95 protein-coding genes and 1 pseudogene (2 of these 96 only partly in view) are annotated in these 115343 nt (G+C 68.2%); 33 read left to right on the top strand and 63 right to left on the bottom strand.

The genetic code is table 11. The features are described from left to right. A protein-coding gene (locus ACFVKT_RS25795; RefSeq protein ID WP_385735370.1) for a M14 family zinc carboxypeptidase crosses the window boundary here: on the bottom strand, positions 1-886 show its 5' portion. 365 nt of this gene lie to the left of the window's left edge; 886 of the gene's 1251 nt are visible here — the first part of the coding sequence; its start codon is at positions 884-886; its stop codon lies beyond the left edge, outside the window. Positions 887-1767: 881 nt separating this feature from the next. On the opposite strand from ACFVKT_RS25795, the gene ACFVKT_RS25790 reads away from it, so the two are divergent. Continuing rightward, on the top strand, positions 1768-2772 hold the full coding sequence (locus ACFVKT_RS25790; RefSeq protein WP_385735368.1) for a cytochrome P450: 1005 nt from the start codon (positions 1768-1770) through the stop codon (positions 2770-2772). Here the strand turns inward: ACFVKT_RS25790 and treY are convergent. Beyond that, positions 2732-5149, bottom strand: a complete 2418-nt coding sequence (gene treY, locus ACFVKT_RS25785) for a malto-oligosyltrehalose synthase (RefSeq protein ID WP_385735366.1) — start codon at positions 5147-5149, stop codon at positions 2732-2734. The two genes, ACFVKT_RS25790 and treY, sit on opposite strands and share 41 nt — an antisense overlap. Positions 5150-5269: 120 nt before the next feature. Beyond that, positions 5270-7378, bottom strand: coding sequence for a glycogen debranching protein GlgX (gene glgX / locus ACFVKT_RS25780; protein ID WP_385735364.1), 2109 nt, complete (start codon positions 7376-7378; stop codon positions 5270-5272). Between the two features lie 179 nt (positions 7379-7557). On the opposite strand from glgX, the gene ACFVKT_RS25775 reads away from it, so the two are divergent. The 4 genes from ACFVKT_RS25775 to ACFVKT_RS25760 all read left to right on the top strand — a co-directional run bounded on the left by ACFVKT_RS25775 (position 7558) and on the right by ACFVKT_RS25760 (position 11981). Further along, positions 7558-8367 carry a Tat pathway signal sequence domain protein gene (locus ACFVKT_RS25775; protein ID WP_385735362.1) on the top strand — a complete coding sequence of 270 codons (810 nt, stop codon included), beginning with the start codon at positions 7558-7560 and terminating at the stop codon, positions 8365-8367. 68 nt (positions 8368-8435) lie between these two features. Next, positions 8436-9782, top strand: coding sequence for a copper amine oxidase (locus tag ACFVKT_RS25770; RefSeq protein WP_385735360.1), 1347 nt, complete (start codon positions 8436-8438; stop codon positions 9780-9782). A gap of 115 nt (positions 9783-9897) precedes the next feature. Next, on the top strand, positions 9898-11136 hold the full coding sequence (locus tag ACFVKT_RS25765) for an SAV2148 family HEPN domain-containing protein (protein ID WP_385735358.1): 1239 nt from the start codon (positions 9898-9900) through the stop codon (positions 11134-11136). Positions 11137-11249: 113 nt separating this feature from the next. Further along, positions 11250-11981: a 3'-5' exonuclease gene (locus ACFVKT_RS25760; protein WP_385735356.1), complete on the top strand. Its 732-nt coding sequence runs from the start codon at positions 11250-11252 to the stop codon at positions 11979-11981. A 109-nt stretch (positions 11982-12090) separates the two neighbouring features. Here ACFVKT_RS25760 and ACFVKT_RS25755 read toward each other — a convergent pair whose 3' ends face one another. Continuing rightward, the gene (locus tag ACFVKT_RS25755) at positions 12091-13113 is read right to left on the bottom strand and encodes a DMT family transporter (protein WP_385735354.1); all 1023 of its coding nucleotides are present in this window, start codon (positions 13111-13113) and stop codon (positions 12091-12093) included. A gap of 95 nt (positions 13114-13208) precedes the next feature. Between ACFVKT_RS25755 and ACFVKT_RS25750 the strand changes: the two genes are divergently transcribed. Next, positions 13209-14135: a LysR family transcriptional regulator gene (locus tag ACFVKT_RS25750; RefSeq protein ID WP_385735352.1), complete on the top strand. Its 927-nt coding sequence runs from the start codon at positions 13209-13211 to the stop codon at positions 14133-14135. Positions 14136-14192: 57 nt separating this feature from the next. Here ACFVKT_RS25750 and ACFVKT_RS25745 read toward each other — a convergent pair whose 3' ends face one another. Next, positions 14193-15056, bottom strand: coding sequence for a phosphotransferase enzyme family protein (locus tag ACFVKT_RS25745; protein WP_385735350.1), 864 nt, complete (start codon positions 15054-15056; stop codon positions 14193-14195). Positions 15057-15260: 204 nt separating this feature from the next. Here ACFVKT_RS25745 and ACFVKT_RS25740 point away from each other — a divergent pair, with 204 nt between their 5' ends. The 4 genes and pseudogenes from ACFVKT_RS25740 to ACFVKT_RS25725 form a co-directional block, all read left to right on the top strand. After that, positions 15261-16202: a carbohydrate ABC transporter permease gene (locus ACFVKT_RS25740; protein ID WP_385735348.1), complete on the top strand. Its 942-nt coding sequence runs from the start codon at positions 15261-15263 to the stop codon at positions 16200-16202. Beyond that, positions 16199-17032, top strand: coding sequence for a carbohydrate ABC transporter permease (locus tag ACFVKT_RS25735; protein ID WP_385735346.1), 834 nt, complete (start codon positions 16199-16201; stop codon positions 17030-17032). Before ACFVKT_RS25740 ends, ACFVKT_RS25735 begins: the two co-directional genes overlap by 4 nt. Next, a complete protein-coding gene (locus ACFVKT_RS25730) occupies positions 17032-18309 on the top strand; it encodes an ABC transporter substrate-binding protein (protein ID WP_385735345.1) in 1278 nt (425 codons plus the stop codon). Before ACFVKT_RS25735 ends, ACFVKT_RS25730 begins: the two co-directional genes overlap by 1 nt. Continuing rightward, positions 18264-18560 (top strand): annotated as a pseudogene (locus ACFVKT_RS25725) (glycosyl transferase); the annotation flags it as partial. The gene ACFVKT_RS25730 and the pseudogene ACFVKT_RS25725, both read left to right, overlap by 46 nt. Here ACFVKT_RS25725 and ACFVKT_RS25720 read toward each other — a convergent pair. Then, positions 18561-20831, bottom strand: a complete 2271-nt coding sequence (locus ACFVKT_RS25720; RefSeq protein WP_385735343.1) for an MMPL family transporter — start codon at positions 20829-20831, stop codon at positions 18561-18563. 227 nt (positions 20832-21058) lie between these two features. On the opposite strand from ACFVKT_RS25720, the gene ACFVKT_RS25715 reads away from it, so the two are divergent. Next, on the top strand, positions 21059-21616 hold the full coding sequence (locus ACFVKT_RS25715) for a DUF1697 domain-containing protein (RefSeq protein WP_385735341.1): 558 nt from the start codon (positions 21059-21061) through the stop codon (positions 21614-21616). Between the two features lie 29 nt (positions 21617-21645). Here ACFVKT_RS25715 and ACFVKT_RS25710 read toward each other — a convergent pair whose 3' ends face one another. Beyond that, positions 21646-22485 carry an aldo/keto reductase gene (locus ACFVKT_RS25710; protein WP_385735339.1) on the bottom strand — a complete coding sequence of 280 codons (840 nt, stop codon included), beginning with the start codon at positions 22483-22485 and terminating at the stop codon, positions 21646-21648. 39 nt (positions 22486-22524) lie between these two features. Here ACFVKT_RS25710 and ACFVKT_RS25705 point away from each other — a divergent pair, with 39 nt between their 5' ends. Then, entirely contained in the window at positions 22525-23535 is a 1011-nt protein-coding gene (locus tag ACFVKT_RS25705) for a ketopantoate reductase family protein (RefSeq protein WP_385735337.1), read from the top strand. Positions 23536-23613: 78 nt separating this feature from the next. Then, positions 23614-24216, top strand: a complete 603-nt coding sequence (locus tag ACFVKT_RS25700; RefSeq protein WP_385735336.1) for a TIGR03086 family metal-binding protein — start codon at positions 23614-23616, stop codon at positions 24214-24216. An 11-nt stretch (positions 24217-24227) separates the two neighbouring features. On the opposite strand, the gene ACFVKT_RS25695 is transcribed toward ACFVKT_RS25700, so the two are convergent. From ACFVKT_RS25695 to ACFVKT_RS25625, 15 genes are all read right to left on the bottom strand, one after another. After that, entirely contained in the window at positions 24228-24965 is a 738-nt protein-coding gene (locus tag ACFVKT_RS25695) for a sirohydrochlorin chelatase (RefSeq protein ID WP_385735702.1), read from the bottom strand. A gap of 7 nt (positions 24966-24972) precedes the next feature. Beyond that, entirely contained in the window at positions 24973-25875 is a 903-nt protein-coding gene (locus tag ACFVKT_RS25690) for an ABC transporter permease (RefSeq protein ID WP_385735334.1), read from the bottom strand. Beyond that, positions 25862-26650: an ABC transporter ATP-binding protein gene (locus tag ACFVKT_RS25685; RefSeq protein ID WP_385735333.1), complete on the bottom strand. Its 789-nt coding sequence runs from the start codon at positions 26648-26650 to the stop codon at positions 25862-25864. Before ACFVKT_RS25685 ends, ACFVKT_RS25690 begins: the two co-directional genes overlap by 14 nt. A 36-nt stretch (positions 26651-26686) precedes the next feature. Next, positions 26687-27796: an aliphatic sulfonate ABC transporter substrate-binding protein gene (locus tag ACFVKT_RS25680; RefSeq protein ID WP_385735331.1), complete on the bottom strand. Its 1110-nt coding sequence runs from the start codon at positions 27794-27796 to the stop codon at positions 26687-26689. A 230-nt stretch (positions 27797-28026) separates the two neighbouring features. Beyond that, positions 28027-29382, bottom strand: a complete 1356-nt coding sequence (locus ACFVKT_RS25675) for a sulfate adenylyltransferase subunit 1 (protein WP_385735329.1) — start codon at positions 29380-29382, stop codon at positions 28027-28029. Between the two features lie 2 nt (positions 29383-29384). Then, positions 29385-30320, bottom strand: coding sequence for a sulfate adenylyltransferase subunit CysD (gene cysD / locus ACFVKT_RS25670; RefSeq protein ID WP_385735327.1), 936 nt, complete (start codon positions 30318-30320; stop codon positions 29385-29387). Next, entirely contained in the window at positions 30317-30883 is a 567-nt protein-coding gene (gene cysC, locus ACFVKT_RS25665) for an adenylyl-sulfate kinase (RefSeq protein ID WP_385735325.1), read from the bottom strand. Before cysC ends, cysD begins: the two co-directional genes overlap by 4 nt. Continuing rightward, positions 30880-31590: a phosphoadenylyl-sulfate reductase gene (locus tag ACFVKT_RS25660; RefSeq protein ID WP_385735323.1), complete on the bottom strand. Its 711-nt coding sequence runs from the start codon at positions 31588-31590 to the stop codon at positions 30880-30882. The genes cysC and ACFVKT_RS25660 overlap by 4 nt, the downstream gene beginning before the upstream one ends. Beyond that, positions 31587-31766 (bottom strand): hypothetical protein, encoded by a 180-nt coding sequence (locus ACFVKT_RS25655; RefSeq protein WP_385735321.1) that lies wholly within the window; start codon positions 31764-31766, stop codon positions 31587-31589. The genes ACFVKT_RS25660 and ACFVKT_RS25655 overlap by 4 nt, the downstream gene beginning before the upstream one ends. After that, on the bottom strand, positions 31763-33454 hold the full coding sequence (locus ACFVKT_RS25650; RefSeq protein ID WP_385735319.1) for a nitrite/sulfite reductase: 1692 nt from the start codon (positions 33452-33454) through the stop codon (positions 31763-31765). Before ACFVKT_RS25650 ends, ACFVKT_RS25655 begins: the two co-directional genes overlap by 4 nt. A 136-nt stretch (positions 33455-33590) precedes the next feature. Continuing rightward, positions 33591-33674, bottom strand: coding sequence for a putative leader peptide (locus ACFVKT_RS25645; RefSeq protein ID WP_385735700.1), 84 nt, complete (start codon positions 33672-33674; stop codon positions 33591-33593). A gap of 162 nt (positions 33675-33836) precedes the next feature. Beyond that, a complete protein-coding gene (locus ACFVKT_RS25640; protein ID WP_385735317.1) occupies positions 33837-34409 on the bottom strand; it encodes a GNAT family N-acetyltransferase in 573 nt (190 codons plus the stop codon). 165 nt (positions 34410-34574) lie between these two features. Further along, entirely contained in the window at positions 34575-35963 is a 1389-nt protein-coding gene (locus ACFVKT_RS25635; protein ID WP_385735315.1) for a hypothetical protein, read from the bottom strand. A gap of 255 nt (positions 35964-36218) precedes the next feature. Then, complete coding sequence (locus ACFVKT_RS25630) at positions 36219-37517, bottom strand: GAF domain-containing protein (protein WP_385735313.1); 1299 nt, start codon at positions 37515-37517, stop codon at positions 36219-36221. Positions 37518-37862: 345 nt separating this feature from the next. After that, positions 37863-39497, bottom strand: a complete 1635-nt coding sequence (locus tag ACFVKT_RS25625) for an acyl-CoA dehydrogenase family protein (protein WP_385735311.1) — start codon at positions 39495-39497, stop codon at positions 37863-37865. 17 nt (positions 39498-39514) lie between these two features. On the opposite strand from ACFVKT_RS25625, the gene ACFVKT_RS25620 reads away from it, so the two are divergent. Beyond that, on the top strand, positions 39515-40684 hold the full coding sequence (locus ACFVKT_RS25620) for a YihY/virulence factor BrkB family protein (protein WP_385735309.1): 1170 nt from the start codon (positions 39515-39517) through the stop codon (positions 40682-40684). A 35-nt stretch (positions 40685-40719) separates the two neighbouring features. Here the strand turns inward: ACFVKT_RS25620 and ACFVKT_RS25615 are convergent, their stop codons facing one another. After that, entirely contained in the window at positions 40720-41568 is an 849-nt protein-coding gene (locus ACFVKT_RS25615) for an NAD(P)H-binding protein (RefSeq protein ID WP_385735307.1), read from the bottom strand. A gap of 80 nt (positions 41569-41648) precedes the next feature. Here ACFVKT_RS25615 and ACFVKT_RS25610 point away from each other — a divergent pair, with 80 nt between their 5' ends. Continuing rightward, the gene (locus tag ACFVKT_RS25610) at positions 41649-42584 is read left to right on the top strand and encodes an AraC family transcriptional regulator (RefSeq protein WP_385735305.1); all 936 of its coding nucleotides are present in this window, start codon (positions 41649-41651) and stop codon (positions 42582-42584) included. A gap of 10 nt (positions 42585-42594) precedes the next feature. Beyond that, positions 42595-43281, top strand: a complete 687-nt coding sequence (locus ACFVKT_RS25605; protein ID WP_385735303.1) for a helix-turn-helix domain-containing protein — start codon at positions 42595-42597, stop codon at positions 43279-43281. A gap of 28 nt (positions 43282-43309) precedes the next feature. Here ACFVKT_RS25605 and ACFVKT_RS25600 read toward each other — a convergent pair whose 3' ends face one another. Continuing rightward, positions 43310-43711 (bottom strand): VOC family protein, encoded by a 402-nt coding sequence (locus ACFVKT_RS25600; protein ID WP_385735301.1) that lies wholly within the window; start codon positions 43709-43711, stop codon positions 43310-43312. A gap of 112 nt (positions 43712-43823) precedes the next feature. Between ACFVKT_RS25600 and ACFVKT_RS25595 the strand changes: the two genes are divergently transcribed. Continuing rightward, positions 43824-44435 carry a hypothetical protein gene (locus tag ACFVKT_RS25595; RefSeq protein ID WP_385735299.1) on the top strand — a complete coding sequence of 204 codons (612 nt, stop codon included), beginning with the start codon at positions 43824-43826 and terminating at the stop codon, positions 44433-44435. Between the two features lie 261 nt (positions 44436-44696). Continuing rightward, positions 44697-46295 (top strand): carboxylesterase/lipase family protein, encoded by a 1599-nt coding sequence (locus ACFVKT_RS25590; protein ID WP_385735297.1) that lies wholly within the window; start codon positions 44697-44699, stop codon positions 46293-46295. 715 nt (positions 46296-47010) lie between these two features. On the opposite strand, the gene ACFVKT_RS25585 is transcribed toward ACFVKT_RS25590, so the two are convergent. From ACFVKT_RS25585 to mmuM, 3 genes are all read right to left on the bottom strand, one after another. Beyond that, on the bottom strand, positions 47011-48591 hold the full coding sequence (locus tag ACFVKT_RS25585) for an amidase (protein ID WP_385735295.1): 1581 nt from the start codon (positions 48589-48591) through the stop codon (positions 47011-47013). Then, a complete protein-coding gene (locus tag ACFVKT_RS25580; RefSeq protein ID WP_385735293.1) occupies positions 48588-48872 on the bottom strand; it encodes a hypothetical protein in 285 nt (94 codons plus the stop codon). Before ACFVKT_RS25580 ends, ACFVKT_RS25585 begins: the two co-directional genes overlap by 4 nt. A 235-nt stretch (positions 48873-49107) precedes the next feature. Further along, a complete protein-coding gene (gene mmuM, locus ACFVKT_RS25575) occupies positions 49108-50031 on the bottom strand; it encodes a homocysteine S-methyltransferase (RefSeq protein ID WP_385735291.1) in 924 nt (307 codons plus the stop codon). A gap of 109 nt (positions 50032-50140) precedes the next feature. Here mmuM and ACFVKT_RS25570 point away from each other — a divergent pair, with 109 nt between their 5' ends. Beyond that, positions 50141-50923, top strand: a complete 783-nt coding sequence (locus ACFVKT_RS25570; RefSeq protein ID WP_385735289.1) for a class I SAM-dependent methyltransferase — start codon at positions 50141-50143, stop codon at positions 50921-50923. Between the two features lie 91 nt (positions 50924-51014). Here ACFVKT_RS25570 and ACFVKT_RS25565 read toward each other — a convergent pair whose 3' ends face one another. After that, a complete protein-coding gene (locus ACFVKT_RS25565; protein WP_385735287.1) occupies positions 51015-51875 on the bottom strand; it encodes a hypothetical protein in 861 nt (286 codons plus the stop codon). Positions 51876-52199: 324 nt separating this feature from the next. Then, positions 52200-53027 carry an oxidoreductase gene (locus ACFVKT_RS25560; RefSeq protein ID WP_385735285.1) on the bottom strand — a complete coding sequence of 276 codons (828 nt, stop codon included), beginning with the start codon at positions 53025-53027 and terminating at the stop codon, positions 52200-52202. 112 nt (positions 53028-53139) lie between these two features. Between ACFVKT_RS25560 and ACFVKT_RS25555 the strand changes: the two genes are divergently transcribed. Then, entirely contained in the window at positions 53140-54051 is a 912-nt protein-coding gene (locus ACFVKT_RS25555; RefSeq protein ID WP_385735283.1) for a LysR family transcriptional regulator, read from the top strand. Between the two features lie 215 nt (positions 54052-54266). Beyond that, complete coding sequence (locus ACFVKT_RS25550) at positions 54267-55904, top strand: APC family permease (protein ID WP_385735281.1); 1638 nt, start codon at positions 54267-54269, stop codon at positions 55902-55904. 122 nt (positions 55905-56026) lie between these two features. Here ACFVKT_RS25550 and ACFVKT_RS25545 read toward each other — a convergent pair whose 3' ends face one another. Together ACFVKT_RS25545 and ACFVKT_RS25540 are read right to left on the bottom strand one after the other, a co-directional pair. Then, positions 56027-56818, bottom strand: a complete 792-nt coding sequence (locus ACFVKT_RS25545; protein WP_385735279.1) for a PIG-L deacetylase family protein — start codon at positions 56816-56818, stop codon at positions 56027-56029. Between the two features lie 94 nt (positions 56819-56912). Next, positions 56913-57293, bottom strand: coding sequence for a winged helix-turn-helix transcriptional regulator (locus ACFVKT_RS25540; RefSeq protein ID WP_385735277.1), 381 nt, complete (start codon positions 57291-57293; stop codon positions 56913-56915). A gap of 127 nt (positions 57294-57420) precedes the next feature. On the opposite strand from ACFVKT_RS25540, the gene ACFVKT_RS25535 reads away from it, so the two are divergent. Continuing rightward, entirely contained in the window at positions 57421-57828 is a 408-nt protein-coding gene (locus ACFVKT_RS25535; RefSeq protein ID WP_385735275.1) for a RidA family protein, read from the top strand. Between the two features lie 26 nt (positions 57829-57854). Here ACFVKT_RS25535 and ACFVKT_RS25530 read toward each other — a convergent pair whose 3' ends face one another. Then, complete coding sequence (locus ACFVKT_RS25530; RefSeq protein ID WP_385735273.1) at positions 57855-58619, bottom strand: tetratricopeptide repeat protein; 765 nt, start codon at positions 58617-58619, stop codon at positions 57855-57857. 637 nt (positions 58620-59256) lie between these two features. Here ACFVKT_RS25530 and ACFVKT_RS25525 point away from each other — a divergent pair. Then, a complete protein-coding gene (locus tag ACFVKT_RS25525; protein WP_385735271.1) occupies positions 59257-60150 on the top strand; it encodes a GyrI-like domain-containing protein in 894 nt (297 codons plus the stop codon). A 129-nt stretch (positions 60151-60279) separates the two neighbouring features. On the opposite strand, the gene ACFVKT_RS25520 is transcribed toward ACFVKT_RS25525, so the two are convergent. From ACFVKT_RS25520 to ACFVKT_RS25505, 4 genes are all read right to left on the bottom strand, one after another. Then, positions 60280-60849 carry a TetR/AcrR family transcriptional regulator gene (locus ACFVKT_RS25520; protein WP_385735269.1) on the bottom strand — a complete coding sequence of 190 codons (570 nt, stop codon included), beginning with the start codon at positions 60847-60849 and terminating at the stop codon, positions 60280-60282. Positions 60850-60909: 60 nt separating this feature from the next. After that, positions 60910-62451, bottom strand: a complete 1542-nt coding sequence (locus ACFVKT_RS25515; protein WP_385735267.1) for a carboxylesterase/lipase family protein — start codon at positions 62449-62451, stop codon at positions 60910-60912. Between the two features lie 331 nt (positions 62452-62782). Further along, on the bottom strand, positions 62783-63028 hold the full coding sequence (locus tag ACFVKT_RS25510) for a DUF397 domain-containing protein (RefSeq protein ID WP_385735265.1): 246 nt from the start codon (positions 63026-63028) through the stop codon (positions 62783-62785). Continuing rightward, positions 63025-63870 (bottom strand): Scr1 family TA system antitoxin-like transcriptional regulator, encoded by an 846-nt coding sequence (locus ACFVKT_RS25505; protein ID WP_385735263.1) that lies wholly within the window; start codon positions 63868-63870, stop codon positions 63025-63027. Before ACFVKT_RS25505 ends, ACFVKT_RS25510 begins: the two co-directional genes overlap by 4 nt. Before the next feature lie 153 nt (positions 63871-64023). Here ACFVKT_RS25505 and ACFVKT_RS25500 point away from each other — a divergent pair, with 153 nt between their 5' ends. The 3 genes from ACFVKT_RS25500 to ACFVKT_RS25490 all read left to right on the top strand — a co-directional run bounded on the left by ACFVKT_RS25500 (position 64024) and on the right by ACFVKT_RS25490 (position 68046). Further along, positions 64024-64500 (top strand): ATP-binding protein, encoded by a 477-nt coding sequence (locus ACFVKT_RS25500; protein ID WP_385735261.1) that lies wholly within the window; start codon positions 64024-64026, stop codon positions 64498-64500. Between the two features lie 166 nt (positions 64501-64666). Then, positions 64667-66136 carry an alkaline phosphatase PhoX gene (locus tag ACFVKT_RS25495; protein ID WP_385735259.1) on the top strand — a complete coding sequence of 490 codons (1470 nt, stop codon included), beginning with the start codon at positions 64667-64669 and terminating at the stop codon, positions 66134-66136. 188 nt (positions 66137-66324) lie between these two features. Then, the gene (locus ACFVKT_RS25490) at positions 66325-68046 is read left to right on the top strand and encodes a PHP domain-containing protein (protein WP_385735257.1); all 1722 of its coding nucleotides are present in this window, start codon (positions 66325-66327) and stop codon (positions 68044-68046) included. Positions 68047-68362: 316 nt separating this feature from the next. On the opposite strand, the gene ACFVKT_RS25485 is transcribed toward ACFVKT_RS25490, so the two are convergent. The 14 genes from ACFVKT_RS25485 to ACFVKT_RS25420 form a co-directional block, all read right to left on the bottom strand. Further along, positions 68363-68848, bottom strand: coding sequence for a hypothetical protein (locus ACFVKT_RS25485; RefSeq protein ID WP_385735255.1), 486 nt, complete (start codon positions 68846-68848; stop codon positions 68363-68365). Positions 68849-69570: 722 nt separating this feature from the next. After that, positions 69571-70293 (bottom strand): hypothetical protein, encoded by a 723-nt coding sequence (locus tag ACFVKT_RS25480; RefSeq protein WP_385735253.1) that lies wholly within the window; start codon positions 70291-70293, stop codon positions 69571-69573. A 17-nt stretch (positions 70294-70310) separates the two neighbouring features. Continuing rightward, entirely contained in the window at positions 70311-71492 is a 1182-nt protein-coding gene (locus tag ACFVKT_RS25475; protein WP_385735251.1) for a hypothetical protein, read from the bottom strand. Beyond that, the gene (locus tag ACFVKT_RS25470; protein WP_385735250.1) at positions 71489-73918 is read right to left on the bottom strand and encodes a phage tail tape measure protein; all 2430 of its coding nucleotides are present in this window, start codon (positions 73916-73918) and stop codon (positions 71489-71491) included. The genes ACFVKT_RS25475 and ACFVKT_RS25470 overlap by 4 nt, the downstream gene beginning before the upstream one ends. 157 nt (positions 73919-74075) lie before the next feature. Continuing rightward, the gene (locus ACFVKT_RS25465; RefSeq protein ID WP_385735249.1) at positions 74076-74333 is read right to left on the bottom strand and encodes a hypothetical protein; all 258 of its coding nucleotides are present in this window, start codon (positions 74331-74333) and stop codon (positions 74076-74078) included. 9 nt (positions 74334-74342) lie between these two features. Then, on the bottom strand, positions 74343-74726 hold the full coding sequence (locus tag ACFVKT_RS25460) for a hypothetical protein (RefSeq protein WP_385735247.1): 384 nt from the start codon (positions 74724-74726) through the stop codon (positions 74343-74345). A 1-nt stretch (position 74727) separates the two neighbouring features. Continuing rightward, the gene (locus ACFVKT_RS25455) at positions 74728-75138 is read right to left on the bottom strand and encodes a hypothetical protein (protein ID WP_385735245.1); all 411 of its coding nucleotides are present in this window, start codon (positions 75136-75138) and stop codon (positions 74728-74730) included. 3 nt (positions 75139-75141) lie between these two features. Next, on the bottom strand, positions 75142-75516 hold the full coding sequence (locus ACFVKT_RS25450) for a hypothetical protein (protein ID WP_385735243.1): 375 nt from the start codon (positions 75514-75516) through the stop codon (positions 75142-75144). Between the two features lie 314 nt (positions 75517-75830). Next, positions 75831-77342: an HK97 family phage prohead protease gene (locus ACFVKT_RS25445; protein ID WP_385735241.1), complete on the bottom strand. Its 1512-nt coding sequence runs from the start codon at positions 77340-77342 to the stop codon at positions 75831-75833. Continuing rightward, a complete protein-coding gene (locus ACFVKT_RS25440; RefSeq protein WP_385735239.1) occupies positions 77342-78502 on the bottom strand; it encodes a phage portal protein in 1161 nt (386 codons plus the stop codon). Before ACFVKT_RS25440 ends, ACFVKT_RS25445 begins: the two co-directional genes overlap by 1 nt. Positions 78503-78521: 19 nt before the next feature. Next, positions 78522-79967: a terminase large subunit domain-containing protein gene (locus tag ACFVKT_RS25435; protein ID WP_385735237.1), complete on the bottom strand. Its 1446-nt coding sequence runs from the start codon at positions 79965-79967 to the stop codon at positions 78522-78524. 357 nt (positions 79968-80324) lie between these two features. After that, positions 80325-80546, bottom strand: coding sequence for an HNH endonuclease (locus ACFVKT_RS25430; protein WP_385735698.1), 222 nt, complete (start codon positions 80544-80546; stop codon positions 80325-80327). A 119-nt stretch (positions 80547-80665) separates the two neighbouring features. After that, a complete protein-coding gene (locus tag ACFVKT_RS25425) occupies positions 80666-81871 on the bottom strand; it encodes a hypothetical protein (protein WP_385735235.1) in 1206 nt (401 codons plus the stop codon). A gap of 162 nt (positions 81872-82033) precedes the next feature. Further along, a complete protein-coding gene (locus tag ACFVKT_RS25420; RefSeq protein ID WP_385735234.1) occupies positions 82034-82294 on the bottom strand; it encodes a hypothetical protein in 261 nt (86 codons plus the stop codon). Positions 82295-82827: 533 nt separating this feature from the next. On the opposite strand from ACFVKT_RS25420, the gene ACFVKT_RS25415 reads away from it, so the two are divergent. Further along, on the top strand, positions 82828-83379 hold the full coding sequence (locus ACFVKT_RS25415) for a histone-like nucleoid-structuring protein Lsr2 (protein WP_385735232.1): 552 nt from the start codon (positions 82828-82830) through the stop codon (positions 83377-83379). A 259-nt stretch (positions 83380-83638) separates the two neighbouring features. Here ACFVKT_RS25415 and ACFVKT_RS25410 read toward each other — a convergent pair whose 3' ends face one another. Further along, entirely contained in the window at positions 83639-83956 is a 318-nt protein-coding gene (locus tag ACFVKT_RS25410) for a hypothetical protein (RefSeq protein ID WP_385735230.1), read from the bottom strand. A gap of 136 nt (positions 83957-84092) precedes the next feature. Between ACFVKT_RS25410 and ACFVKT_RS25405 the strand changes: the two genes are divergently transcribed. Further along, complete coding sequence (locus tag ACFVKT_RS25405; protein ID WP_385735228.1) at positions 84093-84320, top strand: GntR family transcriptional regulator; 228 nt, start codon at positions 84093-84095, stop codon at positions 84318-84320. Between the two features lie 82 nt (positions 84321-84402). On the opposite strand, the gene ACFVKT_RS25400 is transcribed toward ACFVKT_RS25405, so the two are convergent. Further along, positions 84403-85083: a tyrosine-type recombinase/integrase gene (locus ACFVKT_RS25400; RefSeq protein ID WP_385735226.1), complete on the bottom strand. Its 681-nt coding sequence runs from the start codon at positions 85081-85083 to the stop codon at positions 84403-84405. 156 nt (positions 85084-85239) lie between these two features. Here ACFVKT_RS25400 and ACFVKT_RS25395 point away from each other — a divergent pair, with 156 nt between their 5' ends. Then, complete coding sequence (locus ACFVKT_RS25395; RefSeq protein WP_385735224.1) at positions 85240-85767, top strand: hypothetical protein; 528 nt, start codon at positions 85240-85242, stop codon at positions 85765-85767. A gap of 76 nt (positions 85768-85843) precedes the next feature. Here ACFVKT_RS25395 and ACFVKT_RS25390 read toward each other — a convergent pair whose 3' ends face one another. From ACFVKT_RS25390 to ACFVKT_RS25380, 3 genes are all read right to left on the bottom strand, one after another. Continuing rightward, positions 85844-88720 carry a glycoside hydrolase family 2 TIM barrel-domain containing protein gene (locus ACFVKT_RS25390; RefSeq protein ID WP_385735222.1) on the bottom strand — a complete coding sequence of 959 codons (2877 nt, stop codon included), beginning with the start codon at positions 88718-88720 and terminating at the stop codon, positions 85844-85846. A 167-nt stretch (positions 88721-88887) separates the two neighbouring features. Then, on the bottom strand, positions 88888-90087 hold the full coding sequence (locus ACFVKT_RS25385) for an ROK family transcriptional regulator (RefSeq protein ID WP_385735220.1): 1200 nt from the start codon (positions 90085-90087) through the stop codon (positions 88888-88890). A 92-nt stretch (positions 90088-90179) separates the two neighbouring features. Beyond that, positions 90180-91430, bottom strand: coding sequence for an FAD-binding protein (locus tag ACFVKT_RS25380; RefSeq protein WP_385735218.1), 1251 nt, complete (start codon positions 91428-91430; stop codon positions 90180-90182). Between the two features lie 376 nt (positions 91431-91806). Between ACFVKT_RS25380 and ACFVKT_RS25375 the strand changes: the two genes are divergently transcribed. Both ACFVKT_RS25375 and ACFVKT_RS25370 read left to right on the top strand, forming a co-directional pair. Then, the gene (locus ACFVKT_RS25375) at positions 91807-93141 is read left to right on the top strand and encodes a radical SAM protein (RefSeq protein WP_385735216.1); all 1335 of its coding nucleotides are present in this window, start codon (positions 91807-91809) and stop codon (positions 93139-93141) included. A gap of 351 nt (positions 93142-93492) precedes the next feature. Continuing rightward, a complete protein-coding gene (locus ACFVKT_RS25370; protein ID WP_385735214.1) occupies positions 93493-94986 on the top strand; it encodes a cellulose binding domain-containing protein in 1494 nt (497 codons plus the stop codon). 23 nt (positions 94987-95009) lie between these two features. On the opposite strand, the gene ACFVKT_RS25365 is transcribed toward ACFVKT_RS25370, so the two are convergent. The 8 genes from ACFVKT_RS25365 to ACFVKT_RS25330 all read right to left on the bottom strand — a co-directional run bounded on the left by ACFVKT_RS25365 (position 95010) and on the right by ACFVKT_RS25330 (position 113730). Continuing rightward, positions 95010-96314, bottom strand: a complete 1305-nt coding sequence (locus tag ACFVKT_RS25365; RefSeq protein ID WP_385735212.1) for an argininosuccinate synthase-related protein — start codon at positions 96312-96314, stop codon at positions 95010-95012. Beyond that, positions 96311-98275 (bottom strand): non-ribosomal peptide synthetase, encoded by a 1965-nt coding sequence (locus tag ACFVKT_RS25360; RefSeq protein ID WP_385735210.1) that lies wholly within the window; start codon positions 98273-98275, stop codon positions 96311-96313. Before ACFVKT_RS25360 ends, ACFVKT_RS25365 begins: the two co-directional genes overlap by 4 nt. Before the next feature lie 11 nt (positions 98276-98286). After that, positions 98287-98994, bottom strand: a complete 708-nt coding sequence (locus ACFVKT_RS25355; protein WP_385735208.1) for a thioesterase II family protein — start codon at positions 98992-98994, stop codon at positions 98287-98289. A 61-nt stretch (positions 98995-99055) separates the two neighbouring features. Further along, on the bottom strand, positions 99056-100381 hold the full coding sequence (locus tag ACFVKT_RS25350; protein WP_385735206.1) for a M18 family aminopeptidase: 1326 nt from the start codon (positions 100379-100381) through the stop codon (positions 99056-99058). Continuing rightward, positions 100378-105924 carry a MupA/Atu3671 family FMN-dependent luciferase-like monooxygenase gene (locus ACFVKT_RS25345; RefSeq protein WP_385735204.1) on the bottom strand — a complete coding sequence of 1849 codons (5547 nt, stop codon included), beginning with the start codon at positions 105922-105924 and terminating at the stop codon, positions 100378-100380. The genes ACFVKT_RS25350 and ACFVKT_RS25345 overlap by 4 nt, the downstream gene beginning before the upstream one ends. Continuing rightward, positions 105921-109220 carry a type I polyketide synthase gene (locus ACFVKT_RS25340; protein ID WP_385735202.1) on the bottom strand — a complete coding sequence of 1100 codons (3300 nt, stop codon included), beginning with the start codon at positions 109218-109220 and terminating at the stop codon, positions 105921-105923. The genes ACFVKT_RS25345 and ACFVKT_RS25340 overlap by 4 nt, the downstream gene beginning before the upstream one ends. After that, positions 109165-110457, bottom strand: a complete 1293-nt coding sequence (locus ACFVKT_RS25335) for an MFS transporter (protein ID WP_385735697.1) — start codon at positions 110455-110457, stop codon at positions 109165-109167. The genes ACFVKT_RS25340 and ACFVKT_RS25335 overlap by 56 nt, the downstream gene beginning before the upstream one ends. A gap of 336 nt (positions 110458-110793) precedes the next feature. Beyond that, the gene (locus tag ACFVKT_RS25330) at positions 110794-113730 is read right to left on the bottom strand and encodes a SpoIIE family protein phosphatase (RefSeq protein ID WP_385735200.1); all 2937 of its coding nucleotides are present in this window, start codon (positions 113728-113730) and stop codon (positions 110794-110796) included. Positions 113731-114075: 345 nt separating this feature from the next. Between ACFVKT_RS25330 and rutA the strand changes: the two genes are divergently transcribed. Further along, positions 114076-115149 (top strand): pyrimidine utilization protein A, encoded by a 1074-nt coding sequence (rutA, locus tag ACFVKT_RS25325; protein WP_385735198.1) that lies wholly within the window; start codon positions 114076-114078, stop codon positions 115147-115149. A gap of 18 nt (positions 115150-115167) precedes the next feature. Next, positions 115168-115343, top strand: the beginning of a protein-coding gene (locus tag ACFVKT_RS25320) for an MFS transporter (RefSeq protein WP_385735695.1). The gene runs 1474 nt beyond the window's last position; the window shows 176 of its 1650 coding nt (coding positions 1-176); it begins with the start codon at positions 115168-115170; the stop codon falls past the right edge of the window.

The following is a 115343-nucleotide window of genomic DNA, read 5'->3' as shown; positions in this document are numbered from 1 at the left end:
CCTCGGTGAGTACCGCCTCCACCTGGAGCGTGTCCCGCAGCAGCCTGCGCGCCAGCCGTCGCATCGCCGCCGCGGGGGCCGGGTGCGGTGTCGGATCGTCCACCAGGTCGCTGGCCCACATCGGCACCTCGACTACCGCGGTGAGACCGCCGTACCGGTGGGCGTGGTACCAGGTGCTGTGCCGTGCGTCGTCGGGCATGCTCGGGTACGCCGTGTCCAGGCCGGGTGCCGGCATCACATGCACGCCGGGTCCGGAGGCGGGCCAGCCCGCAGCGTCCGACGCGGCCGTCTCCACCGGGATGTGCAGTTCAGCCGCGGACTTGGCGAACGGCTCGGCCAGCCCGGGGACGTCCTTGGTCAACTGCACCCAGCTACCGCCCAGATCGGTGCCGTGCAGACTGACCTGGAGGTAGGGCCGTACCTCGTCGATGACCCGGATGAGGGCGCGGGTCTCCGGCGGCAGCCGGTCGGGCGGCAGGACGGACGGGGACCACTCCGGCTGCTCGGGCCCGGCCGGGCGGAAGAAGCCGAGGTGGTAGTCGAGCAGGGTGCGCGGCGCCGGAGTCACATGGAGGCTCGCCCCGTCCGGGTCCGCGCAGAGCAGGAAGTGCCAGGAGGTGTCGGCCCGTAACTCCCGGTCGTACATGACCCGTTCGGCCACCGCCAGCACCGTCGAACCGCCGGTCGGCTCGTTCGCGTGGGCGCCCGCGACGACCAGGACGCCGCGCCGGGCATGGCCCACGGACAGCAGATGGAGAGGCCTGCCCCCGCGCGAGACGCCGACTTGTCTGAGCGCGCACAGGCCGGGCCGGTGGGCCGCCAACGCCCGTGCGGACGAGACGATTTCGGTCACAGTGGGGTAGCGCAACTCCGGCAGGAGACTCACCCCCGACTTGTCAGCCCTGCGTCGCTTTCCGCAGTACTCCACGGACTGAGTGAACTGTCAAGGATACGAAGGGGCGGCTCCAGGGGGCGCCAAAAGGCATTTACCGCTGGCAGGGGGGTGCGCACCGCCAGATGGCGAACGCAGCGCTGATGCAGGTTGCGCCCGGTGAGGGTCAGGAAATGTCCCGCCGACCGCCCTGGACCGGGCAGGGGGCACCGGCTTCACTCGTATGGGTGTACGAGGCCTGCGGTCCGGGCGTCTCGGTGGTCGGCTGGGACCAATCGCGCGGGTCCAGCGCGCAGACCCTAGGCGGGAGGCCGGCGTTGCTGTGTCCCCACGGTCTTCCTGGTCTTCCTGGTCTCCCTGGTTTTCCTGGTTTTCCTGGTCTCTCCGGTCCCCATGGCTTTCCCGGCTCTCCTGGCGAAGGCGCATCGGTGTCCAATCCGACGGGATCGCCGTCGGGTCACGGTGCCGGGCCGCCTGCTCTTCGGAGCCCTCGGCCGGCGGACTCGCCCGCCCTGCCGAGCCTGTGGCCGGAGAGCGCGTCCGCGCCGCCGAGTCACTGCCCGGCGTTCCGGTCCGAGGTGGAGAGTCTCCGGCCGGAGCACAGGCCGGCGTCGCGCACCCGCCCGGAGACGAGGACGGAATCGCCCCGGAGGACGGAATCGCCGACGAGTACGGGCACACCCCCAACGACCGGACCCCCAACCACCGGACCCCCAACGACCGGATCCCCAACGACCGGATCCCCAACGACCGGACCCCCAACGACGACCGGACCCCCGTCGGACAACCGACCAACACCACCAACCCTCCTCGCCCCCGCCACCGAGCGCGACCCCTACCCCCTCTACCGCGTCCTCCGTGAGCGCCACCCCCTCGTGTACGACGAGCAGTTCGGCGCCTGGCTGGTCAGCAGGTACGCCGATGTACGCGCCGCGCTCGCGGACCCGCGGCTCGTCGCGGTGCCGCCCGGCCGCACCCTGGCCCACCTGGAGGGCGGCACGCACAGCGCCCACCGGGCCGTGGTCTCCCCGGCCTTCCGCGGGGCCGCGCTGGCCGCCCTGACCGCCGGTGTCGCGCGCACGGCGTTCGTCCTCGCCCGCCGCCTGGCCGCCCGTCAGGAGGCCGATCTCGTCACCGAGTTCTGCCAGTGGCTGCCCACCGCGGCGGCGGTCGCCTCGCTGGGGCTGCCGTACGAGGACACCGCGCGCGTGCATGAGTGGTGCCGGACGGGCCTCGACCACCTCGGCGGCCACCACCCCGAACTCGACGCCTTCCTGCGCCCGTACATCGCCCGCCGCCGCGCCCACCCGGGTACCGACCTGCTGTCGGCGCTGTGCACGGCGCGGGCCGACGGGCGGCCCCTGGCGGACGAGGCTGTGGCGGGTCTGGCGGGGTCCCTCCTCGGCGCGGGCGGCGAGGCGACCGCAGGGGGCCTCGCGTCGTTCCTGGCCAACCTCCTCGACCACCCTGGCCAGTTGGCCGTCGTCCGCACCCGTCCCGCGCTCGCGGCCGGCGCCTGGGCCGAGTCGCTGCGCCGCGATCCGCCGCTGCAGGTGGTGCTGCGGCGGGCCGTGGAGCCGGTCGGCGCGATACCCGTCGGCGCCACCGTGGCCTGTCTGGTGGGCTCCGCGGGCCGGGACCCCGCACGGTTCGCCGACCCGGACCGATACGACGCCTTCCGCAACGACCCCGGACAGCTCGCCCACGGCTCCGGACGGCACTTCTGCCCCGGTGCCCTGCTCGCCCGGCTCACCGCGGAGCACGGCCTGCGCGCGCTTTTGACGGTCCTGCCGGACCTCCGGTGGGCCCCGGGCTTCCGGCCCACCCCGGAGGGCCTGATCAGCCGCTCACCGCGGAGCCTTCCGGTGCGCCTGCGCTGACCCGCTCCAGCAGCACCACGGGCAGCTGCTCGAAAAGCTCCGCCACACGCGCGTGCCCCGTGAACTCCCGCCCAGGAGAGAGCACATCGGTCCACCGGCCCTCGGGGAGCGGGAGCACGGTGTCCCGCCAGCCGCCCGCTTCCGCCAGCCGCAGCGACAGCCGGGTGACGGCCGTGACCACCTCCCCGGAGCGTACGAACGCCACACAGTGGGCGGCGCCGGGACCCTGCGCCGTCAGCGGCGCGTACGTCGCCGAGTCGCCGAAGACGGCCGGGCGCCGCCCGCGCAGCCGCAGGGCCGCCGTGGTCAGCGCGGTCTTCGCCGACACCTGCTCCTGAGGTGCGAACGGCCGCCGGTTGTCCGGGTCCACCAGCGCCAGATACTCCCCCTCGGTGCCCTGGTAGACATCCGGCACCCCGGGCATCGTCAGATGGACCAGAGCGGCCCCCAGGACGTTCGCCCGCACCTGCGGAGCCAGGGAGGCCCGGAAGTCGGCCACGCGCCGCCCTGGCTCCCCGCACGGCCCCTCCGCGACGAACGCCGCCACCGCGTCCTCGTACGCGGGGTCCTGCTCGGTCCAGGCGGTGTGCAGTCCGGCCTCCCGGATGTGCTTCAACAGGGCTCCCTGGACCCGCTCAGCGTCCGCCGGGCCGAGCCCGAACACCGTCTGCCACGCGGCCCACGCCACCTGCGGGTCGGGCATGCCCGCGCCCTCGCGGGTGACCTCGGTGAGGACGTCAGCCCACTTCTCCGGGCACTCGGTGAGCACGGAGAGGGCGGCTCGTACGTCGGCGCTGCGTTTCGTGTCGTGCGTGGACAGGGCGGTTCCGGTGGCGGGCCAGTCGCGCTGCACGCGCGCGCAGTACGCGTGGAAGTCCTCCGGGGACACGGCCGGGCTCCCGGGGTTCCCGCCCACCTCGTTCGCCGAAAGCTGGGGCACATAGCGGTAGAACGCCGTGTCCTCCATGGACTTGGCCCGCAGCGCGGACGAGGTCTGCGCGAACCGGGCCCGGAACTCGGCGTGCCCGGGCCCGTCACCTGCCCGCCCGAGAACCAGGTCCCGTACGACGTCCACGGCATGCGCCTCCTCGGGCACCGTGAAGACCGCCCGGGCCTCGGCGGCGGCCTCCTCGGTGACCACCAGGGCGGCGTCCGAGGACGGGTAGGGCCGGTACACCTCAAGCCGTACGAGGAGCTCCCGCAGCGCGGTGGCCAGCGCCCAGGGGGCGTGGTCGCGCAGCGCCGGATCAGGGGAGGCGGCGCACAGCCCGCTCGCCTCGCGGGTAAGCCGGTCGGTCTCCGTGGCCAGTTCGTGCGTGACCACCTTGTACGCCGCCCGGCGCACCGTCGCCTCCCAGCGGCCGCCCCGGTCGCTCTGAGGGGCCGCGAAGCGCCGGTACTGGCCCAGGAGTTCGCCCGCGCCCGCCGGGTCCGTGAAGAGGCCGTCGACATGCCGCAGCGCGTCGTAGCCGGTGGTGCCCGCGACGGGCCATGCCGCGGGCAGCGGCTCGCCGTCCGCGAGGATCTTCTCGACCACCGTCCAGCGCCCGCCGGTCGCCTCGTGCAGCCGGCGCAGGTACTCGTCCGGGTCCGCGAGTCCGTCCGGGTGGTCGATACGCAGCCCGTCCACCACGCCCTCGTCGAGCAGCTCCAGGATCTTCGCATGGGTCGCCGTGAACACCTCCGGGTCCTCGACGCGCACCCCGATGAGCTCCGAAATGCTGAAGAACCGCCGGTAGTTGAGCTCGGTGCGGGCCAGCCGCCACCACACCGGGCGGTACCACTGCGCGTCGAGCAGCTGCGGCAGGGGCAGGTTCGCGGTGCCCTCGCGCAGCGGGAACACATGGTCGTAGTAGCGCAGGACGTCGCCGTCCACCTTCAGGTGGCCGATCTCCGAGCCGAGTCGGCCTCCGAGCACCGGCAGCAGCAGCTGCCCGCCCTGGGCGTCCCAGTCGATGTCGAACCAGCGCGCGTACGGCGACTGCGGCCCCTCACGCAGCACCTCCCAGAGGGGGCGGTTGTGGCGCGGAGACATCGCCATGTGGTTCGGCACGATGTCCACGACCAGACCGAGGCCGTGTTCGCGGGCGGTGCGCGCCAGGGAGCGCAGTCCGTCCTCGCCGCCCAGTTCGTCCCGTACGCGCGCGTGGTCCACCACGTCGTAGCCGTGCGTCGAGCCGGGGACCGACTCCAGGACGGGGGACAGGTGCAGATGGGAGACGCCGAGCGAGGCCAGATACGGCACGGCCGCCTCGGCGGCCCCGAAGGGGAACTCCGGCTGGAGCTGCAACCGGTACGTGGCGGTCGGCACGACGGGAACCACGGGCTCGCCGACCACGGGCCCGGGAGGTACCGGTTCTGGACGCTCAGGTGTCATGGAGACCTACGTACCCGCCCTGCCGCCTTTCGTGTCATCGACGCATGCAAACGGGCACGCGCGCGTGTCCCGAAAGAACCCTCTACGCGCGCGTGCCCCTGTCGAACGACAACCGACCGCCTAGGCGGGCCGCTGCAACACCGTCATGCTCCGGTCGACCAGCGTCAGCCGGTCCCCGGCCTCGACCTTGGCGCCCGTTCCCGGTGCCACTCCCTCCGGAAGTGCCGTGTCGACGATCACCTGCCACTGGCGCCCGTGGTTGACCGGCACCACGAACTCCAGGGACTGCGGAGAGGCGTTGAACATCAGCAGGAAGGAGTCGTCGGCGATGCGCTCCCCGCGCGGGCCCGGTTCGGAAATCGCGTTGCCGTTGAGGAAGACGGACAGGGCGCGCGCCGTCGCGGAGCCCCAGTCGCGCTCGGTCATCTCCCCGCCCTCCGGGGTGAACCACGCGATGTCGGACAGCTCGTCGTGCGTGCCCTGGACGGGGCGCCCGTGGAAGAACCTGCGGCGCCGGAAGACCGGGTGGTCACGCCGCAGCCACACCATCGCGCGCGTGAACTCCAGCAGCTCGCCGCCCTCCTCCGGCCACGGCACCCAGCACAGCTCGCTGTCCTGGCAGTACCCGTTGTTGTTGCCGCCCTGGGTACGCGCGAACTCGTCGCCGTGGCTGAGCATCGGCACGCCCTGGGAGAGCATCAGCGTGGCCACGTAGTTGCGCCGCTGGCGGGCCCGCAGAGCGAGGATCGACTCGTCGTCCGTCTCGCCCTCGACCCCGCAGTTCCAGGACCGGTTGTGGCTCTCGCCGTCGCGGTTGTCCTCGCCGTTGGCGTGGTTGTGCTTGTTGTTGTAGGAGACGAGGTCGTTCAGCGTGAAGCCGTCGTGGCACGTCACGAAGTTGATGGACGCGAGGGGGCGGCGGCCGTCGTCCTGGTAGAGGTCGGAGGAGCCCGTCAGACGGGACGCGAACTCGGCCAGCGTGCGGGGCTCGCCCCGCCACATGTCCCGTACGGTGTCGCGGTACTTGCCGTTCCACTCGGTCCACAGCGGCGGGAAGTTGCCCACCTGGTAGCCGCCCTCGCCGACGTCCCAGGGCTCGGCGATCAGCTTCACCTGGGAGACCACCGGGTCCTGCTGCACCAGGTCGAAGAACGACGACAGCCGGTCCACCTCGTGGAACTGCCTCGCCAGGGTGGCCGCGAGGTCGAAGCGGAACCCGTCGACGTGCATCTCGGTGACCCAGTAGCGCAGCGAGTCCATGATCAGCTGGAGCACGTGCGGGGAGCGCATCAGCAGGGAGTTGCCGGTCCCCGTGGTGTCCGTGTAGTAGCGCTGGTCCTCCGAGAGGCGGTAGTACGAGGCGTTGTCGAGGCCCCTGAAGGACAGCGTCGGCCCCAGGTGGTTGCCCTCGGCCGTGTGGTTGTAGACGACGTCCAGGATGACCTCGATACCGGCCTCGTGCAGTGCCCGGACCGCCGACTTGAACTCCAGGACCTGCTGGCCGCGGTCGCCCCAGGAGGCGTACGCGTTGTGCGGGGCGAAGAAGCCGATCGTGTTGTAGCCCCAGTAGTTGTTCAGGCCCATGTCCACCAGACGGTGGTCGTTCACGAACTGGTGTACGGGCATCAGTTCCAGCGCGGTGACACCCAGTTTGGTCAGGTGTTCGATGATCGCTGGGTGGGCGAGCGCCGCGTACGTGCCGCGCAGCTCCTCGGGCAGCTCCGGGTGCTGCATCGTGAGGCCCTTCACATGGGCCTCGTAGAGCACGGTGTGGTGGTATTCGGTACGGGGCGGCCGGTCGTCGCCCCAGTCGAAGTACGGGTTGACCACCACCGACGTCATGGTGTGCGGCGCCGAGTCCAGGTCGTTGCGCTTGTCGGGCTCCCCGAAGTGGTAGCCGTACACCTCCTCGCCCCAGTCGATCGCACCGCTGATGGCCTTCGCGTACGGATCGAGCAGCAGCTTCGCGGAGTTGACGCGCTGCCCGTGCCCCGGGTCGTACCGCCCGTGCGCACGGAAGCCGTAGCGCTGTCCGGGCATGATGCCGGGCAGATAGGCGTGCCGCACGAACGCGTCGCTCTCGCGCAGCTCCACCGCCGTCTCCGAGCCGTCGTCGTGCAGCAGACACAGCTCTATACGGTCGGCGGCCTCCGAGAAGACCGCGAAGTTGGTACCGGCACCGTCGTACGTGGCACCGAGTGGATATGCCTCTCCAGGCCAGACCTGCATGGATATGACTCTTCCAGTAGTGCCGTGCCCCGGGGGGCCGCTCCGAGCCGAGTCTCCCCGAAAGTGGCGGAACCTCCTATGACTTACGTCCCTCTTACCCAATGACCAGGCATACGTCGTGTGCCGAACCAGTGGGGCTCGAAAACACTCCTGGACGGATCAGGGGAGCAGGGGGAAATGTGCGCAGGACAGTGCGCCGCCATCTGGGCAAGGTGGTGGCGGGTACGGCCATCGCGGTGGCCGGGACAGCGGTGATGATCGGTATCACGCTGCCGGGGTCGGCGGGGGCCGACGACTCGGGCGGAAGCGGGGCGAGCGGCCAGGCCTCGCAGGGGACGGGGCAGCAGGAGCAGGCGGCTGTGCAGCCGGGCGTCGTCGAGCAGGTGCCGGACGAGGGTGACAAGGGCATCGGCCGCGACCCGCTGACCGACGACGAGACCGAGCGGGTCGAGCGCATCGCGCTGAACCAGCAGCTGCTCAGGTCCGCCGAGGACGTCGAAGGTGACCGCGGCCCGCAGCGGATCGGCGTCGACCTCGCCGAACCCGCGGAGAACGAACTGGGCGACGCGAACGCGCCGCGCCGCGCCGAGGTCCGGTTCTACGACTACAAGGACGACGCGCTCGTCACCAAGACCGTCAACCTCGACACCGGGAAGGTCGAGCGGACCGGCACGCAGCACGGCGTCCAGCCGCCCATCAGCCACGACGAGATGACCGAAGCCGCACAGCTGCTGATCGCCGACCCGCTCAGTTCGGGCCTCAAGGCCGACTACGAGGACGCCACGGGGAAGGAACTCACCTCCCCCGACCAGCTGATCCTGAACAGCATGGTCTTCCGCGCGGCCCCGGGCGCCAAGCCCGCCGCGCTCGCGGACTGCGGCATGCACCGCTGTGTGCGGCTCTTCCCGAAGGTCAGGAACGGGCCCTGGATCGACAGCCGTGACCTGGTTATCGACCTGAGCGGCCGCAGGGTCGTCAAGCTCGGCTAGCCGCCGCCCTCATCAGTTCGCTTCTCCCACTCACCTCCTTTTCTGCTTCCGCAAGGAGTCACTTCGTCATGCGCGTAAACGGTTTGCTCAGCGGCGTACGGCCGCGGGGAATCAGCCGGGTCCACAGCCGGACGGCGGTGGGCCTCTCGGCGGCCGCACTGCTCGTCGGGACGGCCACCGCCGCGGGACCCGCGGTCGCCCAGCCCAAGGCCGCTCCGGCGCCGGCCGCCGACTGCAGCGCGGCGTACCGGATCGAGCAGAAGCTCTCCACCGGCACCACCTGGCGGATGTGCTGGCACTACGAGAGCGAGGCCGGGCTCGTCCTGGAGAACATCTCGTACCAGCCCAAGGGCGAGGCCAGTCCCATCAAGGTCCTCTCCAGCGCCAAGCTCGCCCAGATCCACGTCCCCTACGACGACGGCAAGGCGGAGTACGACGACCTCACGGGCGCCGGCTTCGGGCAGGGTCTGATGAACCTGGCCCCGGGCGAGTGTCCCGGCGGCACCATCAAGAAGGTCAAGATCCCCAACGCCTGGGACCCGGAGCACCCCACCGCCAACGGCCTGTGCACCACGACCCGGACGCGCGGTCACGCCTACCGCATGCAGGGCGACACGGCGAGCAAGGTCTACCAGACCCAGGGCAAGGACCTGCTGGTCTACACCGTCAACCAGGTCGGCTGGTACGAGTACATCACCGAGTGGCGCTTCCAGGACGACGGCACCGTCAACATGAACGTCGGCGCCACCGGCAGCCTCTCGCCCGGCGACTACAACGCGGGCGACGGCCGCGGCTGGCCGATCGGCACCGGAGCCAGGTCCTACGCCACCAGTCACAGCCACAACGTCTTCTGGCGGCTCCAGTTCGCGCTGGACGGCTCCGCCAAGAACAAGGTCGAGCAGTACGACTCCGTGGTCAGCCCGCCCGCGAACGCCAACGAGGGGCCGACCAACAAGACCACCCTCACCAAGGTCACCAAGGAACTCGCGGGCGACGCCAAGAACATGCGCTGGTGGCGCGTCGTCAGCAACATCGGCAAGAACAAGGACTGGCACGCGCGATCGTACGAGATCGTCCCCGGCGCCACCACCAAGTACCCGGGGCGCAGCTTCACCAAGCACGACATCTACTTCACCGAGTACAACCAGTGCGAACAGTTCGCCAGCAACAACCCGGGCAACTGCGGTACCGGAGCCGGTAATTCCGTCGACAAGTGGGTCAACGGACAGACGCTCACCCACCCCGTCGCCTGGGTCAACGTGGGCTTCCACCACATCGCGCGCGACGAGGACCAGCAGCCCATGCCGGTTCACTGGCAGGGCTTCGCCATCGCTCCGCGCGATGTCACCGCTATGAATCCGCTCACTCCGCCAGCCCTCGCCAACCAGAACGGGCAAGCCGAAAACGGTAGTTGAGAAACGACCTGTCCATCGGGCTGCACCGCTGACCGCTCCCGGAGTACCCTTCCTTGATCGTTGAGTGGGGGCTTGCTCCACGCGAGAGCTCGGGGGAGCGGAAGGCGGTGCGCGGGTGGGCTCGGGAGGGCTGGAGTTGCCTCCTGGTGACGAGGGTCACGAGGGGAACTCCACAGATGTCCCGCCCGGTGCGGTGTCCCTGGCACGGCCGATGGAGATGGGATCTATTGGACCGGAACTGGACTGGGGCGCCGACGCCTGGGGCGAGGTGCGTACCCGCGCCCAGCGGGCCGGGCGCGCCTACATCTGGCTGAACCTGGTCGAGCAGCGGCTGCGCGCGGTCGTGGCCGCTGTCCTCCGTCCCATCTACGAACCCGTCCACGGCGACGAATGGGTGGTCGCCGCCGCCGGACCCGCCGGACAGGAATGGGTGCAGCGCGCGGTCGCCGTACGCGAAGTCAGCCGCCGCAAGGGGTACTTGCTCGACCCCGCCGACGACAACGTGCTCAGTTTCCTGACCCTGCCGCAGCTGCGCGAGCTGATGGTGCAGCACTGGCCGTGCTTCGAGCCCTACTTCGACGAACGCCGCGATGTCGAACTCGCCCTGGACGAACTGGAAGTCACCCGGAACGTCGTCTCGCGCAACCGTGCCCTGTCCGAGGCGGTTCTCGCACAGGCCGAGCGTGCCGCGTCGAAACTCCTGGAGATACTCGGCGCCGGCAGCGACGTGCCCTCCGCGCGCAGGCTGCCCGTCGACGCTGTGGAGAACCTGGTCGGCGACCGGTACGCGGACGTGGTCGGCGTGCATTCGGACCGGGTGCGGCTGCTGCGCCAGTTCCCCGCGGAAGACCTCTTCGGCGGCGCCCGCCGTCTCGACGCCATCGGCATCGGCCTGAACCTGCTGGTGCAGAACTTCTCCGGCCGGCGGCTCGTGCGGCTCGCCGAGTCGGGCTGCCGGGTGCGGCTGCTGTTCCTCAACCCGGCGTCCAGCGCGGTGAAGCGACGTGAGCGCGAACTCGGCATCAAGCGGGGCGAGTTGAGCCGCGCCGTCGAGATGAACATCCTGCACATGCGCCGAGTGCGGTCCAAGCTGCGTGACCCGGGCGCCTTCGAGATCCAGGTCTACGACGAGACACCTCGCTTCACCGCGTACCTCGTGGACGGGGACGGATCGGACGGCATAGGGGTCGTGCAGTCCTATCTGCGCCGGACGCGGGGCATGGAGGCGCCGGTGTTCGTACTGCGCGGCGGGGGCCGCGTGGTCAAACCGGACGAGATCGAAGAAGAGGGGCTCTTCCCGACATACCGCGAGGAGTTCGAGGTGGCCTGGGCGGACTCGCGTCCGGTTTCCTGACGCTCCGGATACCCGCAGCGGCCGGGAAGCGGAATGCGGCCCTCGGATTGTCAGTGGTGCATGGGATCGTGGAGACCACTGGGGGAAAGCACCACGAAGAAGGGGGGCCGCCCATGGGCTGGCACCAGGAGCTGCTGACCGGCTTCGACCTGGAGACGACCGGGACGGATCCGCGCGAGGCGCGCATCGTCACCGGGGCGGTGGTCGAGGTCAAGGACGGAAGTCTGCGAGGGCACCGCGAGTGGCTGGCCGATCCGGGGGTGGAGATTCCGGCGGACGCGGTGGCGGTGCACGGGATCACGAACGAACGGGCGGTGGCCGAGGGCAGGCCGGCCGATCAGGTCGCCGACGCGATCGCGGGCGTCCTCGTCTCCTCCTGGCAGTCGGGCGTTCCGGTCGTCGCCTACAACGCGGCCTTCGACCTGACCCTGCTCTCCGCCGAACTGCGGCGGTACGGTCTGCCGTCCCTGCGCGACCGGCTGCGCGGCGTGGATCCGGCGCCCGTCATCGACCCGTACACGATCGACCGCTCGGTGGACCGCTACCGCCGCGGCAAGCGCAACCTCGAAGCGGTCTGCACGGAGTACGGGGTCTCGCTGGACACCGCCCACGACGCCTCGGCCGACGCGCTCGCCGCGGCCCGGCTGGCCTGTGCGATAGCCGACCGCCACCCGAAGGTCGCGGCCCTCGGCCCGGCCGAGCTGCACCGCCGTCAGATCGAGTGGTATGCCGAGTGGGCAGCCGACTTCCAGAGCTTCCTGCGCCGCAAGGGCGAGGCGGACGCGGTGGTGGACGGTGTGTGGCCCTTGCGCGAGTTGGCGGACGAGCGGGTCCGGACGGACTGACCCTCGTCACACCGGCGCCGGGCTCGCGATGAGCGCTACCCGCGGCCGGGCCCTTTGGGCTCGTGCTCGATGAGGCGGTAGTCGATGCAGGAGGTGTCGAGGAGGGAGATCAGTTGCCGGTAAGTGTCGTCGTCGGGCATGGGGTTTGCTTTTCGAGGCGTTGAGCCGTAGCGCTCTGAGCTTCGGCGTCCTGTTCCCTCGCGGTGCTGATGGCGGTTCCGCCGGTCTCCATGGGCTCGGCGCCGATGCGATGGGCCCGTTCCACGGACTGGCCCCAATAGGTGCCGCCGACCATCAGGGCCGCGCCGAGGCCGGTGAGCCAGCTGAGGTGTTCGCCACCGAGGCCGATGCCCACCGCGGCGGCCCAGATCGGTTCGGTGCCCAGCAGCAGGCTGGCCCGGCTGGCGGAAGTGCGCTGCACGGCCCACGTCTGGGCGAGGAACGCGAACACGCTGCAGAACAGGGCGAGATAGACGAGCTGCGCCCAGGTCGCGGTGTCGGCGTGAGCCAGCGCCGGCAGGTCGTGCCCGGCCGGTGCCAGGAACAGGGCCGACCCGACGAGGGTCTGCACCGCCGTCAGGTGCAGCGGCCGTATCGACCGGCGTGCGGTGAGCCGTCCGACGAGCACGACATGCACCGCCCGCACCAGCGCGGCGACGAGCATCAGCAGGTCGCCGAGGCGGAGATCGTGGAAGCCGTTGCCGGACATCAGGAGTCCGACAGCCAGGACACACACCCCGGCGGCGGCGAAGAACACGGGAGGCAGCCCACCGCGCCGGCCGGCGCGGTCGAGGAGCGGGGTGAGCACGATGGTCAGGCTGATGATCAGCCCGGCATTGGCGGCGCTGGTGTGCGCGACACCGTACGTCTCCACGACGAGGACGGCGGCCTGGGTGACCCCCAGCGGCACCCCGGCCCGGATCTCGTCACGGGTCCACCGGCGCCCGCCTCGGGGTCCGCCCCGGCGGGCGGCGACGAGACCGAGACAGGCGAGCGCGGAGAACGCGTACCGCACGAGCAGGACGACCAGAACGGGCAGGGCGGAAGTGGCCGTCTGGGCGGACAGATAGCTGGAACCCCAGACGAGCGCGACAAGGAGGAGTACCAGATCGGTACGGCGGGTGTCGGACACCTGCCTACGGTGCACCGGGGACATCCCTGAAGCCCAGAGGCACCTTCTAAAATGATCTTTTAGTTTCCCTACATCGTGCACCTACACTGGGACGCGTGGACGAACGGCAGCTGAGGATCCTTCGGGAGCTCGGCGAACTGGGCAGTGTCACCGCGGTCGCCGAGGCACTCCTGGTGACGCCCTCGGCGATCTCGCAGCAACTGCGGCTGCTGCAGCGCGCGATCGCGGTCCCGCTCACCGAGCGCCAGGGCAGAAGGCTGGTACTCACCGACGCCGGACAGGCCCTGGCGGGCGCAGCGGTCGAGGTGGAGACGGCTCTGGCGCGGGCCCGGCACACGGTCGACGAGTTCCTCGACCGCCCCGATGGCGAGGTATCGGTGGCGGCGTTCCACAGTGCGGGTGCGACGTTCTTCCCGGCGCTGCTGCGCGGTCTCGCCGGACCCGGCCGGCCCGTTCTGGCGCTCGCGGACGAGGACGTGGCGCAGGACGACTTCCCCCGGCTCACCCGTGAGTACGACCTCGTCCTCGCCCATCGCCTCGACCACGCCCCGCCGTGGCCGCGCACGGTGACCGTGACCACACTGCTGCGTGAGCCGCTGGATGTGGCGATGCCTGCCGACCACCCGCTCGCCGCGAAGCGGCGTGTCTCCCCACGCGATGTGGCGGACCAACCGTGGATCACCGTGCATGACGGCTTCCCGGTCATGGCCACCATCGAGGCCATCGCCGCCGCGGCCGGCCGGCCGCTCCATCTCGCGCACCGCATCAACGAGTTCGCGGTGGTCGCAGAGGCCGTCGCCGCCGGGGGAGGCCTCGCGCTGATGCCCCGCTGGACCACGCGGTCGCACCCCGCGCTGGTCCTCAAGCCGCTCAGCGGCGTACAGGCCAGACGGCACATCGATGCGCTTCATCGCCCCGAGCGCACGGCCCGCAAGGCGGTGCGCACAGTCCTGGCGGAGCTGCGCCGCGCCGCCCGGACGATCCAGGCCCGGGACACGGGCGAAACCGTGGCCGACTCCTGAGGCTCCACGGCACATCCGTACCTCCCGACCCGGGATGGGTGGCGAGCCCGGCGCTCCTCAGAACGGATACCAGCGCACGCTCTCGTCGCCGTCCCGCAAGGACGCCACTCTGCGCTCGAACTCGGCCAGTGCCTTGGGGTTGACCGGCGCGTGCTGGGCGACCCAGGCGCAGCTCGCCGTCTCCCGTGCTCCCCGGAGCACCGAACAGCCCGCCCACTCACGGACGTCCCAGCCGTACGCCTCGGTGAAGGAGTCGTACGCCTCGGCCGGGAGCCCGTAGCGGTCACGGGACAGCGCCATGACCACCAGGTCGTGCTCGCGCAGGTCCGCGGAGAAGGTCTCCAGGTCGACCAGAACCGGTCCGTCGGGGCCGACATGGACGTTGCGGGGCAGCGCGTCGCCGTGGATCGGGCCCGGCGGCAGATGCGGAATCAGCTCGGCCGCGGCCGTCGCGAAGCCGTCGCGCCGGGCCCGCAGGTACGCCGCGTCCACGGGGTCGATCGCGTCGCCCGCCAGGCGCAGCCAGCGCTCCACACCGCCCAGCAGTTCGCGGGGCGGCAAGGCGAAGGAGGGGGAAGGAAGTGCGTGCACCACCCGTAGCAGTTCGGCCAGGTCTCGCGGTTCGGCGGGACGTACGGGATCGGGCAGCCGGTGCCACACCGTCACCGGGTGGCCGTCGACCAGCCGTGCCTCGGGCCCGGCCGCCCGCACCGCCGGGACGCCCGCCTCGGCGAGCCAGGCCGCGATGTCCAGTTCCCGCCGTGCGCGGTCGAGGAGTTCGGCATCGCGCCCCACCTTGACCACCAGGTCACCGGCCGCGAACACCGCGTTCTCGCCCAGGGCGAGGAGAGCCGCCTCCGGTACCGGCCCCGGCAGCACGTCCGCCGCGCGCAGTACGCTCCGCGCCTCTGCCTCGTCCATCCCGCGCCTCCCATGGCTCTCGCCGACTTCCGCACACGACGTCACGATCACGCCATTTACGACCGCCAGTGTTGCATTCGCACTGGTCGGACGCCCACGAAGGGGGGCTGCGCGCTGCCTTGACGTGGCGTCAGCCCATCAGCACGATGACGGGGGCCGCCGGGACGGCCGGACCCCCAGGAGCCGCCCGAAGGAGTCGAATCCGTGACATTGGCGAGCGCCACGAGGCGGTCGACGAAGCGTGCGCCCGGCGCGGGCGCGGGCGCGGACCGTCGTTCCGCCGGCCACGGCGCCTGGTTCCTGGTGCTGCCCGCACTGATCCCGATCCTGGTGCTCAGCGTCGGACCGCTGCTGTACGGGATCACGCTGGCGTTCACCGACTCACAGTCGGGGCGGACGCGGTCCACGCAGTGGATCGGGGTGCTCAACTTCCGGGACCTGCTGCACGACACGCTGTTCTGGGACTCGTTCCGGATCGGCCTGCTGTGGGCGGTCGGGGTGACCGTGCCGCAGTTCCTCCTCGCGCTCGGCCTCGCCCTCCTGCTCAACCAGGAGCTGCGCCTGCGCTGGCTCGCGCGCGCCCTCGCGATCGTCCCGTGGGCGATGCCCGAGGTCGTCGTCGGCGTCATGTGGCGCATCGTCTACAACCCGGACGCGGGCATCCTCAACGAAACGCTGCGCGACCTCGGTCTCGGGGACGGCCGTGACTGGCTGAGCGGCCTGGCGACCGCCCTGCCCGCCGTCATCGTGGTCGGCGTCTGGGCGGGCATGCCCCAGACGACGGTGGCCCTGCTCGCCGGCCTCCAGAACACCCCGCGCGAACTGCACGAGGCGGCCGCGATGGACGGCGCGGGCGCCGGGCGCCGCTTCCGGACGGTCACCTGGCCCGCGCTGAGACCGGTCGCGCTCGCTGTCACGGCGCTCAACTTCATCTGGAACTTCAACTCGTTCGCGCTGGTCTACGTGCTGACCAACGGAGGCCCCGGCGGCCGTACGCGGCTGCCGATGCTCTTCGCGTACGAAGAGGCCTTCCGCTACGGCCAGTTCGGCTACGCGGCGGCGATGGGATGCGTGATGGTGGCGTTGATCTCGGTCCTCCTCGCCGTCTTCCTCGTCGGCCGGCTGAGGGGAGGTGCGGACGCATGAGGACCAGCAAGGGCGCCCGCGCGGGCCAGTACCTCGCGCTGCTCGGCTATCTCGTCTTCCTCGCCTTCCCCTTCCTCTGGCTGATCTCCACCGCCTTCAAACCCCCGGGCGAACTGGCGAGCCTGCACCCCACCTGGATCCCCGAGAACCCCACCCTCGCCAACTTCCGGCAGGCCTTCGACGAGCAGCCGCTGCTGCGGGCAGCGCTCAACTCCCTGATCGCGGCGCTCGGTGCGGCGGTGATCGCCGTACTGATCGCGACCCCGATGGCGTACGTCATGGCACGGCACCGCACGCGGCTCGCGAAGGCCGCCACCGGCTGGGTCGTGGTCAGCCAGGCCTTCCCGTTCGTGCTCGTGATCATTCCGCTGTTCCTGGTCCTCAAGAACCTCCGGCTGATCAACTCGCTGCCGGGGCTGATCATGGTCTACGTGGTGTGGGCGCTGCCGTTCGCGCTGTGGATGCTGGTGGGCTATGTACGGGCCGTGCCAACCGAGTTGGAGGAGGCGGCGGCGGTCGACGGGGCGGGGAGACTGCGCACCCTGATCTCCATCACCGCGCCACTGCTCGCGCCGGGCATCGTGGCGACGGCGCTGTTCGCGTTCATCAGCGCGTGGAACGAGTTCTTCTTCGCGCTCGTACTCCTCAAGACCCCGGAGAAACAGACGCTCCCGGTCGTCCTCACGCACTTCATCGGGGCCGAGGGGGTCGCGGACCTCGGGCCGCTCGCCGCGGCGGCGTTCCTCGCGACACTCCCCTCGCTGGTCGTCTTCGCGATCATCCAGAAGCGGATCACGGGCGGCATGCTCGCCGGGGCGGTGAAGAGCTGATGCGTACGCGATGGATCCTCACACTGGTCATGGGACTGCTGCTCACGGCCTGCTCCTCGGACGACGGCAGCTCCGACGGACGGATCACTCTCCGGTTCCAGTCCCTCGCCTGGCAGCAGGAGTCCGTCGACGCCAACAAGGAGCTGGTGCGGGAGTGGAATTCCGCGCACCCGGACGTCAAGGTCGAGTACGTACAGGGGAGCTGGGACAGCGTCCACGACCAGCTGCTCACCTCCTTCGAGGGCGGTGAGGCGCCGGACATCATCCATGACGCCTCGGACGACCTCGCGGACTTCGCGTACGGCGGCTACCTCGCCGATCTGAGTGAGTTGCTGCCCGCCCGGCTGAAGTCCGACATCCCGCAGCGCAGTTGGGAGACGACGACCTTCGGGGACGGGATCTACGGCGTGCCGTTCCTCCAGGAGCCGCGCGTCCTCATCGCCAACGCCGAGTGGCTCAGGGAGTCGGGGGTTCGCATCCCGACACCGGAGAACCCGTGGACGTGGGAGGAGTTCCGCTCGATCGCGAAGGAACTGAGCGGCGGGGGGAAGTACGGGGTCGCCTGGCCGCTCAAGGAACCGGTCTCCGCGACCCTCAACCTCTCCCTGTCCACCGGCGGGCAGATGTTCCACCGGGGCGCGGACGGCAGGGTGACGGTCCGTTTCGACGCGGCCGACGAGGTGGTGCCGGGGACGGTGCACGACGAGGTGAACACGGACGGGAGCGCGTCGAGCAGCACGCTCGGCATGGGTGGCTCCGACACGCTGCCCGGGTTCTTCGGCGGCAAGTACGCGATGGTCCCGCTCGGCTTCTCCTACCGTCAGCAGATCGTGCAGCAGGCGCCGAAGGGCTTCGACTGGCAGGTGCTGCCCGCCCCGGCCGGCGCGGACGGCCTCGCCCAGGGTGTCAGCCCGCAGACCCTCTCCGTCGCCGAGGACAGCCCGCACAAGGAGGAGGCCGCCGAGTTCATCGACTTCCTGCTCCAGCCGAAGAACATGGTCCGCCTCGCCCTCGGCGACTGGATGCTGCCCACCGGCACCGAGGCCCTTGATGACCCCGCCCTGCACACCACCAAGGACGACTGGGCGACCGGCACCGCGCTCGCCGCCCACCTGCGCTCGGCGCCCGCCCAGTCCGTGCGCGGCTACCCCGAGTGGAAGGACAAGGTCGCGACCCCCGCGTTCCAGGAGTACTACAGCGGGGCGATCGACCTCGATGAGCTGAGAAAACGGCTGGTGGAGGACGGGAATCTGGTGCTGGCGCGCTATCAGAGATGAGCCCGACGGGACACCCCGACCAGAACGCCGACATGCTCCAGGCGCTCGGCGTGGCCCGGCACCTACCGATGGAGGAAGCGACCGCGATGCCCCTGCGGGAGGCGGTTCTCGCACTGGGCGCGGACCCCGAGGTGGCGCGCCGCCTGGCGGAGATCCAGGACGGGATGGCGGGGGAGGGAGGAACGCGGCGGGCAGCCGACCTCATCGAGGCCGAGCTGCCCGCGATCACCTGTGGAGCACCCGTGGTGTAGCTATACCCCGACCTTCTCGCCCTCCACGGAGGGCGGCCGGGGCGGTGCCACGGCCTCGGCCGACTCGTCGTGCGTGAGGTCGGGCAGGCGGTTCATCCACTTGGGCAGGTACCAGTTGCGCTCGCCGAGCAGGGCCATCACGGCCGGCAGCAGCACACCGCGGATGATGGTCGCGTCGATGAGCACCGCGGCCGCAAGGCCCACACCCATCTGCTTCATGGACTGCATGGACAGTGTTCCGAAGATCGCGAACACGGCGACCATGATGACCGCGGCGCTGGTGACGACACCGGCCGTGGTCACCACGCCGTGCCGGATGGCGTCCTTGGTGTCGCGGCCCCGCAGCCGTGCCTCGCGGATCCGCGAGACCACGAACACGTGGTAGTCCATCGAGAGCCCGAAGAGGATCACGAAGAGGAACAGCGGCAGCCAGGTGACGATGGCGCCCACGCCCTCCGCGCCCACCAGCGACGCGCCCCAGCCGTGCTGGAAGACGGCGACCAGGATGCCGTAAGCAGCCGCCACCGAAAGGAGGTTGAGGACGATCGAGGTGATCGCGATCGTCAGCGAGCGGAACGAGAGCAGCATCAGCAGGAAGGCGAAGACGACCACGAAGGCGAAGACCGGGGTCACCGAGCCGATGAGCTGCTCGTTGAAGTCGTGTGATCCCGCGACCTGTCCGGTGATCGGCGCCTGCACGCCGTCGACCTTGCCGAGTGTGTCCGGCCGTACGGTGTCGCGCAGCAGGCCCAGGCTCTCCTCCGCCTTGTCCTGATCGGAACCTCCGACGAGCGGTACGGAGACGAAGGCGACGTTCTGCGCGTCATGCACCTTGATGTCGACCGGGCCGAGCGAGGCGCCCGAACTGATCGCCTCCGTACGGAAGTCGGCGAGCGCGGACCTCACGTCTGCTGCGTTGATGTCGTTCGCCTTGACCACCACCACGGCGGGATCGGAACCGCCGGGGAAGGCGTCGTTGACGCGGTTGTACGTGCCCACGATCGGCAGTGAGTCGCCGAACTCCTGGTCCAGGGTGAGGTTCTGCGTCTTCATGCCCAGTGCGGGGGCGGAAATGGCCAGCAGCGCGCCGGCGGCGACGACGAGGGCGAGGCCGGGCTTGGCGAGTACGACCTTCAGCACGGCGCCCCAGAAGCGGCTCTCGCCGTTGCCCTTGCCCCCGTTGCCGTTCCTGCGCCGCTTGGCGCGGTGCAGGAAGGGGATGCGCCCCTTCTCGACCCGCTCGCCGAGCAGCGACAGCAGGGCCGGCAGTACCGTCACGGAGCCGACCATGGCAACCGCCACGACCATCAGCGAGGCCAGGCCCATCGCCTCGAACTCGGCGAGTCCGGTGAAGAGCATGCCCGCCATCGCCACGCACACCGTCACACCCGAGACGATGATCGCGCGGCCACTGGTCGCGGCGGCGATCCGCAGGGCGGTCTCGGGGTCGTGGCCCGCCTCGCGCTCCTCGCGTTCACGGCGCAGGTAGAACAGGCAGTAGTCGACGCCGACGGCCAGGCCGACGAGGAGCATCACGGAGCCGGCCGTGTCACTCATCGGCATGACATGGCTGACGACGGCCATCAGGCCCATCGTTGCCACGATCGCGCTGATCGCGAGCGCAACCGGCACCAGCGCCGCCACCAGCGCGCCGAACGCGATCAGCAGAATGCCGAAGGCCACCGGTACGGCGGAGAGTTCGGCCCGCTTGAAGTCCTTGCCGAACGCGTCGCTGAAGGTCTTGTTCATGCTGGCGCCGCCGATCTCCTCGATCCGCAGCTCCGAGTGGTCCTTCTGCACCCCCTCGACAGCGTTCAGCACCGGCTCGATGCGGTCGCCCGCGGTCTCCGGGTCGCCGCGCATGTCGAACTGCACGAGGACGCTCCGGCCGTCCTTCGAGATCGTCCGCGTGTCGTACGGCGATGCCACATCCGTGACCTCACCGGTGCCCTCGACCGCAGAGACGACCTCCGCGACAGCGCCGCGGAACCCGGCGTCCGTGGCCTTGACGCCGGTGTCCTTCGCCTGGATCAGGACGCTCTCACTGGCCGGCTCCTCGATGCCCGCGTCCTCGACTATCTTCGCGGCGGTGTGCGTCTCGCCCTTGAGAGCGTCGCTCTCCTTGACCTCGACACTGCCCGCGACCGAGCCGAGCCCCACCGCCAGGACGACGAACAGCACCCAGATTCCGACGGCAGCCCAACGATGACGGGCGCTCCACCCGCCCGCCCGGGCGGCGATCCCCCGCACCCTCGTGTCTCCGTTCCCCATGACGGGCCAGCCCCTTTGTGTCCGGTGACAACCCCCTGCCGCCACCTCTACAACGAAGGTATGGGCCGGATAAGAGCGTCTCGTCGTGCTGTCCGGTGAGCCGCCGAGGGCCGGACTCCTCCCCGCGGACCGCGACGACTCCGCACTGCGGAGGACGAGGGCCCCTACACCTAAAGGGGCTTCTCGGGGGTCGTGATCAGGGTGGCCGCTCGCCCTATGGTGTGCGGATGACGACGATGACGTACGCGGCGCTGCTGCGCGGGATCAATGTGGGCGGCAGCAAGAAGGTGCCGATGGCCGAACTGCGCGCCCTGCTGGAGGGGCTCGGATACGGCGGCGTACGCACGTATCTCCAGAGCGGCAACGCCGTCTTCACCGCCGGTCACGGGGACGAGGAGTCCCTGGCCGCCGAGCTTGCGGCGGCCATCGAGAAGCACTTCGGCTTCGCGGTCGGCGTCCTGGTGCGCGACCACGCCTACCTCAAGGCCGTACGGGAGGCGTGTCCCTTCCCGGCCGCCGAACTGGAGGGCAAGCAACTGCACGCCACCTACTTCTCCGGCCCCGTCGACGCCGAGCGCTTCGCCATGGTCGCCCAAACGGCCTTCCTGCCGGAGGAGTTCCGCCTGGGCGACCGCGTCCTTTACCTCTACACCCCCGACGGCCTCGGCCGCTCCAAACTGGCAGAGGCCCTCGCCAAGCCCAGACTCCTCAAGGACATCACCGCCACCACCCGCAACTGGAACACCGTCATCAAACTGGAGGAGCTCACCGCTGCCGCAGAGTGACCTTCCGCTCGCTGCCGTAGGTCGTGCGGTCAACCCCGGGCGTTCAGGCGGGACATGTCGTCGTCGCTGAGGCGGACCGTGCCCGCGTCCAGGTTCTCCACCAGATGCGTGAGGGAGGCCGTGCCCGGGGTCGGGCAGAGGGTCGGGGATCGGTGCAGCAGCCAGGCCAGCGCGATCTGTCCCGGTGTCGCCCCGTGTTCGGCGGCGAGCTCGGTGCACACCGGGTCGGAGGTCAGTGAACCGTTGCCGAGGGGGAACCACGGGAGGAAGGCGATTCCGTGTGCCTCGCACAGCCGCAGCAGCGCGTCCGACGAACGGTCGAGCAGGTTGTAGCGGTTCTGCACGGTCGCGATGTCCGTCAACTCCCGTGCCGATTGGAGCTGTTCGGCGGTGATGCTGTCCAGTCCGATGTACCGGATCTTGCCCTCCGCGCGAAACTCGTCCAGCGCGCCGAGCTGTTCGGCCAGTGGCACGTCCGGGTCCAGTCGGTGCAACTGGTACAGGTCGATCGTGTCGAGGCGTAGTCTCCGCAGGCTTGCCTCGCACATCGCCCGCAGCTGCTCGGGCCGTCCGGCGATGTGCCAGGCGCTGTCGCTGGTGCGGACGACGCCGCCCTTCGTGGCGATCACCAGGCCCTCGGGGTACGGGTGCAGGGCCTCGGCGACCAGGTCCTCGGCGATCGACGGACCGTAGTTGTCGGCGGTGTCGATCAGCGTGACCCCGCGGTCCACGGCCCGCCGGAGTACGGCCACCGCGTCCCGGGCGTCGCCGCGCGGTCCCCAGTAACCGGGGCCGGTCAGCTGAGCGGTGCCGTAGCCGAGCCGTCGTACCGGCAGCTCCCCGCCGACTTCGAATCTTTCCTCAAGCATTTGATGGAGCGTACACACGACTGTGCGAGGCTGATCTCCATGCGCTACATCATCATCGGGGCCGGTGCGGTCGGCGGGACCGTCGGAGGCCGGCTGGCGGAGGCGGGGCACGAGGTCGTGCTGGTCGCGCGGGGTGCGCACTACGCGGCGCTGCGCGAGGGCGGGCTGAGGCTCGTGACCCCGCAGGGCACGTCCACACACCGGCTGCCCACCGTCGAGGGGCCCGAGGCGCTCGGGGAACTGCGCGCCGACGACGTACTGGTGCTCGCCGTCAAGACGCAGGACAGCGAGGCGGCACTGGAGGTCTGGGGTCCGCGCCCGGTGGCGGGCGGCGGTACGGCCGCCGAGCGGCTGTCGCTGGTCTGCGCGCAGAACGGGCTGGAGAGCCAGCGGCTGGCGCTGCGCCGGTTCCGCCGGGTGTACGGGGTCTGCGTCTGGCTGCCCGCCACCTTCGTCGAACCCGGCGTCGTCTCCGCCCCCGGCAGCCCGCTCAGCGGCATCCTGCGCCTCGGCCGCTATCCCCACGGCACGGACGAGACGGCCCGCCGTATCGCCGCCGACCTGGAGTCGACCGCCCGCTTCGAGGCGCCGGTCGTGCCCGACGTGACCCGCTGGCAGTACGCGAAGCTCCTCGGCAATCTAGGCAACGCCATCGGGGCGGTGAGCGGCGTCGTGTCCGGCGAGGAGGGGCTCGCGCTCCTCGGACGCGTACGCGCGGAGGGCGAGGCGGTGCTCGACGCCGCCGGGATCGCGTACGCCGGCCAGGAGGAAGAGCGGCGGGCCCGGGGCGACAAGGTCCACTTCGACCCGCACGACTCCGCACGCGGCGCGGGCTCCTCCTGGCAGTCCCTCAGCCGTGGCACCGGCACCATCGAAGCCGACTACCTCAACGGCGAGATCGTCCTCCTGGGCCGCCTGCACGGCGTACCGACCCCGCTGAACGAGCTGCTCCAGCGGCTGGCGAACACGTTCGCGCGCGAGCGGCGGGAGGCGGGGTCGATGCCGCTGGCGGAGCTGGTGGGCCTCGCCGACGCGGCTGTCACGTCGTAGGACGCTGTCACGCCGTAACAGGCGAGTGTGTCGCGTTTGTTCAAGAGGAGCGCGGGCCGCATCCCTAGCGTGAGGTGCATGAACCAAGAGAGCGTGTACCCGTACATGACCGAATGCGCCGCCGAAGCCGCTCGCGTCGCGCGCGGCGTCCCGGCCGGCCGGCTGTCCGGTCCCACCCCCTGCGCGGAGTGGGACCTCCGGAGCCTGGTCAACCACTGGGTCCTCTACACCTCGCACGGACTGGAGCACCGGGCGCTGCGCGTGCAGCTCTCCGAGGAGCTCACCGGGCGCGACTTCACGGCCGACCCCAACTGGGCGCAGGGATACGCCGACCAGCTCGACCGGGCCGTCGCCGCCTGGGCCGACCCGGCGGTCTGGGAGGGCGAGGTCGACCTCGGGGGCGCGAAGATGCCGGCCGGTGAACTCGCCTCGATGATCGTCAAGGAGATGGCGGTGCACGGCTGGGACGTCGCCACGGCGACCGGCCAGGAGTTCCGCGTCTCGGACGGCGCGGGCCGGCTCGTCCTGGACGTCGTGGAGACCCACGGCGACCTCTACCGCCAGTACGACGGCTTCGCCGACCCGGTGGCCGTGTCCATCGACGCGCCCGCCTTCGAGCGTGCACTTGCGTCGAGCGGGCGGGATCCGCGCGGGGCCGCCGTGGGCAACGTGGACCTGTGAAACCGGCCTGGTCAGCCCACCGCCGCCAACGCCGGCAGTGAAGCCTCGTCGTACCGGTCAAGGAGCACCCGCGCCACCTCCGGCGCCGGACCGAGTACATCGGCGAGTACGTCCGCCTCGGCCGCCCCCCGCGCGATGCGGTCCGGCAGGAAACCGGGCGCGAGGACATAGCGTGCCACCGCGACCCGGGCGCAGCCCAGTTCACGCAGCTCGCGTACTGCGTCCTCCGTGCGGGGCCCCGACGCGGAGGCGAACGCGGGTCGTACGGCGCGCCAGCCGGTGTGCCGCCACTCCCGCGCGAACTCGGCGATCACGGCGAGCGCCTCTGGGTCAGTGGACCCCGCCGAGGCCAGCACGACCCCGGTCGAGGACCTGTCGGCAGGCGTCAACCCGGCCTCGTACAAACGGCGTTCGAGGGCGGAGAGCAGCAGCGGCGACGGGCCGAGCACCTCCGCCTGGCGGATGCGGAGCCGGCGCGGTGCGGCGCGCAGGACCGCCGGGATGTCCGACTTCGCATGGAACGCGCGGGTCAGCAGCAGCGGGAGGGCCACCACGTCCCGTACGCCCTCGGCCGCCAGGGACTCCAACACCCCGTTCACTGAAGGGATGTTGAAGTCCAGGAAGCCGGTCTCGACGCGGAGGCCGGGGCGTTGTGCCCGTACTCGCCGCACCAGGGCGTGCACCGTCGCGGCATGCCGCGGGTCGCGGCTGCCGTGGGCGATGACCAGGAGGACCGGCTGATGGCGCATCATCGGCTCAGCTCTTCACCAGCAGACCGCGGGTGCGCAGTACCCACCGCTCCAGCGGGCTGAAGATCAGCAGGTCGATGGCGATTCCGACGAACAGGATGAGCAGGATGGCGAGGAAGACGGTCGCCATGTCGCTGTTGTTGCGGCCGTTCTCCAGCAACTGGCCGAGCCCCACGCCCAGATCGGGGAAGCTCGCGATGATCTCCGCAGCCATCAGCGAACGCCACGAGAACGCCCAGCCCTGCTTCAGGCCCGCCAGGTAGCCGGGCAGGGCGGCCGGCATGACGACGTGCCAGGTGCCACGCAGACCCGTCGCGCCCAGTGTGCGTCCCGCGCGCAGATACAGCGGCGGCACCTGGTCGATGCCCGAGACCAGGCCGTTGGCGATCGAGGGGACCGCGCCGAGCAGGATCACCGCGTACATCATCGAGTTGTTCAGGCCCAGCCAGATCACGGCCGGCGGGACCCACGCCACCGACGGGAGGGACTGCAGGCCCGACAGGATCGGGCCGATCGCCGCGCGGATGAACTTCACGCGCGCCACCAGCAGACCCAGCGGGGTACCGATGGCGAGTGCGAGGACGAAGCCGGCCAGGCCGCGCGAGACGCTCGTCCAGATGTAGCCGAGCAGCTTGCCCTCCAGCCAGGCCTGCTGGATCTGGTCCCAGACGGCGCCGGGTGAGGGCAGCTTGCTCGGGTCGGTGACGACCTCGAACGTGATCAGCGCCTGCCACACCAACAGCACCAGCGCGACGGCGATGATCGGCGGCAGGATCTTCTGGACGAAGGTCTCGCGGAAGGGGGTGCGGCCCGTGTGGGTACTCTCCAGGGCGTCGAGGCCCGCCTCCAGACCGGCGAGATCGTGGGTGTCCTTGGCGACCGCGTCGGTCTTGGTCTCAGTGCTGGCCATGACGGCGGATCTCCCCACGCAGTTCTTCGGTGATCTCGACGGACAGCTCCGCCACGGCGGTGTCCTCGATGCGGCGCGGCTGCGGGATCTCCACCGTCCACTCGCGCGCGATTCGCCCCGGCCGCGAGGAGAGCAGGACGACGCGCTCCGCGAGCCGTACCGCCTCGCGCACGTTGTGCGTGACGAACAGCACCGACACGCTCGTCTCGCGCCAGATGCGGGTCAGCTCGTCGTGCAGTACGTCCCTGGTGATGGCGTCGAGAGCCGCGAACGGCTCGTCCATCAGCAGCAGTTGGCTGTCCTGCGCGAGGGCGCGGGCCAGCGCGACACGCTGGCGCATACCGCCGGACAGCTCGTGCACGCGCTTGCCGTACGCGCCCTTGAGACGGACGAGTTCGAGCAGTTCCTCGGCCTTCTCGCGCCGCTCGGTCTTGGCAACACCCCGCAGGCGCAGGGCGAGTTCGATGTTCTTGCCCGCGGTCAGCCAGGGGAAGAGCGCGTGCTCCTGGAACATCAGGGCCGGGCGGCCGTTCGTCGAGATGCTGCCGGTGGACGGGGCGTCGAGCCCCGCCACCAGGTTCAGCAGCGTCGACTTGCCGCAGCCCGAGGCCCCCAGGAGGGTGACGAACTCGCCCGGCGCGACATCGAGGGTGATGTCGTCGAGGACCAGCTGCTGCCCGGCGGGCCCGGCGAAGGACTTCGAGACGTGCTCGATACGGGCGGCGTGCTCCACCGCTTCGGCGCCGTCGGCAGCCTTGGCGATCGTGGTGGCCATGGTCGTCACCTCCTGGGAACTCATCGGGGACCGGGCTTACTTGACGCCGAGACCGGCGTCGTCGACCGGGCTCTCGCCCTCGGCCTTGAGGACCTTGTTGAGCAGCGTGAGGTCGTAGATGCCGGCAAGGTCGGGCTTCTCCAGCAGACCCGCCTTCACCGCGTGGTCGGCCTCGGCGTTGAGCGTGGAGGCCAGCGGGTCGTTGATGAACTGGATGGACTTCCACGCCGGGTCGATCACGTCGGCCGGAAGCTCCTTGCCGGAGTCGATCTTGAGCTGCGCGTTCGCGGAGGCCTTCGCCTCGTCCGGGTTGGCGTTGATCCACTTGTTGGTCGCGACGGAGCCCTTCAGCACGGCCTCGACGACGTCCGGGTGGGCCTTGAGGAACTTCTGCGACACGATGATGTTCGTGATCACGAACTTCTTGTCCGGCCACAGGTCCGCCTCGTCGAGCAGCACTTTGCCGCCCTCGGCGACCAGCTTGGACGCGGTCGGCTCCGGCACCCAGGCGCCGTCGATGGAGCCGTTCTTGTAGGCGTCCGGGGTGACCTTGTTGTCCGTCCGGACGACCGACACATCGCCCTTGCCGCTCTCCGCGTCGACCTTCCAGCCCTGGTCGGAGATCCAGTTCAGCAGCGCCACGTCCTGCGTGTTGCCGAGCTGCGGGGTGGCGATCTTCTTGCCCTTGACGTCCGCCAGGTTCTTGATCTTGTCCGGGTTGACCACCAGCTTCACACCGCCGGAGGCCGAACCGCCGATGATGCGCAGGTCCGTTCCCTTGGACTTGGTGTAGCCGTTGATGGACGGCGAGGGGCCGATCCAGCCGATGTCGATCGAGCCCGAGTTCAGCGCCTCGATCTCGGAGGGACCGGCGTTGAAGATCGCGTACTCGGCCTTGGTGGCACCGAGCTCCTTCTGGAAGAAGCCCTTCTGGTTGCCCACCAGTGCGGTCGCGTGGGTCAGGTTGCCGAAGTAGCCGATCTTCACGGAGTCGAGACCGTCGATCTTCTCGGCGCCGGCGGCGACCTTCGAGGTGCCCTCGTCCTTGGAGTCGGAACCGTAGCCGCAGGCGGCGAGGGTGAGGAGGGGCAAGGCGGCTATCAGGGCGAGGCCGCGCTTCACTGAAGCTGAGCGGATGGCAGGCACGGGAGGTATTCCCCTCGTTGGCCCGGCGGTCACGGGTTCGGTTCGTGGCCGGGAAGGTCGACAGGTCTTCGTCGCGTCCGCGACGTCGGGTGGGGGGACGGGGCGCGCAAGCGGTGCGCGTACGTCATCGCGCACATCGCGCGACTCCGCCCTGCCCGCTGCCGAGGGCGCCGCTGCCGACGCGGCCGCCCTCCTTCGCGAACGTGGAGTAGAAGTCCCTGAGGCTCATGTCAGAAGTCCCAACCGTCGTCGTCGGTCTCGGACTTGACCGGCTCCGGCGAGGCGAACGACTCGCCGACCATGCCCGCGGTCAGCGTGGTGCCGTCGGCCGGGTCGATCAGGATGAACGCGCCGGTGCGCCGCGAGTCGGCGTACGAGTCGAGCGGCAGCGGTTCGGCGGTACGGATCTTGACGCGGCCGATGTCGTTGGCGACGAGCTGTCCGGGGTGCGGATGCAGGGACAGGTCGTCGAGGGTCAGCCGGGACGGGATGTCCTTCACGATCGCCTTGACCGTGCGGGTGCCGTGCTTGAGCAGCACGCGGTGGCCGACGACCAGAGGCGCGTCGGCGACATGGCAGACGGTCGCCTCGACGTCCTGGGTGATCGGCGGCGCGTCCGTGGTCGGCACGATCAGGTCGCCGCGCGAGATGTCGACGTCGTCAGCGAGGAGGAGGGTCACCGACTGCGGGGTCCAGGCCACGTCGACCGGCGTGCCCAGCAGATCGATCCCGGCGATCGTCGACGTACGCCCGGACGGCAGGACGGTGATCGGGGAGCCGACGCGGAAGGTGCCGGCCGCGATCTGGCCCGCGTAACCCCGGTAGTCCGGGTGCTCGGCGGTCTGCGGGCGGATCACGTACTGCACGGGCAGCCGGGCGTGGCAGCTCGCCAGGTCGTGGCTGACCGGCACCGTCTCCAGGTGCTCCAGGACCGTCGGACCGCCGTACCAGTCCATGTTCGCGGAGGGCTCCACCACGTTGTCGCCGGCGAGCGCCGAGATCGGGATCGCGGTGATCTCCGGGACGCCCAGCTCGGAGGCGTACGCCGTGAACTCCTCGGCGATCGCCGCGAAGACGGACTCCTTGTACTCGACGAGGTCCATCTTGTTGACGGCGAGGACGACGTGCGGGACGCGCAGGAGGGCGGCGACGGCGGCGTGCCGGCGGGTCTGCTCGATGACGCCGTTGCGGGCGTCCACGAGGACGACGGCCAGGTCTGCGGTGGAGGCGCCGGTGACCATGTTGCGGGTGTACTGCACGTGCCCCGGGGTGTCCGCCAGGATGAAGCGGCGTTGCGCGGTGGCGAAGTAGCGGTAGGCGACGTCGATGGTGATGCCCTGTTCACGTTCGGCGCGCAGGCCGTCCGTCAACAGCGCCAGGTCGGGGGTGTCCTGGCCGCGGCTGGCGGAGACGCGTTCCACGGCTTCCAGTTGGTCGGTGAGGACCGACTTGGAGTCGTGCAGCAGTCGTCCTACGAGGGTGGACTTGCCGTCGTCGACGGAGCCCGCGGTGGCGAAGCGCAGCAGGGTGGTCGCCGACAACTGCTCGACCGACAGGGGCTCGGTGGGTTCGGTGGTGCTGGTCATGTCTAGAAGTACCCCTCGCGCTTGCGGTCTTCCATCGCGGCCTCGGACATCTTGTCGTCGGCGCGGGTGGCGCCGCGCTCGGTGAGCCGGGAGGCGGCGATCTCGGTGATCACGGCGTCGAGGGTGGTGGCGTCGGAGTCGACGGCGCCGGTGCAGGACATGTCACCGACGGTGCGGTAGCGCACCTGCCGCTTCTCGATCGTCTCGTTCTCGCGAGGCCCGCCCCACTCACCCGCGGTGAGCCACATGTTGGACCGCTTGAACACCTCACGCTCGTGCGCGAAGTAGATCTCGGGCAGCTCGATCCCCTCGCGGGCGATGTACTGCCAGACGTCCAGTTCGGTCCAGTTGGAGAGGGGGAAGACGCGGACGTGTTCGCCGGGTGCGTGGCGGCCGTTGTAGAGCTGCCAGAGTTCGGGGCGCTGGCGGCGGGGGTCCCACTGGGAGAACTCGTCGCGCAGCGAGAAGACCCGCTCTTTGGCGCGGGCCTTCTCCTCGTCGCGGCGTCCGCCGCCGAAGACGGCGTCGAAGCGTTCGGACTGGATCTTCTCCGTCAGCGGCAGGGTCTGCAGCGGATTACGGGTCCCGTCGGGGCGTTCGCGCAGCACACCGCGGTCGATGTAGTCCTGGACGGAGGCCACATGGAGGCGCAGCCCATGTGCGGCGACCACACGGTCGCGGTACTCCAGTACCTCGGGGAAGTTGTGGCCGGTGTCCACGTGCAGCAGCGTGAAGGGAATCGCGGCGGGCGCGAAGGCCTTCAGCGCCAGGTGCAGCATGACGATGGAGTCCTTGCCGCCGGAGAACAGGATCACCGGCCGCTCGAACTCACCCGCCACCTCGCGGAAGATATGCACCGCCTCCGACTCCAAGGCGTCCAGATGAGAAAGGGCGTACGGGCTGCCGGTCCCCTGGGAGGCAGTCACGACGGTCGTCATGCGAGACCCCTCTCGGTGAGCAGCGCATGCAGCGCGGCCGCGGACTCGTGCACGGTCTGGGTGTGCGACTCGATCCGCAGATCGGGTGACTCGGGCTCCTCGTACGGGTCGTCGACCCCGGTGAGCCCCGAGATCTCGCCCGCCGCCTGCTTGGCGTACAGCCCCTTCACATCGCGCTCGCTGCACACCTCGACCGGCGTCGCGACATGCACCTCGATGTACGCCGCCCCACTGACCTGGTGACGTTTGCGCACCGCCTCGCGGCTGTCGGCGTACGGCGCGATCACCGGAACCAGGGCCTTCACGCCGTTGCGGGCGAGCAGGTCGGCGACGTAGCCGATGCGCTGCACGTTCGTGTGCCGGTCCGCGCGGCTGAAGCCGAGGCCCGCCGTCAGGAACGTACGGATCTCGTCGCCGTCGAGCACCTCGACACGGTGGCCCTCCTCGCGCAGCCGCCCGGCGAGTTCGTACGCGATGGTGGTCTTGCCGGCGCTCGGCAGACCCGTGAGCCAGATGGTGGCTCCGGTCGTCACTTGCTTCTCCAGAGTCTCTGTGATGGTCATCCGTGCAGCCCGCACTCGGTCTTGGAGCGGCCGGCCCAGCGTCCGGCGCGCGCGTCCTCGCCCTCGAGGACCTGGCGGGTGCAGGGTGCGCAGCCCACGGAGGCGTAACCGTCCATCAGCAGCGGGTTGGTGAGCACGCCGTGCTCGGCGACGTACGTGTCCACGTCGTCCTGCGTCCAGCGGGCGATCGGGGAGATCTTGACCTTGCGGCGCTTCTCGTCCCAGCCGACGACCGGGGTGTTCGCCCGGGTCGGGGACTCGTCGCGGCGCAGGCCCGTCGCCCAGGCGCTGTACTTGGTGAGCCCCTGCTCAAGGGGCTTGACCTTGCGCAGTGCGCAGCACAGGTCGGGGTCGCGGTCGTGCAGTTGGGGGCCGTACTCGGCGTCCTGCTCGGCGACCGTCTGGCGCGGGGTGAGCGTGATGACGTTGACGTCCATCACGGCCTCTACGGCGTCCCGGGTGCCGATGGTCTCCGGGAAGTGGTAGCCGGTGTCGAGGAAGACGACGTCCACTCCGGGGAGGGCGCGGGAGGCGAGGTGGGCGACCACCGCGTCCTCCATGGAGGAGGTCACGCAGAACCCCTCGCCGAAGGTGGCGACCGCCCACCGGAGGATCTCAAGGGCGGACGCGTCCTCCAGGTCGCGGCCCGCCTGCTCGGCGAGGCTCCTCAAGTCCTCGTCCGTGCGCTCTTCCTGAATCGTCGTCATATCTCTGCCCCTCCACCGTCACTCCGCTGCAGACCCCGGGACAGCAACCCGAGGAACTTCAGCTGAAAGGCCCGATTGCACGCCGCGCATTCCCACGCGCCGTGGCCCTGCTCGCTGGGACGAAGGTCTTCGTCACCGCAGTAGGGGCAGTAGAAAGGGGCGGCTCGCTCGCTCATGTCAGCGACTCCTCGCTGGCACGCGTGGCCCAGGTGGCGAATCGCTCGCCGTCCTCGCGCTCCTCCTGGAACCGCTTGAGGACGCGCTCGACATAGTCGGGAAGCTCGTCCGAAGTGACCTTCAGACCACGGACCTTGCGGCCGAAACCGGCCTCAAGACCGAGCGCGCCGCCCAGGTGCACCTGGAAGCCCTCGACCTGGTTGCCCTCGCCGTCGAGGACCAGCTGGCCCTTGAGACCGATGTCCGCGACCTGGATACGGGCGCAGGCGTTCGGGCAGCCGTTGATGTTGATGGTGATCGGCTCTTCGAACTCGGGGATACGGCGCTCGAGTTCGTCGATCAGGGAGGCCCCGCGCGCCTTGGTCTCGACGATCGCGAGCTTGCAGTACTCGATACCGGTGCAGGCCATCGTGCCGCGCCGGAAGGGGGAGGGATTGACCCTGAGGTCGAGCGCCTCAAGCCCAGCCACCAGCGAGTCGATCTGCTCCTGCTCCACATCGAGGACGATCATCTTCTGCTCGACGGTGGTCCGCAGGCGGCCCGAGCCGTGTGCGGCGGCCAGCTCGGCGATCTTCGTGAGGGTGGCGCCGTCCACGCGGCCCACGCGCGGTGCGAAGCCGACGTAGAAGCGGCCGTCCTTCTGCCGGTGCACGCCGACGTGGTCGCGCCAGCGGGCGACGGGCTGGTCGGGCGCCGGGCCGTCGACGAGCTTCCGCTTGAGGTAGTCGTCCTCCAGGATCTGGCGGAACTTCTCGATACCCCAGTCGGCGACCAGGAACTTCAGGCGGGCGCGGGTGCGCAGCCGCCGGTAGCCGTAGTCACGGAAGATGGAGATGACGCCCTCGTAGACGTCCGGGACCTCGTCCAGCGGGACCCAGGCGCCAAGGCGCTGGCCGATCTTGGGGTTGGTGGAGAGGCCGCCGCCGACCCAGACGTCGAAGCCGGGGCCGTGCTCCGGGTGGTTCACGCCGACGAAGGCGATGTCGTTGATCTCGTGCGCCACGTCGAGCAGCGGTGAGCCGGAGATCGCGGACTTGAACTTGCGGGGCAGGTTCGAGAAGTCCTTGTTGCCGATGATCCGGCGGTGGATCACGTCGATGGCGGGCGTGCCGTCGATGATCTCGTCCTCGGCGATCCCGGCGACGGGCGAGCCGAGGATGACGCGGGGCGTGTCACCGCAGGCCTCGGTCGTGGACAGCCCGACCGCTTCGAGGCGCTCCCAGATCTCCGGGACGTCCTCGATGCGGATCCAGTGGTACTGCACGTTCTGCCGGTCGGTGAGGTCGGCGGTGCCGCGCGCGAACTCCTGCGAGATCTCGCCGATGACCCGGAGCTGCTCGGTGGTCAGCCGCCCGCCGTCGATGCGCACGCGCAGCATGAAGTACTTGTCGTCCAGCTCCTCCGGCTCCAGGATCGCGGTCTTGCCGCCGTCGATCCCGGGCTTGCGCTGGGTGTACAGGCCCCACCAGCGCATCCGCCCGCGCAGGTCGTTGGGGTCGATCGAGTCGAAGCCCCGCTTGGAGTAGATCGTCTCAATGCGTGTCCGCACATTGAGACCGTCGTCGTCCTTCTTGAACTGTTCGTTGCCGTTGAGCGGGGTGAAGTGACCCACGGCCCACTGACCCTCGCCGCGGTGACGGCTCACCTTGCGGCGGGGCGCGGCGGGATTCTGCGGGGTGGCGGCCATGGTCGATACGTCCTTCGGGACTGCGGGGGACAGGAAGGAGAGCGGCCCTCGCCTGCGTGAACGTGCACATACGGAAGTACGTGCGCCTCATTGCGCAGGGGGAGGCAAACGGGAAATGCCGGCTGTGCCGGGGCTGTCAGCCCACCGGACAGATGGCGCTGGATACGCGGCCGAGGTCGACGTGCCGCCGACTCACCAAGGCAATCCCAGTTCCAGACATGACGGAAGCGTGTCATGAGGGTCTCGGGACAGTCCACCGTCATCCATCATGTGGACACCCTGGTCCCGGATCGTGAGACGGAGATGTTGTCGGTCACATGACCAGGCTCTACGCCCGCCCGGGGCCCGGCAAGATCCCATGACGCCGCAGGTCAGCGACTGTTCAGACGGCTCGCGCCCCCGGCCACGGGCCGGGCGCGGCCCCCTCCGGCTCCTCCGTCACCTTGGTGTCAAAGAGCCTGAAACCACGCCGCAGGTAGTTGTCCATCGCATGCTCCCCGTCCTTGCTGCATGTATGCAGCCAGACCCGCTTGGTCTCCGCCCGCTCCGGCAGGCGCTCCGCCAGGTCCCAGGCACGCGCGACACCGTAGGAGAGGAGGTGCCCGCCGATCCGGCGCCCCCGGAAGGCGGGGATCAGCCCGAAGTAGGCGATCTCCACGACACCGTCGTCCTGCGGGGCGAGCTCCACGTACCCGGCGGGCGTCCCCCGGTCGTATGCGACCCAGGTCTCCACGCCCGGCTTGTCCAGGAGCTCCTGCCACCGCTCGTACGACCAGCCGAGCCGGTCGGTCCAGCGGATGTCCCCGCCGACCGACGCGTACAGGAACCTGCTGAACTCGGGCGAGGGGACCTCGGCGCGGACGATCCGGACGTCCCCGTCGGGCGCGACCGCAGGGAGCAGGTCGGTCGGCGCCGTCTGTTCGAGGGACCAGGTGGTCACGGTGACGTTGCTCATGCGAGCCAGGGAATCACGGGGGTGAGGCCGCCTCCAAAGCGGCCCCTTGCCCGGCCGGGCCCGCATCCGAAGCGGCCTTGCCCGGTCGCTTCGGCGTCGCGTGCACGCGGTCGCGTGCCCGCCGCGCGTGCCTGCCGTCGCGCGCCCGCCGCCGCGGGGGCGCCCCTATTCGAGCGAGCCGTCGACCGAGGGCAGCGAAACCGCGTACAGAACCCGCGCCGCGGCCGTGCCGGTGCCCGTCGCGCCGGTCAGCGTCCAGAGCTCGTCCGTCTCCTGCCAGTAGGACAGGGACGCGGTGTCCAGGCCCCAGCAGGCGTACGACAGGTCCGTGGTGCACGTGGCCGCGGCGGCGTCGGTGTCCGTCTGGCGCCAGAGGGTGGCGGGCCTGGTGTCGCCGGCCGGTGTCTGGACGACATACCACTGGGCCTCGTGCGCGCCGTCCGGCCGGTGCGAGAGGACGCCGGACACTCCGGTGGCCTTCGTCTCGAAGACCTCGGCCGCGTCGACACGGCCCTTGGAGTCGGCGGCGAGCAGGCCGGTGCGGTCGGCCGCGGCGCTGTACGGATAGCGCCAGACGCGGGCGCGGTCCGTGCTGTCGGGGGTGGACAGCTCGGTGGCGACCAGACTGTCCGGGGTCGAGGTGCGGTCCAGGGAGAGCGAGCCGAAGCAGGGGACTGCATGGTCGTCGCCCGTCGTACACGAGCCGCCGGCCAGGTCGTACGAGGCGATGGCCGGCAGGACGTACTGGTAGCCGTCCGCCGAGTAGCCGCCGCTCACCCTGCCGATCGCACCGCTGTTCACGTCGGTCTCGAGGATGCGGCGCATGTCGAAGGCGAGCAGGGCGGTGCCGTTGCGGGCGGTGACGATCAGCTTGTCCTGGTACCAGACCATGCCGCCCAGCCGGGAGCGGACCGCCTCGAAGTCCTTCCCGCCGTCCTGCGGCACGACGAGCAGGGCATAGCGGTACGTGAGGGCGTGCGGGTCGGTCGTGTCGATGAAGGCGATCCTGGCGAGGCCCTCGTCCTGCGTCGGCTCGCCCGTCCGGGGATCGTCGGCGGCCTGCTGGTCCTGGTGCGTCCAGCCGGCCAGGATCACCCGGCGCTCGCCCCAGGTGCCGTCCTCGTAGGCGTCCCCGGAGGTCGTGACGGACCGTGGCAGCCACTGCCGGGCCGTCGCGTCGGCGCTGTCCCAGCAGTACGCGCGCGTGGCGGCCGGCTCGACGGGCAGTGCGGCGCGCTCGGAGCCGGCGCAGTCGTCCTCGTTCCGCATCGAGTGGTCGGCGCTGTCCAGTACGGCGGCGACGCCTACGTTCCCGCCCATACGCCGGGTGAGCGTGTCAAGCGTGCCCTGGCCGGCCAGGTTCTCGTCGAGGCGGAGCTGTGCGGTGTGCGCGGAGGAGGTGAGCGGGGTCAGCGCGCCCGGGCTGCCGCTGCTGGTGGCCTGGGAGGCGCTGATCAGGGTGGCTGCCGCGGTGAGTGCGAGGGCGGTTCCGGCCAGTGTGGCCCGCAGCGCCTGACCTCTCCTACGACGACGATGCCTGCCGCGCTGCTTCATGCGTCCTCCCGAGTCAGGCCAACTGCCTCTCGCACTCGGTGCGTTGACGGAGAGGCGGGTGGGGTGGCCTGTGAGGGGATGCTACGGCAGAGACCCACGGGCCAGGTCACATACACCGGAAGACACCGACGAAATACGTACGCGGTGGACGCCCGCTACCCCCATTCGCCCCACCCGCTACCCCGGTTCGCCCCCACCCGCCACCCCCGCTGGCACCCCCCGCCCGGCATCCCCGCCAGCACCCCCGCCCGGCATTCACCCCTCAACAACCCGCGTCTCCACCACCGCCGGTGCCGTCGAATGCGGCAGCAGGCCGGTCGGGTCGTCGGGGAGGACGACCTCGACCTCCACCTCCTCGCGGAAGCGGTAGGGGCGGTGGTCGAGGAGGCCCGTGAGGCGGCGGCGGAGCCGGGAGAGTTCGGCACGGACGGTGACCGTCCGGGTCGGGTCGCCGAAGAGGTCGAGGGCGAGCTCGGCGGCGCTGCGCCCCTGGCGGTGCACGGCCAGTACGTACAGCAGCTCCGCATGACGTGGACTCAGGTCCTGGGCCCAACTGCCCGCCGCTCCCGCGACGGTGACGCAGGGCCGCCGCAGGTCGCTGAGGTCGAGGACCACACGGCTCGCGCACCCGGAGGTGTCGGTCTCGGCGACCCGGAGCAGCCAGCCGCCGGGCAGCGGCTCCACGAGGCAGGTCCCGAGGGAGGGCAGCCAGTACCGGCCCGCGCCGAAGGAGTTGGGCAGCCCCACCCGGTCGACCGGAGGCATCCCCGTGACGGCCGCGAGCCAGCCGTGGGTGTCGACGACCAGCGCCTTGCCGTCCAGCCGGCACAGGACGGGCGCGGCCACCGAGCGCAGCCGTTCGATGGACGCCAGATGCCGGCCGCGCAGTTCGCTTTCGGCCAGCCGGGTCACCGAGTCGACCAGGGCGAGGGTGGCCGGATGGAACGTGCTCTGCGGTCCGCTCACATCGACGATGCCCAGCAGTTGCCCGTCCCGCGGGTCGTGCACCGGAGCGGCGGCGCAGGTCCAGTTGTGCAGGGTGCGCAGGAAGTGCTCGGCCGAGTGCACCTGGACGGCGGCCCTGGCGGTCAGCGCGGTGCCGATCGCGTTGGTGCCCGTCGTGTCCTCGCTCCAGGCGGCGCCCTCCTCCAGGCAGATGGTGTCGGCCCGGCGCAGTACACCGGCGTTGCCCTCGCGCCACAGCACCCGGCCCTCCGGGTCCGTGACCACCATGATCTGCAGGGAGGCGTCGGCGACCGAGCCGAGACCGCCGCTGAGGACCGGCATCACTTCGGCGAGCGCGGTCGAGGTGCGCCGGTGCTCGATCTCGTCCGTCTGCAACAGGACGCTGTCCGTGCCCTGTTCGGGATTGACGCCGAATCGTTTCACCCGTTGCCAGGACTGTCCGATGACGGGACGGGGCGCGATCGTGGACCGTTCACCTCTGACTGTCGCGGCCCAGGTCTCCTGGAGGCGCCGTGCCGTTTCGGACGCGTCCAGCGGGGCGAACCGGGCGAGGTTGAACGATGCCGGGTCGAACGATGTGGACTTCACTTGGGCTCTCCCGAAACCGGTACCGCGTACAAACCGCATACAAGGTATGACGCCGCCGTCATCCCACATCGTGCCTGCTCCCGGCCGCCGACGCCGGGGGTTCGCGCAAGGCGCACAGATGGAATGCAACGGTCTGCAACTCTCGCCAACGGTCACAAGTTCCCTTGAAAATGACACTGGCGTCGCCCGTGCGGCGCCAGTGCTCCGTCGACGGAGCCTGAAAGCGGGGGTGGTGCCGTGTCGGCGCAGCACCACCCCCGTGCCAGCCGACGGGCAGCCGCTGACCAGGCGATCAGGACACCGGCCGCCGGTCGGCGGGCGGAACACCGGCTCCCGGCAAGGCGATCACGAGACCGGCCGTGCCCGCTCCACCACCGTGGCCAGATCCAGACTGTGCGGCAGCGTGCCGAAGGCCGAGCCCCAGTCGCCGCCCAGACGTGAGCCGCAGAACGCGTCGGCGACCTCGGGGGGCGCGTGCTGGACGAGCAGCGCCCCCTGGAGCACCAACGCGACCCGCTCGGCCAGCCGCCGCGCGCGGCCCTCGATGCCCTCCAGGTCGGCGAGTTCGGTCAGCAGGTTCTTGATCGCCCCGTCCAGCCGGTGGTCGGCGCCGCGCGCCCGCCCCACCTCGCGCAGATACGCGTCCAGTGCGCCCGGCTCCCGCTGGAGCGCGCGCAGTACGTCCAGTGCCTGGACGTTGCCCGCGCCCTCCCACACCGAGTTGAGCGGCGACTCGCGCAACAGCCTCGGCATACCGGACTCCTCGACGTACCCGTTGCCGCCCAGGCATTCGAGGGCCTCGACCGCGACCGGTGTACACCGCTTGGTCACCCAGTACTTGGCGGCCGGCACCGCGAGCCGCAGGAACGCCCGCTCCTGCTCGCTCCCGTCGTCGTAGGCGGCGGCAAGGCGCAGCGCGAGCGTTGTCGCGGCCTCGGACTCCAGCGCCAGATCCGCGAGTACGTTCCTCATCAGCGGCTTGTCGACGAGCTTGCCGCCGAACGCCTCGCGGTAGGTGCAGTGGTGCACGGCCTGCGCGACGGCCTGCCGCATCAGCGCGGCCGAACCGAGAACGCAGTCCAGGCGGGTCGCCGCGACCATCTCGATGATGGTGCGCACCCCGCGGCCCTCCTCCCCGACCCGGCGCGCCCAGGTCCCGTCGAACTCGACCTCGCTCGACGCGTTCGACCGGTTGCCGAGCTTGTCCTTGAGGCGCTGGATGCGGAAGACGTTGCGCGTGCCGTCCGCCAGGACGCGGGGGACGAGAAAGCAGGTGAGCCCGCCCGGAGCCTGCGCCAGCACCAGGAAACCGTCCGACATCGGCGCCGAGCAGAACCACTTGTGGCCGGTCAGCTCGTACGTCCCGTCCTCGGCGAGCGGTCGCGCAGCCGTCGTATTGGCGCGTACGTCGCTGCCGCCCTGTTTCTCCGTCATGCCCATCCCGAAGAGCGCGCCGGGCTTCCGGCCGGCGGGGACCAGCTCCTGGTCGTAGACGGTGGAGGTCAGTCGTGGCTCCCACTCGGCGGCGAGCGCCGGGTCGGTGCGCAGCGCGGGCACCGCCGCGTGGGTCATGGACAGCGGGCAGCCGTTGCCGGCCTCGACCTGCGTCCAGACCATGAAACCGGCCGCGCGCCGCACATGGCCGCCGGGCCGCGACCAGGCGGCCGTCAGCCCGGCCGACACCCCCTTGCCTAGGAGCCGGTGCCAGGACGGATGGAACTCGACCTCGTCGATCCGGTTGCCGTAGCGGTCGTGGGTGCGCAGCTTGGGCGGGTTCTCGTTGGCCAGTACGCCCCACTCCTGTACCTGGGCGGAGCCTGCGGCGTGTCCGAGGGCCGACAACTCGCCGCGCGCCTCGTCGAGGAGCGGTGGATCGAGGTGCCGTTCGACCGCCTCCGCGAGGGCCCGGTCGGCGGCAAAGACGTCATATCCGACCAGGGGCGGAGGCTGGTTGGTCACGGTGTGGGTGGTGGCTGACATACGGATACGGTAAGGACGTGCACCAGGCAAAAGAAACACCTGAACGGCCTCCCTCGGGTCGTCTTCACCGCGCGAAGGCGCTGTACAGGAACGTGTCGAAGCGCAGGACCGCCTGGCTGCTGCTCAAGGACACCGTCAACTCGTGCATGGAGTACCGGATCCTGGGTCTGGCAGCGGAGGCGGCGTTCTTCACCCTCCTCTCCGTGCCGCCACTTCTGCTGAGCATGATCGGTCTGCTCGGCTACGTGGACGACTGGACCGGCGCCGACACGATCGCCAGCCTGGAGAACAACATCCTGGAGGCGGCTCGCACGATCCTGTCCGACAAGGGTGTGCACGACATCGCCGAGCCGATCCTGCACGACGTGACGAAGGGCGGCCGCCCCGACATCATCTCCCTCGGCTTTCTGTTCGCCCTGTGGTCGGGCTCGCGCGCGGTGAACGTCTTCATCGACACCATCACCGTGATGTACGGCCTCGACGGGACCCGCGGGATCGTGAAGACCCGCATCGTGTCGTTCCTGCTCTTCGTCGTGGCTCTGCTGATCGGCTCGGTCGCGCTGCCGTTGATGGTGGCGGGCCCGGACGCGGTGGTGAACATCGTGCCGTGGTCGGAGACGGTCGTGCAGATCCTGTACTGGCCCGTCGTGATCATCCTCGGGATCGTCTTCCTGACGACGCTGTACCACGTGTCGGTGCCGGTGCGCTCGCCGTGGGTCGAGGACGTGCCGGGCGCCCTGGTGGCCCTCGCCATGTGGGTCATCGGCAGCCTCCTGCTCCGTGTGTATCTGACCAACACGGTCGAGGGCCCCACGATCTACGGCTCGCTCGCCGCGCCCGTCGCGGTCCTCCTGTGGATCGGGGTTTCCGCGTTCGCGGTCCTGGTCGGCGCCGCCGTCAACGCCGCCATCGACCGCGTCTGGCCGGCCGCCGCCACGGCAGCGGCCCGTGCCAACAACGAACGCCTGCGCGAGGCCCAGGTCGCCGAGTACGTCGCCCGTGTCGCCGCGTCCCGCTCGTACGACGCCGAGTTCGACGACTCCGACGACCCGGACATGCCCTCCGAGTTCCCGGAGCGCTGGTCCCGCTTCCTGCCGCCGGAGGACGTGACCTCCCGGCTGCGGGCGCATGTGAAAAACACGCATCGCCCGCAGCACAAGAACGGGGAGGTGCCGCCGGGGGAGTGACGCCACCGGAAGGCGTCAGGGACCACCGGAGAGGCTCAGGCCTTCCAGGTTCCGGCCGCCGCGGCCTCCCGGACGAATTCCGAGAAGTCCCGCGGCTCGCGCCCCAGGACCCGCTGGACGCCGTCCGAGAGATGGGCGTTGCGGCCGTCCAGGAGGCCCTCGAAGACCTCGACGAGGAGGTCGGCCTCCTGTGGCGGCACCCCGAACCCGGTCAGCGTGTCGCCGTACTGCCGAGCCGTCACCGGGACGTACGTCAGCTCGCTGCCCGTCGCCGCCGAGATCTCCGCGACCGCCTCGCGGAAGGTCAGCAGCCGGGCTCCGGAGACGGTGATCTCCTGCCCCACGTACCGGTCGCCCGAGGTCAGCGCGGCCACCACGACGTCCGCGATGTCCCGCACATCGATGAAGGGCTCCTGCACCTCACCGGCCGGGAACACCAGTTCCCCGTGGACCAGCCCCTCCACCAGCGGACCCTCACTGAAGTTCTGCGCGAACCAGGCCGCCCGTACGACCGTCCAGTCCGCGCCGGACGTCCTCAGCGCCTCTTCCGTCGCCTGCGCCCGCTCCTCACCGCGCGCCGACAGCAGCACGAGCCGCCGTACGCCGAGCCCGACCGCCTCGCGTGCGAGGGCGCCCACCGCCTCGGTCGCCTCCGGGGTGCCGACGTCCGTGGGATAGGCGAGATAGGCCGCGTCGGCGCCGCGCAGGGCCTCCGCCCATGTCGAGCGGTCCGCCCAGTCGAAGCGGGTGCCCTGAGAGCGGGATCCCGCCCGCACCGTGAGCCCGGCCGTCCGCGCGGCCTCCGCGACCCGGCTGCCCGTGCGCCCGGTGGCGCCGGTCACCAGTACCGTCATGTCCTTCGTACCTGCCGTGTTTTCCGTCATACAGGCAGTGAACTTCGGTGCGCCGCAAGGAACCATCGCTGAACCGCTCATTCCCATATGTGCGCGTCTACGCTGGCCCCATGGACGCACTCGCAGGCCTGTTGGAGGGTCCACGCGCCCGTGGCGCCTTCATGATCCGTGCGTGTTTCGACCCGCCCTGGGGCATCCGCGTGGAGGACCGCGCCCCTCTGACGATCATGCTGCTCGTCCGCGGTGACGCGTGGATCACGGCGGACGGCGGAGAGCGGGTGCGGCTGAGCGCCGGCGACATTGCGATAGCGCGCGGCCCGGACCCGTACACCGTGGCCGACGCCCCGGGAACGGTCCCGCAGGCCGTGATCCTGCCGGGCGGCGAGTGCAGCTACCCCGACGGGCGTTCCATGAAGGGCCACTGGGACCTCGGTGTCCGCAGCTGGGGCGACCGGCTCGACGGGTCCGCGGTGATGCTGATCGGGACGTACATGATGCAGGGCGAGATCAGCGGCAGGCTGCTCGACGCCCTGCCGCCGCTCCTCACGCTCACCGCCGATGTGTGGGACTGCGCGCTCACCGACATCCTCGCCGAGGAGATCGTCCGCGACGAACCCGGCCAGGAGGTCGTCCTCGACCGGCTGCTCGACCTGCTGGTCATCGCCGCGCTACGGGCCTGGTTCTCCCGCCCCGAGGCCGAGGCGCCCGCCTGGTACCAGGCTCTCGCGGACCCCGTGGTGGGCCGCGTCCTGCGGCTGGTCCAGGACGACCCGGCCCACCCCTGGACGGTCGCGACCCTCGCCGCCAAGGCCGGCGTCTCCCGCGCCGCGCTCGCCCGCCGCTTCAGCGAACTCGTCGGCGAGCCCCCCATGACCTACCTGACGGGCTGGCGCCTCGCCCTCGCCGCCGACCGGCTGCGCGACACCGAGGACACCATCGGCGCGATCGCCCGCCAGGTCGGCTACGGCAGCGCGTTCGCACTCTCCAGCGCCTTCAAGCGGGTGTACGGGGTCAGCCCGCAGGAGCACCGTTCACGAGCGGCGTAGCGTGTCGTACGTGTACGCGGAGCGGGCGTCCCGGCTTTCCGGCGCCGTGGTCTGGACGAACACCCCGTCCACACCCGGCGCGCGGCCCGTGCTGCCCGACGGGTGCATGGACCTGCTGTGGACGCAGGGGCGGCTGCTGGTCGCCGGTCCGGACACACGCGCGTACGTCCCGGAGGGCGTGCCGGGGTGCTGGGCGGGCGTCCGCTTCTACCCCGGCACCGCGCCCGCGTTCCTCGGTGTACCGGCCCATGAACTCCGCGATCAGCGCGTGGAGTTGGCGGACATCTGGCCCGCCTCGGAGGTACGACGACTCACCGCGCGGGTGGACTCGGCCGCCGACCCGGTGAGCGTGCTCGAAGAGGTGGCGCTGGAGCGGGCGGCCGACGCGGAGCCCTCCGACCCGCTGCTCAGGGAGGTCGTGTCGGGCCTGGACGCGGGCCGCCCGGTGGCCGTCGTAGCTGACGAACTCGGCCTGGGAGCGCGCCAGTTGCACCGCCGCTCGCTCGCCGCTTTCGGGTACGGGCCCAAGACGCTGGCTCGCGTGCTGCGGCTGCAACGGGCGTTGGCCCTCGCGCGGGACGGGGTGCCCTTCGCGGAGACGGCGGTTCGGGCGGGGTTCGCGGATCAGGCCCATCTGGCGCGGGATGTACGGGAGTTGGCGGGGGCGCCGCTGGGGGAGCTGGTCGGGCGGGGGTAGCGTCGGCGGCCCTTGCAGGGCTCCACCGCTATCCGGCTTCCGGCAGCCGCGCGAAGAGGTCGACGCCGTTGCCGTCCGGGTCCTGTACGACCGCGTACCGCATGCCCCAGACGGCGTCCCAGGGCTTGAGCTCGCCGTGGTGGCCGGCGCCGACCAGGTCGTCGTACACGGAGTCGACCTCCGCCGGACTGTCGCAGAGGAAGGCGAGCGAGACCCGGCCGCCGGTGCCCGCAGGCCGGTACCCGGCGTGGAAGGACCGGATCACCTCGTCGGTGTCGAGGGCGAGCCGCAGCCCGCCGGGAAGTTCGGTCTCGACGTGCGGCTGGGCCTCGGAGCCTTCGGGGAAGCTGAGCCCGAGGCGGCGGTAGAAGGCGAGGGAGGCGGCCATGTCGGAGACGGCGATGCCGATCAGGTCGAATCGTGGAGTCATGCGGTCACGGTAGGCGGGGTGGGGAGTGTGGGTCTTGAAGGAATCGGACACCCCGGCCTCCGGCCCCGGGTTTCTATATGAAACACCTGTGCGAATACGGCAGGATGGCCGCATGATCCGAACCATGCGTGTGCTGCTTCCGGCGGCGTTACTGCTTCCCGCTCTGCTCGCCGGCTGCGGTACGGAGAAGGCGGGGGCCGGGACGCTCGACCCGCCGCCCGCCGGGCCCGACCGCGCCGAACTCGACGCCCGTGCCCGGGCGTTGCAGATAGCACCGGAACTCGTATACGTCACGGAGGCGCCGGGCTTCACCCTGGCCCAGCAGTCGGTGGGGGTGTACGGCGGTGACGGCTTCTCCAGCGCTTACTGGTCCGAGAAGACCGGCGGTCAGATTCAGCTTTACGTGGACCGGGGGACGGTGACGGCGGAGAGCTGTGCGGGGTGTGAGCGGGACGGGGGTGGCTGGTACCGGGCGGGGAGCGGGCAGCACGAGTACCTGCTGCCCGAGGACGGGGACGTCGTCGTCCGGGTGAGCGCGGACGCGGTCTCGGTCACCCGAGCCGTCCTCCGCGACGCGGCCACGGCAGCCCACCGCCCCGGGAACGTCGAACTGGCCGCCCTCTTCCCGACCCCCGCCCCGACGGCTACCGCGCCGGTGGAGCGCGGGGATCTTCCGCCGGTGGGGGACGGGGCGCCCAACAATGAGGTGGGGACGACGGGTTGAGGGCGGGGGCAGGGCTGGGGGTGGGGTTTTCGCCCCCTCCGCCCCAGACCCCTCTGGGCGGGGTTCAGCCCGTCCGGCGTTTGAGGACGAGCGCGTTCAGCGCGATGGCGGGGGTCTGGGGGCGGCAGCCCCCAGGAGCAAGGGACGGGCAGGGGCGGAGGGGGCGAAGAAGCCGTCTGAAATGCACCCGATATCGGCGCGGGAGATGATGTGGTGCCGTGATCTGAGCGGTTCAGGCGCCGGAGAGGAGCTGGTGGTCGGATGACAGTGGACGCGGCGGACCCCGTGGTCAGCACCCCGCACGGAGCGATACGCGGCAGATACGAACACGGCATCGCCGTCTTCCGCGGCATCCCCTACGCGGCCCCACCGTTCGGCCCCCACCGCTTCCGCCCCCCGGTACCCCCCGAGCCCTGGGACGGCGTACGCGACGCGGCAGCCTTCGGCCCGACGCCACCGCAGCCCCCGTACTCCGAGGCGTTCGCGAAGCTCCTCGCCGACCCCGTCGTGCCCGGCGACGACTGCCTCAACCTGAACGTGTGGACACCGGAGCCGGGTACCGGAGCCCGGCTCCCCGTCATGGTGTGGATCCACGGCGGGGCACTGACCCGGGGCTCCTCGGCCGTGCCGGTCTACGACGGACGCACCTTCGCCCGCGACGGAGTCGTCCTCGTCTCCATCAACTACCGCCTGGGCGTGGAGGGTTACGGCCTCTTCCCGGACGCCCCCGCCAACGCCGGGCTGCGCGACCAGATCGCCGCCCTGGAGTGGGTACGCGACTCGATCGCGGAGTTCGGTGGCGACCCCGACCGGGTGACCGTCTTCGGGGAGTCGGCCGGAGCGATCAGTATCGGCGCGCTGCTGGCCAGCCCGCGCGCCGCGGGCCTGTTCCATCGGGCCGTCCTGCAGAGCGGGGCACCCGAGGCGAGCGACCGCGACAAGGTACGCCGGATGGTGCGCAGAATGGCCACCCGGCTGAAGATCCCGGCGACGGCGCAGGCCTTCGCCGCCGTCGACCGCGCCCTGCTGCTGCGCACCCAGGCCGACGTGGGCCGACTCAGCAGCCCGGTCCTCGGCGGGCCCGCCTTCGGCATCGTCGTCGACGGCGACCTCGTGCCACGCGACCCGCTGGATGCGCTGGTCGACGGCGGAGCCGCGCCGGGTGTCGACCTGCTCCTCGGCTGGACCAGCGAGGAGTACCGGCTGTGGCTGGTACCCGGCGGCCTCCTGGAGCGCGTCGACCGGCTCGGCCCGGTTGCCCTGGCCGGCGCCATGGCCCGCTGCCACTGCGGCCACGAAGTGCCCCGCGGCTACCGTGCGATCCACCCGGACGCGGGCACCGCCGAACTGGTCGGCCAGATGGTCACCGACCACCTGCTAAGGGTCCCGCTGCACCGCCTCGCCGACGCCCGACCCCTCCAATCGCCTTCGTACGTATACGAGTTCACCTGGCCCTCGAACGTTCCGGACCTCGGTGCCTGCCATGCCCTGGAGCTGGGTTTCGTCTTCGACAGCGCCGACGTACCGGAGTCGGTGCAGCTCGCGGGCGAGGGCGCGCCTCAGGAGCTCGCCGACCAGATGCACGCGGCATGGGTGCGGTTCGCGGTCGAGGGCGACCCCGGCTGGGCAGCCTGGGACACCTCGCATCCGGTCCGCGTCTTCGGCTCCGCGGAGCCACACACCGTGCACGGACCACGCGACCGCGAACTCGCCCTGTGGGACGCCGACTTGAACCGGCTCCCCAGCGCCCCGGAAGCCACACCGGCATCCCGCCTTCCCGGCGGTCCGGCCGTGCGGGGCATCGCGCCCCTGTCGGCCGTACGCCGCCTACGCCGCTCCGGCAGCGCCCGCCGGCCATGACGCGGCCCTGCCGCCCCGTCTGTCGGCCGTGACTCTTCCCGCCCGCGCGGGCCGTCGCCCTTGGCCCTCATGCGCCCGTCGGGGCCCGCCGGCCGTGTCTTGGCTCTGCCGCTCGGGCCGGGGACTGTGACTCTTCCCGCCCGTGCGGGCCGTCGCCCTTGACCCTCCGCGCCTGTCGGGGCCCGTCGGCCGTGTCTTGGCTCTGCCGCTCGGGCCGGGGACAGTGACTCTTCCCGCCCGTGCGGGCCGTCGCCCTTGACCCTCCGCGCCCGTCGGGGCCCGCCGGCCATGTCTTGGCCCTGTCGCCCGGGCCGGCGGCTGTGACTCGGGCCGCCCGCGCGGGCCGTCGCCCTTGCCCCTCCGCGCCCGTCGGGACCCGGAGGCAATGACTCCGACCTCCCGCCGTCGCCCTTGACCCTCCGTCTCCGTCAGGGCCCGGAGCCCACGACTCCGTCCTCCCGCCGTCGCCCTTGACCCTCCGTCTCCGTCAGGGCCCGGAGCCCACGACTCCGTCCTCCCGCCGGGACCCGGAGGCCATGACTCGGCTCTCCCGCCCGGGCCGGCGGCCATGACTCCCCCTTCCCGCCGGGCCGTCAGCCTTGACCCTTCGCCTCTGTCGGGCCCGCAGGCCTTGGCCCTCCGACCCCATCGGCCTTGGCCCTCCGCCCCCAGCCGGGGCCCGCCGCCCCCGGCTCTCCGCCCCCGCCGGGCAACGTCACGCGGAAGCCGCCGCCGCCTCCTCGGCCGAGAGCTGCGGCCGGGCGGTCGCGGCCTTCAGGAGGGCCGAGGCGGTCGTCGGGTCGGCCGGGCGCCGCGTATGCCAGTCGGTGACCGCCTGGTATGCGGCGGCCACCTCCAACAGCCGGTCCTCCTCGTACGGTTGCCCGCCGAGGATCGCGCCGACGGGCACGCCGGCCGTGTCGAAGCCGATGGGGAAGCCGATTTCGGGCAGCCCCAGGATGTCGAAGGGCACGGGGCCGGTCTGCAGGAGCACATCGCAGCGGTCCATGAGCCCGTCGAGAACCTCGCGCAGCAGATGGTTCTTGGCGCGCTGAGCGGTGATCCACTCGTCGCCCGAGAGCATCAGCCCCTGGAGCCAACTCAGCAGCGAGACACCGAACTTGGCCGGGTCCGCACGCAGCCAGTGCCGGAACGGCTCGCTGCGCTCGGCGAGCCGGGCCGCGTTGAAGGTGCCGGTCAGCAGGTCCCAGTCGGCGGGGTACGTGATGTCGACGAGCGTGACACCCGAGATGGAGTCGAGCTTGTCGAGGAACGCCCCGCGCAGTGTCTTCTGCGCGTTCAGGAAGTCGCCCGGCACCCCGATCCGGGTGGCATGCCGAACCCGTACCGCACCGCCGCGCGAGACGACGGGCGTCGCGGACCGGATCAGATCGGGTACGTCCGGCAGCCCCAGCGTGCGCGGATCCTGAGCGTCCGGACCGGCCATGACCTGGAGCATCAGCGCCGCGTCCATGGCGTCGCGCGCGAGCGGCCCGGAGTGGTCGCGGGTGAAGGAGAGCGGAATGATGCCGTGGATGGACACCCGCCCCATGGTGGGCTTCAGGCCGGTCAGGTTCTGCTGGTTGGACGGCAGCACGATCGAGCCGCCGGTCTGCGTGCCGATCGACGAGGACGCCAGGCGCCCCGCCACCGAGCAGGCGGGCCCGGTCGAGGAGCCGCCCGGGTCGACGCCCGGGTTCCCGGGCGTCCAGGCGTTGACCGTCGTCACCGTCCCGTTCGGCAGCGTCGCCCGTGTCGTGGCGAGTGGCCCCATCTGCCCCTTGCCCAGGACGATTCCGCCGGCCGCCTTCAGCCGGGCCACCGCCGTGGCGTCCTCGTCCGGCACGAAGTCCGCGAAGATGTACGAGTTGCAGCGGGTCGGCACGCCCTTGGTGAAGTAGTTGTCCTTGATGCACAGCGGGATCCCGCGCAGCACACCGCCCGTCCCGCTCCGTCCCCGGTCCGCCTTCCGGGCCGCCGCGAGCGCCGCGTCGCCGGTCACCTCGGCGTAGGCCTGGTACGTGGAGTCGTACCGCTGGATCCGCTCCAGGTAGGCCTCGGTCAGCGTCTCCGACGTCAGCTTTCCGCGCCGCATGAGGACGACGGCCTCGGTGAGGGTCGCCTCGGTGGGGTCCTGCTGGGCGGCCTTGCGTACGTCGATGTCGGGGACCCGGGGAGCGCTGGTGGCCGCGCTGACGGGAGTTGCGCTCGCGGGAGTGGCGCTCTGGAGGGCGAGCCCGCTCGCCGCCGCCGCCGAACTCGCCAGGAAGACACGTCTGTTGAGGGCACGGCTCATCGGTCGCCCGCCTTACCGGTCCAGGCCTCGGTGATGGACGGGTAGATGAGGGGTGGCGAGGCCTGCTGCGCGTACGCGGGGCTGTCCGCCGGCGGTGTCCACCCTGATATCGCGCCCGGCGTGGACGCCACGAACGACTTCAGTGAAGCGAGTGCCTGCGCCTGCGTGGGCACCCCCGTGTCGGCGTCGAACACCTCGGGCAGCAGGGAGAGATCGAAACCCGCCAGCGCGAGGCGGGTCCGTACGTAGGCGTCCAGTTGTTCGGCGGTGGGCTCGCTCAAAGGTGTCTCCGTGGTCCGTGGTCCGCTCGGAATCGCTGACGAGTACACGGACTTCATCACCCGCCCGTGAAGTCCCCATTGAGCCCGTGCTTCACAGGAGTTACGCCAACCTCAGCGCCCCCTCAGCTCACCGGGGCCCCTCAGCACCCCGTCAGCTCCTTCAGCGGCCCGGCGTCCCTCAGGTCCTTGAGCACCCCCTCAGCGGCTCGGCGGCCCTCAGTCCTTGAGCACCCCCTCAGCGCCCCAGCGCCTTGTGGATCCCGCTGATCGCTCCGGGCCCCACCCGGCAGCACCCCCCGATCAGCCGCGCCCCGCCCCGCCGCCACCCGTCCACCTGCTCGGCGGTGAACGTGGACCGGCCACTCCACGCCCGCGCCTGCGCGTCCCACTCCTCGCCACTGTTGGGATAGACGACGACCGGCTTCCCGGTCACCCGCGCGGCCGTCTCGACCGCCGCGTCCACATCCTCCGGGACGCAGCAGTTCACGCCGACCGCGATGACCTCGTCGGCGTCGGCGGCCAGGGCGAAGGCCTCCTCCAGGGGCTGCCCGGCCCGCGTCCGGTCGCCGTCGACGCTGTAGGACAGCCACGCCGGTACGCCGAGCCCGCGCACCGCCCGCAGCAGTGCCCTCGCCTCGTCCGTGTCCGGCACGGTCTCCAGCGCCAGTACGTCGGGCGCGGCGGCGGCCAGCACCTCCAGGCGCGGCCGGTGGAATCGCTCCAGCTCCGCGACGCTCAGCCCGTACCGCCCCCGGTACTCCGAGCCGTCCGCGAGCATCGCCCCGTACGGCCCGACCGACGCGGCCACCCACAGCGGCCGGGTGACGCCCTTCGCGTGCGCGCGACGGGCGGCCTCGCGCGCCAACTCGACGCTGAGGCCGAGGAGTTCGGCTGCTCGTTCACGCGGGATCCCGCGCTTGGCGAAGCCCTCGAAGGTGGCCTGATAGCTGGACGTGATCGCCACGTCGGCGCCCGCCTCGAAGTAGGCCAGATGTGCCTCGACGATCGCCTCGGGCCGCTCCGCGAGCAGCCGCGCCGACCACAGCTCGTCGCTCAGGTCGTGCCCGGCGGATTCGAGCTGGTTGGACATGCCGCCGTCGAGGACGACCGTGCCGGTGGTGAGGGCGTCGGCGAGGGTGCCGGTGGTGTCGCTGGTCATGTCATGACGCTAGTCGACGCGGACGGCGACGCCTCCGGAGGTCCATCGGATGGACATTTCGCCCACAATATGGGATGCGGTGCGGAGGGCCGCTGCCTAGCCTCGAAGCATGCTGCGAGATGTGTTCAACGAGGATCCCGAACTCTACGACCGTGCCCGCCCCGCCTACCCGCCCCCGCTGGTCGAGGCGTTGATCACCACCGCCGGCCTGACCCCGGAAAGCCGCGTCCTCGAGGTCGGCCCCGGAACCGGGCAGCTCACCGTCCCGCTGGCCCGGCTGGGCTGCCGGATCACGGCCGTGGAGCTGGGACCAACGGTCGCGGCGGTCACCCGGCGCAACCTGCGGCCCTTCCCGAACGCCGGCGTCGAGGTCGCGGCCTTCGAGGAGTGGCCGCTCCCGGAGGAACCCTTCGACCTGGTGGTCAGCGCGACCGCCTTCCACTGGATCGACCCGGCGGTCCGGGTGCCCAAGGCGGCAGCCGCCCTCGCCCCGGGCGGCACCTTCGCCCTCGTCACCACCGAGCACGTGGCCGGCGGGAGCTGGGACCAGGACTTCTGCGATCTGGTCCAAGGCTGCTATGAACGCTGGGACCCGACCACTCCGCCCGGCCTGCGCATGCCGGACGAGTCCGAGCTGATCCCCGACACCAGCGAGATGGACCGGTCCGACCACCTGGACGCGGTGGAGATCCGGCGCTTCGCCCAGGAGATCACGTACTCGGCCCCCGAGTACCTCGACCTCCTGTGCACCTTCTCCAACCACCGCGCCCTGGACACCACCGCGCTGACCGGCCTGCTTGACTGCGTCGGTGACCTCATCGAGAACCGCAACGGGGGCAGTGTCACGAAGCGCACCCTGCACGAACTCATCACGGCAAGGCGCACGGCCTGAGCGGCCGCCGTGCCGACGTGACCGCGACGGGGAGACCGTGCCGACGTGACCGTGCCGACGTGACCGAGATGGGCTGACCGAGACGTGGTGGCTAGAAGGCGCCGACGACCTTGAAGTCCTGGTCGACGAAGACGTGGTGCGGCCAGTTGACGCCGATGTAATGGACCTCGTACTCGCCGTTGCTGAGCTGCACCACACGGTCGACGACGCCGCCCGGGTAGGCGGCCAGTGCGGCTTCGGTCGCCTTGTCCGCCGTCGTACCACTGACGATCGTCCCCTCGCCCTCGGTGTAGTTCGACGGGATCTGCCCGTCCTGCTTCGCCTCCGAAGACGCACCCTGCTGGAAGGGGACCACCCCTGCGGCAGTGGAAGCGGCGGCTCCGCCGTCTCCGTTCGGCTGGACGGTGACCTGTGAGGCCGTGATGGTCGTGCCGTCGGTCGTCCCGAGCACGAGGACGCTGGCGCCCGTCGTGACGGCACTCGCCGTGGCCGAGCTCGTCCCGTTCAGGTACGTCGTCGTCGACGCCTCGTTGATCGTCGCCTTCTCGCCCGTGGCCGTCGTCAGGGTGAAGCCCGACGAGGTCACGCTGCTGACGATGCCGAGCGATCCGCCCTCGGCCGGTCCGGAGCGGGCGTTGGTTCCTCCGCCGCCCGCGGCGGGACCGCCGGCGGGGGGAGCGCTCGCGACGCTGCTGCTGGAGCCGACGGGCTCTGCCGTGGTCGCCGAGGGCGACGTGGCGAGTGCGATGGAGAGTCCGACCACCGCGCACACCAGTGCGGTGGCGACGGTCCATGCGCTCCTCTTGGATGCCAGCACGCGCCGCGCCTTCGCCAGGCGGGCTTCCTCGGGCCGTACCGGCGGCGGCCCGGCCGGCGGGCTCGGAACGGGGCTGGTGGGGACGGGGCCGGTGGGGACGGGTTCGTTGGGGTTTCGCGGCTCGTGATCGCTCATGACGGCGCTCCTCTGTATAAGGGTCCTGACTACAGAGTGCGAGCCATTCATGTGAGATACATGTATGTAGTCTGTGTTGTTGCTGAGATCAAAGGGGCCGGTCGGGTCGGGCGGGTCGGGTAGAGCGGTCGGCCGGTCGGGTCGATCGGTCGGTCGGGTCGATCGGGTCGGGCGGTCGGGTCGGGTCGATCGGTCGGTCGGGTCGATCGGGTCGGGCGGTCGGGTCGGGTCGGCCGGTCGCGAGTCCCCGGCGGTCGGCCGGGGACTCCCGTACTGCAGCCTCCGCCTCCGCCTCCGCCTCCGCCTCCGCCTCCGCCGTCGCCTTCACACCTCGAACGCCGTGTCCCGGGCCACTTTTTCCCAGGAGGCGATCTCCACCCGCTGCGCGTCGAGGTGGGCGACCACCGCGTCCAGCCCGTCGCTGCCGAGGGGCAGCCGCAGCGGGGTGGGTTCGGCGGCGAGAGCGGTCAGGACGGCCGCCGCGGCCTTCGCCGGGTCGCCGGGCTGGGAACCGTCGGACCCGGCGACCATCCGACGGGTGGCGCCGACCGTGTCGGCGTAGTCGGTGATCTCCTCGCTGGCGGTCGCGTTGCCGAACAGCCCCGTGCGGAACGCGCCCGGCTCCACGACCAGCACCTTGATACCGAGTGGACCCACCTCGTCCGCCAGCGCCTCGGAGAAGCCCTCAAGGGCGAACTTCGTACCGCTGTACGCCGAGAACCCCGCGAACGACATCTGTCCGCCCATGCTGCTGAGCTGCACGATCGCCCCGGAGCGCCGCTCCCGCATATGCGGGAGCACGGCCCGCACCAGTGCGGCCGGGCCGAAGAAGTGCAGCTCGAACAGCTCACGCAGCTCGGCGTCCGAGGTCTCCTCGGCGGCGCCGACGTGGGTCCGGCCCGCGTTGTTGACCAGTACGTCGATCCTGCCGTGCCGCTCCACCACATCGGCCACGACGGAGGTGATCCCCGCGGGGTCCGTGACGTCGAGGGTGAGCGCCTCGACCTGGTCGGGGTGGGCCGCCACCAGGTCGGCCAGCGCCTCGGGCCTGCGAGCCGTGGCCACCACGACATCCCCGGCGGCGACGGCCGCCTCGCTGAACGCCCGCCCGAAACCGCTGTTGGCACCCGTGATCAGCCATACCTTGCTCATGTCCAACTCCCTTGTGGAATACCTGCTTTCGAAGCCGCCAGGGCCTTCGATGCGTCGAGCCTCGCCGCAAACCCGCTCGCCCGTCCAAGACCCGTCGTGATAGCCAATGGTTATGGCCATGGACGTCCACGGTCGGGACCTGCGCTACTTCGTCGCGGTCGCCGAAGACCTGCACTTCACCCGCGCCGCCGAGCGCCTCTTCGTCTCCCAGCCTTCCCTGAGCAAGCAAATCCGCATGCTGGAGCGCCAGTTGGGGGCGGAGCTCTTCGAGCGGGACCGGCAGGGCGTGCGCCTGACCGCGGTGGGCGCGGCCCTCCTGCCGTACGCGCGCCGGGTCCTCGCCGACTGGGACGAGGCGGCCGAGATCGTCGAGCACGCCAAGACCGAGCAGCGGGCCACGCTCGTTGTCGGCATGAGCACGAGCCCGGGGCGTGGTGGCCTGCTGCCGGCCATCAGGTCCCGGTTCAGCGAGGTTCATCCGGCGGCCAAGGTGCGGCTGCGGCAGGTGAGTTGGGAGGATTCCAGCGCCGGGCTGGCGGACGGCTCGGCGGACGCGGCGTTCGTGTGGCTGCCGATGTCGGACGCGGAGCGTTACGAGTGGGTGGTCGTGGCCGAGGAGCCGCGCCATGTCGCCCTGCCGGACACCCACCCGTTCGCGCCCCGGCGGGAGATCGAATTCCGCGACCTCCTCGACGAGCCGTTCATCGCCATCCCCCAGTCGGCCGGTGTGCTGCGCGACTACTGGCTCGCCCTGGACGACCGTGCCGGGCGCCCGGCACGGATCGGCGCGGAGTGTGCGAGCACCGACGAGACGTACGAGGCGCTGGTGGACGGCCGCGGCGTCTGTCTGGTCGCCGCGGGCAATGCTCCTCTGCTCACCCGGGGCGGTGTCGTCACCCGCCCCGTCCGCGGAATCTCGCCGAGCCGGTTCGCTCTCGCCTGGCGCGCGGGGGACCGGCGTCCGCTGGTGCGGGCCTACGTGGAGGCAGCTCGCTCGGCGTCGGGGCGCCGCCGCACCACCTGACCCCGGCGCGGCAATTCCGAATTCCCGCGTACAGAAATCCTGAAGTGCTTTCCAGGAATAACCCTCGTAACGGTCAAGAGTAATGCAACGACCTTCTCCGAGGAGGCAATTCATCCCTACTCTAAGACCTCTTGTACGTTGAATGCATCTGTTCAGTGTGCCTGTTCAGGGTGTCTGTTCAACGTGTCTGTTCATATATGAGAGGTCCATGAGAAATGGTGACCGTCGACAGCGCTGTTCCGAAGGCCACGAGAGGCCCCAGCGGCCTGCGGCGGGATGTCACTCTGATCGGACTCATGTGGGCCTCGGTCGGATCCATCATCGGCTCCGGCTGGCTCTACGGCGCCCAGAAGGCCGTAGTGATGGCCGGGCCCGCGGCCGTCATATCCTGGCTGATCGGTGCGGTCGCCATCGTGCTGCTCGCGCTGGTGCACGCCGAGCTCGGAGGCATGTTCCCGGTGGCGGGGGGCACCGCGCGTTACCCCCACTACGCGTTCGGCGGCCTGGCCGGCATGTCCTTCGGCTGGTTCGCCTGGCTGCAGGCGGCGACCGTGGCGCCGATCGAGGTCGAGGCCATGATCGGCTACGCGGGGCACTGGCAGTTCGCGCAGGGGTTCCAGCACTCCGACGGCACTCTGACAACCAGCGGATTCTTCGTCGCCGTCTTTCTGATGGCCGTGTTCGTCGTGGTCAACTTCCTCGGCGTACGCATCCTCGCGCATACCAACAGCGCGGCCACCTGGTGGAAGGTGGCCATCCCATTGGCCACGATCTTCATCATCGCGCTCACCAACTTCCACCCGGGCAACTTCACATCGGAAGGCTTCGCCCCGTTCGGCGCCAAGGGCGTACTGAGCGCCATCAGCAGCAGCGGAATCATCTTCGCCCTGCTGGGCTTCGAGCAGGCGATCCAGCTCGCGGGGGAGAGCCGCAACCCGAAGCGCGACCTGCCACGCGCGACCCTCGGCTCGGTCGCCATCGGCTCGGTCATCTACGTCCTCCTCCAGGTCGTGTACATCGCCGCCCTGCCGCACACCTCCTTCGCGCACGGCTGGGCCGGGCTCGACTACCCGGGCATCAGCGGCCCCTGGGCGGGTCTGGCGACGCTGGTGGGCCTCGGCTGGCTGGGCGTCGTGCTGTACCTCGACGCCGTGGTCTCCCCGGGCGGCACCGGCCTGATCTACACCACCGCGACCTCACGTCTGTCCTACGGCCTGTCCAGGAACGGCTACGCCCCGAAGGTGTTCGAGAAGACCGACGCCCGCGGTGTGCCGTGGTTCGGTCTGATCCTCTCCTTCGTGACCGGCGTGGTCTGCTTCCTGCCGTTCCCGAGCTGGCAGCAGCTCGTCGGCTTCATCACCTCGGCGAGCGTCCTGATGTACGCGGGTGCGCCGCTGGCCTACGGCGTCTTCACCGACAAGCTGCCGCACCACGACCGTCCCTACCGGCTGCCCGGCGGCAAGCTGCTCTCCCCGCTGTCCTTCGTGGTGGCCAACCTCATCATCTACTGGGCCCGTTGGGACACCCTCTGGCGGCTGGGCGTGGCGATCATCCTCGGCTACGTCCTGCTCGGCGGCTACGCCCTCTACGCCACACGGAAGGGCCTGCCCGACGCGCCAAGGATGAACTTCAGGGCCGCCCAGTGGCTGCCCGCCTATCTGATCGGCATGGGCCTGATCTCCTGGCAGGGCGGCTTCGGCGGCGAGGGCCACATCGGCCTGTGGTGGGACGTCCTGCTCATCGCCGCCTTCTCCCTGGCCATCTACTACTGGGCACGGGCCACCGCGCCGCGCGCCGAGGAGATCGAGCGGAGCATCGGCGAGGTCGCGGTCACCGAGGCGCCCGCGCACTGAGCCGCGCTGAGCCGCGCTGGGCCGCGCTGACCCGGGGAGGCGCATCGCGCCATCGAGCGCGACCGAGGAGGGGCCGAGGCGGCTCACATGGCGACGATCCGTCACGGCCCCCTCCCGCGTGCTCAGGCGGTCAGCTCCGTTTGCGCCGCCGCCGCGGAGACGGGGTCGTGGCGTATGTACCACTCCGTGGAGAGCATCTGCTCCCGGTCGGACGCCGAGAGGCCGGCGATCAGTCCGGGGGCGGCTCCCCGCTCCACCTCGGTGCGGTGAGCCAGTACGGCTGCGGTTTTCTGCTCCAGCCAGGGGCTGACATCGACGGTCGCGGTGACCCGTTCGTCCGGAACGCTGTGCAGCGACTTGTCCGTAGGGGCCAGGTGTCCGCCCCACACCCGCATGGCCGAGTGCGGGTGCGTGGCCAGGTACAGGGCGCCCGGCTGCCAGGGGTCGCCGGCCTCCGGGTGGAGCCGCTCGAGCCCGGCCGCCTGGACCGCGAGCATGGTCACCCGGTGCGTGTGTACGTGGTCCTCGTGACCGGTCAGCCCGCCGTAGGCGTCATGGGTGACGACGATCTCCGGGCAGAACTCCCGGATATGCGCGACCAGTTCCCGTACCGCCTCGTCGAGCGGCGCCTCGCGGAACCGCACCCTGCCGGGCGCCGACCCCGGCACGCGAGCGTCGGCGTAGCCGAGCATCCGGGGCCGGCCGGCGCCGAGGATGCGCAGTGCCTCGGCCAGCTCCAGGGCGCGCGGGGTGTCCGCGGCCCAGGTCGCCGTGACGACCGCGGTGCGCGCGCCCGCGGCAGCGTGACGGGCGAGCACTCCGCCCGCCGACAGGGACTCGTCGTCCGGGTGGGCGAAAACCGCGAGGAGGCTCGGCACGGACGTGGACATGGATGCGGGCACGGACGTGGACATGGGCACAGGCAGAGGCACGGACGTGGGCACAGGCGCGGGCGCGGACATGGACGATCACCTCCGGAGCGGGAAGTCAGGCCGGCCGCCTCACCCCTCAGGCGTCGAAGCGGCGGCGGGATGCCTCGATGTCAGCGAAGTACCGGTGGGTCCAGTCGCACAGTCCGTCGATCGTCGCCAGCAGGCCCTGGCCCGGCTTGGTGAGGGTGTACTCGACCCGCGGCGGCACGGTGGGGTGCACGCACCGGTCGACCAGGCCGTAGCGCTCCAGCATGCGCAGGTTCTGGGTGAGCATCTTGTGGCTGATGCCCTCGACCTCGTTGCGCAACTCGCTGAAGCGCAGGGTGCGTTCACCCAGGGCCTCGATGATCAGGAGCGCCCACTTGTTGGCGACGTCGGAGAAGATCTCCCGCGCGAGGGTGTCCGCCCGCCTCAGGTCCGCCTCGTCGCGCGAGCCGCTGAACTGCTTGGTCACCATGAGGTTCCCCAGTCACTGAAAAGTGCGTTCTTCCATGTCAGCCCACACTCTCCTACGGTTCCTGAGTAACCACAAGAGAGCACGAGCCCTGGCACGAACGGGCTCTTGCCATGAGGAGGCGGACAGTATGGCCATCACCCTGTTGAACCCCGACGGACTTCCGGCAGTCGATGTCCTGCACCAGGTGTCGATCGCGACCGGAACAAGGATGATCTTCGTCGCCGGACAGGTCTCCTGGGATGCGGACGGCGCCACGGTCGGCGAGGGCGACCTCGCCGCCCAGGTCGAGCGCAGCTACCTCAACGCCGGCACCGCCCTGGCCGCGGCCGGCGCCTCCTTCGACGACGTGGTGAAACTGACCGTCTACGTCGTCGACTGGACCGCCGACAAGATGCCCCTCTTCCTGGAGGGCGTTGCGCGCGCGGCCGCGAAACTGGGGGTCACCCCGATGGCACCCGGCTCCCTCATCGGCGTCGCCACACTGGACGTACCCGACCACCTCGTCGAGGTCGAGGTGACCGCGATCCTCGACTGAACAGGCCCTTCGCCGGGAGCGGCCGGTCAGCCGCCCCGCACCTGACTCAGCAGTTCCCGTAGGTGCTGTGTGGCGGGGTGGTCGGGCCCGAGGGTTCGTACACCGACGGCCAACGCCCTTGTGAACAACTCCGTGCTCCGCTCCCGGTTCCCCGCGCGGTGCTGAGCGTGGGCGAGATTGCTGAGCGAGAGCAGGGTGTCGGGATGGTCGGGTCCCAGGACCCGCTCGCGGTCGGTGAGGGTGCGCTCGTGGAGCGGGACGGCACGGGCCGGTTCGCCCGTCAGTTCGAGGGCGCGGGCGAGATTGTCCCGGCACAGAAGAGTGCGGATGTCCTCGGTCCCGAGCACGCGCTCGCGGCCGGCCAGGGCCCGGCTGTACGGCGGGACGGCGCGGGCCGGGTCGCCCGCCGCCTCGTACCCGCCCGCGAGGTTGTTCAGGCAGGCGAGGGTGTCGGGATGGTCCGGCCCCAGGACGCGTTCGCTGTCGGCGAGGTTCCGCTCGAACAACGGCACCGCCCGATCGAGGCGGCCCTGCTGCTGAAAGGCGCCCGCGAGATTGTTGCGGGCGAGCAGGGTGTCGGGGTGCTCGGGCCCGAGGTCGCGTTCACGCTCGGCCACCAGCCGCTCGAAGAATGCCACGGGCTCGCCCCCGGACGGTCTCGTCGGGAAGTGCGTGCCGTCCGCGCTCGACAGGTCGACCCCCTCCAAGGACCGGTCCTCGGCGGCTTGCTGCAACTCTTTCCGCAGCGCCCACATCGTCTCGGCCCACTCCGCGTACGGCTCTTCGGTCATGGCATCCGCCCCTCGTCCGCCACCTGCTCACAGAGTAGGTACGGCGCACCCGCGTGCGGCATCCCGGAACAAGCCACACCGTCGAGGTCCGTGAAGGGGATTGCGCACCGGCACCCGGACCTGTGAGCTCACCGGCCGGTCCGGTCGGCCCCGTTGACCTCGCCATGGCAACCGCTTACCTTTCGACGGCCGCTCGTTCGCAATTACGGCGCGTCCACTGCCAACTCCGTCGCGGTGATCACGTACATCTGCACGGGAGGTACCAACCAGCCGTGGACGCGCGGTACATGACTGAGCGTCAGACCACCAGGTGTCGGGCGTCGGCGGAAATCTCTGCACTGAGGCAGAAGCTCCACGCGGCCCGGATCCGCGACGAACTCTTCGCCCGGCATCTGGTGCCGGAGGGCGTTGCAGGGGTGGGATGAACCCCTGGGGCGTTCCGACCGGAACCGGGGCGCCCCAGGCATCGGTCACCGCCCCGGTCGTCGACGTACTGAGCGGATGTCGTCGGAAAGCTCGGATGACGCCCCTTCTGGCCGGTGGGGGGATGTAGTACCCGACCCGACCGGGCACAGGATGTCGGGTCCGGCAGGGTGGGTCCTTCCTAACGTGGTGATCGGAAGGGAAGGGGGCCGGGGTGCTGGAGCGGCTGAACCAGGCCATGGAGCACATCGAGGACCACCTTGATCAGCGGATCGAGGTGTCCGAGCTGGCGCGGATCGCGGTGACGTCGGAGTACCACTTCCGGCGGCTGTTCTCGGCGCTGGCGGGGCTCCCGCTGTCGGAGTACGTCCGGCGCAGGCGGCTGACGGTCGCGGGTGCCGAGGTGCTGGCCGGGGAGCGGACGCTGCTGGAGATCGCGGTGCGGTACGGCTACTCCTCGGGCGAGGCGTTCGCGCGGGCGTTCCGTGCCATGCACGGCGTCGGTCCCGGCGAGGTCAGACGGCTCGGCGCGAGTCTGCAGTCCCAGCCCCGGATGTCCTTCCGCCTCATCGTCGAAGGGAGCAGCAGCATGCGGTACAGGGTTGTGGAGAAGGACGAGTTCCGGGTGGTCGGCAGGAAAGCGCGGGTCCCGCTCGTGCATGAGGGGATGAACCCGGGTATCGCCGCGTTCATCCGGGGGCTCGGCCAGGAGACGATCCGGCGCATCGAGGCTCTGTCCGATCAGGAGCCGGAGGGGCTCATCTCGGTGAGCGACAATCTGGACGACAGCCGCGCCGAGGGAACCGAACTCGACTACTACCACGCAGTGGTGACAGGGGCGGCGGTGCCCGACGACATGGACGCGCTCGCTGTGTCAGCCGGTGCCTGGGCCGTCTTCGAGAGCTCCGGGCCGTTTCCGCAGACCCTCCAGTACCTGTGGCGGGACGTGTTCACCCAGTGGTTCCCGTCCAACCCCTACCAGAGCCGGCCGGGGCCCGAGATCCTGCGGACCCGGCTGTCCCAGGACGGGACACAGGCCGACGCGGAGTTGTGGATCCCCGTGGAGCGGACGGCGGTCAGAGCGGGAAGCCGCGCGCCGCGGGCCTGAGCGGGAAGCCGCGCGCCGCGTGCCTGGGCGGGGAGCGGTGCGTGGCGGTCCGAGCAGGAAACGGCGCGTGGCGGTTCTGGGCCACCGCGCGCCCGATCCCCGGTTGCCGCAGACGGCGAGAGTCACTTGTCAATCACGCGGCCAGTGCGTCAGTGCCACATGCAGCGCGTCCAACCCCCGCTCCCAGGACGCCTGTACGTCCCTGGGGTCGCCGAATCCGCCGATGGCCTCAAGGCCGCAGTAACCGTGGAAGGTGCTGCGCAACAGCCGTACGGCGTCGGTCAGATCGGGTTCCGACAGGCCGTACGCACGCAGCATCCCGTACGTCACCTCGGCGGTACGCCGGTACGTGTTCGACTCGGCGACGACGGCGGGGTCAAGCTGCGTGTGCGTGGCCCGGTAGCGGCCGGGGCGCTCCAGGGCGTACTCCCGGTAGGCCCCCGCGAAGGCGACCAGCGCGTCCTTGCCGGCCCGCCCGGCCACGGCGCTCGCGATCCGGTCGATCATCTCGCCGGCCGCGAGCGCCGCGATCCGCGCCCGTAGGTCCTGCACGTTCCTGACGTGCGAGTACAGACTGGCGTCCTTCACCCCGAACTGCCGTGCCAGCGCGGACACGGTGACGTTCTCGAAGCCGACCTCGTCCGCGAGATCGGCGGCGGCTTCCACGAGCCGGTCGGCCGTGAGCCCCACACGCGCCATGAGTGACCGCCTCCAGCTGCCCTGCCTAGATGGTCTAGGCAAAAAGCTAGTGTAGGTCGGCTACCGGTCGGTCAGGGACAGCGCCGGGAAGGTGTGGTTCTGCCAGAGCAGGCGAGAGTTCTCCTCCGGGTAGGTCGTGACGGTCGGGGTGGTGTCGAAGAGCTGGGTGAGGCGTTGGGCGGGGGTGTAGGGGTCCCAGCCGGGGGTGCCGTGGATGGCGAACTCCGTCCATGCGGTGCGGATGTGGGCGGACAGGGTCTCGGCTTCCGGGGAGGGGGTCTCGCCGATCAGCATGGCGGCCTGGGTGTCGCTCAGGTTGCCGAAGACGAGCGGTACGTCCAGGCCGTGGCAGGCGCCGAGGATGCCGCCCATCCCGGGGGCGGGCCAAGTCAGTTCGTAGACATGGGCACGGCCGCCGGCCGCGACCTGGACCTCGGCGAGGTTGAGGCTCGACATGCGGAACAGCCAGTCGGAGTTGACCAGTTCGTAGAGGTCGTCCGGGCTCGCGAGCGGGAAGGCGGCTCGGTAGCGCTCGGCGCCGTCGGGGCCGGGGGCGAAGGAACTCAGGGCGGCCGTCGCCTGTTCTTCGGTCACCTGGCCGAGGAGACCGTCGAGTGCGGTGAGCAGTCGCTGCTCCTCGCGGGTGTGGCCGACGAGCAGTTCGATGTCCCGGCCCGCGCCGTCGGCCAGCGCCTGCCAGGGAGTGACCGGCAGGGTGTCGCCGTCGATGACGGGTGAGATGAGGATCGACCGCTGCGCGGCCCGGCCCCAACGGTCCGCCCACTGAGCCGCCTTCGCGGTGACCGCGTCGCCAGCTGCGGCGAGCCGGGGCGGCGTCACGCCGGACAGGTCGGCAACCGTGGAGCGCAGGCCCAGTTCCGAGGCGTACGCGGAAGCGATGTCGGCGGCCAGCGCGGGTGTGAAGAACGTGCTCTGCACGCTCTGCGCGATCGCCCGGTGGAACAGCCCGGCAGCTCGCGGCATCGCCAGCAGTGCGGCGACCGAACCCCCGCCCGCCGACTGGCCGAAGACGGTGACCTGGTCCGGATCGCCGCCGAACGCCCGGATGTTGTCGCGCACCCACGTCAACGCGGCGACCTGGTCGAGCAGGCCCCGGTTGGTGGCAGCCCCCTCGATCTGCGCGAAACCCTCAAGGCCCACACGGTAGTTGAAGGTCACGACGACGACACCGCCCTCACGGGACAGGCGGCTGCCGTCGTACTCCGGGAGGCCGGACGTGCCGATCACATAGGCGCCGCCCTGGATCCACACCATCACCGGGAGCCCGGCCCCCGGGGCCGGATCCGGCGACCAGACGTTGACCGTCAGCCAGTCACCGTCGCCCTCGGCGTCCTGCGACAGCGCGTCCATGCCGAACGCACCGGCCTGCGGGGGCGGCGGACCGAACGACAGCGCGTCCCGTACGCCGTCCCAGCCCCGTACGGGCTGCGGTGCGGCGAAGCGGTTCGCGCCGACCGGCGGCTCGGCGTACGGGATGCCGCGGAAGACCGCGAGCCCCGCCTCACTGCTGCCGCGCAACACCCCGGCCGCCGTGCGTACTTCGGGGGAGGGCTGGGCCTCGGACGACTGGGGCACGGTCACGGGCACCTCGGATTCCTTTCGGGAGGTCCGGAAACAGACGCTTCTGTGCCGGATCCTCCCGCCGAACCAAGGCGCGGGCCACTCATTTAACGGGCGCCCGGCGCCGGGTGTCGGCCGGCGGTGGTGCCACCCTCCTCAGGGCCGCTTCGGCCGGGCGTGCGATCCGCGCTCGACGAGTCCGGCGAGCAGCCGGGCACGGGGGATCATCTGCGCGGCCTCGACATACTCGGCCAGCTGGAACGCCGACAACCAAGGGAACAACAACCCGACAACAGGAACACGCGGCCGGAACCCCGAGCACTAAGGCTCACTGTTCCTCCGAGGAGGGTGATCACCGACCCGCGGCGAACTCCACGAAGTCCGTCCACGTGCCGGGAGCGAGGGCGAGTTGGGGGCCGCGGGTGTTCTTGGAGTCGCGGATGTGGATGGTGGTGGGGCAGGCGGCTATCTCGACGCAGTCGCCGGAGTCATCGCCGCTGTACGTCGACTTGCGCCAGGCGAGGGCTACTTCGACGCAGTCCCCGTCGCCGCTGCTGCTGTAGCTGCTCTTGAACCAGGCCAGTTCGGTCGTGCTCATAGTGCTCCTCGCATCCGCTCCAGCAGGCTCAGAGAATCCTCCGGAGTGAGAGCCTGTGAACGCAGTTTCGCATAGCGCATGTGCAGCACACTGATCGATTTCGGGTCAGCGATGAACTGACCGTTTCGCTGCCCCTCGCAGTAGCCGAACCACTCGTTCTCCGGAGTCTCCAGCAGTTGGATGGGGCCGGCCAGCCCGGCATGGACACCGCACGCCATCGGCAGCAACTGCACCTCCACATTGCGCAGTTCACTCAGTCCCAGCACATGGTCGAGCAACTCCCGCGTGACCTTCGTCCCTCCGGTCCGCCGCTGGAAGACGTACTCCTCCATGATGAAGCTGAACGCCGTGTTGGGCCGCTCGCGCAGGAGCTTCTGGCGTTCCATGCGGGCCGTGAGCTGGGCCTCGATCTGCGATTCGGTGAGCAGCGGCACCCGCGCGCCGAAGAGGGTCCGTGCGTATCCCTCCGACTGGAGAAGCCCGGGGACGAGCCGGTTCTCGTACGTGTACAGGCTGATCGCCTGCTCCTCCAGCTCACCCCACTTGCGGAACCAGGACGCCAGTCCCGTCTCCCGTCCCGCGTGCTTGTACACCTCCTGGAGTACGCCGAACGCCTCCAGGACCTCTTCCGAGCGTTCGACGAACCTGCGCTGCGGGAAGCGCCGCCCCTGTTCGATGGAGGCCACCGTCCCCGGTTGGTACCGGACGAGTGGCGCGTACTCCTCCTGCGTGTAACCCGCCCGTTTGCGGAAGGCCTTGTGTACCGCCCCGAACGCCTTCAAGCTGTCGGGCGGCTCGGGCTCGTTCGTAGCGCTCTCGGTGCTCTCGATGCTGTCGGTCATTCCGGGAACTCCTGTGTTCCTTGGTGACAACCCCGCCAAGTCACCTATGGTCACGGACGGTTACCCAAACTGTCCACACCGTGAACTCGTACAGCACGCACTGTCGGAGTGCCGTGCCTGGTCGACCGCCGTCCTCCCCGCCACCGTTGACCCATGCAAGGACACCCCCGGGCCCAAGTCCCCGTCACCCTCGGTACGTTCACGCAGCTCTACAGCTGCACCCCGCGAGGGGCCCGGCTCGCGCGGCGGCTGGTCGCGAACCGGATGGACGTCTGGGGGTTCGCGTACGACACCGAGGTCAGTGAAACCGTCACCCTGGTCGTCGCCGAGCTCGCGGCGAACGCCGTGCGGCACGGGCGCGTGCGGGGACGCGACTTCCGCGTACGGCTGGTGCTGCGCGAGGACGTCGTACGGGTGGAGGTCGCGGACGGCAGGGCCGACCGGCTGCCCGTGCTCCAGGAGCCGTCGGACGGCGACGGTGGGCGCGGGCTGCTGATCGTCGTGGCGCTGGCCCGGCGGTGGGGTGTGGAGCCGCGCGAGGACGGGACGTACAAGACCGTGTGGGCGGAGATTCCGCTGCCGAAGGGGCTCGGAAGAATGGCCGGCGAACGCCTTCCACCTGGGAATTGAGAGGGAGAAGCGGCAGGAGCCTTGATCGCGTGAAGGTATGGACCATATGTTCGGGATCTCGTACGGGCGTTGCGTCCAGTTCACCTTCCGTTCGGCAGGGCAGGGAACTGTGTGCCTCGCCCAGCCCTATGGGCTCCCCCCGGATCGTGTCACCCAGGAGATAAACGTGCCTACCACCCGAAGAGACTTCGCCAAGACCTCAGCAGGCGCGGGCATCGCCCTCATCGGCAGCGCCGCCGTGCTGTCCACCGCCAGCACGTACGCGTACGCCGCCGAGAGCGCGGAAGACGCTCAGAGCCGGGGGCAGGAGCAGGACGAAGCCCTCTCGCAGGGACACCAGAGCAAGACCGGGTACGGTCCGCTGATCGACGACCCCAAGGGGCTGCTCGCGCTGCCGAAGGGGTTCTCCTACAAGGTCGTCACCCACGCCGGTGTGACCAAGATGGACTCGGGTGAGTTCACGCCGAACAAGCACGACGGCACGGCCACCTTCAAGGGCACGCGCGGTTCGACGCTGCTGGTCAACAACCACGAGATCAAGGACTCCCGTACAGCGGTCGAGTTCCCCGTGCCGCTCACCCCGGGACTCGTCTACGACCCCGCCGCGCCCGGCGGCTGCACGGTCGTCGAGGTCTCCAAGGACGGCGAGCACGTGTCCGAGTGGGTCGGCATCGCCGGCACCCAGCAGAACTGCGCCGGTGGCCGCAGCCCCTGGGGCACCTGGCTGACCTGCGAGGAGAACACCGCCAAGGCCGGCGAGAACGGCATGACCAAGGACCACGGTTACGTGTTCGAGGTCGACCCGTACGACCGTCGTGCGAACCAGAACCCGAAGCCGGTCAAGGCGCTCGGCCGCTACGACCACGAGGCCGTCGTCGTGGACACCAAGCGCGGTCACCTGTACCTGACGGAGGACGCCTCGGGCCCCAACGGCCTGTTCTACCGGTGGACTCCGCCGAAGGGCTTCAAGCACGGCCGGGGCAAGCTGCGGACGCTCTCCGACACCGCCGGTGTGCTGGAGGCCTTCAAGGCCTTCGACTCCGAGGGCAACCACGTCGACGACCTGTCCCGCGCCACCAAGGCCGGCACCACCTACAGCATCAAGTGGGTGGCGGTCCCCGACCGTGACGCCAAGACCGTCTCGGTGCGCAAGCAGTTCACCGACACGCAGATCACCCGCGCCCGCAAGCTCGAAGGCATGTGGTGGGCCGACGGCGGCACCTACGTCGTCTCGTCCTTCGCCCGCGAGGAGAGCCCGGTCCAGCACGACGGGCAGGTGTGGTTCTACGACCCCGCCCGCTCCACGCTGACCCTCAAGCTGATCCTGGGAGTCAACCCCGACCCGGACGCGAACGACGGCGTCCTCGACGGCCCGGACAACATCACGGTCTCCCCGTACGGCGGTGTGATCATCGCGGAGGACGGCGAGGGTGTTCAGCACCTCTTCGGCGCCACGGAGTCGGGCAAGACGTACCCGATCGCCCGGAACGAGCTGAACGACGGCACGGCTGAGGACCCGAACTACAGCGAGTTCGCCGGGGTCGTTTTCTCGCCGGACGGCAAGACGCTGTACGCGAGCATCCAGAACCCCGGCATCCTCCTTGCCATCACGGGCCCCTGGCGCTACCAGCGCTGATCCGGCGCCTCGCGGAATGCCCCCAACTGTCGTGACAAACGCGGCAGTTGGGGCAAGTGGGAGTGGCTGGTTCAGACCGCCGTACCTGGGTCGCCGAGTGATTACCCCGTGGTTGTTCAACGTTCATGTTTCACATCGAGTCTCCATCTCGCACGCGCATATGCGGGTGTCGAACTCAGGAGGCAGACATGGGGCACGGACACGCGCACGGCCACGGTCATCACCACCACGACCACACCCACGATCACGCTGACACCGGCGAGGGCACGACCCTCGCCGCGGCCATCGACACTTCCGTGCCCGACGAGGCGCTCAGCCCCGACCAGCAGTCGCGCCGCACGATGCTGCGCCGCGCGGGTCTGCTGGGCGCCGGCCTGGCCGCGAGCGGCGTACTGGCCCAGGGTGCGGCCGCTGCCCCCGCGTACGCCTCCGAGAGCCGCCGGAGAGCCAACGGTTTCCTGTGGCTGGCCGGTGACCACCACATCCACACCCAGTACAGCAGCGACGGCAAGTACCGCGTCTCCGACCAGGTCCGCCAGGGCGCCAAGCACGGCATGGACTGGCTCGTCATCACCGACCACGGCAGCGTGACGCACGCCAAGATCGGTGTGGAGAAGGTCAACCCGGACATCAAGGAGGCCCGGGAGACGTACGAGGACACCCTCGTCTTCCAGGGCCTGGAGTGGAACATCCCGGGCGCCGAGCACGGCACGGTCTTCGTGCACCCTGGTGCCAACGAGGTCAGCGTCCTGAAGGCCTTCGAGACCGACTACGACGGCAGCGTGAAGGGCGCGAGCGGCTCCTCGCCCGCGAACGAGGCGCTCGCCGTCGCGGGTCTCGCCTTCCTCTCCGAGCAGGTGCAGCGGCGCAAGGTCAAGGACGCGCTGATGCTCGCCAACCACCCGGCGCGGCGTGGCGTCGACTCGCCGCACGAGATCCGCGGCTGGCGCGACGCGACGCCCGGCGGCAAGCAGATCGCCATCGGCTTCGAGGGCGCGCCGGGCCACCAGGCCGCCGGTATCGCCGCGCCGACCGGCATGGGACGCGCCCGCGGTATCTACGACAACAACCCGAGCGCCGACTCCTTCGCGGGCTACCCGCTGGAGAGCTACCGCACCTGGGGCGGCTTCGACTGGATGACGGCCACTGTCGGCGGCCTGTGGGACAGCCTCCTCGCCGAGGGCAAGCCCTGGTGGATCACCGCCAACTCCGACTCCCACCAGGTGTACACGGACACCGCCAAGCGCGGCGGCCCGGACACCGACTTCGACCTCAACGGCAGGCACACCGACCCGGTGTACGCCGGCAAGGTCGACCTCACGCAGGGCGACTACTGGCCCGGCCAGTACAGCCGCACGCACGTCGGTTCCGACGGTTTCTCGTACGCCGCCGTGATGGACGGCATCCGGGCCGGCCGTATCTGGGTCGACCACGGACAGCTCATCAGCGGCCTCGACGCACGCCTCTCCGGCAGCGGCAAGTGGGCCACACTCGGCGGTGCGCTGCACGTCAAGAAGGGCACGAAGGTGACCCTGACGGTCGACATCGCGCTCGCCGACACCCCCAACTGGGCAGGGTTCGTACCGAAGTTGGCCCGCGTGGACGTCATCCAGGGCGATGTCACCGGCCCGGCCACGGACAAGGACACCTTCAGCGCGCCGACGGCGAAGGTCGTCCAGTCGTACCAGGTGGACAAGACGACCGGCACGGTCCGGATCACGTACTCCCTCGGCAACGTCGACCGCCCGCTCTACGTCCGCCTGCGCGGCTCGGACGGCAAGCGCTCGGCGACGGGCATCAACGGTGCGGCGGTCGACCCCAACGGCCCCGCCCTCGACGTCGTCGGCGACGCCGACCCGTGGGTCGACCTGTGGTTCTACTCCAACCCCGTGTGGGTCCTCCCGTCGTGAACAGGCACTACAGGGGTTGCAGGTCAACTACAGGTGCTCTCATGACAGGGGCATCATACCGCAACGTCAATTAGCGTCTTAATAAGGAAGCCCAGAACCTAATTGGTTCTGGGCTTCTTCTTTATGGATAGTTACATGAAGAGAGCAACGCAGAGGGATGCGATAGTAAGCAGTCCAATAAGGAATGGGATGATCCTTCCCAGGTCGTTCTTCTCTAGTTCTCTGATACGTGCCTCATGGTCTGCGTTGGACAGTAGGACTGTGTCCAGCTTGGTTTCCAGACGAGTCAACAAGACGATCATTTCGTGTTCTTCGTTCATTCAGGAATGACCTCCGTTCCGGTGATGGCTAGCGTTACGTAGTCACCGGATACGGCTTTGTCTCCAAGAGCTGTTCTTCTGAGCCAGAAGTGACGTACCTGTCCAGCTTCCAGAGTCCCGAGGGTTACCGAGGTGACCCAACCAAGGGTGGTTGGTGCAGATGCCTCAGAGGCAATGACTGCACTCGTGTAAGAGGCTACTGGTGCAGCCGCTGCACTGTTCATGGCTACCGCGATAGTGGAGCCTCCTGATAGCTGATTGGAGATGGCTACCTTTACTCCGGTGACTTGATAAATGCCGTTGTTGTAGACGAACAGACACCTGTATTCAACGGTGTGGGCATCTGCCTGTCCGGTGGATACAGCGTCCCAGAATCCATTGGTTGATCCTGATGGAGCTGCGTTGGATGCGTAACCGCCAAGGCTCACGCTTGTTGGTGAACCAAGAGAGGTAGCGCTAGACGTTCTGATGGATAGTGACATGTTCCTCCTTAAGAGAACCACTTGTAGGAGAGCTTCAGGACTGGTCTTGAAGAACCAGACCCTACGAATGATCCGTAGTATTCAAGTGAGGTAGAGGGGCCAGGACCGAATACGAACCCCTTACTGTCTCCATCAATGAACTCCTGGCCAATCGTGTTGCTTACGTCAATGGTCTTTGATCCTGTCTTGGTGGACCATCCGACTCGGAACCTGTCTGTATCGACTCCTGAGCTTGTGTATGAACCAGGCTCGGAAGACTTGTTGTGAGTTCCGATAACTGCTGTTCCGCCGTCGTTGTAGTACCACCAAGACGCATTCAGAACCAGCTTGCAGTCAGTAATGGTCGCCCCTGAGGGAATCCCTGAGACGCTGAAACCGCACATTGATCGCTGGTTTCCATTCGTTCCGCTGTAGTAGCCCTGAACCAGAGTATCGACGTCAGTTCTCTTGCTTGCGTTTGCGCGGTATGTGGCTCCCCATGCAGCACTGAAGTTCTTGCTGGCTGTATGCCAAGAACCCGCAGGAGTAGGAGCCGCAACATTCCAAGAGAGGTTGATATCGGTGCGGATGGACCCTGGCGTGTAAGGGGAATCCTCAGGCATCCATGCTCCACCATCCCAATACAGGGGAACACGAGCAATCCACGCAGACCCGTTCCACGTACGAACCCAGGTTGCATCAATCCAGTCTGTTCCGTTCCATACGAGCGTTGACATGACGCATCACGCCCATTGATCTGCAAAGCCAAGAGGGGACACCTGAATGCCGGCGTTCCCAATCCCTGGCTTATTGGTGGGTGTGGAGGCAACGTCCATAGCGGCATGAATCTGGAACGTCGTTGTTCCACTGTTCAAAGTAATCACTAGCGTGCGCTCCCAGCTTTCCCATGCACTTGCCGTGGACAGAAAAAGACCTCGACCGAGAGTGCTGGTTGTAGCGTCGTAGCTGTTTCCCGTTGTTGCACCTGTCCAGTTGAGACGTGCACGGAAGTTGGATGAGCCGGTTGATGGAACAGCAGCGCTTCCACCCCACATAACGAGAGCCTTGATAGCCCTGCCACTGTTGTTGTTGTAGCTGACGGTGTTACCCCAAGCCGTATAGGTGCCATTTAGAGCCGTGATGTCAGTTGTGGCTGTAGCCAGTGAGCCAGAGCTAGGGGCAGGAAGGGTCTGGGAAGGCATAACCCATAGCTGTCCTACCTGGGGGTTGCTGGGCGCCGTTGTCGAGACTGTGGCAACTCCACCAAGAGGTACCCAGGCATCTGTGTTGTCTCTGGCCATAACCTGACCAGTGTCGACCACGTAGGCAGTCTTTACCTCCGTAGGCAATGAGGTTAGGTCGGTAGATGTATCCACCTTCACAATGACCTGGTTCATGAGGTAGTCGTTCACGTCATCTGCGGTCAGTACCTCGTAGTCCGCAAAGACCTTATGTACATTTGGCATTTAGAATCCTCCTTCCCTCAGACATCAAGTAGGTCGATATCAACTATCCATCTGTCAGGGGTAATGTCGTGTTCCAATGCCAGAGCACGGAACGGCTTATTGATACTTGCTGTCTCACTGCTGTATTCCACGTTCACCAAGTCGTACAGTTCCAGACCCGCAACCTTGGAGACGTGATCTGTTGCGTTCCATCGAATGGTGTCTACGCGTAGTTCTGGCGAATCGAATTCATCAAGAACGATATTGGCGTAAACCTCGATGTCCTCCTCGGTAGCGAGGTTCGTTGTCACCTCGGTCTGACGAGATCCCCACGTTGCAACAGACGTCTTGTTGGTAAACGGTCCATACGTGGTTTCAATACTGGTGTAGTTCATTTCCTCGTCTACGCCACGGGTTAGGTTCTTCACGAATACATCGTTGAACATGAGTGTTGAGTCATATCCGACTGTGAAGCCGTCAATGAGGTAGTACGCCGCTAGAGGGTCCTCACTGTCCACGGTGTCAGTAAAGTTCAGTACCGGCTCTGTTGTAGGCAAGGAACCATTTCCGTATGCCTGAACTACGTTCTCCTTGTCGACGAATACCGATCCAAGCTCACTGTTCTGAGCCAGAGAGAGATGGTTGACGAGGGTGCTCTCATAGTTGTTGTCCGTAAGAGCGCTAGTTCCCCCGGTTACCTCGTAGTCGATTCCGTGCTTACTCAACAGGTCTTCAATGCGCTCAGCGAACGTTCCCGCTACTACTCCAGCACGGTTGATATTCGCCAGATCACTTACTCTGTCGACTGCTGAAAGAGTCACCGTAGCCTTCTTGTCTGCGTTGTAGGCGACCTGGACTCTTGAGATGGTTCCTGTGTATTGAGTAACCCAAGCGGCGCCCTGTAGAGCCTGTAGCCGTACAGGGACACCCATCTTGATGTAGGGGTTGGAATTTGGGTCAAGGTTCCCGTCATAGACACGAGCCTCTAGCGTTCCAACCTCTACTTCCGTTTGGATATTGTCACCGCGCTTGGCCCCTCGGGTAACTCGGATATTCAATGTGTCCCCGAGGATGTCAAGCCATTCAGTGTTGGGGTCGTACTCTTCTGCCTCAGCCGCTCCACCCAGCTTGAAGGCATTCAAGGTGGAGGTAGTCAGAACAAAGATGTCTGGCTTGGCTGTCTGTACCTGTAGTCGTAGCTGATCGATAAGGCTACTCATCTGCGTACTCCATTCGCTCTGTCGTACGCATCAAGTGCCTTACGAACTTCCCTTCCGATCGCTACAGGGTCACTGCCAACACCAGCGTTGATGGTGATGCTTACTGGAGACCCCGTAGAAGCCGCAGATAGCCCTGTAACAGGCTCTAGGTTGATGCGGGCACCGAAGTTATCGGTGACTGTCTTCCCTAGCTCTACAGTGGCCTTCTTGACTGCCTGAGTCTTCTCAAGTCCAAGAGCCAGACCCTCTACGGTGAACTGACCAATCTCCTTGAATACTCGGGATGGTGAGTTGATACCTAGGAGGTTCTTGGCGCCATCGATGGCACCCTTCACTACTCCCTTAGCAGCGGAGACAGCAGCTCCGACCATGGATCTAATGCCGTTGATAAGACCCTGGATGACCTGTCTACCGGCGTTGTACAGCCAAGAGCCAGCACCGGACAGAGCACCTAGAACACTTCCCTTGATGCCCTTAACCTTGCCGACAAGGTTATTGACAGCGTCGCCAACGATTCCCTTGATGCCGGACCATGCACTGGACAGGAAGCTCTTTACCGCATTCCAAGCACCGTTCCAAAGGCTCTTGATGGTGTTGAGCTTGTTGGAGATGTCATTCTTGATGCCGTTGATGGCACCAGAGATAAGGCTCTTAATGCCATTCCACAGACTGGTGACAATGCTCTTGAGGGCATTCCATACCTCTGTCCAAAGCTTCTTGATGACCGCTAGGTAGGCGTAGAAGTAGCCCTGAATCTGTAGCCAGACGAGGTTGACGTAGTTGGAAATGACCTTCCAGATTCCCTGGAAGACATTCTTGATGCCCTCCCAAACCTTGCCCCAGTCGCCTGAGATAAGACCTGTGACGATCTGGATAATCCCTCGGATGTACTGCATAGCACCTTCTACGATGCCCTTTACATAACCGAAGTACGTGGTGACGTACTCAGTGATAACGGCACCGTGCTGCTGCCAGAAAGCCACAATGGCGGTAAGGGCCGCTGAGATGGCCTCCTTGATAGATGTGAATACAGGTGCAGTCGTCTGCTTCAGCCATTCCCAAACCTTCTGGACACCCGCACGGAATGTCTCAGACTGGTTGTAGGCATAGACAAAGGCGGCAATCAGAAGACCGATAGCGGCAATGACGAGGACAACAGGGTTAGCAGCAAGGGCAGCATTCCAAGCCCAAGTAGCCGCAGCAACAATGCCGAGAGCTACACCAAGAGCTACCGCAGCACCAGCAAGAGGCTTAAGCCAGTCCTGGTTACTACGAACCCAGGTAACGACTTTCTCCAGAATCGGAAGAACCTCGGTACCCACAAAGTCCACGAGACTCTGTTGAAGCTTTCGCTTGAACTGTTCAACCTTGGTAGCTGCGTTGTCGCGGAGCTTGTTACCCATGTCATCAGCAGCACCCCCAACCTTTCCCAGGTCGGAGACAGCCTTGGACGGATCGATAGCCAACAGGGCTTTCTGCATGTCCTCAGACTTGGTACCGAACAGAGCAAGAGCCGTAGCGTTTCTCTCTGCCGGATCCTTGATAGCGCGAAGACCATCAAAGACCTTGTCCAAGGCAGCCTTGGCTTTTGGTCCACCCTCGACAAAAGTCTTCTGCATCTCCTTACCGTTAAGGCCGATAGTGGCAAACGCAGCGTCAACCTTCTCACCTCCACCCTGAGCGATAAGGGTGAATTCCTTCAGGGAGTCTGCGACAACGTCAGTGTCTCTGGCTCCCGCCTTCATTCCCTGGGAAAGGATTCCGGTAGCCTCAGCACCGGTAAGACCCATCTGGCGGAACTGAGTGGAGTACTCATTGAACGTATCGCCAAGGTCATCAGCTCTTGGCCCCATGGTCTGGAAGCCTTTTGTCAGGATGTCAAAGGCTTCCTTGCCGTTCTTTGCCAGACCAGTCTTAATCATCTGTCCGGCAGCATTCGTAGCCTGCCCTAGGTCAATCTCAAAGGTGTTCGCAAGGTCAATAGCGTTAGCGCTAATGGACTTGATCTGCTTGATACTTGCATCCGGTGGAACAAGACCAGCAGTCATAACGGCTCTGATGCCGTCCGCTGCTTGCTGGAAGTCGGTAGAGATAGCATCTGAGTAGAGCTGTCCAGCAGCCTTACCGACCTTCTTGGCTACAGCAGGGGTAGCCCCAAGCTGAGCCTCTAGACGTGCCGTAATCTTTCCCTGTTCCATTGCCTGAGCAAGACCAGCGATAAGAACGGTTCCAATGGCAGCGCCGGCGCCTAGAGCGGCTGGGCCTGCTAGCTCTCTAAGGCTGGTAAGCGCACTGGAAACATGAGTACGGGCACTAGTTGCAATTCCTCGCAGACCAGTAGAGGTCTGCTGAGCGGCATCTCTGATACCTCTCGTTAGGTTCCGGGTATTAGCCAGAACGTTTACTGTGATGTTGTTTCTAGCCATGGCTTATTGGGGCGTGCCCGCTCACCTCACTTTGAGTTTCGTTTGTTGTGAACCTTGATGAATGCGTTTCTCTCCCGAATGGTTAGGTTCCTGTACTCACTCGGAGGAATGCCGGTGGCCAGACAGAACCCGGCCATATCCTCGGCATCGTCATCCATCAGCCATTGGCGTTTGGGTCTGCATCCTCTTCATTGAGCGAACCGATGTAGGCAGAGACTTCCTTGAAGGTTGCGTTCTCGGCCTGCTCATACTTGAAAGAGGCGTTCTCACGCTTCTTGGCTACCCAGTAGATAGCTGTCATCAATGGACCCTGAGGGGTTCCTTCATCGGCTAGAGCACTCAGGGAAATTCCCGACTTCTGCTCGATGACGGTTACTTCCTTCATGGTCAGATCTTCAATACTGAACTTGCTCATGGGTTCTCCTTAGTTGTTGAGATGGAATTGACTGATGAGCGTTGATAGCTCTCGCTCAATCTCAGTGACTGAGCGCTGTTCGTTGTTGTTCAGGGCGCGGGTTAGGAAGAACTTGGCTTCAATGTTGTGATAGCCCCCGTAGTTCTGTACTCCGGCATAAGGCACGCGGGCGCCTCCCGCTTTAACTGTGGCCTTACTCTTTGCCTTGCTCTGCTTAATGGAGTTGGCAAGGCGTCCGGTCTTTACAGGGGTAATCCCTCTGGCCTCTCTGGAGATGGTTCCTCCAATACGCTGGAAAGCGTTCTGGAGGTCACTTGCCTTAACAGAGAAACCCTCCAGGGAAGAGACTGTCTCTCCCAAACCCTCAATAGTGATCCGGACGCCGCCTGCCATATCAAGCCCCTGTAGTTACCTTGGTTGGCTCAGCAACAAGGTCTAGGCGGTATTCAAAGGTGGCAGTAGCGTTTGCCTCTCCACCAATGTCCGGCTTGGCTCCAACAGTCACAGAGCCCTCGAAGTGAGGCTGTGCAGTGGTAGGGATTGCGTTGCCGTGAGGAGCGAATACGAACTCAACCTCGTCACCTGTGTTCGCCCATAGGTAAGACCAGAACGAAGTGGTGTCAGTGCTCTGAATTGCGGTTAGCTCGAAGAACCAAGCGCGTGCTCCGCCTGCCGCAGCATCGGCAAAGGTAGTTACATCTCCGTCCGCTTCCTCGTTCTTCAGAACGGCGGAAGTCACATCGGCCATGTATTCGGTGTCATTCACCTTTAGAATGAGGCTCTTGCCTCTGATACGTGTACTCATTTGTTAGCCTCCTAGGCTGACTGAAGTGGTGATTGCAATAAGCGCTCCTAGGTAGGTCGCTCCATTGATGTCAAAGCCCGTAGGCTCTCCAACTTGCTGTAGGTCGTACTCAGCTTCATCAAGGGCTACAACAGCGGTTTCAATAGCTGTATCGAGAGCCTCGGTAATCGCAAGGTTCGTTCCGGTACCAGTCACCAAGAGGACTTGGATATTGACTTGGTACTTACCGAACTGGTTGATAGTCCCGACGTACGGAACTCCAGGAGTGACAATGGCCAGAGGAGGACTAAGCCTGTCTGGCACATTGGCTACGGCATTGATGTCTGCTGCCTGTAGAACCTCTACGACCTCGGCTCTCAGGTCTGTCAGTGCCGGCATCAGAAGCCCACCACCATGAAGCGGTTGAGAATCGGATAGGCACCAACCATTGGGTCTCTTGCCACTCGGATTGGCGCTGAGCCATCGAACGTGGCGAACTGAGTGATCCCATTGGGAGCGTTACGACGATGGAACAGCTCAGAGGCTGTCTCCAGGGCTGCACGGTCTTGGATGGCCTGAGGAACCTCTTGCTCTCCTACATAGGCTGAGACGAGGCTTAGAGCCTCATCCCAGCACTGCTGTAGAAAGCTTTCAGACTCTGATGGAGCTGTACCTACGTAGGTCTGTAGGTCTGTCCAATCCATGAGTCACGCTCACGGAGTCAGATCAGCATCTACCTTTACGACTGCCTTAGCGTTGGTAACCGCAGAGGCCATGTATCCGTAAAGAGAGAAGTTCTTGGACAGGTTGATGATGTTCTCGTCCTCAAGACGGAACGGAGCACCAGCAGCCTCCCAAACGGTGATTGCCTCAGCGGCACCGATGTAAAGGGAGTTAGCGGCTAGACCAGGGTCAACCACAATGCTCAGTCCAGCGATGTTGCCTCTACGGCCACGGGTTACCGCACCAATGGTGTTTGTACCGTCGCCATTAACAACGAACAGTGGACGTCCAGCAGAGTCAACGATTGTTGCAACTCGCTTGAATACGTCGTTGGACATAAGGATGAACTCAGCCTCAGCGCCAACGCCGTTGTCGTGAATAAGACCAGAAGCATCAATAGCAAGGTCGAGCCATCCCTTGGCAGTGTCTGCCGCAAGAGTTGCTGTCTGGTAGCCAGTGCCACCGGTAAGGACAGTACGGACAGCAGCATTAGTAGCCTTTGCGTACTGCATTGTCTGGTACTCGAAAACCTTGCTCAGGTAAGGAACGTCGGAACGCTCAATAGCCTGACGGGTGAGCTGTGAGTAACCCCCGTAGGTCTTCACAGGAGTGGAAGCGTCAGTGATGACAACCTCTAGGTATCCAAGGTCGTCTCCCTCAGCAGCCTGTGCGGCAACGGTGCCGGATACAGAGCTGAGCTTTGGGTAGTCGACGCTCATTCCAGTTGCAGGAAGAGGACCCTTCTCAAAGAGGTTAAGAGTGTCTCGGTTCTCCTGAACAATGTTGATGGTCTTCTGGACCCAGCCAACCTGAGGGTTGGAATCAGTTGTAGTCGCACCTGTGTAAGCACGGTTGTAGCTCTCGACCTTGTCACGGGACGTTCCGTCGACAAGACCCTTAATGAACTCACCAGCAGAGCGAATCTCAAGTCCAGAGGTTCCACGTGTTGGGTTTTCTCCAAGCACAGCAAATCTGCGCTCTAGGTCGGTTACAGCCTCTCTTAGGTCTGTAACCTCTGTGTTCTCAGTAGGCATAGATGTTTCCTCCGTAGAAGGGGTAGGTGTTTCGCTGCGAACTTCCGCAACGAGTGCTTTGTCATAAGCAGGGAAGGGAACAAGAGAGACCTCTCTTAGGCGGACTTCCGTGCGAACAATTACGTCGTCTTCCTCGCGGTCTGAGACAGGCTCAAAACCAACGGAGAAGCGATTGATTACGCCATCCTTGAGAAGCGTGTAAGCCTCTTCGCCACGTGGCGTTTCACTTAGTCGTGCAGTGATTGAGTAGCCATCTGGGGTTTCCTCACCCTTGACTACTCGGCCGATCGGCTCTTGGTGCATCCAAAAGAGCTTGACGTCTGTGACGTCGTTACCAATCGCACCCTGTGCGAATCGCTCTTTGTAGTAGCCCCCGATATCAATAGTCTCGTTGTACGGAACTGCGATACCTGTTACCTCTCGTGCCTCCTTGTCTACTGCTCGAATCTCATAAGATCTCTGTTCCATTACTCGGTTAGAACCTCCTTGGGTCTCTCTGTCAGCGGCATAGGTGGTAGTCCCTCCTCCTTGCGAATCTCGTCAACGGTCATAAACCCACTGGCAAGAGCTGTTGAGTAGGTCGCGTAGCGTGTGGCCTTGTCGGCTCTTAGAAGAGCGTCGACCTTGAAGCGGACTACTGAGCCACGCGGAATCAGATCGGACAAGGCTTCCTCAATCTCGATGAGATAAGAGGTCAACGTGTCGCGAACAAAGTCCGTATTGGCTGACTCCAAGTTCGTGTAGGTCATGGAATTACCATTGACCTCTGCCAGCAGCTTTCCGGCAGGTACACCGAACATGCGGGCAATCTGAGTGATGCTGAATTGCTGGCTCTCCAGGAACTGAGCATCAGCCGGATTCAGGTGGACAGGCTGATAACCCATACCGTTGCCGAGAACGGCCACCCCACGGCCGGCACTTGCCAGAGATTCCCAGCGTTCGCGGTAAGCCGTAGCTTGGTCAGGAGTAAGAGCCTGGTCTGTCTTCAGAACTCCCGTAGGAACTCCACCTGAGCGGAACCAATTGGATGCGTAGTCGCGCAGATCAAGAGTTCCCCGTAGCTCGGCCTGAGCGGCTTGGATAGGTCCGATCCCGTAGAGAGAACCTGGGATACGCATCAGGGACAGATGCTTGATCTGCCAGTCCTGGAATGTGTAGTCCCCGCGCTCATCGTGATAGCGATAGGTGAGCTTCCCCGACTTGAGGTCTTGCTCAATCGTCATACTGTGAGGGTTGAGAACCTGGAGGTTCTGAATCTTTGCTGTAGGGCTCTCACGGTAGACGCGCCAATAGGCATTACCCGAGGTGGCCAGAGAGACAGTGGTCATCTGCTTAAAGGCAGTCTGAGTACTGTTGACATCTGGCTTCGTCACAAGGGCAGGTGACGGTACTTCCGTATCCCCTCTCCAGACGCCTACGGGAAGTTGTGATACATGCCCGGAGAGGAGAGATACGGCTCTGTAGACAGCCGAGATAGTCATAGCGCTATCCGGTGTCACATGACTTGCAAAGGTGGGGCGGCTTGGAGCGAGAGGGCCACCGAATTCCGGTGGTGTAGAACGCTTCTCGGGTAGTCGAAGAATCCTTGCCCAGAAACCCCTTTGTTCTTCATTTCTATTATAGGTCATTTGGCTTGCCATTTAGGTTCTAGAAGATCTGAATGGCTTCCTCCTTTACGGTTTCCGAAACGTAGATGCCCATGACCGTAGCCATGACTGCATCAATGGATGATGTGCTGGACTGGCGAGAGATACGCCAACCCTCACCGACGTTCTTTCTTACTGCTCTCGGCATCTGATGAGTGACCAATTGGTCGTTGGCATGAGATACAACTCCCTGAGCGATACGGGCATAGGAAAGAGCACAGGCCGTAGTCACGTCATTCAGTGTCATGACCTTGACTGGCAAGCCGTAAGCCTTGAGTTCCTTTGCCACGTCCTTGAGCTGATAGCCGTCCATGACGTATTGGCTAGGGCCGTGCTTGGAGAGGGCAATACAGAGGTTCGCCAGAGACTCTGGAGTAGGGTTTACGAGACTCGCAACAAGCTCCGTATAGATAGTGCCGTCAACCTTCGCCGAGGCTGTTACAGCGGCGTATGACCACTCGGGCGTACGGTCCACGGAGAAGACCACAGGAGCACCCTGAGGAACTCCGCCTTTGGCAGACCCGTACCAGCGGGTCATAGGAAGCCAGGAACCCTCAGAAGCCACGAAGTTATTGAGGCGGTATCTGCGAGCGTCCATCTCAGGGAGCGTGCGTACGTCGTTCTGTGTCTGCTCCAGATCCATGCGGCCGCAAGCGAGCGACGGATTGGCAGCGATCAGAGCGTCAGGGTCATCAACCTTGGCTCCCTCAGGCGCCTCCCACAGGAAGAACCCAAAGCGCTCAAGGCTCTCGTCTCCTGCGGCTGCTCTACGTCCCTTCTCATACAGGGACTTGAGTAGGACCGACTCGTCATCACCAGCAGTGGTAATACCAAGAACCATCCCGTTGGCTCTCTGAGCCGTTCCCAGGACCATTGCAGTCCACATCTCAGGCTTAGTGATGTGAACCTCGTCATAGAGCCCCATTGAGATAGGAAGACCCTGTAGAGCACCACCCTTGGAAGCCTTGACCTCATAGCGTCCGGCACCTGACTTCGTCACAATGCCGCGAGTCTCAGTGGTCTTCTTGAATCTGCTCTGTAGAGAAGCGTTGCCCTGAATCACATAGAGCACGCGGTTATAGATGATGCGTGCCTGATCGGCAGTAGAGGCCACTGAGATTACGTGAGGGCCGGCGGTGTGCTGTAGGAGTCCGAACAGACCGAAGATAGCCCCAAGTACCGACTTGCCGTTCTGTCGCCCCATAGAGACGACTACCTGTCTGTACCTCAGTTGTCCTGGATAGGTTGGATGGTCATCTGGATACGTCTCTAGGACGTGCCGGATAAGCCATCTCTGCCAAGGGTCAAGAGACAGACCCTTAGGGTTCTCAGGAGACTTCCAAGCAAGCTCCACAAGTCGAGTGAGCTTGTCACCAGCAGAGGGGAAGTCATCCGAGAGAGGACGCGTATAGGTACCAGGGAGCCACAGAGGTAGCTCAGAGGTCATTCAGGAGAAGAGTCTCTAGTTCATCCTGATCGCTTACGTCTGCTGGGCGTAGGGCTCTGAGGTATCTAAAGGTCTGGTTGAACTGTGTTACCAAAGCGGCAGTCATGCTGTCATCGAGAGCTTCTGCCATCAGGATTAGTGCAGTAGTGGCGGGTGCCTCTGAATCAGTTAGCCAGTCAGCTTGGCCAAGGAAGGTGTCTACAGCCTCCCGAAATGTTTGTGGTGCCATTGGGTCTCCTTGGGAATGTCTAGCCTCCTTGGGTGAAAATCCGAGTTGGGGGCGGGGTCAGGAAGGGACCTCTCAGAAAAACTGAAGAGATCTTCGCGAGTATTCGAAGGATTTTGTCGTCAACTTATTCAGGACAAGTCTTTGAGTGTAATCCACCTCGGGTTCAGCCATGTTTGGCGCTTGATGATAGTTGCTTGCTTAGTCGAGTTACAGGTATGACATGCGGCTTGGAGGTTATCCATTGCGTCTTCTCCGCCGAGAGACTTGGGAGTGATGTGGTCTACTGTCGTGGCCTCACCCGTACAGTTACCAAAGCTGAGTTGGCAGAGATAGTGATCTCTTTCTAGCACCAGGACTCTTAGCTTCTCCCATGTAGTTCCTCTACTGCTTTGCGTACTCAATGGATAACCTCCTTCCCGCGTATCAATGACCTACCTCCATTATATCCCGAATACGAGTGGGTTTCGTTCTAGTAGGCGTGTGCTGCTACTTGCATAGCCTTGTACCCTTCTAGCTTTGCCTGTCCCTCTGGCGATAGGGGAGAGGAAGAGGTCTGGCCGTACTGTCTTTGCCAGCGTGCTACCTCTTCGTCATAGGCAGGGATGGTGTACTGGATGTAGGACTTCCAGGAAGATGCCTTACGGTTCTCATGACGATTTTCGTCTTCCCAGGGCTTACGCTCAGGAGCAACGTAAAGAGGTCTCTGAGGCTTCTCCGGGATCTCCTGGACAGTCTCTGCCTCAGACGTGTCTACGTCGCTTAGGTAGGCGTCTACGACGTCCAGGCCAGTAGGTGCGGGTACTCGATCAATTCTCTTCTTAGGAGTGAAGGAGTAGCTACGCTTCTTAGGTAGACCAGAGGGAGACGCGTTAGCGTCGACTGCGTCAACCAGAGGAGAGACTTCCTTCTCTTTCTGTACTTCCTTAACTACTTCACCAGGGACTGAATCAACTAGACCAGGGATAACCAATTCCTCTACCAGGGAAGACTTAGTCTCTACCAGAGGAGATCCCTGGTCTTCCCTGGTTACCTCTTGTACCTCCTCGGGGCGCAGCCCCGTACTTGTACCTGTTTCAATGGAGCTGTTTTTCTTGGAGCTGTTTACTAGGAGGTTTTCCTCAGTTGGGGTTGTGAGGATTTCCTCTGTAGGGGTAGAGAGGATTTCCTCCGTACCCTCCTCTAGGTCAATGATCTCCAGCTCGGGGGTTGGGAGGTTTTCCACCTGGTCTCTCTTCACTAGCGTCTTACCCGTGGCTACGTACTGAGTGAAGGTGTCGACTCCCTCTAGTGCTTGGTACCAGGAAGGGAAGTTCAGTCGATACACGTTCTTGATGCCCTTTGGCACCTTGACGTGTGTGATCTTGAGGTAGCCCTTTAGGGATAGACTCGTGATTGCGTCCTGAGCCTGTCTGGCGCTGCGGTTGGTCTCTTCCCCGATTGTCTCCATAAGAGGGAACGCGATACGGCAGCAAGCTCTGTTCTTGGCGCTGTATCTCGTTGGGTCTGGATTCCCTGCTTTGTCATGTAGGTAAGTGAGGATGCGGAACTCTGCATCCGATAGGTTTGGGTCCTGCGGCATCTTCTTGGGGATGATCACAAAGCTGCCATCGCGGTTCTTGTAACCAGGCTTGGTATTCGTGAACTCGATCTCTGCCATTACTACTTGCTTTGTCATTCGTGCTATCCTTTACTTGACAGTGTTAATAGAACATTGTTTGCCCTCTTCTAGAGGACTCACGTCCCACTTAGGGACAGTGCTTGTGTGAAACTGCCATAGTTTCTTCTGTGTGAGAGCCCCTGTAGGTCCCATCTCCTGGCCTACAGGGGCTTTCTGTGTCTACAGCATCGCTAGGTTGGTCTTGTAGTAAGCCCCTGGTCTGCTTCTGACTAGCTCTAGCTGTCCAGCGGCTACTAGTTCGTTGCGGTAGTCCCTCACCGTGTTGGGGTGGCTTCCCAGGTTCTTGCTCAGCGCATCAACCGTCAGCAGTACTGGCTTGCCCCCTTCCTTCATCTGCTCAATGACGACGATGTACCAGAGCAGACGTGCCCCGATGCTGAGGTCAGAGCGGCAGGCAAAGGGTGTGCGTGTCTCGGACATAGCTTCTCCTTGGTAGTTGGTTACTTGGATGACTCCATTCTCTCAGGAAACAGTCCAGCTTTGGTTTTGGCCTGTAAGGGGCTCAGAGGCTTTAGCCCAACACCCCCAACTCCAAGAGCCTCTAAGTGAGAACACCCCCAACTCCGATCCTCCGCTTAGCCGGTCCCGTGTGACGCATATCACACAACGCTAGGGCCCTGAGCTGTCTCTTCACCACTACTCAAGGCTTTTATGGGATAATGGATGTAAGGGGAGGCGATAAGCGCAAGCAATCGTCTCTAGGAGAAACAATGACACGCAGAAACTATGCAACCCGTAAGCCGCAGATCAAGAAGGCAGCCGCTTACACACCATCCGAGATCCTCAGAATGGCCAAGCGTCATGGCTGGAGTACTCCGATGGTGGAGATGTACTTGAACCTAGCCAAGGAGCATGGATACAGCGGGGATGAAGCAATCCCTCTTTCTATGTCTCTTTAGGGTTGACGGCGTCTGCTACTCTCTGGTCAGTCAAGAATCAAGGAGGGTAGCCAGATGGCCACCAACGCAAACCCGGTAGATGCCTCTCGTAAGGATGAGGAAGGCGTCAAGGAAGTTCAGACGCACATCCCTGGTGTAGGAGAGGTCACCGCCTACTTCCTGGTGGAAACCGTTGACGACGTTGATGGGAAGACCAAGGAAGACATTCAGACCCTCAGGTTCTCTGTTCCCGTAGAGGTCTCGGAAGAGGTTGACGACCTGGACGAGGATGGGAAGACCAAGGAGGACGCAGAGGGCAACATCAAGACCAAGACCGAGTCGTTCTACAAGACCGTTCACTACGAAGTTGACTTGGGTAAGGCAAGCCGGGACAAGCTTGATAAGGCTCTCGCCCCGTTCCTCAAGAACGCTCGGGAAGCCACTGCCCCTCTCCGTGGAAGTCAGGGAGCGCTCACCGCATCTGCCAACAAGAGTGCGCATGACCTTGTTGCCATCCGTGAGTGGGCGAAGGGTGCCGGGCATGAGGTTGCTACCAAGGGCAAGGTTGCTGGCAAGGTGATTGAGGCGTACTACCGCAGCACTGGTAAGACCAACCCTGACGCGTAACGCCCCTGGGCACAAAAGAGCCTCCTAGGTTGATTCCTAGGAGGCTCTTTCCATGTGCCCTTACTTACTCGGGTAGTGCATCCTCAGTCGTCGCCATGCTTTGGCAACCATGGTTCCGGACTTGTAGAGCCTGAGGACTACGCTCTTCTTTCCCGCCTGGTTAACGGCTGGCTCACTACTCAGAACCTCTGCGGTCTTCCCGTTCCAGAGCCTCAGGTGGTCCCCAGACTTGAGCTTGTCGGCTCTCTTGCGTATGGGCTTACTCATGGTCTTCGTACTCAGGAAGCCTCTGCCCCCGGCTCTCGGCGATCCTCAGAAGATTCTCTGTGCAGTCCAAGACGCGTTCCAGGAAGAGCCTCATTTCTGCCGTGTTGGGCTTCTCTTCCCCTTCGAGAACCGAGCGCGTCAATCCGACCAATGCAGCCGCTGCTTCGATCTGGTCGTTCTCGATGTTGTCTGCCAGGAGAGACATCATCGTTGCTGTTCCGTCGGTGATCAGGTGTGCCGTCTTGCCCTCAGGACCCACGAAAGGCAGCAGCCTCATTTGGGATGGCAGGCGGTCGCTAGGCTGGCTCATGTCGTCAGCTCCTCGTAGCTGGTGGCCATACCCCCGGACCGTTCACGCGGTTGCGGGGGCCTCTTGTGTCCCGAGAATACGCGTATACGCGTATACGCGGTCGCGTGATCACGCAGATACGCGGACGCTGGTGAACATGGATCTTGACCGCAGCAAGCCTGTATGGCCCCAGGTAGCCGCAGAGCTGCGCCGACGTCTGGACAGTGGCCAGTACCCACCAGGGGAGCGGTTCCCTGCTGTGGTCGACCTTGCTGCCGAGTTGGACGTAGCCCCGTCCACGGTCCAGAAGGCTGTAGCGGCTCTCAGGGAAGAGGGCAGGCTCTACACGGTGCTCGGGCAAGGATCGTTCGTCTCCAAGTCCTGAGCGGCCCCCTGAGGCTCTGAGGGCAGCAGAGAGCCCCTCCCGCCATCCAACGGCTAAGAGGGGCTCCGTGAGGCTTCTAGGGCTACTGCCCGAACCTCTGCATGACTGCCTCAATGTCAGCTTGCTTTGTGTGGACGTAGAACTTGAGGCTCACCGCTACGTCGTGATGACGCATCTGACGCCTCAATACCTCTGGCTGTGCTCCCGCTGCGACTAGCTCAGTTCCGAAGAGATGCCTGAGCTGATGAGGGTTCAGGGTCAGTCCTACTCGCTTGGCACGCCTCTTGATTCCGTCGTACAGGCTGGTGTGGTGACGGTCGAAATCGTGGTGTGCCGCGTACTCCTCTGCGAACCAGTCAGGGACAACAACAGGTCCATCTGTCTTCGGTGCCGCGATGCTCATATCAATGAGCCTCTGTCGGTCGAACGTGATGACGTTGCCCTTGATGGGTTGCTTCACACACGCTTCCCCGAGCCGTGCCCCTGCATAGAGCATCGCGTAGACCTGTACGCGGTAGAGGCTGTCCGCGAATGCTTCGTGAACCTCCTTGACGTCTGGGAGGTCATACTCCCGCCTCTGGGCTTTGGGAACAGGCACCTTGACCCCCAGGGCAGACCTGAGGTTGATGGCGTGCTTCCTCCTCGTCCCAGGGTGAAGAACGGTGTTGAGCCGGTTGGTCAGGAACCTGACTGTGACGTCCTCAAACGCCAGTTGTTCAAGCCCAAGCAACCTCAGAGTCCTGAGGTAGTTCGCGTAGGTCACGTCTTTGATGGGACGCTCTGACAATCGCTGTTCAGCAACGTCAAGGCAGGTGACCACATGTGGTTGCACGGCAACTCCAGGGAAAACGACAAACCGGAGAAAGCACCCGTGGGTCGACCTGTGGTTCTACTCCAACCCCGTGTGGGTCCTCCCGTCGTGAACCAGCCGTACGGCAGCCTGTACGTCATCGGGGTGGACACCGCTGTGTCGGCCCTGCTCGAAGCCGATCACCTGCTCCAGACGCTGGCAGCCGAACTCGCCCTCCCCGAGGGTTCGTTCGGCTGCACGCACCTGGTGCGCGGTGATCGGCCGCGGGTCGCCCTGTCCTTCGCCGTCCCCTCGGAGGCGGCGCTGAGCGGCGTCCGCGAGTGGCTGATCGCCAAGGGGTACGAGGTGTCGCCGGAGGCCCCGGACGCGGTGGGCCGCGCGGTCCTGTACCCCGGCGTCCCGGAACTCACCGGCACGGTGACGGTCGCGGAGCTGCTGGCCCGCTCCGCGATCGACCGCGTCGCCGTGCTCGGTACGGCCGGCGCACCGGCACCGGATCAGCCGCTGGTCACCCGCGATCACGTACGCCCTGAGTGGCGCGACGGAGAACTGGTGCTCGCGGCGATGCCCGCGGCGGGCGGCACGCTCGTGCCGTTCGAGGTGCCGGATCCGACGCCCTGCTGCGCGGATCACTGAGGCGCGCGGCGGCGGCCACCCTCGGTAGCGGGGGAGGCCGCCGCCGCGTCCTGTCGATTGCCTGTACGTCGGTGCCTCAGTCGTGAATCGCCGAGAAGACGAACGAGAACTCCGCCGGGGCGGCCCGCAGTTGGTACTGGGGCAGCGGGCCGGGCCCGCACGACTGCGAGCCGATGCCCTGCTGGCCGTGGTCGAGGTTGACCCAGACCGTGTCGCCCGGCTCCAGGTCGGTGAGATGGTCGGCGGCGTCCAGTTGCTCCGTCGTCCAGCGGCGGGCGGTGAACCAGAAGGACGGATCACCTTCCACGCGCAGGCCGCCGATCTCCGCCCAGCGGACGTCGGCCCGCGCGCCGTTCTCCTGCGGACGGACGTACGGCGTCTGCAAGTCGTCGACCGACGACTCCCAACGCCTCACCATCGAAGCCGACCTGGTGTCCGGGTAGCCCTCGCCGGGCCCGCCGCCGAACCACTTCACGCGGTCCGCCGACGCGGGCAGCCCGAGCCGGATCCCGAGCCTCGGCAGCGGCAGCGTCCAGTCACCCTCGGGCGCCACGGTCACGGTCAGCCGCAGCCGCCTGCCGTCCGACGTCCACCGGTACACCGTGCGCAGGCCCACCTCCCGGGCCGCGGGCGCCACCCGGGACCGTACGGTCAACGCGTCTTCGTCCAACTCCACCGCGTCCAGCCGGTGTTGCATCCGGTGCAGCCCCAGCTTGCGCCAGAGCGGGCCGAAGCGCTCGTCCGGCCGCCAGGCCGCGCCCTCGTCGTTGTCCGTCGGCGCGCGCCACACATCGAGGCGCAGCCCGGTGACGTCGACCCCGCCGATTGTCTTCACCGCACCGGTCCGGGCGTCGAAGACGGCGGGCCCGAGGGTGATCTGCCGGACGCCCAGAACGGGCCCGGCGGACTGGGCGACCACGTCCAACACCTTTTTACTGACGGGCAGTTGGGCCCAGGCGACCTCACGCCCCCGCGGACCCCACGCCGTCTCCTCCGCGAGCACCGCCCGTACCGTCCACCCCGTCTCGGCCCCTCGCCCATCCGCGGGCGGCGCCGGCAGCTTCACTTCGGCCGACTCACCCGGAGCGAGCGGGGGTACGGACAGCGCGCCAGCCTCGATCGTCTCCCCGTCCACCTGGTACGACCACTCGAAGGCGAGCGCCGAGAGGTCCGCGAAGTCGTACGCGTTGGTGACATGGACCGTGCCGTCCGCCCCGTCGCCCTCGATACGGACCGGCTCGATCACCTTCTTGTACTCGACCAGCCCCGGAGACGGCGTCCGGTCCGGGAACAGCAGCCCGTCGCAGACGAAGTTCCCGTCGTGCAGCTCCTCCCCGAAGTCCCCGCCGTACGCGAACCCGTACCGCTCGTCCTTGATGCCGTGGTCGATCCACTCCCAGATGAAGCCGCCCTGGAGGCGGTCGTACGACTCGAACAGCCGCTGGTACTCGGCGAGTCCGCCGGGGCCGTTGCCCATGGCGTGCCCGTACTCGCAGAGAATGAAGGGGAGTTGGCGTCGCCTGTGCGATCCACCGTCCAGGCCGCGGCCGATCCGCTCGACCTCCGCGTGCTCCAGATACATCCGTGAATACATGTCCGTGTCACGGCAGTTGAAGTCACTCTCGTAGTGGAGAAGCCGCGAGGTGTCCCGGCCGCGGATCCACTCGGCCATCGCGGTGAGCCCGCGTCCGGTGCCGGCTTCGTTGCCCAGGGACCAGATGACGACGGACGGATGGTTCTTGTCGCGCTCCACCATCCGCGACGCGCGGTCCAGCAGCGCCGGTGTCCAGCGCTCGTCGTCCACCGGGTTGTCGCGCCAGCCCTGCTCGGTGAAACCGTGGGTCTCCAGGTCGCACTCGTCGACGACCCAGAGGCCGTACTCGTCGCACAGGTCGAGGAAGGCGGGGTGGGGCGGATAGTGCGAGGTGCGGACGGCGTTGATGTTGTGCCGCTTCATGAGCAGCACGTCCTGCCGCATCGTCTCCAGGTCCAGCGCGCGCCCCCTCGTGGGGTGCCACTCGTGCCGGTTGACGCCCTTGAAGAGGATCGCCCTGCCGTTGACCTTGATCAGGCCGTCTGCGAGCACGACCGTACGGAAGCCGATCCGCAGGGGTACGCGCTCGCCGTCCGTCGTCAGCACCCCGTCGTAGAGGCGCGGTGTCTCGGCCGTCCACGCCTGGACCGGCACGGTCACGGACTCGCCGGTCGCGACATCGACGCCCAGGGCGGGGACGGTGACCCGGCCGTCCACGTCGGAGTCGACGCGCAGGGTCCCCGTACCGCCGACATGGTCGTACGAGGCGTGCACGAAGAAGTCGAGCACGCCGCCCGCCGGACGGTGCAGCAGCGTGACATCCCGGAAGATGCCCGGCAGCCACCACTGGTCCTGGTCCTCCAGGTACGAGCCCGCCGACCACTGGTGGACCCGCACCGCCAGCACATTGCCGCCCGGCTTCAGCAGATGGCCGACCGCGAACTCGTGCGGCAGCCGGGAGCCCTTGAACTCGCCGATGTCCGTGCCGTTCAGCCACACCCGGGCGCAGGACTCGACACCGTCGAAGCGGAGCACCGAGCCGCCGTCCCCGGGCCACTCGTCCGGCAGGTCGAAGACCCGCAGATGGTCGCCGGTCGGATTCCCGGTCGGCACCCTCGGCGGATCGACCGGGAAGGGATAGCGGTGGTTGGTGTAGATCGGTGCGCCGTACGCCCCCTCGCCCTGGAGGACCCAGTGGCCGGGCACCGACACCTCCGCCCAGTCCCCGGCGTCGTACCCCTCGGCGGCGAAGGAGTCGTCCTCGGCGTCGGCGGTGGGGGACAGCCGGAAGCGCCAACTGCCGTTCAGAGAGAGGGAGTCGGCGTCCGAAGCCGCGTACCACGCGCGTGGCGGAAGCGCCCCGCTGCCGGGTGAGACGTCCTCGACATGGTCAACGGCGCTTGCGGTGCGGAAGGACATCGGTCTCCAGGTCCTGAGAGAAGGGTCTTGGTCTGGTTGGTTATGTACCAGGAGAGGGTGCTCTGCACGGTTCGCTTGCGGGACACGCCGGACGGGTGTCGGCCGGGGCTACTGCTTGAACGCGGAGGCGACGACGTACGCGATCGCCGGTTTGAGGGCGAAGGGGCCTACTGCTTGAACGCGGACTGGAGCGCCCCTTCCAGGGCGAAGGTGGCGGCTCCGAGGCACACCGGATCAGTCGGTATGGGGGAGAGGACGATGTCGGTGGCGGCGAACGGCCGCCGCAGCGCGTGCCGGGCGACGGCCTCGCGCACCTCCTTGAGCAGCGGTTCGCCGAGCGTCGCCGCGACCCAGCTACTGAGGACGACCAGCTCGGGGTTGAGGAGGTTCACCAGGTCGGAGATCCCGGCGCCGAGGTAACGGGCTGTGTCGCGTACGACCTTGAGCGCCACCGGATCCTGCGCGGCGACGCCGCCGGCCAGCGCGTCGATCGTGGCGGTCTGGTCCTCGGGGTGCAGCAGCGCGCTGTCCGGGCTCAACTCCCGCAGGTTCAGCATGATTCCGGGCGCCCCGACATATGTCTCCACGCACCCGTGGTTCCCGCAGTGGCACAGCCGCCCGTCCAGCACCAGCGTCGTATGACCCCACTCGCCGGCGCTGTTGCTGACCCCGCGGTGCAGCCCGCCGCCGAGGACGAGCCCGGCTCCGACCCCCGTGCCGAGATTGACGACCACGGCGTCACCGTGCCCGCGGGCCGCGCCGAACCACAGCTCGGCGACCGCGCAGGCACGCAGCGGATTGTCCAGGTGCAGCGGATACGCGATGTGCTCCGCGAGCAGATCGAGCAGCGGCACCTCGCGCCAGTTCCAGTTCGGGGCGTACTCCGAGACCCCGCCCTCGCGGTCGACCTGGCCCGGCACGCTCACGCCGACCCCGAGAACGCGCGCGCCCTCGATCCCGGCCCCCGCGACCACCGAGCCGACGGCCGCCGCGACATGCCCCACGACCTGCTCCGGGCGACTCTCCCCGGGGCGGATGTCCTCGGCGGCGCGGGCGAGCACGTTCAGTGCGAGGTCGAACAGCTCCACCCGTACGTACGTCTCGGCGATGTCGACGCCGATCAAGGCGCCCCCCGACGCGTCCACGGCGACCAGCCCCCGCGGGCGGCCACCCGCGGAGTCCTCGAACCCGACCTCGGTCAGCATCCCGAGGTCGAGCAGCTCACCGACGAGCGTGGCGACCGTCGCCAGGCTGAGCCCGGTGGTCGCCGCCAACTCCTGGCGGGAGGTGGGGGATCGGGCGATGATCTGGCGCAGCACCTCATAGCGGTTCGCGGTGCGGATATCGCGCGATGTGCCCCGCTTCATCGATCTCCTCTCGGATCCCGGCGCCCAGGCCGAGGCTCGACGGACTAGGCGCGCCGCAAGGCTATGGCGTGGGACGGACTTTCGACAAGGAGTTAGGAAAGGGGGTGGAGGAAGTCGCCCACGAAGGCGTTGGTGAACTTGCCCGCGGGGTCCAGTGCCAGCGCCAGCGCCCTGAACTCGCCCAGCCGCGCGTACCGTTCACGCAGTACCGCCGACGGCACGGTGAACACCTTTCCCCAGTGCGGCCGTGCGTCGAAGGGGTCCAGTGCCTCCTCCACCCGCCGCACCACCGGCAGTACGGCCGCGGTGTCCTCGACCCAGGTGAAGTGCAGGGCGACGGAGTCCCGCCCGTACGCCGGGCTCAGCCACTGGCGGTCGGCGGCGACGGTCCGCACCTCGCAGACCTGGAGCACCGGCGCGATCGTCCCGCGGATCGCGTCGAGCGCGTGCAGCGCGGCCAGGGCGTCCGGGCGCGGCAGCAGATACTCGGACTGGAGCTCGGCCCCGCTGCTCGGGGTGAACTCGGCCCGGAAATGCGGGAGTCGCTCGTGCCAGGGACCGGGGACGCCGAACTGCTCGGTGCAGTTGCGTGCGGGCATGCTGGGCACGGGGTGCATCGCCCTGGTGGCGGGCGCGGCCCACGGAAACTCGGGCGGCGCCTGGTCCATGCGCCGCTTGAGCCACACGTGCCGGAACCCCGGGCGCCCCCAGTCGGTGAAGAGACTCACGCTGTTCGCCGACGCGGCCACCGTCTCGAAGTCCAGTCCCGTCAGCGGGAGTTCGGTGAAGACGTGCTGGGCCACCTGATAGTCCGGCTCCAGGTCGAGGGTGAGCGCGCTGACGACACCCAGCGCGCCCAGCGAGGTCACGGCGCCGTCGAAGCGCGCGTCGCCGCGGCCGATGGTCACCGTCGATCCGTCCGCCGTCACGAGCTCGACCTCGCGTACGGCGGCGGCCAGCGAGCCGTTCGTGACCCCGGAGCCGTGCGTGCCGGTGGCCACCGAGCCCGCCACGGAGATGTGCGGCAGGGACGCCATGTTGTGCAGGGCGAGCCCGTGCTCGTGGACCCGGCGGGCGAGTTCGGCGTAACGGACGCCGCCCGCGACCCGTACCGTACGGGCCCTCGCGTCCACGTCCACCGTGGGTGGCAGCGCGGTCAGCGAGAGCAGTACGCCGTCGTCGCCCGGCTCGGCGATCGTGTTGAAGGAGTGCCCACTGCCCAGCACGCGCACCTTCGCGCTGTCCGCCACCACCCTCGCGAGCGCGTCGAGCGAGTGCGGCCGGTGCAGTTCCTTCGCGGTGTACGTGATGTTGCCGGCCCAGTTGGTCAGGGTCTGTGTCATCCCGAGGAAACTACCTTGCCCGGGCGCTGGACCCCATGGGGCGTCGGGTGTCTCGGTGGGGGTGGGGTTTTTCGCCCCCTCCGCCCCGTCCCGTCCCTTGTTTCTGGGAGCTGCCGCCCCAGACCCCCGCTTCGGCCTGGACGGCCTCGTCCTCGAACGCCGGACGGGCTGAAAGATTTCTGGCGCGGCCGGGGAGAGATTCAGCCCCTCCGGCGTTTGAAGAGCGGGGGTCCAGGGGGCAGCGCCCCCTGGGGACGGGAATGGGCAGGGGCGGAGGGGGCGAACGAACCCCGACCCGCCACGGCGAGCGCACAGGCAGGGGCATACCGTGAGGAGTCGAGCACGGAGTTCGGACACGGGGAGCGAGGAGATCGGAATGGGCGGCAGTCGCACCGCGCTGGTCGAGGATCTGATGGAACGGTTCCCGCACGTCCCGCGGGAAGCCGTCTTCAAGGAGGACCTGCTCAGGGGAGGCCTGGCCTTCGACCCGTCGGCTCTCTCCGACAACGAGGGCGGCGACGTCAAGCCGAAGTCGTACTTCATCTTCTCCTTCGACCACGGCACCCTGCCCGAGCTGGGCGAGGCCGCGCTCAGGCGCCCGCCCGAGGAGATCATCCTCACCGGTGGCCCGTACGACCTGCGCCGGACCGTCGTGTCCGTGCGTGTGAACCCGTCCTCGCCGTACCGCGTGGCCGCCGACGAGGACGGCGTGCTCGGGCTCTACCTCGACGGGAAGCGGATCTCCGACGTCGGTGTGCCGCCGATGCCCGAGTACTACAAGCACAAGCTCTCCAGCGGGAAGTCCGTGATGGAGGTGGCCCCGACCATTCAGTGGGGCTACCTGATCTACCTCACGGTCTTCCGCGTCTGCCAGTACTTCGGCGCCAAGGAGGAGTGCCAGTACTGCGACATCAACCACAACTGGCGCCAGCACAAGGCGGCCGGGCGGCCGTACACCGGGGTGAAGGACGTCGACGAGGTCCTCGAAGCCCTGGAGATCATCGACCGGTACGACACCGCGAAGGCGTCCACCGCCTACACGCTCACCGGCGGCGCGATCACCTCCAAGCTCCAGGGCCGCGACGAGGCCGACTTCTACGGCATGTACGCCAAGGCCATCGAGGAGCACTTCCCGGACCGGTGGATCGGCAAGGTCGTCGCACAGGCGCTGCCGAAGGACGACGTGCAGCGCTTCAAGGACTACGGGGTGCAGATCTACCACCCCAACTACGAGGTGTGGGACGAGTACCTCTTCAAGATGTACTGCCCGGGCAAGGAGCGCTACGTCGGCCGCGACGAGTGGCACAAGCGCATCCTCGACTCCGCGGACGTCTTCGGCGCGCGCAATGTCATCCCCAACTTCGTGGCGGGTGTGGAGATGGCCGAGCCCTTCGGCTTCACCACGGTCGACGAGGCCATCGCGTCGACGACGGAGGGGCTGCGCTTCTTCATGTCGCACGGCATCACCCCCCGCTTCACCACCTGGTGCCCGGAGCCGACCACCCCGCTGGGCAAGGCCAACCCCGAGGGCGCGCCGCTGGAGTACCACATCCGGCTGCTGGAGGCCTACCGCGCCACGATGGACGACTTCGGCCTCGACTCGCCGCCCGGATACGGCCCGCCCGGCCCCGGCAACGCCGTCTTCTCGGTGAGCTCCTTCATGGACAGCCTGCCCGCCCGGGAGCCCGTCACGGAGCCGTCCGGCCGGTAGGCGTCACGTAGTCGGTTTCACGCCGCCGTTGACCGTGGCAGGGGTAAGTCCGTCCCTGCCGCGGTCCGGCCGCGTGCGCCCGGGCATGTCACTTTCCGGCCTCCGCGCTGATACTTCGGCGCATTGCATACGTACAAGACGAGGGGCGTCGGTGAAGCGCCCGGAAGGTCGAGATCCCGAACGCGCAACCGCTTTCCATGCCAATTGACTACGTGGCTTGTCAGTTGTGTGGAAAGCGTGAAAGGCTCGGGCTCCGTCGTGGAGACGGCCCCCAACTCCTTTGCACAACGCACGAGTTGACATTGCATTTCATGACTTGGCAGATGGACGCAGTTGACGCAGGAGCCACCGATGCCCGACCTGCCGACCCCTCAGGACGCCGCCGAGGCCGCACTGTTCTCGGAGTGCTGGGACGTGGTCCTCTCGTACGCCGATCTGTGCACGTCCGGGTCCGCCGCGGCCACACAACTGGCGACGGAGGCGTTCACCCATGGCATCCGTGAGTCGCGCGCCAGTGGTTCCGGAGCGAAGGGTGCCGGCCGCAGGACGGCCCGGCTGCCCCGGATTCCCTTGCTGCTGACGTCGGTTCGGACCACGGCCGCCGCCTGGGAGCAGTACGGGCAGGGCCACCGGCTCGACCCCGAACTCCGGCTGTGGCTCAACTCCGAGAAGGCGGCCCGCTATACGGGACCGCCGCTGCACCGCCCACTGGCGCTGCGTGGCCTTCGGGACATGCAGGAACCGGACGCGGCACTCCTGTGGCTGGCCGAGGTCGAGGCGCTGCCGCTGCCGGCGGTGGCCCGACGGCTCGGCCTCGACCCGGCCGCCGCGGCCGAGGAACTCGCCCAGGTACGAGCGCTGTTCAGGGACCGTTGCCATCGCAACCACCTCGACACCCCGATGGACGCCAACTGCCGCAGCTACGCCCGGCTCCTCGACGCGGTGACCCGCTCGCCCGGCGCCGAGACGCCGGAGGATCTCTCGTGGCATCTCTCGCGCTGTGTGGAGTGCGCCGAGGCGGCGGCCTGTCTGCGGCTGCACGGCGGCGGGCTGCCCTCCGCGCTCGCGAGCGGGGTGATCGGCTGGGGCGGCCTCGCGTATCTGGAGCGCCGCCGCCGGGCGGCGGACGCGGGTCTGCTGGGCGGCCGTCGGGACGTGACCGGGGACACGGGCATCACCGAGAGCAGGCTCGCCGTGCCCCGGATCGGCCGGACCGCGCTCCTGGTCACGGCCGTCATCGTCTCCGCGCTGGCGCTCACGGTCTCGCTGATGCCCTTCGACAGTGCGGCGGGGGGCGGCACCACGACAGCGGGCGGCGAGTCGGGGAACGAACTGCCCGCGGTGGACCCGGGAACCGTGCTCCCGTCGGCCACCGCCCGTCCCTCAAGTGCTTCGGCGTCGCCCGATCCCTCGGAGTCGGCTCCCGAATCCGCCACGACCCCGAATCCCGATACCGAAGCCCAGGGCAAGCCCTCGTCCACCGCCGACGTCACGCAGAAGGCGGCGGAACCCACGAAGAGCGCCGCGCCGACCTGCGAGGTGCGGTACCGGATCGCCAGCGAGTGGGAGGACGGCTTCCAGGCCACCGTCACCGTCACCTCCACCAAGGCCCTCGCCACCTGGCGGGTCTCCTGGACCTTCGCCGACGGACAGAGCGTCACCCAGATGTGGGACGGCACCTTCTCCCAGCAGGCCTCCCGGGTGACCGCCACCGCCGCCGACTACAACAGGGCCGTCGCGGCGGGCGCCGCCTTCACCGTCGGCTTCCTCGGCTCCTGGCAGGACGCCAACTCGGTCCCGGACGATTTCACGCTGAACGGCGCGAACTGTACGACCGAGAGCTGACCCTCCTGTCTACCGGCCGGCCTCTAGAGGCCCACCGGACCGTCGGCGCGGATCGACTCCCTTTCCCAGTCCTCGCGGCTGCGCACATAGCGGGGAGAGGCGGCGACGATGGACAGGGTGTCCGCCGAGCCCGGCCTCAGACGCCAACGTACGGTTCCCGTCACCCGGGCGGCACAGGATTCCACGAACGACTGGCTCGCCTGCCGCAGTTCTCCGAACCAGCGCCCTTCGAGCGCCTCGCGCACCCAGATCTGTTCGATGTGCATCTTCTCCCGGACGGTCTCGGCGTCCAGCGTCGCCGTTTCGAGGTGGCGATAGGTCTTCAGGAGCAGCGCGGCGGCCGGCATCTCGCGGAGTTCGAGCACTTTCTGACCGCCGGGGAGATGTTCGAGCCCGCTGTAGCGGCCGATTCCATGGGCGCCCGCCCGGCGGTTGAGCCGGTCGACCAGGTGGTGCAGCGGGAGGTGTGTGCCGTCGACGGAGACGGGCACCCCCTCGATGAAACCGATCTCGACCGTCTCGTCCGGGACCCCCTCGTCCCGCACGCTCCAGCGGTACAGATGCTCCGGAACGGTGTGCTCCTCGGGATCGTCGAGCACCCCGGACTCGAACTCCCGGCACCACAGGTTCGCGTCGATGCTGGCGACCCTGTTGCTCATGTGGACGAGCCCGATCTCCGCCAGCTCCCTGGCCTTGCGGTCACGATCCACCGGGTCGAGGTCGTACGGGCTGCCGTAGTGACCCTGATAGCCCAGAAGTCCCAGAGCCCCGTTCAGCCTGCGCAGGGTGTTCTGCGAGCGGTTGGCCGTGTGCAGCACTCCCCAGGCCCCGAGGCCGACCGCGATGTCCATGGCCAGCTTCGCGATGAGGGGCCTGCTGAGCGACGAGCTGACGGGATGGGTGTCCAGGTAGACGGCCTGCGCGGCGATCGCGGGGCGGACGTACTCGTCGGCGAACTGCCGCCGTCCGTCGACGACATGCAGGCGCACGGAGAGCCGGTCGGTGACGAGCCGCAGGTCCTCCGGGGCCTCGGCGGCGCCCAGGTCGACGCTCACCGCATGGATGTCGGTGAATCCGGCCTTCGCCAGCCGGTGGAGGAGGTAACTGCTGTCCAGACCGCCGCTGAAGAGCGTGACCACGGGACGGCCCCGGTCGAACCGCTCGGACGTGAGATCGGCGAAGGACCGGATGAGGCGGCCCGGAGGCCCGGGGCGGGGGCGGTCTCCGAGGGGATTGCCGACGAGGGGGCTGCCGACGCGGGGGTTGGCCCTGAGGTGGGCCGATCCGAAGGGGGTTGATCCGGAAGAGGTCGATCCGGAAGGGTTCAACTCGCGGACTCCTGATCCATGTCCATGTCCATGTCCATGTCGGTGTCGGTGTCTATGTCCGTATCCATACCCATGAGGCGCCGCAGCTCGGTGGTGAAACCCGCCACCGTCGGCTCGTGCAGCAGCGCGGCCAGTGGAATGTCCGCCCCCAGCCGTTGGCGCAGGGTCTCGACCACGTGGACCACCTTGAAGGAGTCGCCGCCCAGCTCGAAGAAGTCGTCGTCGCGGCCGACGCAGGCCGTCCCGAGTGCCTCGCACCACACCTCGGACACGACGCTCTCCACGTCCGCACCGACCGCTGTCACGACGGTGCCGTGAGCCACCGCGGCGGATACCGGAGCGGCCGTCCGCTGTGCCGTCCATTCTTCGAGGAGCAGCCGGTCCAGCTTGCCGTTGGCCGTCAACGGCAGGCTGTCGACAGCCTCGATGGCCGTCGGCACCATGTGGGGCGGAAGCCAGGTGCGCAGAGTCCGGCGTACGACCGCGGGCAGTTCCACGGCCGCCGCGCCCTCCTCGGCCACCACGTATGCGGCGAGCCGCCGCTCGTACCCCGCTCCGTGGGCGACGACCGCCGCCTGTCTGACTCCCTTGCAGCGTGCGGCAGTTGCCTCGATCTCGCCCAGCTCGATACGGATGCCCCGGATCTTCACCTGGCGGTCGACGCGGCCGAGGAATTCCAGCGCGCCGTCGGGACGGGCCCTGACCAGGTCACCGGACCGGTAGAGACGGCTGTCCGGGCTCACCGCCGGCGCGGTGATGAAGCGCTCCGCCGTGAGCTCGGGCCGGTGCAGATAGCCCAGGGCGAGGCCCGCGCCGCCGATGTGGAGTTCGCCCGCTTCCCCGTCGGCCACCGGGGCGCCCGTCTCGTCGAGAATCCACAACTCGGTGTCCTGGATGGCCGAACCGATCAGCACCGTGTCGAGGCCGGGGTCGCGCGGGCACACCCACGCGGTGCAGTAGATGGTGCACTCGCTGGGGCCGTACAGATTGGTGAGCGAGGCGGTGGAACGCGCGTGGAACCGCCTGACCAGCTCGGGACTGAGCGACTCCCCGCCGGTGAGCACCTGTCGGATGCCGTCGTACCGCTCCGCCGGATCGCGGGTCAGCAGGAAGAGTTCGAGCAGGGACACCACGCAGTAGAACGTCGTGATCCGGTGGTCCCGGATCAGCTCGGCGAGATAGTCCGCGTCGCGCTGCCGGCCCGGCGCCGCGATGACGACCGTGGCTCCGGCAAGCAACGGCCAGTACAGCTCGCAGAGATACATGTCGAAGCTGCACACCGTGTGATGGATCATCCGGTCGTGCTCGTCCATGCGGTGCGAGGCCTGCAACGCCAACAGCCGTGAGACGAGGGCGCGATGACTGATCAGCGAGGCCTTGGGACGGCCCGTGGAACCGGACGTGTAGATGACGACCGCGGGGTCGTCACAGGAGGCGCTCACCGGCGAGGGAGGGGGCGCCGGCCGTCGTACGGCGTCCTCGTCCTCCGTGTCCGACGCGGCCACCGGTGGCGAAGGAGACATCGGCTGTCGTACGGCGTACTCGTCGTCCGTGACCACCACGAAGCCCGGTACCCCCGTGAACCGCGAGCGCAGCGCGGTGCTGGTCAGCAGGGCCCGAGGGGCGCAGTCGTCGATCGTACGGAGGGTCCGCCGGAGTGGGTCGTGGACGTCGATCGCCGCGTGGGCGGCGCCCGCGAACACCACGCCCAGCATGGCGACCACGAATTCGACGGACCGCTCGTGGTGGACGACGACGCGGTCCCCGGGCCCCACACCTCGCGTGCGCAGCGCGGCGGCGGCCCGCAGGACCCGGTCCTTCAACTCGCCCATGGTCAGCACGGTTTCGCCGGACACCAGCGCGGGGAGATCCGGGTCGCGGTCCCACCGCTCCAGCAGGAGGGCATCGATCCGGTTGTGGGCGTCGATCCGGTGGTGCGCGTCGAATGCGGCCGTCGTCATCGAAGTGGTCCTCACGCGAACTGGTCGAGATTGCCGGCAAGGGCGTCCACGAGCAGGGCGGGGTTCTCCGCAAGGAGCAGGTGACCGCCCGGCACCCAGGCACTGCGGGTGTTCTCGCTGAACAGGGACCAGTCGGCGGTCCGTTCGTCGGGGCACAGGTGGTCCTCGTCCCCGAACACGGTGAGGAGCGGGCAGGTGAGGAGCGGCTCCGGATCCGACGAGTAGTCCTCGACGGCACGCATGTCCGCCACGATGCCCGGCAGGACGAGCTGGAGCATCTCCCGGCTGGCGGAGACGGACGCCGGGACGCCGCCGAACTCCTGCAGAATGTCCAGCACTTGGTCCATGTCGTCGGTGTCGCGCAGCAGCCGGCGTCCGGGATCGGGCTTCTCGTTGACGGCCCACTGCGAGACGACCACCAGGCCCGCGACATCACCGCTGCCCTCACGGTCACGCAAAAGCTCCCGCACCACCTCAAGGCCGATGATCGCGCCGGAGCACACCCCGACGACGATCAGCGGGGCCGTGCCGGGATCCGGCAGGGAACGGACCGTCGCCACGACGTCCGCCACCAGGCCGGGCAGATCCGGGACGCTCTCCCGGATGCGGGACTCCCGGCCCGGCAGGCGGACTGTCGCCACCAGCCACTCGGGCGGAGCATGCTCCGCGAAGGCCAGACCACTCGCCGCCCCGGCACCGGCGTGCGGAATGATCACCACGCGCAGTGACGCCTCCTGTGGGGCAGCGCCCCTGAGTACGACGTTTTTCGCGGCCACGTCGTCAGCCCGCCGTGACGAACTCGGTGAGCGCGCGGGCCAGATGGCCGGGATCCCTGGCGCCGACCAGTTCGCGCGCGGAGTGCATGGACAGGCCGGGCACGCCCACGTCGACCGTCGTCACGCCCAGCCGGGCCGCGGTGATCGGGCCGATCGAAGTGCCGGAGGCCATCGCGTTGTTGGAGACGAACCGCTGCCACGGCACTCCGGCGCGCTCGCAGGCGGCCACGAAGACGGCGAAGCCGGTGCCGTCGGTGGCGTACCGCTGGTTGACGTTGACCTTCACCACGGGACCGCCGTTGGGCAGCGGATGGTTGTCCGGGTCGTGCCGCTCGCTGTAGTTGGGGTGCACGGCGTGGGACATGTCGGCGGACACGCAGAACGCGCCCGCCATCGCCCGCGACCAGTCCTCACCGCTGCCGCCCCGGCCTGCCACCGAGCGGCTCAGCACACGCTCCAGCAACGGGCTCTGGGCGCCGGTCTCGGAGCCGCTGCCGCACTCCTCGTGGTCGAAGGCGGCGAGCACCGGGATCCGGGGACCGGCCGAGGGACCGGCGCCGTGCGACCACGCCTCGGCCGCCGCCGTGAGCGCCGTGACGCCCGCGTGCACGGACACCAGGTTGTCCATGCGTGCGGACACCAGGAACTCGCGCTCCGCGCCCAGGTGTCCGGGTGCCTGGATGTCGTGCAGCATCAGGTCCCAGCCGAGGACCTCCGCGGCCTCCAGGTCCGCTTCGGCCGCGACCCTGCGCAGCAGCGCGCCCTGTTCCCGCTCGCCCAGGGACCAGATCGGCTGGGTCTGGCGCTGCCGGTCGAGCGAGAGGCCCTCGTTGGCCGAGCGGTCCAGATGGATCGCCAACTGCGGTACGCGGAACAGCGGTTCGTCGATCTTTACGAGGACCGAGCTGCCGTCACGCAGGGAGAGCCGCCCCGAGATACCCAGGTCCCGGTCGAGCCAGGTGTTGAGTGGCACCCCGCCGTAGATCTCCACGGCGATCTGCCGCCAGCCCGCGGACGCGGTGTCGGGCGTCGGCTTGACCCGCAGGTTGGGGGAGTCGGTGTGCGCTCCGACGATCCTGAAGGGGGTGTGGGCGGGCGCGCCCTCGGGCACGTACCACGCGATCAAAGCGCCGGCACGGGTGATGAAGACGCCCCCGCTGTGCCCGGCCCACTCCTCGGTCTCCAGCAACTCCGTGAAGCCCGCCTTCTCCAGGCGGCGCGCGGCCTGGGCCACGGCGTGGTACGGCGAGGGGCTGTCCCAGAGGAAGGCGAGCAGGTCCTCGTTGTGGCCCTGGTCGGTGGGGGCGGAGATCGGGGTGGAGATGGTCACTCGGAGTCTGCCTTTCGGGGTGTGGCGTGTGGGGTGAGTGCCGTCGCGACACGGCGGTCGGGGTGTGCGCACAGGTCGTCGAGCAGCGTGATGTAGGAGGCGAGGAGGTCCTCCGCCGTCTTCCTGTCCCACAGGTCGGCCGAGTACTCCAGGAAGGTCCGGTATCCGAGGCTCGGATCACGGCGCGGTGAGATGCCGAAGCACAGTTCCCCGCGGGCCACCGGCGGCGCCAGGTCCGTCACCTCCACGTCGAGCCCGGGGATCTCGATGTCGGTGTCGGGGTAGTTCTGGAAGGCCAGGATGTACGGCACCCGGTCGGGGACCTCGGTGGCGCCGCTGTCGCGCATGGCCTGAAGGATCCGCGTGGTGGGCAGGACGTTCGCCAGCACTGCGAGCGCCTCCGCGCCGGTGCGCGCCACGAGTTCGCCGAAGCTCTCGGCGGGATCGATACGGACCCGGACCATGACGGACGTACTGGTCATCGCGACCAGCGACTCCCATTCCGGGCCCTCGCGATTGGCGTACGGGACACTCAGCAGTACGTCCCGTTCGCCGGAGAGCCGGGCGAGGTGGACCCCGAGGCCCGCCAGCGTGACCGCGAACGGAGTGACGCGCCGCTCGGCCGCGAACTCCTCCAGCACCGTACGGAGTTCACCGGATCCCACGCCGCGCACCGTGTCCCCGTCGCCGCTGAGCTTCTCCGGCCGGGGGCGGTCCGTGGGCATGTCGAGCCGGACGGGCACTCCTTGGAGGTAGGCGGCGCAGTACGCGGCCCGGCGTGCCTCGGTGTCAGGGTCCTTCTCCGCCAGTTGGCGGCGGGCGTGGTCGGTGGGCTGGCCCGACGGTGCGTCGAGCGTGTGCGCGGTGCCGGCCGCGGCGGCCCGGTACAGCTCGGCGAGTTCCGACATGAGCAGCGAGTGGGCCCAGCCGTCGGCGCAGATGTGGTGCAGGACGAACATCAGCTCCCATTCGTCCTCCGCGAGCCGCAGCAGCCTCGGTGGGGCCAGCGTCGAACGGGTGATGTCGATCGGCGTCCCGGCCAGGTCGCGGCGCACCTTGCCGGCCCGCGCGAGGCGCCTCTCGGGAGCGAGCCGGGTGAGGTCGTCGACCTGGAGGCGCACCGGCCGCTCGGCCGTCACCTCCTGCCACCAGACGTCCTCCCCGTCCGCTTCATCCTTCACGAAGCGTGTCCGCAGGCTCTGGTGACGCCGAGTCAGTTCGGTGAGCGCCGAGCGCAGTGCGTCGGGGGAGAGGGCTCCCCGGAACCGGATCCTGGTCGGTACGTTCCAGACCTGGGCCTGCGGTACGGAGTAGTGGGCGGCGATCATCCGGTCCTGCTGGTCACTCACCCTGGCCCGGTCGACGATCTCGCCGCCGCCCGGAGCGGCGGCGGTGCCGGATACCACCGCCAAGCCCCCTTTGCCGCCGCCCAATTGGCGGGCCATCGCGTTCAAGGTCGCTTCCGCGAAGAAGTCCGCCAGCGCGACTTCGCCGCCCAGCACCTCACGCACCCGGTTGACGAGCCGGATCGCCGCGATCGAACTGCCGCCCAGCTCGAAGAAGTTGGCGTCGTCGGCTATCGCGTCGACCCCGAGGACCGACTGCCAGACGCTGCGCAGCGTTCCCTGGGGAGCGGAGATGTCCCCCACCAGCTCCGAGCCACCGCCCGTCATGGCACCGAGAACGCGGTCGAGGCCGGCCAGATACCCCCGAACCGTGCCCTCGTCGAAGAGGTCCGCGTCGTAGCGGATGCGCAGCCGCAGACCTCCGGTGCCGCTCCGTACGACCATCAACGCCATTTCCAGCGGCGCCGATTCGGTACCTCCGTCGACCTCCTCGGCGCGCAGCCCCGGGAGCGCGAGCCGGGTCAGCGGCGCGGTGTCGAGGTCGGCCGACACGGTGATCAGCGGCCTTGGGTTGCCGCGGTCGGGGTTGAGGTCGGCGAGCAGTGTGTCGATGTCGACGTACTGGTGCGCGTCCGCCGCGAACAGGGCGTCACGGGTGGCCCGTACGGCGGCGGTGAGGGATGTCGTCTCCGTCAGGGACGCCCGCAGCGGCAGCACGGTGACATGGAAACCGACGGTGCCGTCGGTCCCCGGCGTGCGCCGGCCGAAGGTCGAACCGACGAGGAACTCGTCCTGCCCCGAGCGCTCGCGCAGCACCAACTGCCAGGCGGTGAGGAGCGTGGCGAAGAGCGTGACGCCCTGCCTGCCGCTCCACTGCTGGAGCCCGACGGTACGCGCGCCGTCGAGGCGGATCTCGGCGGCCGCGCCGCTGCCGGACACCCGGCGGCCACGCGGCCGGTCGGCGGGCAGCGCGGGCACGGGCGGCAGCGGGGTGAGGTAGGTCCTCCACCACTCCAGATCCGCCGGGTCCCGGTCGGGTTCGGCGGCGCCCACCGTGCTGCCGGCGGGCGCCGGGAACCGCGCGGGACACCCCTCGACCGCGGCCTTGTAGAACTCCTCCAGGTCCGCCGCGAGAATCCCGGCGGAATGCGCGTCGGTGATGAGATGGTGCAGGCCGAACAACAGGACATGGTCGTCCTCGGCGAGCGTCAGCAGCCGCGGCGTGAACAACGGCCCGTCGGCCAGGTCGTACGGCCGCGCGCTCTCCTCCGCCAGAACCGCCGCGACAGCCGCATCGGCCTCCTGCCCCCGGGCGTCGGTCACCTGGAGTGGAACGTCCAGGTCGCCCCGTACGACCTGCCGCACGGTCTCGTCCGCGCCGCCCGCCCGGAACACGGTCCGCAGTGCCGCGTGCCGTGCGACGAGCCCCGCCACGGCGGCGGTCAGCGCCGCCTCGTCCAGCGGGCCGCGCAGCCGCACCGCCTGGACCTCGTTGTACGCGGCCCGGTCGCCGATGAGCTGGGAGGCTAGCCAGAGCCGCCGCTGGGCGTCGGTCGCGGGTCCGGAGATGTCGCCGGCGGCGGGGTGGTGGCGCTCTCGCAGAGCGTCGAGGTGTTCGAGCCCGGAGCGCATCAGGCCGGCGGGCATGCCGAAGTCGACGAGTGCGGCGATCTCGTCGACGCCCGCCTCGCGCAACGCGTCGACCACCGGGGAGCACGTGCCGACCGTGCCGATCAGGGCCCGCTCGTCGCAGTAGCGGTCGTAGGCCCGCCGGAAGAGGTGGTCCAGGTCCTCGTCGCGCGCCGTGGCCACGTCCTGCGGGCCGGCGCCGAGTGCGCCCGCCGCGGACCGCATCTGCAGCGAGGAGCGCAAGTAGCGGCTCATCGGCTCCAGCGCCTGCGCACGCGCGGTGGCGTGGTCCTCGCCGAGATAGGTGTGCAGGAGTACGGTGACCCGGCCCGCGTCGGGGTCGAGGCCGTGCCTCCCACGGGCCTCGCGGTAGGCGGCGATGTTCCCCGCGAGCTCGGCGACCGTCTGGTTCATCAGATTGGTGACGATGCCCAGATCGCGCCGCGCCGCTTCCTCGTACGACTCGCGACGGCGCGAGGTGGCCAGGTACATCGGCGCCATGTTCTGCACGGGAGCGGGATGGATCCGTACGTCCGTCACCGCGCCGTCTCCGGTGTCGCGCCGCAGGGTGCCGCCGGCCCACAGCGTCCGTACGTCGTCGAGGTGGGCGAGGCCGATCTCCTTGCGGTCCGTGAAGCGGTCCGGGTGGAGGGCGAAGTCCCCCGCGTGCCAGCCGGTGGCGCAGCCGATGCCGACCCGGCCGCCCGACAGGTTGTCGACGACCGACCACTCCTCGGCGACGCGCACCGGATCGTGCAGCGGCAGTACGACGGAACCGGCGTTCAGCCGGATGCGGCTGGTCTCCCGGGCCAGCGCGGCGGCGAGCACGGACGGGTTGGGGAAGAGGCCGCCGAAGGAATGGAAATGGCGCTCCGGTATCCAGAGGGAGCTGAAGCCGCGCTCGTCGGCGAAACGGGCCGTCTCGACGATCTGCTCGTAGGAGTCGGCCGGCCGAGTGCCCTGGCGGGCGGTGGTCGCGTCCGGATAGTCGCCGAAGAAGTACACGCCGAAGTCGGGGGCCGGGCGGGGGCGCGCGGACCGTGGCTTCGGCTTCGGTGCGCGTGGGCGGGGCGCCGGGAGGAAACCGCCCTGGCGCAGGGCGCGCAGGGAGTCCTTCACCGCGTCCGAGACCCGTTCGATGTCGTTGTCGGTGTGGGCGGTGGAGAGATAGAAGCTGCGCCACTCCCACACGTAGATGCCGCGCAGCAGGAGGTGTTGGTAGAGCAGCTCCATGTCGGCGCGGGCCGTGAACCGGAACATCGACCCGAAGTGGCGGAGTTCCAGGGGGAATTCCTCGGCTCCGAAGAACGCGTTCAGGTCGGTGGCGAGGGCGTCCGTGCGGGCGTTGAGCCGTTCCTGGAGACCCGGGCCTTCGGCGGTGAGGTGGGTCAGCACCGCCTTGGCCGCCGCCATGGACAGCGGGTGCTGCATATACGTGCCGCCGAAGAACGTGGTCTCGGCCTCGGGGCGGCTGTCGTCGCCGTACCGCCAGAAACCGCCGTCGACGCCGTCCAGGATGTCGGCGCGGCCCGCGACGGCGCCGATCGGGAAGCCGCTGCCGAGCGCCTTGCCGTAGGTGGCGAGGTCGGGGACGACCCCGAAGTGGTGCTGTGCGCCGCGCGGATGCGGGCGCAGCCCGGTGAGCATCTCGTCGAAGAGCAGCACGATGCCGCGCCGCCGGGTGAGTTCGCGCAGGCCGCGCAGGAAGTCGACCGGGCGCAGGGCGGGGTTGCGGCACTGGACCGGCTCGACCAGGACCGCGGCGATGGTGTCGCCGAGCGCGTCGATGGTCTCCAGGGCCTCCTGGCTGCCGTATTCGAGGACGATCAGTTCCGAGACGGCGCTGTCCGGGATGCCGCGCGATACGGGCACCGAGCGCCCGGCGTCCGGGCCGGGACGGCCGAGCACGGAGTCGATGTGGCCGTGGTAGGACCCGCGGAACATGACGATGCGGTCGCGTCCGGTGGCGGCGCGGGCCAGCCGGATGGCGGCGGAGTTCGCCTCGGTACCGGAGTTGGCGAACGCCACCCGTTCCATGCCGGTCAAGTCGGCCAGCAGTTGGGCGACTTCACCCGCCTCCACGGGGCGGGGGCCGAACCGCAGCCCCTGGGCGAGGTGTTCGTGCACGGCCCGCGTGACGAACTCCGGCTCGTGGCCGAAGAGAAGCGCGCCGAAGCCCATCGTGATGTCGGTGTAGTCGTTGCCGTCCACGTCCGTCAGACGCGCCCCGCGCGCCGAGCGCGCCGCGAGGGGGTACAGCGTCTCCTTCGTCGACCGGCGGAACCCGACGACGGCCCGGCTGTCGGCGAGGACGGAACGCCGGCTCTGCGCCAGCTCCTTGGACGTACGGGTGCGCTCGGACAGCCGGCGGCTGAGCTCGGCGGCGTGGGACCGCTGACGGGCGGTGGCGGTGTCGCCCACCATGCCGGAGCCCTCGGGGAGGGTGACTTGGGGGCCGTGTAGTGCGGGTGACTCGGGCGGCGTTGCGGCGGGCTGCCTGGCCGCGGCGAGTTGGCCGGTGAGCCTCCGGGAGAGTTCCGCGGCCCGGTCGGCGGCGGACGTACTCACCGGGCGCGCTCGGCGCTGAGCAGGGCGACCGCTTCGGACAACTGGGTCAGCATGGCTGCCTGCGTCTCGGCGAGCAGGTTCACCTGGCGGGTCAGTTCGGCGATTTCGGCGCGGGAGGCGTATTCCGTGGAGGGGGGTGCGGAGGGCGTCGGGGACGGCGAGGCCGGGGCGGCAACGGGTTCGACGGGCGCTGGAGCCGGTGCCGGAGCCGCGACGTACACCGTGGCCTCGGGCTCCGGCTGGTCCCGTCCCGCCCGCGAGGCGATCAGCCGGGCGGTCAGCTCCGGCGTCGGCGCCTCTTCGAGAAGCTCCTGGGCGGAGACCCGTACCCCGAACTCTCCCTCCAATTGCCGCAATATGCCGATGAGTTGGAGCGAGTCCGCGCCCAGCGCGACAAAGGCGTCCCCGGCGCCGACCTCGTCGACGCGATAGCCGAGATGCTGCGAGGTGAGCTCGAGTACCCGTTCCAGGACTGCCTGTTCGGTCATGCCAACCTCCATGGAACCTTCGCTCGCGGCGGGTGCGGAGTCCGCCGCCGGACGGGGACTTGGGCGGGTGCGGGGGCGGGAAAGCGGCGGTGGACCGGTCCAGTACGACCGGTGCTCGAACGGATACTTGGGGAGCGGGATCCGCCGCCCCCCGCATCCTTCGAGGACCGCCGCCCAGTCGATGCCCACGCCGGCGCAGTGCAGCGCGGCCACCGCCGACCACAGCCCGTCCGTGCCGGAGCCGCGCCCCTGGGTCGGCACGCAGAGGGTGCCCGGCAGCGCGCGGCGGACCATGCCGGTGAGCGGTGCGCCGGGCCCCAGCTCGATCAGGGCATGGCCCGACGCGAGCGTGTTCAACACGGCGTGGAAATCGGCCGGTTGCCGGGCCTGGCGTACGAGGTAGTCCGCATCCGGCAGCCAGCCCGGCGCCCGCACCGCCCCGTCGAGTCCGCTGATGAACGCCACTTGCACCGGGCGTAGTTCCGTCTTCTCCACGGCCAGGCGCAGCTCGTCGAGCACCGGGTCGAGCAGCTCGGTGTGGAAGGCGCGGTCGACGGGGAGCGGCTCAGCCGCCACCCCGTGCCCGGCCAGCCAGGTCCGAGCCGCTTCCACGGCCTGGGGCCGGCCCGCGACCACATGATGGGAGGGCCCGTTGGACACCGCGAGTTCGAGTCGCCCGTACCCGGACGGGTCGCTCTCGTCGAGGAGTTGGCGTACGCGCTCCAGCGGAGCGAACACCGCGAGCATCGCGCCGGGTTCGGTGTCCCGCATGAGCCGGCCCCTGCGGCACATCAGCCGCATGCCGTCCGCCACCGACAGGGCTCCCGCGACGCACAGGGCGGCGAACTCCCCGGCGCTGTGCCCGGCGACGACGGCGGGGGACACCCCGAACCGCCGCCAGAGCGCGGCCTGGGCGACCTGGAAGGCGTAGATCGCCGGCTGGGCGAAGGCGGTGTCCCACTGCTGAGGGCCCGCCCCGCCGACGAGCCGGTCGAGGAAGTGCCGCTCCCCGGTCTCCTCCTCGTGGACGCGCGCGCACTGCTCAAGCACGTCGGCCACCACGGGGAACCGGCCGGCGAGTGCCGCGGCCATGCCGGGACGACCGCCACCCTGTCCGCTGAAGACGTACGCCGCCGAGGCCGCCGGTGCCGTGATGTCCACGGTTCCCGTGCGGTACGCGGCGGTGGGCGCTGCGCTGTCCCGTGATGTGGTCCGTGGAGCAGTCAAAGAGGGCCTCCCCGGGAGGTCGGGGATCCCCCGCGGATCCGCGAGGAACGCGTCGAGCGCGGCCACCAAGCCCTCGGCGGGCGCGGTGACGACCAGTCGCCGGGAGAGCTGGCGACGCCCGAGCGCGGTCGTCATCAGGAGGTCGGCCGGTGCGATGTCCGGGTCACGCACCAGGGCGTCGCGGAAGGAACGGGCGTACGCCTCAAGGGCCTCGGGGCTCTGCGCGGACAGGGGCAGCAGACCGGGCACCGGAGCGCCCTCCGCCCGTACGGGTGCTGCCGGGGCCTCCTCCAGAATCACGTGCGTGTTGGTGCCGCCCATGCCGATGGAGTGGACGCCCGCCCGCCGTGGGCCGGACGACGGCCATGCGGCGGACCGTCGTGGCAGCGTGAACGGGCTCTCGTCCAGGCCGAGTCGGGGATTGGGCCGGGTGAAGTTCACCAGCGGGGGAATGACCCCGTGGCGCAGTACCAGGATGGCCTTGATCAGTCCGGCGAGGCCCGCGGCGCTGTCCAGGTGCCCGATGGCCGGCTTGGTCGAGCCCAGCGCGCAGAAGCCGGTGCGGTCGGTGTGCCGGCGGAAGGCCTCGGTGAGCGCGGCGAACTCGATGGGATCGCCCTTGTAGGTGCCGGTGCCGTGCGCCTCCAGATAGCCGATCTCTTCGGCGGAGATCCCGGCGCGCTCCAGTGCGCCGAGCACCGCGTCCCGCTGGCCGGCGACCCCGGGAGCCGCGAAACCGGCCTTGCCCGCACCGTCGTTGGTGACCGCAGAGCCCAGCACGACCGCGTGCACGGTGTCGCCGTCGGCGAGGGCCTTCGCCAGCGGCTTGAGCACCACGGCGGCCACTCCGTTGCCACCGACCGTGCCGTCCGCGTCGGCGTCGAAGGCCCGGACCACGCCGCTCCTGGAGATCGTCGAGCCCTTCATGTGCCGGTGCCCGGTGACCTGTGGCAGGTGCAGCGCCGCGGAACCAACCACCATCGCCTCCGCATCGCCCGCAAGGAGCGCCTGACAGGCCAGATGGACCGAGACGAGTGCGCTCGAACAGGCCGTCGCGACGTTCACCGCGGGCCCCTCAAGACCGAGCCGGAACGCCGCCCGGTTGGCGGTGAAGTCGGGGTAGTTGCCGACCTGGATCTGCTTCACGGCGTTCCAGTCGGCGCCGCGGGCCGACTCGCCGATGTTGGAGGCCAGATAGCTGTGCAGGGAGTAGAGGCGGTAGCCGACGCTTGCGTACACCCCGACCCGCTCCCCGGAACCGGCATACCCGGCGTCCTCCAGCGCGTGGTGACAGCACTCGAGAAACAGCCGCTGCTGAGGGTCGGTCAGGGTGGACTCGCGGCCGCTCATCCCGAAGAACCGCGCGTCGAAGCCGTCGACGTCGTACAGCAGCGCACTGGCTCCGGTGAATTCCGGGTCCCGGTAGAGATCCTCGTCGAGGCCGGCGGCCCCGAACTCCGCGTCGGTGAAACGTCGTACATGCGAGACACCGGACCGGATGTCCCGCCAGTACTCCTCCGGTGTCTCAGCCCCCGGAAACCTCAGCGCCATCCCGACGACCGCCACGCGCCGGTCCCGCATCGTCTGCCTCCTTCCGGCTTCCGCTGTCTCCCCCACTTGCCGACACCACCTCCCGCGCTCTTCGCTGCCGCAGCACCCGGACCACGAAGACCAGCGCGACGGCGATGGCGACACCGTGCGCGACACCGACGACCGAAAGCGCCGTGAAGGAGTCGAGGGCGGCGGCGACCACGATCATGCCGACGCCGAACCCGAGGTTCTCCACCGTGGCCGAGGTCCCGAACGCATGGGTGCGCACCGGGCCCGGCAGGGTCTGCAGGTGCGAGGTGTACGACACTTCGGTGAGCCCGTCGGCCGCCCCCGCCAGCAGCGCGATCGCGATCGTCGCGGCCCACGGAAGCCCGGTGAAGGCGAGGATGAAGGCGCCCGACATCGCGATGGTGCCGAGCCCGAAGCCGAGGGCGCCGACCGAGCGGCCTGTCCGCCTGGTGTACCGCTGCAACACCTGCTGCACGAGGATGTTGCCGAGTGCCCAGACGCACCAGAAGACACTGACGAACACGGCCGGGTTGTCGGCGTCGACTTCCGTGGAGTACACGGGCAGGGCCGCGTTGTGCGAGGAGGAGCCCAGGGCGTCGACGCCGCGCAGCAGCACCATCAGAGCGAGCGCCGGTGCCGCGCCCAGCGCGAGGAAACGGGAGGGGAACCGGCGCCTGCCCTCGGTGTCCACGTCCTGTGCGACGTCGGCAGTCGTCTCCCCGCCGGGGCCGAGGGCGAGCGGGAGCAGTGCGACGGTGAGCGCGCAGACCAGGAAGGAGGCCATGTCCACCAGGAAGGCCGCCGTGTAGCCGAGCAGTGACACCACCACACCCGACGACGCGAACCCGGCCACCATGGCCAGCGAACGCCCGCTGACCATGAAGGAGTTCGCCCAGGTCTTGCGGTCGTCACCCACGATGTCCGGAATAGAGCTGCGCAGCGCCACGATGAACACGGTGCCGGAGAAGCCGACCACCGCCGAGACGACGAACAGCGAGACCGTGTGGAGCCCGTCCGGGGCCACAATCAGGAGCAGCAGTGCCGCGGCCTGGGCCACGTTGGCCCAGAGCATGACCGACTTGGCGGACCAGCGGGCGAGCGCCGTACCGGCCACCAGTCCCGCGATGAACCCCGCGGCCAGCCGCACCGCCATGAACACGCCGACGGCCAGCGCCCGTCCCGTCACGGCGTACACGTACAGGTTGAGCGCCACCATGTTGAGGAACGTGCCGTACGACGAGATCGCGTAGCCGGCCACCAGGATCCGGTACCGCTGTTCCTTGAGTGCCTGTTCGCCTTGCGCTGCCGTGCCGGTCGTCACGAATGAACCCGCCCCGCGTCATGGTCGTGTCGCACAAAGCCGGACATGGTGCGCTCCCGTTCCTGAACGTACGAGCGAGAGCGCTCCGTTCACCATAGGGAGACTGTCGCCTCCTCGCCACCACCGGACTGCCGGACGGCGAGGACTGAGATCTGGACAGCCCGCCTTCCCGTCTGTAGCTCCGCCTTCCCGTCTGTAGGTCCGCCTTCCCGTCCGTCGGTTCTCCTTCCGGTCTGTCGGGCCTCCTTCGGGTCTGTCGGTCCGCGTTCCGGTCTACAGGTCATCGTCCCCGAACGGCAGCGAATCCAGATCCCCCGTGAAGGCCCCCACGTTCGGGAACATCAACTCCAGGGCGTCCGACGGCGGTTCGCGCCGGCTGTCCGGGGTGAGCAGTGACTGTTCCGTCCAGATGCACTTCCCCGTCGCCGTGTAGCGCGTACCCCAGCGTTGGGAGAGGGCCGTGACCAGTTGCAGGCCCCGCCCACCTTCGTCCGTCTCCGTCGCACGCCGGATTCGGGGCATCGTCAGGCTGCCGTCGAACACCTCGCAGATCAGCTCGGCGCCGTGCAGGAGGCGCAGGCTGACGGGCCCCTTGGCGTGACGTACCACGTTGCCCACAAGCTCGCTGGCCAGGAGTTCCGTCGTCGAGGTCAGGTCGTCCAGGCCCCACTCGTGGAGCTGTTCCCGGACGTGTCGGCGGGCCTGGCCCGCTGCACGGGGATCCTCGGGGAGGGGCCAGGAGGCGATCCGGTCACCGGTCAGGGCGTGCAGGCGGACGACGAGGAGGGCCGCGTCGTCCGCCGTCGGGTGTTCGGCGGGAAGCAGGCCCGCCGTGAGGGTGTCGCAGAGCTGCTCCAGATCCGCGCCGGTTTCGGTCCCGTGCGCCGCGCTCAGCAGGTGCGCCAGGTCCGCCATTCCCTCGTCCATCTCGCGCTTGGACGATTCCACGAGCCCGTCGGTGTAGAGCACCAGCAGGCTTCCCTCCGGCACCGTCAACTCGACGGTCTCGAAAGGCGGTTCGGCCGCGCCCAGCGGTGGGTCCGCCTCCGCGTCGGGGAAATACACCGTGCCGTCCGGGTGGACCACCGCCGGCGGGGGATGGCCGGCTCGGGCGATGGAGCAGATCTGGGTGGTCGAGTCGTAGAGCGCGTACAGACACGTCACATACGACTCCTCGCCCATGCCGCTGACGAGGTCGTTCAGATGGCTCATGATCTCGTCGGGGGGAAGTTCCAGGTCGGCCAGGGTGTGGACCGCTGTGCGCAGGCGGCCCATGGTGGCCGCCTCCGGCAGACCGTGGCCCATCACGTCGCCGACGACCAGAGCGACCTGACCGCCGGAGAGCGGGATGATGTCGTACCAGTCGCCGCCCACGTCCATGCCCTGCCCGGCGGGAAGGTAGCGGGCGGCCGCCGTGCACGCGGGCAGGTCGGGCAGGTCCCGGGGGAGCAGGCTGCGCTGGAGTTCGCGGGAACGGGTGTGCTCGGCATCGTAGAGCCGGGCCCGCTCCAGGGCCTGGGCGACGAGGGCGCTGATGGTGGTCAGCAGGGTGCGTTCCTCGTCGGTGAGGCGGCGCGGGCTGTCGAAGGACACGACGCAGACGCCGAAGGTGTGGCCGGACGCCGTCAGCGGCAGGAACGCCCAGGCCTGTTTGCCCGCGTGCTCGGGCCGGTGGGCCAGCTTCGGCGAGTGCGCGATGAACTCCTGCACGGAGGACAGGAACAAGGGCGTACCGGACGCGATGGCGTCCCAGGACGGTTCGCCGATGGTGCGGGGGAGGCCGTTGACGATGGGGAGGAAGTCGTCCGGATAGCCGACCGCTCCCACGTTGTACAGCCGGTCGCCCTCAAGCGCCTGCACCAGGACCGCGGTGGCCGCGAACGGCGGCAGCACCCGGTGGGCAACCGCGTCCACCACGTCCTGCGAGGTCGTCGCCTTGGCGAGGGAGGTCGTCAACTCCGCTATCCGGGCCGCGCGTTGGCCGGCGGCGCGCTCGGACGCCCGGCGCTCCTCCTCGTGCCGCCGTTTCTCGGTGACGTCGGTGAGGTAGAGGGTGCGGCCGTCGGGGCCCGGGACGAGCCGCAGGTGGTAGCGGCGGTCGGGCTCTCCCACGTGGACGTCGAAGCCGACGGGCTTCTCCTCGGCCGCGGCCCTCCGGCAGCGGCTCTCCAGGCCTGGGACGTTCCGGGCGGCGGGCAGCTCCCACAGGACGCGCCCGAACAGTTCCTCCTCGGAGAAGCCCAGCGTGCGCTCCGCCTGGAGGTTGGCGAAGGTGATCCGCCACTCCTCGTCCACCGACAGGAAGCCGTCGCTCATATGGCGCAGGGCGCGGCTGAGCGCGTCACGGGCGGAACGGGACTCGTTGCTCTCCCAGCCCACGCCGACCATCCGGAGGGGTTCGCCGTGTTCGTCGTACGTCGTGCGGCCGCGGGCCTGTGTCCAGCCGTACGTGCCGTCCAGGCGGCGTACCCGGTACTCGGCCTCGAACACGCCGTGGTCGCGGATCGCCCGGTCCACCGCGTCCAGCGTCGGCGCCAGGTCGTCGGGGTGGACGCACACCATCCAGTTCTCGACCCTGGCGGTGTAGTCCTCCGGCCGGGTGCCGTAGAGCGCCAGGGCCGCCTCGTCCCAGAGCAGCTCGCCGCCCTGGATGTCCCAGTCCCAGGAGCCGACACTGACCTCCTTGAGAGCCTGCCGCAGCCGGTCACGCTTGCCGCTCAGCTCCGCCTGCGAGGGTCCGGACGGCGGCGGTCCCTGGCCCATGCGCTCCTCGGTCCAGTCGACCACGGCCCGCAGGAAGTCCCACCGCTCCGGGGTGGGCTCGCCCTCGTCGCCCGTCAGGACCGTCAGTGCGCCGATGCTGCGTTCCCCGCCGAACACGGGTAAGGAGGCCAGTCCGGTGCCGGGCCAGGTGACTTCGGGGGCGGCCTCGCGACCGGGCTTCAGCGGCACCCACACGCCACTGCCCCGGTACAGGGCCCGGGCGGGGGCCAGCGGGCCACCCTGGTCGATGATCTCCCAGGACCGGGTGAGCGCGGGAGGCAGGCCGGTCGACGACACCAGGCGCAGTGCGGACATCGGACCGCGGAGGTGAATCGTTCCACCGAGGGCGTTCAGCTCGCCCACCGCGTGCTGGAGTGCCAGCCGGAAGACCTCGCTCTCGGCGATGCCGGAATCGACCGTACTGAGCAGCGCCAGACGTGCGTTCATGCTGCAAAATTTTACCGTTGCCACCTCAGATGACGCACCGCTTCGCAGGATTCTCACCTTCCGCTTCGGTTACGGAAAGCGCGTCCCAACAGGCGAGATTCCAGGTCGAGTTGGAGCGGGATATCGTTCGCTTTCACCTTCGGCGACCAGCCGAGTGACATGGGTCGAAACCGGGAGAATTTCCGGCACCGCGGGTAGCACGGCTGCCGTGTAGTGCAACGTTCACAGATCGACAGGTGCGCAGTAACGATCGACGAATACAGTCGTGGTCGTCCTGGAACCCGCTGATCGCGCAGGCACGTTGTCACCCCGTCAGGCTCACCCCACCCGCCAACGAGGAGCGGCATGGACATCGGCGTATTCATCCCCATCGGCAACAACGGATGGCTCATATCGAAGAGTTCGCCCCAGTATCTGCCGAGCTTCGAGCTGAACAAAGCCATCGTGCAGAAGGCCGAGGAGCACGGACTCGACTTCGCGCTGTCGATGATCAAGCTCAAGGGGTTCGGCGGCGAGACCGAGTTCTGGGACCACAACCTGGAGTCCTTCACCCTGATGGCGGGCCTGGCCGCGGTGACGGACCGGATCAAGCTGTACGCCTCCACGCCGATCCTCGTACTGCCGCCCGCGATCGTCGCGCGCATGGCCGTGACCGTCGACTCGATCGCCCCCGGCCGCTTCGGCATCAACATCGTCACCGGCTGGGCGCCCGGCGAGTACTCCCAGATGGGCCTGTGGCCCGGGGACGAGCACTTCGGCAACCGCTACGCCCGCGCGGTCGAATACGTCACCGTGATGAAGGAGTTGTGGAGCGAGGGCGTCAGCAACTTCAAGGGCGAGTTCTACGAGATGGACGACTGCGTCCTGTCGCCGCGGCCGGCGAACGGGCAGATCGGCATCGTCGCCGCGGGGCAGAGCGGCACCGGCATGAAGTTCGCCGCCGAACACGCCGACTACAGCTTCATCCTGGGCAGCGGAGTCAACACCCCGCTCGCGCTGTCGGACAGCACGGCCACCCTCGTGGACGCGGTGGAGAAGACCGGCCGGGACGTCGGCGCACTCTCGCTCTTCATGGTCATCGCCGACGAGACCGACGAGGCCGCCCAGGCCAAGTGGCAGGACTACCACGACAACGCGGACCACGCTGCGCTGGCGTACATGGCGGGGGAGACGGCCACGGACACGACGGCCGACGACTCCTCGACGGCCCGGACCATCGCGCTTCCCGAGGGCGCGGTGAACTTCAACATGGGCACACTGGTCGGCTCGTACGAGACCGTCGCGAAGCTGCTCGACGAGGTCGCCGAGGTCGACGGCACCAAAGGGGTCATGCTCGTCTTCGACGACTTCCTCGAAGGCCTCGAGAACTTCGGCACACGCGTCCAGCCGCTGATGAAGTCGCGCTCGATTCAGCAGTAGGCCGGGCGTGTGGTTCTGATGTCCGAGGAGGAGCGCGCCGTCCGCGGTCCATGGCGGGTGTTCGCCGCCACGGCGGTGGGCGTGGTCGCCGTGTTCCTCAATATGAGCGGCCTCACCGTCGCACTGCCCACGATCACCCGGGAGTTGGGGGCGGGCCCCGGGCAGGCCGACTGGATCCTGCTCGGCTACATGCT

It is taken from the genome of Streptomyces sp. NPDC127595 (assembly GCF_042671685.1).
Lineage (GTDB): Bacteria > Actinomycetota > Actinomycetes > Streptomycetales > Streptomycetaceae > Streptomyces.
Note: the sequence above shows the minus strand (reverse complement) of the source record. Positions and strands in the feature narration are given on the sequence as shown.

Excerpts from the sequence above, each read along its gene's own strand:
- cysC (WP_385735325.1), bottom strand. The coding sequence starts at position 30,883 with ATGACCATCACAGAGACTCTGGAGAAGCAAGTGACGACCGGAGCCACC.
- ACFVKT_RS25465 (WP_385735249.1), bottom strand. The coding sequence starts at position 74,333 with ATGAGCAAGTTCAGTATTGAAGATCTGACCATGAAGGAAGTAACCGTC.
- ACFVKT_RS25720 (WP_385735343.1), bottom strand. The coding sequence starts at position 20,831 with ATGGGGAACGGAGACACGAGGGTGCGGGGGATCGCCGCCCGGGCGGGC.
- ACFVKT_RS25565 (WP_385735287.1), bottom strand. The coding sequence starts at position 51,875 with ATGAGCGATCACGAGCCGCGAAACCCCAACGAACCCGTCCCCACCGGC.
- ACFVKT_RS25330 (WP_385735200.1), bottom strand. The coding sequence starts at position 113,730 with ATGAACGCACGTCTGGCGCTGCTCAGTACGGTCGATTCCGGCATCGCC.
- ACFVKT_RS25455 (WP_385735245.1), bottom strand. The coding sequence starts at position 75,138 with ATGAGTACACGTATCAGAGGCAAGAGCCTCATTCTAAAGGTGAATGAC.
- ACFVKT_RS25480 (WP_385735253.1), bottom strand. The coding sequence starts at position 70,293 with ATGCCAAATGTACATAAGGTCTTTGCGGACTACGAGGTACTGACCGCA.
- ACFVKT_RS25490 (WP_385735257.1), top strand. The coding sequence starts at position 66,325 with ATGGGGCACGGACACGCGCACGGCCACGGTCATCACCACCACGACCAC.
- ACFVKT_RS25380 (WP_385735218.1), bottom strand. The coding sequence starts at position 91,430 with ATGACACAGACCCTGACCAACTGGGCCGGCAACATCACGTACACCGCG.
- ACFVKT_RS25340 (WP_385735202.1), bottom strand. The coding sequence starts at position 109,220 with ATGCGGGACCGGCGCGTGGCGGTCGTCGGGATGGCGCTGAGGTTTCCG.
- ACFVKT_RS25710 (WP_385735339.1), bottom strand. The coding sequence starts at position 22,485 with ATGCTTGAGGAAAGATTCGAAGTCGGCGGGGAGCTGCCGGTACGACGG.
- ACFVKT_RS25410 (WP_385735230.1), bottom strand. The coding sequence starts at position 83,956 with ATGAGCCAGCCTAGCGACCGCCTGCCATCCCAAATGAGGCTGCTGCCT.
- ACFVKT_RS25685 (WP_385735333.1), bottom strand. The coding sequence starts at position 26,650 with ATGGCCACCACGATCGCCAAGGCTGCCGACGGCGCCGAAGCGGTGGAG.
- ACFVKT_RS25570 (WP_385735289.1), top strand. The coding sequence starts at position 50,141 with ATGCTGCGAGATGTGTTCAACGAGGATCCCGAACTCTACGACCGTGCC.
- ACFVKT_RS25470 (WP_385735250.1), bottom strand. The coding sequence starts at position 73,918 with ATGGCTAGAAACAACATCACAGTAAACGTTCTGGCTAATACCCGGAAC.
- ACFVKT_RS25425 (WP_385735235.1), bottom strand. The coding sequence starts at position 81,871 with ATGACAAAGCAAGTAGTAATGGCAGAGATCGAGTTCACGAATACCAAG.
- ACFVKT_RS25555 (WP_385735283.1), top strand. The coding sequence starts at position 53,140 with ATGGCCATGGACGTCCACGGTCGGGACCTGCGCTACTTCGTCGCGGTC.
- ACFVKT_RS25700 (WP_385735336.1), top strand. The coding sequence starts at position 23,614 with ATGAACCAAGAGAGCGTGTACCCGTACATGACCGAATGCGCCGCCGAA.
- ACFVKT_RS25475 (WP_385735251.1), bottom strand. The coding sequence starts at position 71,492 with ATGAGTAGCCTTATCGATCAGCTACGACTACAGGTACAGACAGCCAAG.
- ACFVKT_RS25460 (WP_385735247.1), bottom strand. The coding sequence starts at position 74,726 with ATGGCAGGCGGCGTCCGGATCACTATTGAGGGTTTGGGAGAGACAGTC.
- cysD (WP_385735327.1), bottom strand. The coding sequence starts at position 30,320 with ATGACGACCGTCGTGACTGCCTCCCAGGGGACCGGCAGCCCGTACGCC.
- glgX (WP_385735364.1), bottom strand. The coding sequence starts at position 7,378 with ATGCAGGTCTGGCCTGGAGAGGCATATCCACTCGGTGCCACGTACGAC.
- ACFVKT_RS25415 (WP_385735232.1), top strand. The coding sequence starts at position 82,828 with ATGGCCACCAACGCAAACCCGGTAGATGCCTCTCGTAAGGATGAGGAA.
- ACFVKT_RS25730 (WP_385735345.1), top strand. The coding sequence starts at position 17,032 with ATGCGTACGCGATGGATCCTCACACTGGTCATGGGACTGCTGCTCACG.
- ACFVKT_RS25600 (WP_385735301.1), bottom strand. The coding sequence starts at position 43,711 with ATGACTCCACGATTCGACCTGATCGGCATCGCCGTCTCCGACATGGCC.
- ACFVKT_RS25640 (WP_385735317.1), bottom strand. The coding sequence starts at position 34,409 with ATGAGCAACGTCACCGTGACCACCTGGTCCCTCGAACAGACGGCGCCG.
- ACFVKT_RS25585 (WP_385735295.1), bottom strand. The coding sequence starts at position 48,591 with ATGAGCCGTGCCCTCAACAGACGTGTCTTCCTGGCGAGTTCGGCGGCG.
- ACFVKT_RS25705 (WP_385735337.1), top strand. The coding sequence starts at position 22,525 with ATGCGCTACATCATCATCGGGGCCGGTGCGGTCGGCGGGACCGTCGGA.
- ACFVKT_RS25760 (WP_385735356.1), top strand. The coding sequence starts at position 11,250 with ATGGGCTGGCACCAGGAGCTGCTGACCGGCTTCGACCTGGAGACGACC.
- ACFVKT_RS25500 (WP_385735261.1), top strand. The coding sequence starts at position 64,024 with ATGCAAGGACACCCCCGGGCCCAAGTCCCCGTCACCCTCGGTACGTTC.
- ACFVKT_RS25650 (WP_385735319.1), bottom strand. The coding sequence starts at position 33,454 with ATGGCCGCCACCCCGCAGAATCCCGCCGCGCCCCGCCGCAAGGTGAGC.
- ACFVKT_RS25770 (WP_385735360.1), top strand. The coding sequence starts at position 8,436 with ATGCGCGTAAACGGTTTGCTCAGCGGCGTACGGCCGCGGGGAATCAGC.
- ACFVKT_RS25560 (WP_385735285.1), bottom strand. The coding sequence starts at position 53,027 with ATGAGCAAGGTATGGCTGATCACGGGTGCCAACAGCGGTTTCGGGCGG.
- ACFVKT_RS25625 (WP_385735311.1), bottom strand. The coding sequence starts at position 39,497 with ATGTCAGCCACCACCCACACCGTGACCAACCAGCCTCCGCCCCTGGTC.
- ACFVKT_RS25485 (WP_385735255.1), bottom strand. The coding sequence starts at position 68,848 with ATGTCACTATCCATCAGAACGTCTAGCGCTACCTCTCTTGGTTCACCA.
- ACFVKT_RS25390 (WP_385735222.1), bottom strand. The coding sequence starts at position 88,720 with ATGTCCTTCCGCACCGCAAGCGCCGTTGACCATGTCGAGGACGTCTCA.
- ACFVKT_RS25440 (WP_385735239.1), bottom strand. The coding sequence starts at position 78,502 with ATGACCTATAATAGAAATGAAGAACAAAGGGGTTTCTGGGCAAGGATT.
- ACFVKT_RS25695 (WP_385735702.1), bottom strand. The coding sequence starts at position 24,965 with ATGCGCCATCAGCCGGTCCTCCTGGTCATCGCCCACGGCAGCCGCGAC.
- ACFVKT_RS25530 (WP_385735273.1), bottom strand. The coding sequence starts at position 58,619 with ATGACCGAAGAGCCGTACGCGGAGTGGGCCGAGACGATGTGGGCGCTG.
- ACFVKT_RS25450 (WP_385735243.1), bottom strand. The coding sequence starts at position 75,516 with ATGCCGGCACTGACAGACCTGAGAGCCGAGGTCGTAGAGGTTCTACAG.
- ACFVKT_RS25645 (WP_385735700.1), bottom strand. The coding sequence starts at position 33,674 with ATGTCTGGAACTGGGATTGCCTTGGTGAGTCGGCGGCACGTCGACCTC.
- ACFVKT_RS25635 (WP_385735315.1), bottom strand. The coding sequence starts at position 35,963 with ATGAAGCAGCGCGGCAGGCATCGTCGTCGTAGGAGAGGTCAGGCGCTG.
- ACFVKT_RS25550 (WP_385735281.1), top strand. The coding sequence starts at position 54,267 with ATGGTGACCGTCGACAGCGCTGTTCCGAAGGCCACGAGAGGCCCCAGC.
- ACFVKT_RS25370 (WP_385735214.1), top strand. The coding sequence starts at position 93,493 with ATGCCCGACCTGCCGACCCCTCAGGACGCCGCCGAGGCCGCACTGTTC.
- ACFVKT_RS25405 (WP_385735228.1), top strand. The coding sequence starts at position 84,093 with ATGGATCTTGACCGCAGCAAGCCTGTATGGCCCCAGGTAGCCGCAGAG.
- ACFVKT_RS25540 (WP_385735277.1), bottom strand. The coding sequence starts at position 57,293 with ATGGTGACCAAGCAGTTCAGCGGCTCGCGCGACGAGGCGGACCTGAGG.
- mmuM (WP_385735291.1), bottom strand. The coding sequence starts at position 50,031 with ATGACCAGCGACACCACCGGCACCCTCGCCGACGCCCTCACCACCGGC.
- ACFVKT_RS25445 (WP_385735241.1), bottom strand. The coding sequence starts at position 77,342 with ATGGAACAGAGATCTTATGAGATTCGAGCAGTAGACAAGGAGGCACGA.
- ACFVKT_RS25690 (WP_385735334.1), bottom strand. The coding sequence starts at position 25,875 with ATGGCCAGCACTGAGACCAAGACCGACGCGGTCGCCAAGGACACCCAC.
- ACFVKT_RS25360 (WP_385735210.1), bottom strand. The coding sequence starts at position 98,275 with ATGACGACGGCCGCATTCGACGCGCACCACCGGATCGACGCCCACAAC.
- ACFVKT_RS25535 (WP_385735275.1), top strand. The coding sequence starts at position 57,421 with ATGGCCATCACCCTGTTGAACCCCGACGGACTTCCGGCAGTCGATGTC.
- ACFVKT_RS25375 (WP_385735216.1), top strand. The coding sequence starts at position 91,807 with ATGGGCGGCAGTCGCACCGCGCTGGTCGAGGATCTGATGGAACGGTTC.
- ACFVKT_RS25590 (WP_385735297.1), top strand. The coding sequence starts at position 44,697 with ATGACAGTGGACGCGGCGGACCCCGTGGTCAGCACCCCGCACGGAGCG.
- ACFVKT_RS25545 (WP_385735279.1), bottom strand. The coding sequence starts at position 56,818 with ATGTCCACGTCCGTGCCCGCATCCATGTCCACGTCCGTGCCGAGCCTC.
- ACFVKT_RS25610 (WP_385735305.1), top strand. The coding sequence starts at position 41,649 with ATGGACGCACTCGCAGGCCTGTTGGAGGGTCCACGCGCCCGTGGCGCC.
- ACFVKT_RS25615 (WP_385735307.1), bottom strand. The coding sequence starts at position 41,568 with ATGACGGAAAACACGGCAGGTACGAAGGACATGACGGTACTGGTGACC.
- ACFVKT_RS25420 (WP_385735234.1), bottom strand. The coding sequence starts at position 82,294 with ATGTCCGAGACACGCACACCCTTTGCCTGCCGCTCTGACCTCAGCATC.
- ACFVKT_RS25385 (WP_385735220.1), bottom strand. The coding sequence starts at position 90,087 with ATGAAGCGGGGCACATCGCGCGATATCCGCACCGCGAACCGCTATGAG.
- ACFVKT_RS25675 (WP_385735329.1), bottom strand. The coding sequence starts at position 29,382 with ATGACCAGCACCACCGAACCCACCGAGCCCCTGTCGGTCGAGCAGTTG.
- ACFVKT_RS25745 (WP_385735350.1), bottom strand. The coding sequence starts at position 15,056 with ATGGACGAGGCAGAGGCGCGGAGCGTACTGCGCGCGGCGGACGTGCTG.
- ACFVKT_RS25660 (WP_385735323.1), bottom strand. The coding sequence starts at position 31,590 with ATGACGACGATTCAGGAAGAGCGCACGGACGAGGACTTGAGGAGCCTC.
- ACFVKT_RS25505 (WP_385735263.1), bottom strand. The coding sequence starts at position 63,870 with ATGACCGACAGCATCGAGAGCACCGAGAGCGCTACGAACGAGCCCGAG.
- ACFVKT_RS25520 (WP_385735269.1), bottom strand. The coding sequence starts at position 60,849 with ATGGCGCGTGTGGGGCTCACGGCCGACCGGCTCGTGGAAGCCGCCGCC.
- ACFVKT_RS25655 (WP_385735321.1), bottom strand. The coding sequence starts at position 31,766 with ATGAGCGAGCGAGCCGCCCCTTTCTACTGCCCCTACTGCGGTGACGAA.
- rutA (WP_385735198.1), top strand. The coding sequence starts at position 114,076 with ATGGACATCGGCGTATTCATCCCCATCGGCAACAACGGATGGCTCATA.
- ACFVKT_RS25595 (WP_385735299.1), top strand. The coding sequence starts at position 43,824 with ATGATCCGAACCATGCGTGTGCTGCTTCCGGCGGCGTTACTGCTTCCC.
- ACFVKT_RS25715 (WP_385735341.1), top strand. The coding sequence starts at position 21,059 with ATGACGACGATGACGTACGCGGCGCTGCTGCGCGGGATCAATGTGGGC.
- ACFVKT_RS25735 (WP_385735346.1), top strand. The coding sequence starts at position 16,199 with ATGAGGACCAGCAAGGGCGCCCGCGCGGGCCAGTACCTCGCGCTGCTC.
- treY (WP_385735366.1), bottom strand. The coding sequence starts at position 5,149 with ATGACACCTGAGCGTCCAGAACCGGTACCTCCCGGGCCCGTGGTCGGC.
- ACFVKT_RS25510 (WP_385735265.1), bottom strand. The coding sequence starts at position 63,028 with ATGAGCACGACCGAACTGGCCTGGTTCAAGAGCAGCTACAGCAGCAGC.
- ACFVKT_RS25435 (WP_385735237.1), bottom strand. The coding sequence starts at position 79,967 with ATGACCTCTGAGCTACCTCTGTGGCTCCCTGGTACCTATACGCGTCCT.